At 58.4% G+C, this 102,429-nt stretch carries 86 protein-coding genes, 2 tRNA genes and 1 other RNA gene (1 of these 89 only partly in view); 41 read left to right on the top strand and 48 right to left on the bottom strand.

Annotation, left to right across the window (positions count from 1 at the left end; genetic code table 11):
• Positions 1-93 precede the first annotated feature (93 nt).
• The 9 genes from msrQ to mrcB all read right to left on the bottom strand — a co-directional run bounded on the left by msrQ (position 94) and on the right by mrcB (position 9,910).
• Positions 94-714 (bottom strand): protein-methionine-sulfoxide reductase heme-binding subunit MsrQ, encoded by a 621-nt coding sequence (gene msrQ, locus M2394_RS27125; RefSeq protein WP_178919574.1) that lies wholly within the window; start codon positions 712-714, stop codon positions 94-96.
• Entirely contained in the window at positions 714-1,727 is a 1,014-nt protein-coding gene (gene msrP / locus M2394_RS27120; RefSeq protein WP_259175199.1) for a protein-methionine-sulfoxide reductase catalytic subunit MsrP, read from the bottom strand. Before msrP ends, msrQ begins: the two co-directional genes overlap by 1 nt.
• Before the next feature lie 63 nt (positions 1,728-1,790).
• Complete coding sequence (gene pssA / locus M2394_RS27115; protein WP_178919572.1) at positions 1,791-2,648, bottom strand: CDP-diacylglycerol--serine O-phosphatidyltransferase; 858 nt, start codon at positions 2,646-2,648, stop codon at positions 1,791-1,793.
• A 143-nt stretch (positions 2,649-2,791) separates the two neighbouring features.
• Entirely contained in the window at positions 2,792-3,808 is a 1,017-nt protein-coding gene (gene ilvC / locus M2394_RS27110) for a ketol-acid reductoisomerase (protein ID WP_003194132.1), read from the bottom strand.
• Between the two features lie 47 nt (positions 3,809-3,855).
• On the bottom strand, positions 3,856-4,347 hold the full coding sequence (ilvN, locus tag M2394_RS27105) for an acetolactate synthase small subunit (RefSeq protein ID WP_003176102.1): 492 nt from the start codon (positions 4,345-4,347) through the stop codon (positions 3,856-3,858).
• A 2-nt stretch (positions 4,348-4,349) separates the two neighbouring features.
• Complete coding sequence (locus M2394_RS27100; protein ID WP_259175196.1) at positions 4,350-6,074, bottom strand: acetolactate synthase 3 large subunit; 1,725 nt, start codon at positions 6,072-6,074, stop codon at positions 4,350-4,352.
• A 431-nt stretch (positions 6,075-6,505) separates the two neighbouring features.
• The gene (locus M2394_RS27095; protein ID WP_178919570.1) at positions 6,506-6,835 is read right to left on the bottom strand and encodes a YqcC family protein; all 330 of its coding nucleotides are present in this window, start codon (positions 6,833-6,835) and stop codon (positions 6,506-6,508) included.
• Positions 6,835-7,569 carry a tetratricopeptide repeat protein gene (locus M2394_RS27090; protein WP_259175195.1) on the bottom strand — a complete coding sequence of 245 codons (735 nt, stop codon included), beginning with the start codon at positions 7,567-7,569 and terminating at the stop codon, positions 6,835-6,837. Before M2394_RS27090 ends, M2394_RS27095 begins: the two co-directional genes overlap by 1 nt.
• 16 nt (positions 7,570-7,585) lie before the next feature.
• The gene (gene mrcB / locus M2394_RS27085; protein WP_178919568.1) at positions 7,586-9,910 is read right to left on the bottom strand and encodes a penicillin-binding protein 1B; all 2,325 of its coding nucleotides are present in this window, start codon (positions 9,908-9,910) and stop codon (positions 7,586-7,588) included.
• Positions 9,911-10,028: 118 nt separating this feature from the next.
• Here mrcB and M2394_RS27080 point away from each other — a divergent pair, with 118 nt between their 5' ends.
• The 3 genes from M2394_RS27080 to M2394_RS27070 all read left to right on the top strand — a co-directional run bounded on the left by M2394_RS27080 (position 10,029) and on the right by M2394_RS27070 (position 12,499).
• Positions 10,029-11,585 carry a bifunctional aminoglycoside phosphotransferase/ATP-binding protein gene (locus M2394_RS27080; RefSeq protein WP_259175193.1) on the top strand — a complete coding sequence of 519 codons (1,557 nt, stop codon included), beginning with the start codon at positions 10,029-10,031 and terminating at the stop codon, positions 11,583-11,585.
• A gap of 93 nt (positions 11,586-11,678) precedes the next feature.
• Positions 11,679-12,023 (top strand): pentapeptide repeat-containing protein, encoded by a 345-nt coding sequence (locus tag M2394_RS27075; RefSeq protein ID WP_178919566.1) that lies wholly within the window; start codon positions 11,679-11,681, stop codon positions 12,021-12,023.
• Positions 12,024-12,226: 203 nt separating this feature from the next.
• A complete protein-coding gene (locus M2394_RS27070; protein ID WP_176998402.1) occupies positions 12,227-12,499 on the top strand; it encodes a TfoX/Sxy family protein in 273 nt (90 codons plus the stop codon).
• 243 nt (positions 12,500-12,742) lie between these two features.
• Here M2394_RS27070 and M2394_RS27065 read toward each other — a convergent pair whose 3' ends face one another.
• Genes M2394_RS27065 through M2394_RS27055 form a run of 3 tightly spaced genes read right to left on the bottom strand, consistent with a single transcriptional unit; the run spans position 12,743 to position 15,422 of the window.
• Positions 12,743-13,510 (bottom strand): heme ABC transporter ATP-binding protein, encoded by a 768-nt coding sequence (locus M2394_RS27065; protein ID WP_178919565.1) that lies wholly within the window; start codon positions 13,508-13,510, stop codon positions 12,743-12,745.
• The gene (locus tag M2394_RS27060; protein ID WP_259175204.1) at positions 13,510-14,493 is read right to left on the bottom strand and encodes an iron ABC transporter permease; all 984 of its coding nucleotides are present in this window, start codon (positions 14,491-14,493) and stop codon (positions 13,510-13,512) included. Before M2394_RS27060 ends, M2394_RS27065 begins: the two co-directional genes overlap by 1 nt.
• Positions 14,494-14,543: 50 nt before the next feature.
• A complete protein-coding gene (locus M2394_RS27055) occupies positions 14,544-15,422 on the bottom strand; it encodes a hemin ABC transporter substrate-binding protein (RefSeq protein WP_178919564.1) in 879 nt (292 codons plus the stop codon).
• 156 nt (positions 15,423-15,578) lie between these two features.
• Between M2394_RS27055 and M2394_RS27050 the strand changes: the two genes are divergently transcribed.
• Positions 15,579-15,896 (top strand): Rieske 2Fe-2S domain-containing protein, encoded by a 318-nt coding sequence (locus tag M2394_RS27050; RefSeq protein WP_259175192.1) that lies wholly within the window; start codon positions 15,579-15,581, stop codon positions 15,894-15,896.
• On the opposite strand, the gene sfsA is transcribed toward M2394_RS27050, so the two are convergent.
• Both sfsA and M2394_RS27040 read right to left on the bottom strand, forming a co-directional pair.
• Positions 15,893-16,606, bottom strand: a complete 714-nt coding sequence (sfsA, locus tag M2394_RS27045; protein WP_259175190.1) for a DNA/RNA nuclease SfsA — start codon at positions 16,604-16,606, stop codon at positions 15,893-15,895. The genes M2394_RS27050 and sfsA overlap by 4 nt on opposite strands.
• On the bottom strand, positions 16,606-17,778 hold the full coding sequence (locus M2394_RS27040) for a pyridoxal phosphate-dependent aminotransferase (RefSeq protein ID WP_259175187.1): 1,173 nt from the start codon (positions 17,776-17,778) through the stop codon (positions 16,606-16,608). Before M2394_RS27040 ends, sfsA begins: the two co-directional genes overlap by 1 nt.
• 321 nt (positions 17,779-18,099) lie before the next feature.
• Here M2394_RS27040 and dksA point away from each other — a divergent pair, with 321 nt between their 5' ends.
• The 14 genes from dksA to M2394_RS26970 all read left to right on the top strand — a co-directional run bounded on the left by dksA (position 18,100) and on the right by M2394_RS26970 (position 37,677).
• Entirely contained in the window at positions 18,100-18,543 is a 444-nt protein-coding gene (gene dksA / locus M2394_RS27035) for an RNA polymerase-binding protein DksA (protein ID WP_065910298.1), read from the top strand.
• Between the two features lie 84 nt (positions 18,544-18,627).
• The gene (gene gluQRS / locus M2394_RS27030) at positions 18,628-19,515 is read left to right on the top strand and encodes a tRNA glutamyl-Q(34) synthetase GluQRS (protein ID WP_259175184.1); all 888 of its coding nucleotides are present in this window, start codon (positions 18,628-18,630) and stop codon (positions 19,513-19,515) included.
• Between the two features lie 62 nt (positions 19,516-19,577).
• Positions 19,578-19,754 (top strand): hypothetical protein, encoded by a 177-nt coding sequence (locus M2394_RS27025; RefSeq protein ID WP_003176118.1) that lies wholly within the window; start codon positions 19,578-19,580, stop codon positions 19,752-19,754.
• Positions 19,738-22,692, top strand: coding sequence for a sensor histidine kinase (locus M2394_RS27020; protein ID WP_176998409.1), 2,955 nt, complete (start codon positions 19,738-19,740; stop codon positions 22,690-22,692). The genes M2394_RS27025 and M2394_RS27020 overlap by 17 nt, the downstream gene beginning before the upstream one ends.
• Positions 22,693-22,714: 22 nt before the next feature.
• Positions 22,715-24,145, top strand: coding sequence for a sigma-54 dependent transcriptional regulator (locus M2394_RS27015; RefSeq protein ID WP_178919559.1), 1,431 nt, complete (start codon positions 22,715-22,717; stop codon positions 24,143-24,145).
• A gap of 697 nt (positions 24,146-24,842) precedes the next feature.
• The gene (locus M2394_RS27010) at positions 24,843-26,246 is read left to right on the top strand and encodes a polynucleotide adenylyltransferase PcnB (protein WP_259175182.1); all 1,404 of its coding nucleotides are present in this window, start codon (positions 24,843-24,845) and stop codon (positions 26,244-26,246) included.
• Positions 26,247-26,248: 2 nt separating this feature from the next.
• Positions 26,249-26,734 (top strand): 2-amino-4-hydroxy-6-hydroxymethyldihydropteridine diphosphokinase, encoded by a 486-nt coding sequence (folK, locus tag M2394_RS27005; RefSeq protein ID WP_259175180.1) that lies wholly within the window; start codon positions 26,249-26,251, stop codon positions 26,732-26,734.
• A gap of 365 nt (positions 26,735-27,099) precedes the next feature.
• On the top strand, positions 27,100-27,900 hold the full coding sequence (panB, locus tag M2394_RS27000; protein WP_176998413.1) for a 3-methyl-2-oxobutanoate hydroxymethyltransferase: 801 nt from the start codon (positions 27,100-27,102) through the stop codon (positions 27,898-27,900).
• Entirely contained in the window at positions 27,897-28,748 is an 852-nt protein-coding gene (gene panC, locus M2394_RS26995; protein ID WP_259175179.1) for a pantoate--beta-alanine ligase, read from the top strand. The genes panB and panC overlap by 4 nt, the downstream gene beginning before the upstream one ends.
• Positions 28,749-28,989: 241 nt before the next feature.
• Entirely contained in the window at positions 28,990-30,654 is a 1,665-nt protein-coding gene (gene pgi, locus M2394_RS26990; protein ID WP_176998415.1) for a glucose-6-phosphate isomerase, read from the top strand.
• Between the two features lie 123 nt (positions 30,655-30,777).
• Positions 30,778-32,715 carry an acetate--CoA ligase gene (gene acs / locus M2394_RS26985; RefSeq protein WP_259175178.1) on the top strand — a complete coding sequence of 646 codons (1,938 nt, stop codon included), beginning with the start codon at positions 30,778-30,780 and terminating at the stop codon, positions 32,713-32,715.
• Positions 32,716-32,731: 16 nt separating this feature from the next.
• On the top strand, positions 32,732-33,601 hold the full coding sequence (locus tag M2394_RS26980; protein ID WP_178919554.1) for an oxygenase MpaB family protein: 870 nt from the start codon (positions 32,732-32,734) through the stop codon (positions 33,599-33,601).
• 56 nt (positions 33,602-33,657) lie between these two features.
• The gene (locus tag M2394_RS26975; RefSeq protein ID WP_259175177.1) at positions 33,658-34,674 is read left to right on the top strand and encodes a class I SAM-dependent rRNA methyltransferase; all 1,017 of its coding nucleotides are present in this window, start codon (positions 33,658-33,660) and stop codon (positions 34,672-34,674) included.
• A gap of 87 nt (positions 34,675-34,761) precedes the next feature.
• Positions 34,762-37,677, top strand: a complete 2,916-nt coding sequence (locus M2394_RS26970) for a DUF748 domain-containing protein (protein WP_259175176.1) — start codon at positions 34,762-34,764, stop codon at positions 37,675-37,677.
• A gap of 295 nt (positions 37,678-37,972) precedes the next feature.
• Here M2394_RS26970 and M2394_RS26965 read toward each other — a convergent pair whose 3' ends face one another.
• The 16 genes from M2394_RS26965 to rlmE form a co-directional block, all read right to left on the bottom strand.
• Positions 37,973-38,593: a BON domain-containing protein gene (locus tag M2394_RS26965; RefSeq protein WP_178919551.1), complete on the bottom strand. Its 621-nt coding sequence runs from the start codon at positions 38,591-38,593 to the stop codon at positions 37,973-37,975.
• 295 nt (positions 38,594-38,888) lie between these two features.
• Entirely contained in the window at positions 38,889-40,994 is a 2,106-nt protein-coding gene (gene pnp / locus M2394_RS26960) for a polyribonucleotide nucleotidyltransferase (RefSeq protein ID WP_178919550.1), read from the bottom strand.
• A 196-nt stretch (positions 40,995-41,190) separates the two neighbouring features.
• Positions 41,191-41,460, bottom strand: a complete 270-nt coding sequence (rpsO, locus tag M2394_RS26955) for a 30S ribosomal protein S15 (protein WP_003177875.1) — start codon at positions 41,458-41,460, stop codon at positions 41,191-41,193.
• Positions 41,461-41,575: 115 nt separating this feature from the next.
• On the bottom strand, positions 41,576-42,493 hold the full coding sequence (truB, locus tag M2394_RS26950; RefSeq protein ID WP_176998421.1) for a tRNA pseudouridine(55) synthase TruB: 918 nt from the start codon (positions 42,491-42,493) through the stop codon (positions 41,576-41,578).
• Positions 42,494-42,496: 3 nt separating this feature from the next.
• Positions 42,497-42,892: a 30S ribosome-binding factor RbfA gene (gene rbfA / locus M2394_RS26945; RefSeq protein ID WP_016973761.1), complete on the bottom strand. Its 396-nt coding sequence runs from the start codon at positions 42,890-42,892 to the stop codon at positions 42,497-42,499.
• A 159-nt stretch (positions 42,893-43,051) separates the two neighbouring features.
• Positions 43,052-45,577, bottom strand: a complete 2,526-nt coding sequence (gene infB, locus M2394_RS26940; protein ID WP_178919549.1) for a translation initiation factor IF-2 — start codon at positions 45,575-45,577, stop codon at positions 43,052-43,054.
• A gap of 27 nt (positions 45,578-45,604) precedes the next feature.
• Entirely contained in the window at positions 45,605-47,086 is a 1,482-nt protein-coding gene (gene nusA, locus M2394_RS26935; protein WP_178919548.1) for a transcription termination factor NusA, read from the bottom strand.
• Positions 47,087-47,133: 47 nt separating this feature from the next.
• The gene (gene rimP / locus M2394_RS26930) at positions 47,134-47,592 is read right to left on the bottom strand and encodes a ribosome maturation factor RimP (protein WP_176998424.1); all 459 of its coding nucleotides are present in this window, start codon (positions 47,590-47,592) and stop codon (positions 47,134-47,136) included.
• Between the two features lie 140 nt (positions 47,593-47,732).
• Positions 47,733-47,809 (bottom strand) — tRNA-Met (locus M2394_RS26925).
• Positions 47,810-47,905: 96 nt separating this feature from the next.
• Positions 47,906-47,991 (bottom strand) — tRNA-Leu (locus M2394_RS26920).
• A gap of 22 nt (positions 47,992-48,013) precedes the next feature.
• Positions 48,014-48,397, bottom strand: coding sequence for a preprotein translocase subunit SecG (gene secG, locus M2394_RS26915; protein WP_010206600.1), 384 nt, complete (start codon positions 48,395-48,397; stop codon positions 48,014-48,016).
• A 4-nt stretch (positions 48,398-48,401) separates the two neighbouring features.
• On the bottom strand, positions 48,402-49,157 hold the full coding sequence (gene tpiA, locus M2394_RS26910) for a triose-phosphate isomerase (RefSeq protein WP_259175172.1): 756 nt from the start codon (positions 49,155-49,157) through the stop codon (positions 48,402-48,404).
• A 66-nt stretch (positions 49,158-49,223) separates the two neighbouring features.
• Positions 49,224-50,561, bottom strand: coding sequence for a phosphoglucosamine mutase (gene glmM, locus M2394_RS26905; RefSeq protein ID WP_178919547.1), 1,338 nt, complete (start codon positions 50,559-50,561; stop codon positions 49,224-49,226).
• Positions 50,562-50,577: 16 nt separating this feature from the next.
• Positions 50,578-51,429: a dihydropteroate synthase gene (gene folP / locus M2394_RS26900; RefSeq protein WP_178919546.1), complete on the bottom strand. Its 852-nt coding sequence runs from the start codon at positions 51,427-51,429 to the stop codon at positions 50,578-50,580.
• An 8-nt stretch (positions 51,430-51,437) separates the two neighbouring features.
• On the bottom strand, positions 51,438-53,348 hold the full coding sequence (gene ftsH / locus M2394_RS26895) for an ATP-dependent zinc metalloprotease FtsH (protein WP_178919545.1): 1,911 nt from the start codon (positions 53,346-53,348) through the stop codon (positions 51,438-51,440).
• A gap of 200 nt (positions 53,349-53,548) precedes the next feature.
• Positions 53,549-54,199: a 23S rRNA (uridine(2552)-2'-O)-methyltransferase RlmE gene (gene rlmE, locus M2394_RS26890; RefSeq protein WP_010206606.1), complete on the bottom strand. Its 651-nt coding sequence runs from the start codon at positions 54,197-54,199 to the stop codon at positions 53,549-53,551.
• Between the two features lie 105 nt (positions 54,200-54,304).
• Between rlmE and M2394_RS26885 the strand changes: the two genes are divergently transcribed.
• Complete coding sequence (locus M2394_RS26885) at positions 54,305-54,613, top strand: YhbY family RNA-binding protein (protein ID WP_178919544.1); 309 nt, start codon at positions 54,305-54,307, stop codon at positions 54,611-54,613.
• A gap of 9 nt (positions 54,614-54,622) precedes the next feature.
• On the opposite strand, the gene M2394_RS26880 is transcribed toward M2394_RS26885, so the two are convergent.
• From M2394_RS26880 to grpE, 8 genes are all read right to left on the bottom strand, one after another.
• Positions 54,623-55,027: an MFS transporter gene (locus M2394_RS26880; protein WP_178919543.1), complete on the bottom strand. Its 405-nt coding sequence runs from the start codon at positions 55,025-55,027 to the stop codon at positions 54,623-54,625.
• Between the two features lie 28 nt (positions 55,028-55,055).
• The gene (gene greA / locus M2394_RS26875) at positions 55,056-55,532 is read right to left on the bottom strand and encodes a transcription elongation factor GreA (RefSeq protein WP_017139258.1); all 477 of its coding nucleotides are present in this window, start codon (positions 55,530-55,532) and stop codon (positions 55,056-55,058) included.
• Positions 55,529-58,750 (bottom strand): carbamoyl-phosphate synthase large subunit, encoded by a 3,222-nt coding sequence (carB, locus tag M2394_RS26870; RefSeq protein WP_176998429.1) that lies wholly within the window; start codon positions 58,748-58,750, stop codon positions 55,529-55,531. Before carB ends, greA begins: the two co-directional genes overlap by 4 nt.
• A gap of 105 nt (positions 58,751-58,855) precedes the next feature.
• A complete protein-coding gene (gene carA, locus M2394_RS26865; RefSeq protein WP_038843802.1) occupies positions 58,856-59,992 on the bottom strand; it encodes a glutamine-hydrolyzing carbamoyl-phosphate synthase small subunit in 1,137 nt (378 codons plus the stop codon).
• Positions 59,993-60,251: 259 nt separating this feature from the next.
• On the bottom strand, positions 60,252-61,058 hold the full coding sequence (gene dapB, locus M2394_RS26860; RefSeq protein WP_259175170.1) for a 4-hydroxy-tetrahydrodipicolinate reductase: 807 nt from the start codon (positions 61,056-61,058) through the stop codon (positions 60,252-60,254).
• 10 nt (positions 61,059-61,068) lie between these two features.
• Positions 61,069-62,193, bottom strand: coding sequence for a molecular chaperone DnaJ (dnaJ, locus tag M2394_RS26855; RefSeq protein WP_178919542.1), 1,125 nt, complete (start codon positions 62,191-62,193; stop codon positions 61,069-61,071).
• 318 nt (positions 62,194-62,511) lie between these two features.
• Entirely contained in the window at positions 62,512-64,428 is a 1,917-nt protein-coding gene (gene dnaK, locus M2394_RS26850) for a molecular chaperone DnaK (RefSeq protein WP_178919541.1), read from the bottom strand.
• A 102-nt stretch (positions 64,429-64,530) separates the two neighbouring features.
• Positions 64,531-65,091, bottom strand: coding sequence for a nucleotide exchange factor GrpE (gene grpE, locus M2394_RS26845; RefSeq protein WP_016976812.1), 561 nt, complete (start codon positions 65,089-65,091; stop codon positions 64,531-64,533).
• A 254-nt stretch (positions 65,092-65,345) separates the two neighbouring features.
• Here grpE and recN point away from each other — a divergent pair, with 254 nt between their 5' ends.
• On the top strand, positions 65,346-67,019 hold the full coding sequence (gene recN / locus M2394_RS26840) for a DNA repair protein RecN (protein WP_178919540.1): 1,674 nt from the start codon (positions 65,346-65,348) through the stop codon (positions 67,017-67,019).
• An 84-nt stretch (positions 67,020-67,103) separates the two neighbouring features.
• Here recN and fur read toward each other — a convergent pair whose 3' ends face one another.
• Positions 67,104-67,508 (bottom strand): ferric iron uptake transcriptional regulator, encoded by a 405-nt coding sequence (fur, locus tag M2394_RS26835; RefSeq protein WP_083360362.1) that lies wholly within the window; start codon positions 67,506-67,508, stop codon positions 67,104-67,106.
• Positions 67,509-67,606: 98 nt separating this feature from the next.
• Between fur and M2394_RS26830 the strand changes: the two genes are divergently transcribed.
• A complete protein-coding gene (locus M2394_RS26830; protein ID WP_178919539.1) occupies positions 67,607-68,134 on the top strand; it encodes an outer membrane protein assembly factor BamE in 528 nt (175 codons plus the stop codon).
• A 63-nt stretch (positions 68,135-68,197) separates the two neighbouring features.
• On the opposite strand, the gene M2394_RS26825 is transcribed toward M2394_RS26830, so the two are convergent.
• The gene (locus M2394_RS26825; protein WP_178919538.1) at positions 68,198-68,500 is read right to left on the bottom strand and encodes an RnfH family protein; all 303 of its coding nucleotides are present in this window, start codon (positions 68,498-68,500) and stop codon (positions 68,198-68,200) included.
• Positions 68,493-68,927 (bottom strand): type II toxin-antitoxin system RatA family toxin, encoded by a 435-nt coding sequence (locus M2394_RS26820; RefSeq protein ID WP_016973780.1) that lies wholly within the window; start codon positions 68,925-68,927, stop codon positions 68,493-68,495. The genes M2394_RS26825 and M2394_RS26820 overlap by 8 nt, the downstream gene beginning before the upstream one ends.
• A 166-nt stretch (positions 68,928-69,093) precedes the next feature.
• Here M2394_RS26820 and smpB point away from each other — a divergent pair, with 166 nt between their 5' ends.
• Positions 69,094-69,576, top strand: coding sequence for an SsrA-binding protein SmpB (smpB, locus tag M2394_RS26815; RefSeq protein ID WP_176998554.1), 483 nt, complete (start codon positions 69,094-69,096; stop codon positions 69,574-69,576).
• 36 nt (positions 69,577-69,612) lie between these two features.
• Here smpB and M2394_RS26810 read toward each other — a convergent pair whose 3' ends face one another.
• On the bottom strand, positions 69,613-70,380 hold the full coding sequence (locus M2394_RS26810; RefSeq protein WP_176998436.1) for a GntR family transcriptional regulator: 768 nt from the start codon (positions 70,378-70,380) through the stop codon (positions 69,613-69,615).
• Positions 70,381-70,630: 250 nt separating this feature from the next.
• Between M2394_RS26810 and M2394_RS26805 the strand changes: the two genes are divergently transcribed.
• From M2394_RS26805 to M2394_RS26770, 8 genes are all read left to right on the top strand, one after another.
• Positions 70,631-72,325: a lactate permease LctP family transporter gene (locus M2394_RS26805; protein ID WP_259175168.1), complete on the top strand. Its 1,695-nt coding sequence runs from the start codon at positions 70,631-70,633 to the stop codon at positions 72,323-72,325.
• Between the two features lie 70 nt (positions 72,326-72,395).
• Positions 72,396-75,206: an FAD-binding and (Fe-S)-binding domain-containing protein gene (locus tag M2394_RS26800; protein WP_259175167.1), complete on the top strand. Its 2,811-nt coding sequence runs from the start codon at positions 72,396-72,398 to the stop codon at positions 75,204-75,206.
• A gap of 136 nt (positions 75,207-75,342) precedes the next feature.
• Positions 75,343-75,624 (top strand): hypothetical protein, encoded by a 282-nt coding sequence (locus M2394_RS26795; RefSeq protein ID WP_259175166.1) that lies wholly within the window; start codon positions 75,343-75,345, stop codon positions 75,622-75,624.
• 101 nt (positions 75,625-75,725) lie between these two features.
• Positions 75,726-76,122, top strand: a transfer-messenger RNA (tmRNA) gene (ssrA, locus tag M2394_RS26790).
• 165 nt (positions 76,123-76,287) lie between these two features.
• Positions 76,288-77,526, top strand: coding sequence for a phage integrase central domain-containing protein (locus M2394_RS26785; RefSeq protein WP_259175165.1), 1,239 nt, complete (start codon positions 76,288-76,290; stop codon positions 77,524-77,526).
• Between the two features lie 10 nt (positions 77,527-77,536).
• Positions 77,537-78,193 (top strand): hypothetical protein, encoded by a 657-nt coding sequence (locus tag M2394_RS26780; protein ID WP_259175164.1) that lies wholly within the window; start codon positions 77,537-77,539, stop codon positions 78,191-78,193.
• Positions 78,194-78,254: 61 nt separating this feature from the next.
• A complete protein-coding gene (locus tag M2394_RS26775) occupies positions 78,255-78,470 on the top strand; it encodes an AlpA family transcriptional regulator (protein ID WP_259175163.1) in 216 nt (71 codons plus the stop codon).
• A 455-nt stretch (positions 78,471-78,925) separates the two neighbouring features.
• Positions 78,926-79,372, top strand: coding sequence for a hypothetical protein (locus M2394_RS26770; protein ID WP_259175162.1), 447 nt, complete (start codon positions 78,926-78,928; stop codon positions 79,370-79,372).
• Between the two features lie 102 nt (positions 79,373-79,474).
• Here M2394_RS26770 and M2394_RS26765 read toward each other — a convergent pair whose 3' ends face one another.
• A complete protein-coding gene (locus M2394_RS26765; RefSeq protein ID WP_259175160.1) occupies positions 79,475-80,521 on the bottom strand; it encodes a trypsin-like peptidase domain-containing protein in 1,047 nt (348 codons plus the stop codon).
• Positions 80,522-80,748: 227 nt separating this feature from the next.
• Entirely contained in the window at positions 80,749-86,046 is a 5,298-nt protein-coding gene (locus M2394_RS26760; RefSeq protein ID WP_259175159.1) for an NACHT domain-containing NTPase, read from the bottom strand.
• Positions 86,047-86,809: 763 nt separating this feature from the next.
• Between M2394_RS26760 and M2394_RS26755 the strand changes: the two genes are divergently transcribed.
• From M2394_RS26755 to M2394_RS26740, 4 genes are all read left to right on the top strand, one after another.
• The gene (locus M2394_RS26755) at positions 86,810-87,046 is read left to right on the top strand and encodes a helix-turn-helix domain-containing protein (RefSeq protein ID WP_259175157.1); all 237 of its coding nucleotides are present in this window, start codon (positions 86,810-86,812) and stop codon (positions 87,044-87,046) included.
• A 1,113-nt stretch (positions 87,047-88,159) separates the two neighbouring features.
• Complete coding sequence (locus M2394_RS26750; protein ID WP_259175156.1) at positions 88,160-88,411, top strand: DUF6124 family protein; 252 nt, start codon at positions 88,160-88,162, stop codon at positions 88,409-88,411.
• 113 nt (positions 88,412-88,524) lie between these two features.
• The gene (locus tag M2394_RS26745; RefSeq protein WP_259175155.1) at positions 88,525-89,550 is read left to right on the top strand and encodes a hypothetical protein; all 1,026 of its coding nucleotides are present in this window, start codon (positions 88,525-88,527) and stop codon (positions 89,548-89,550) included.
• 135 nt (positions 89,551-89,685) lie between these two features.
• Positions 89,686-91,119 (top strand): glycosyltransferase family 39 protein, encoded by a 1,434-nt coding sequence (locus M2394_RS26740; RefSeq protein ID WP_259175154.1) that lies wholly within the window; start codon positions 89,686-89,688, stop codon positions 91,117-91,119.
• Between the two features lie 15 nt (positions 91,120-91,134).
• Here the strand turns inward: M2394_RS26740 and M2394_RS26735 are convergent, their stop codons facing one another.
• Positions 91,135-91,623 carry a TIGR00645 family protein gene (locus M2394_RS26735; protein WP_016976786.1) on the bottom strand — a complete coding sequence of 163 codons (489 nt, stop codon included), beginning with the start codon at positions 91,621-91,623 and terminating at the stop codon, positions 91,135-91,137.
• A 163-nt stretch (positions 91,624-91,786) separates the two neighbouring features.
• Between M2394_RS26735 and M2394_RS26730 the strand changes: the two genes are divergently transcribed.
• Positions 91,787-93,610: a hypothetical protein gene (locus tag M2394_RS26730; protein ID WP_259175153.1), complete on the top strand. Its 1,824-nt coding sequence runs from the start codon at positions 91,787-91,789 to the stop codon at positions 93,608-93,610.
• A 3-nt stretch (positions 93,611-93,613) separates the two neighbouring features.
• Here M2394_RS26730 and M2394_RS26725 read toward each other — a convergent pair whose 3' ends face one another.
• Together M2394_RS26725 and M2394_RS26720 are read right to left on the bottom strand one after the other, a co-directional pair.
• Positions 93,614-93,943, bottom strand: a complete 330-nt coding sequence (locus tag M2394_RS26725) for a hypothetical protein (protein ID WP_178919521.1) — start codon at positions 93,941-93,943, stop codon at positions 93,614-93,616.
• Positions 93,944-94,260: 317 nt separating this feature from the next.
• Positions 94,261-96,699: a Lon protease family protein gene (locus tag M2394_RS26720; RefSeq protein WP_178919519.1), complete on the bottom strand. Its 2,439-nt coding sequence runs from the start codon at positions 96,697-96,699 to the stop codon at positions 94,261-94,263.
• 267 nt (positions 96,700-96,966) lie between these two features.
• On the opposite strand from M2394_RS26720, the gene M2394_RS26715 reads away from it, so the two are divergent.
• The 6 genes from M2394_RS26715 (at position 96,967) to M2394_RS26690 (ending at position 102,235) form a co-directional block, all read left to right on the top strand.
• A complete protein-coding gene (locus M2394_RS26715; RefSeq protein WP_176998451.1) occupies positions 96,967-97,455 on the top strand; it encodes a DUF3015 domain-containing protein in 489 nt (162 codons plus the stop codon).
• 91 nt (positions 97,456-97,546) lie between these two features.
• Positions 97,547-99,400 carry a DUF4105 domain-containing protein gene (locus M2394_RS26710; protein ID WP_259175151.1) on the top strand — a complete coding sequence of 618 codons (1,854 nt, stop codon included), beginning with the start codon at positions 97,547-97,549 and terminating at the stop codon, positions 99,398-99,400.
• 112 nt (positions 99,401-99,512) lie between these two features.
• Complete coding sequence (locus tag M2394_RS26705) at positions 99,513-99,812, top strand: chorismate mutase (RefSeq protein ID WP_259175150.1); 300 nt, start codon at positions 99,513-99,515, stop codon at positions 99,810-99,812.
• Between the two features lie 216 nt (positions 99,813-100,028).
• Positions 100,029-101,114 carry a type I restriction endonuclease gene (locus tag M2394_RS26700; RefSeq protein WP_259175149.1) on the top strand — a complete coding sequence of 362 codons (1,086 nt, stop codon included), beginning with the start codon at positions 100,029-100,031 and terminating at the stop codon, positions 101,112-101,114.
• Between the two features lie 205 nt (positions 101,115-101,319).
• Positions 101,320-101,676 carry a hypothetical protein gene (locus M2394_RS26695; protein WP_178919516.1) on the top strand — a complete coding sequence of 119 codons (357 nt, stop codon included), beginning with the start codon at positions 101,320-101,322 and terminating at the stop codon, positions 101,674-101,676.
• 70 nt (positions 101,677-101,746) lie between these two features.
• Positions 101,747-102,235, top strand: coding sequence for a GreA/GreB family elongation factor (locus tag M2394_RS26690; RefSeq protein WP_259175148.1), 489 nt, complete (start codon positions 101,747-101,749; stop codon positions 102,233-102,235).
• On the opposite strand, the gene gdhA is transcribed toward M2394_RS26690, so the two are convergent.
• Positions 102,232-102,429, bottom strand: partial view of an NADP-specific glutamate dehydrogenase gene (gene gdhA / locus M2394_RS26685; protein WP_178919513.1) — the final stretch only. 1,140 nt of this gene lie beyond the right edge of the window; only the last 198 of its 1,338 coding nucleotides appear in the window; its start codon lies off the right edge, out of view; the stop codon is at positions 102,232-102,234. The genes M2394_RS26690 and gdhA overlap by 4 nt on opposite strands.

The raw sequence follows: 102,429 nt of genomic DNA, 5'->3' as shown, positions 1-102,429 counted from the left end.
ACTTAACTCATTGAAACTCAAGGAGTTTTCCGTTTCGACTGCGCCGGAAGTGGGGCGAATTATAGGCTTCCAGAATCTGCCGTCAACCCTTAATTACGCTTTTGTTGCAGAAACTGGTTTTTTCGCAATAAGACGTGGAATTCTGCGCATTACCGGCGGTATCCGCAGCACCAGGAGCAAAGCACCTATAAAGGCATAGACAGCCCATTCCTTTAGATCCGCTCGCACAATCCACAACATATGCAGCAAGCCGAGCCCGAGAATCACATAGACCAGACGGTGCAATTTCTTCCAGCGACTCCCAAGCCGACGCTGGCTATAGCGGTTCGACGTCACCGCCAGCACTAATAAGGACAGAAAACCCAAGGTACCCACAATAATGTAGGGACGTTTACGCAATTCCACCCCAAGCTGCGACCAATCGAGCCCCAGAACAAACACACAATAAGCCGCCAGGTGCAGCACGACATACGTAAAGCACCACAACCCCAATTGCCGGCGCACCGCTATCCACCCTGCCCAACCGCTCAATTTCTGCAGCGGTGTCATTCCCAAGGTAATCAGCAGCAGAATCAGAGTGCCCAACCCCAGGCGATCAACCAGCACTTTGCCCGGATCCGGCCCTAAGGCAAAACTCCATGCTTCGTACAACCAGAAAAGCGGCCACACAGCCACGGCTATAAAGACGCCAATGCGCCAGATGGGATAGCGCATCAGTAGTTCTTCCGCAAATCCAGATTGGTATACAGAGAGGCAACCTCATCCGAGTACCCGTTGAACATCTGCGTCTCGCGCACGTTGGGACTGAATAGACCGCTTGGCAACCGTCGCTCCCGAGCCTGGGTCCAGCGAGGGTGGTCGACTGTCGGGTTCACATTCGCATAAAACCCATATTCGTCCGCTGCGATACTTTGCCATGTAGTTTTCGGCTGCTCGTTCACCAGACTGATTCGCACGATGGACTTCACACTCTTGAAGCCATACTTCCATGGCACCACCAGCCGCAACGGCGCGCCGTTCTGATTCGGCAACTCCCGCCCATACATGCCAACGGCAAGAATCGCCAAAGGGTTCATCGCTTCATCCAAACGCAGCCCCTCTACATAAGGCCAATCGATCAAACCGAAGCTTGATCGCTGACCAGGCATGCTCTTGGGATCTTTAAGGGTTTCAAAGCGGATGTATTTGGCTTTGGACGTAGGCTCCACCTGCTTGAGCAAGGCAGAGATGGGAAAGCCCATCCACGGAATGACCATCGACCACGCCTCGACACAGCGCAAACGATAGATTCGCTCCTCCAGTTGGTAAGGCTTCATGAAGTCTTCCAGGGCATAGCGCCCCGGCTTCGCAACCTCGCCATCAATCACCACACTCCAGGGTTCGGTTTGCAGCGACCCCGCATTGGTTGCAGGGTCGCCTTTGCCGGTGCCAAATTCATAGAAGTTGTTGTAGTGGGTCGCGTCCTTGAACGGGGTAATCGCCTCCCCCGTCACGGTCACAGCCTGCCACTTGGTCTCGGGAAGTTTGTCGGCAAACCAGCTGGGCGCCTTGCCTGCCTCGACATCGGCATAACGCGAAGCATCGTTGGCACTTGCCCAACGCGGCAAGCTGCTGGCCGCAATGCCAGCAAGCGCCCCACCGAGCAAGCTACGGCGTGAGAGATAGAAGGATTCAGGTGTGACGTCCGATTCGTGGCAATCGGACGCTTTGGGCAATTTGATTAGCATGGCAACTCCGCAGTATTGGAGAACTGATGCACCAATAGACTGCGGAGTATGGGGGAAATTACATTAAGGCAATGTTTTGTCCCGACGCAGATGCAGCAAGTACTGAACCGGCCCCGAAGCCGCGTAGATCAGGAACGCCAGCAGCAGAATGCGCGGTGGGTCGCTGAACACGACGGCGAACACAAGCACCACCACCAGGATCGCCACGAAAGGCACGCGCCCCTTGAGGTCGAACTCCTTGAAACTGTTGTACTTGATATTGCTGACCATCAGCATGCCGGCCGCCGCCACCATCAAGGCCACCAGAAACGACATCTTGGAACCCTGGATGCCGTAGTCACTGAACGCCCAGACAATGCCCGCCACCACTCCGGCAGCTGCCGGGCTGGCCAGGCCGATGAAGTAGCGCTTGTCGGCAGTACCCACCTGGGTATTGAAACGCGCCAGGCGCAAGGCTGCGCCCGCGACATAGATGAAGGCAACCATCCACCCCACCTTGCCCATGTCTCCCAGGGCCCAGGCAAACGCCAGCAGAGCAGGAGCAACGCCAAAGGCGACCATGTCCGACAACGAATCGTACTCGGCGCCGAAGGCACTTTGGGTGTTGGTCATGCGCGCGACACGGCCATCAAGGCCGTCGAGCACCATGGCCACAAAAATAGCTATGGCCGCAAAACCGAAGTATTTGCTGGCACTCGCCGCATCACCCGCTGCCAGCGCACTCTGCGCACTCATGGAGTTGATGATGGAATAGAACCCGGCAAACAAGTTCGCCGTGGTGAACAGATTGGGCAGAAGATAGATACCACGATGCCGGACCTTGCGACCTTCCGCATCATGCCCTTCTTCGACATGCTCATCGATCGGTAGCAGGCTATCGGCGTCAGAGGCCTGGCCCGGCTCTTCGGGACGTTCGGTCATGGACTTTACCTTGCAACGGTGTGAAAAAATTCGACAAATACTTGCAGAGCGCGTTCGCCTGCAAACGATGCAGCTTTATACCAGAACCCGCCCCCAAACGAAAAAACGCGGCCTAAGCCGCGTTTTTCCTTGATGCGTACGACTTAGTTCTTGGCTTTGTCGACGATCTTGTTGGCACCGATCCACGGCATCATGGAGCGCAGTTGCTCGCCGATGACTTCGATGCCGTGAGCGGCGTTGTTACGACGCTTGGCGGTCATCGAAGGGTAGCCGGTTGCGCCTTCGCTGATGAACATTTTGGCGTACTCGCCGTCCTGAATACGTTTCAGGGCGTTGCGCATGGCCTGACGGGACTCGGCGTTGATCACTTCCGGGCCAGTCACGTACTCGCCGTATTCGGCGTTGTTGGAGATCGAGTAGTTCATGTTGGCGATACCGCCTTCGTACATGAGGTCAACGATCAGCTTCAGTTCGTGCAGGCATTCGAAGTAGGCCATTTCCGGCGCGTAGCCGGCTTCAACCAGGGTTTCGAAACCGGCTTTGACCAGCTCAACGGTACCGCCGCACAGAACGGCTTGTTCGCCGAACAGGTCGGTTTCGGTCTCGTCCTTGAAGGTGGTTTCGATGATGCCGGTACGACCGCCACCCACGCCAGCAGCGTAGGACAGGGCGACGTTCTTGGCGTTGCCCGAAGCGTCCTGGTAGATCGCGATCAGGTCAGGGATACCGCCGCCTTTGACGAACTCGGAACGCACGGTGTGGCCCGGTGCTTTCGGCGCGATCATGATCACGTCGAGGTCAGCGCGCGGCACAACCTGGTTGTAGTGGATCGCGAAGCCGTGGGAGAAGGCCAGGGTGGCGCCCTTCTTGATGTTCGGCTCGATTTCGTTCTTGTACAGCGAGGACTGGAACTCGTCCGGGGTCAGGATCATGACCAGGTCGGCAGCCGCAACAGCAGAAGCAACGTCAGTCACTTTCAGGCCATGGGCTTCAGCCTTGGCAACAGTGGCCGAGCCTTTGCGCAGGCCGACAGTCACGTCAACGCCGGAATCTTTCAGGTTGCACGCTTGTGCATGACCCTGGGAACCGTAGCCGATGATGGCGACTTTCTTGCCCTGGATGATCGACAGGTCACAATCTTTATCGTAATAAACTTTCATGAGGTTCCTCTATATATCCAGGCCGTAAGGCCATTCGCTAATTTGGGTTAGATGCTGAGTACTTTGTCGCCACGGGCAATCCCGGTGACACCACTGCGTACCGTTTCCAGAATCGAGGCCGTCCCGATCGACTGGATGAAGCTGTCCAGCTTGTCGCTTGTACCGGTCAGTTGAACGGTATAAACGCTGGCGCTCACATCGACGATCTGCCCGCGATAAATGTCGGTAGTCCGTTTGATCTCGGCACGTTGGGCACCCGTGGCCTTGACCTTGACCAGCATCAGCTCGCGCTCGATGTGGGCACTTTCCGACAGGTCGACCAGCTTGACCACTTCGATCAGCTTGTTGAGGTTCTTGGTGATCTGCTCGATCACCTCATCGTGACCCACGGTGGTCAACGTCAGACGCGACAGAGTCGGGTCTTCGGTCGGGGCCACGGTCAGGCTTTCGATGTTGTAGTTGCGTTGCGAAAACAGGCCGACAACACGAGACAGAGCGCCGGGTTCGTTCTCCAGAAGCAGGGAGATAATGTGCCGCATGATTAAGTACGCTCCGTCTTGTTCAGCCACATGTCGCGCATAGAGCCGTCTTTGATCTGCATCGGGTAGACGTGCTCGCTGGTATCCACCTGAATATCGATGAACACCAGGCGGTCCTTCATGGCGAACGCCTCTTCCATCTTCGGCTTCAGATCTTTCAAATCGGTGATGCGAATGCCGACGTGGCCATAGGCTTCAACCAATTTTACGAAATCCGGCAGCGACTCCATGTAGGAATGGGAGTGACGGCTGTTGTAGCTCATGTCCTGCCACTGACGAACCATGCCCAGCACGCCGTTGTTCAGGCAGACGATCTTCACCGGAAGGCCGTACTGCAGGCACGTCGACAGTTCCTGGATGTTCATCTGGATGCTGCCCTCACCGGTGACGCACGCGACATCGGTGTCCGGAAAGCTCAGTTTCACGCCCATGGCCGCAGGGAAACCGAAGCCCATCGTGCCCAGGCCACCGGAGTTGATCCAGCGGTTAGGCTTGTCGAACTTGTAGTACTGCGCGGCGAACATCTGGTGCTGGCCCACGTCGGAGGTCACAAAGGCGTCGCCCTTGGTCACTTCGCACAGGGTCTCGATCACGGTTTGTGGCTTGATGATGCTGCCGTTGCCCTTGTCATAAGGGAACAGGCCGCGGTCACCACGCCATTCGTCGATCTGCTTCCACCAGCTGGCAACGGATTCCTTGTTCGGCGTCTCGCCGATGTCCTTGAGCGCGGCAACCATTTCGGTCAGCACGCTTTCCACAGGACCCACGATCGGCACATCGGCCTTGATGGTCTTGGAGATGGACGCCGGGTCGATGTCGATGTGGATGATCTTGGCGTTCGGGCAGAACTTGCTCGCGCCATTGATCACACGGTCATCGAACCGCGCGCCCACGGCCAGGATCACGTCGGCGTGGTGCATGGTCAGGTTGGCTGTGTAGCTACCGTGCATGCCGAGCATGCCGACGAACTGACGGTCCGTACCCGGGAATGCGCCGAGGCCCATCAAGGTGTTGGTCACTGGCAGGTTGAGCAGCTTGGCCAATTCGGTCAACGGTGCGGAACCGCCGCCCAGAATCACGCCGCCACCCGAGTACAACACAGGGCGCTTGGCCGCCAGGAGCATTTCTGCAGCCTTGCGGATTTGCCCCGAGTGCCCACGAACGGCCGGGCTGTAGGAGCGCAGCTTGGCTTTCTTCGGGAAGACGTATTCGAATTTTTCAGCCGGGTTGGTCATGTCTTTCGGCACATCGACCACCACAGGGCCCGGGCGACCGGACTGTGCGAGGTAGAAAGCCTTTTTCATGACTTCCGGGATTTCCGATGGGTGCTTGATCATGAAGCTGTGTTTCACGATCGGCCGGGAGATACCGATCATGTCGGTTTCCTGGAATGCATCGGTACCCACCATGGTGCTAGGCACCTGGCCGGAGATGATCACCATCGGGATGGAGTCCATGTACGCAGTCGCGATGCCGGTGATGGCATTGGTTGCGCCTGGGCCGGACGTTACCAGTACCACACCGGCTTTACCGGTGGCACGGGCGTAACCGTCAGCCATATGGGTTGCAGCTTGTTCGTGGCGAACCAGGATGTGGTTGACAGCCGGTTCCTTGAACAGTGCGTCGTAAACATGCAGCAGAGCACCACCTGGGTACCCGTAGATATAGTCGACGCCTTCGTCACGCAAAAAGCGGACGAGCATCTCACCACCAGATAAAAGCTCCACGTTGTTCACCTCTAAAACGCCAGAATACCGTCCGTTGAAAACCGACGGGTCTTAATAGGTTTACTTCTCAACAGAGCATGAGCGACGGTGGTCGCCGACTACGTCAGCACTGACTGAGCAAGTATTGGGATCGTCCCAAGTGTTGCGGGCTTTTCCCACCCAGCGCGAGGTAACGCGTTGCGGGTGTTACAGGTCGGCGCGGATGTGCGCCTCATGATCTGCTGAGCGGGCCTGCTTCTGGCAGTCCCGATACAGCGGACTTTGGATTCTTCTGTTTCAGGCCCTTCAAGTCAAGCAATAATTGCGCTTTTTTCCAACTAAGCGCATGAGAACGTAGAAGAAAGGGCTTTGAGGAGGGATAAAACTCGCCTGAATGTCGTCAAGCGGTAGAAATGTGCGCAAGACTGCCGGAAAAACCGGCAGTCAGGCAATTAACGAGCGTCGACGATCAGTTGATCGAACTTTTTCAGCGCGTTACGCAAGCCAAGGCTCTCTTGCGGGCGATCGGCGTAGACCATCTCGGCCATCTCCAGGATCCCCGACGCGTTGGGCAATGGCAGATCCTGCTCGAGGATCTGCTTCATACGCACCAGGAAGATCCATTGCAGCCACTGGTGAAAGTCCAGGGTATCGACCGAAAACGGCTCGACACTGCTGAGCGCCTCGACGCTGGGGGACACTTCGTCCCACCAGCCTTGCACGCGCAACTCGCGCTCGATCAGCAACAACTGTTCGGCAATTGCTGGAAACCGTGCATCCATCAGAGGCTGACCTTGGCTTTTTGTCGAGCCTGGGCGGCACCGGCAGCATCACCCTGGGCGGCACGTGCATCACCGATCAAGGCCCACAGATTGGCTTGCAGATCGGGGCGACCGTTGGCCAGGGACAGGCCGCGACGGGCAAATTGCTCGGCTTGCGGTGCATCCCCCTGGGCCATGCGCACCTGAGCCAGGCGATACAGGACTTGCGGTTCACGCGGCGCCACGCGCTGGGCGCGCTCCAGGCTCGACGAGGCGCCATTCAGGTCACCACCCGCCTGCTGCTGCTGGGCGGTAGTAAGCAATGCCAGCACCGGGCCGTCCAGTTGCTCGTCAGCCGAGAGGCCGCCGGCGTTGGACGAAGACGGAATACCGCTCGGCGTCGACGGCATGGTGTAGGTGCCCTGGTTGATCGGCGCCGTTTGAATCGGCGTGGAATCGATCGGCCCCGATGTGCTTGGCCCAGGCGTCCATGGCTCGGCACTGATCGGCGCCGATGTGGCAGCGCCACCACCCGGCACCATCACCACCACGCCGGAATCCTGCGGCATGGCTTGAGGCCTGGCTTGGGCAGGACGGTTCGTCACGGTCTGGCGGAAACCGCCATTGGCCGAGATGCGATCGTTGTTGGAGACGGTCGTGCTTGAGTCCACCACCGGAATCGAACCGCGCTGCACGCTGGCGCAACCGCTGAGCAAAGCCAGAGCTGTAATAGCTGGAATCCACCACTTGTTCACTTGAAACCCTCTTTGCTTAATTCATCCAGCCCTTGACCCAATCCATCACCGACTCCGCACTGGCAGGGGCACCGCTACCGCAGGCGGGGCCGGCAGGTGGCTCGCTGCCGCGAATATACGGCATCTGCACCGCACCCGGGCAGTTGGCATCAGAGCCCTGCCCTGTGTGCGGATCGATCCACGCCTGCACGATGTTATCCGGCTGCGGCATATTAAGCGGCAGCGGGTCGGCTTTGCGCATGAAACTTGTCCACACCTGCAACGCGCCCGTCGCACCCGTGAACGGCGTCTTGCCGTTGTCGTCACGCCCCATCCAGACCACCGCCAGCACATCCTGGCCGAAACCGGCGAACCAGCTGTCACGCGAGTCGTTACTGGTGCCGGTCTTGCCCGCCAAGGTCAGGTTGGACGGCAGCACTTTATAAACAGAGCTGCCGGTGCCTTCACGCATCACGCGCTGCATCGCGTTCTGGATCAGGTAGATAGAGCCTGCATCAAAGCGCTGCTGAATCTGGAACGGGTAACGCTTGAGCGGCTCGCCCTCAGCGGTCAGCACACTGCGAATGCCGCGCATCGGTGTATTGAACCCACCGTTGGCGATCGTCTGGTACATCGTAGTGACTTCCATCGGCGTCATAGCGCCGGCGCCCAGCAGCATTGATGGGAACGCCGGGAACTCGCGGTTGATGCCTAGGCGTCCGAGGGTTTTCAACACATTCGGCACGCCGACTTCAAGCCCGAGGCGCGACGTGGAAATGTTGTAGGAATGCGCCAATCCCTGATAGAGGAAAATCGTACCGTTGGAGCGACGCTCGAAGTTTTTCGGCGTCCACACCTGGCCATCTGCCAATTTGACCGACAACGGGTCATCCGACAGCCAACTGGTAAGGGTGTATTTGCTCGGTTTTTCCAACGCAGTAAGGTAAACCGCCGGCTTGACCAGCGAGCCGATCGGCCGCACAGCGTCCAGCGCACGGTTGAACCCGGCAAAACTGGCCTGGCGACTGCCGATCATGGCCTGGACTTCACCGGTTTCCGGGTTGGTCACGACCATGGCCGCTTCAACGTCATCGATGCCCTTACGACCGGTCATGCGCTTGAAGGTGTCATTGACCGACGCCTCGGCCTTCATCTGCAGGATCGGGTCGAAACTGGTGAAGATCCGCAGGCCTTCTTCGGTCAAGTCTTCGTCGCGATAGTCTTCACGCAACTGGCGTTTGACCAGGTCGATGAAGCCGGGGAAGGAACTGTCCGCCAGCTTGCCGCGCGTGGTAACGCCCAACGGCATCTTCTTCGCCGCCGCCACCTGCTCAGCCGTGGCCACGCCCTGCTGTTCAAGCACATCGAGCACCAGGTTGCGACGCTCCAGCGCACGTTCAGGATTTCGACGTGGGTTGTAATAGGACGGCCCCTTGACCATGCCGACCAGCAACGCCACCTGATGCAGCTTCAGCTCGGACAGCGGCTGGCCAAAAAAGAACTGACTGGCCAGGCCGAAACCATGCACGGCCCGCTGGCCGTCCTGGCCGACGAATACTTCGTTGAGGTACGCCTCGAGAATTTCCTGCTTGCTGTAGTGCAGCTCAAGCAGCATCGCCATCATCGCTTCGGTCAGTTTGCGGGTCAGGCTGCGTTCGTTGGTGAGGTAGAAGTTCTTGACCAACTGCTGGGTCAGCGTACTGCCGCCCTGGGTCATTTTGCCGCCGGAGGTGTTCACCCAGATGGCCCGGGCAATCGACTTGGGCGAAACGCCCCAATGGCTGTAGAAATCGCGGTCTTCCACCGCAACCAACGTCTCCAGCAGGTACGGCGGAACCTGATCGAGCTTGATGAGGATGCGGTCTTCAAGATTCTTGGGATAAATGCCGCCGATCAGCAGCGGTTCAAGGCGCACCACTGGCAGTTTCGAGCCATTGAGGGACGACAGCTCGGCAACATAATCACCAGAGAAGCGCACACGCACCGGCTGGGCTTTCTCCAGGCCTTCATAGAACTGGAAGCCTCGGGTGTTCAGGTCGACGGTGTTACCGCTGACCGCCGCCGCGCCCGGGCCATTGCTCACGGGTTCGCGGCGGTAGCCCAGTGCATCCAGCTCAGTGAGAAAGTCATCCTTGCTCAGCTTCTGGCCGGTAAACAGCTCCAGCGGGCGTGCATACACCTTGGCCGGGATGGTCCAGCGCTTGCCGGAGAACTTCTCCTGCACCACGGCATCGAGGTACACCGCAAAGCCGGCGAGCACCACAAGGCCGACCAGGCCGAGCTTGAGCGCCCAGCCCAGCCAAGGGCGCAGGCCGCGGGAAGGAGGTTTTTTACGGGAACGGGGAGATCGGGTTCGAGTCATGGCGGCGGATTATACGCACTTTATTGATCATCAACATGAGCCGGACAGCGGTTTGCACGACCGCTCGTAGCGGCCATAATGCCCGCCATGATTTCCCCCCGACTTTGAAGGATCGCCCGTGAGCCAGTCCCTGATCGCTGCCCTGCAAAACCCCGCTTTATACCCACACCCGGTTGAAGCGTTTCAAGTCATCGAAACCCATATCTCCTGGGTGATCCTGACCGGCCCCTACGCCTATAAATTGAAGAAGCCGATGAACTTCGGCTTTCTCAACTTCACGGCCCTGGAAGACCGCGGCCACTTCTGCAACGAAGAACTGCGCCTGAACGGGCGCCTGACCGAAGATTTGTATCTTGAAGTGTTACCGATTACCGGTACCGCCGAAGCCCCGCAATTGGGCGGTGAAGGCCCGGTGATCGAGTACGCGCTGAAAATGCGCCAGTTCCCACAAAGCCAACTGCTCAGCACCTTGCAAACCAATGGCGAACTGACCAGCGCGCACATCGATGAGATGGCCAAACAGATTGCACACTTTCACCTGACAGCCCCGAAAGTGCCGCAGGATCACCCGGCCGGTACACCGGACGAAGTGATGGCACCGGTGCGGCAGAACTTCGAACAGATCCGCCCGTTCCTCAGCGACAAGGCCGACCTGGTTCAACTCGAAGCCCTGCAAGCCTGGGCCGAAAGCAGTTTCGAGCGTCTCAAGCCCTTGCTCGCCCAGCGCAAGCTCGACGGCTTCACTCGCGAATGCCACGGTGACATCCACCTGGGCAACGCCACCTTGATCAATGGTCGTGTAGTGATCTTCGACTGCATCGAATTCAACGAGCCGTTCCGCTTCACCGACGTCTACGCCGACACCGGCTTCCTGGCAATGGACCTGGAAGACCGTGGCCTCAAATCCCTGGCACGCCGCTTCATCAGCCAATATCTGGAATTGACGGGCGACTACAAAGGCCTTGAAGTGCTGAACTTCTACAAAGCCTACCGCGCCCTGGTCCGTGCCAAGATCGCACTGTTCAGCATGCCAAGCGAGGCCAGCCCGGTACAACGCGCCACCACCCTGCGCCAGTACCGCAACTACGCGAACCTCGCAGAAAGCTACAGCACCATTCCATCGCGCTTCCTGGCCATTACCCACGGCGTTTCGGCGGTCGGCAAAAGCCAGGTCTCGATGCGACTGGTGGAAGCCTTGGGCGCCGTGCGCCTGCGTTCAGACGTTGAACGCAAGCGCCTGTTTGGTGAACAACAGGTGGAAAACACGCCACAAGCCGGCATTTATGCAGCCGACGCCAGTGCAGCGACCTACGCCCGCCTGAATGAAATTGCCGATACCGTGCTGCGTGCAGGCTTCCCTGTGGTGCTGGATGCCACGTTCCTGAAGCACGAACAGCGCAGCGCCGCCGCCAAAGTGGCTGAAGCGACTGGCGCTCCTTTCCTGATCCTGGATTGCAACGCACCACAGGCCGTTATCGCCAGCTGGCTGGCACAACGTCAGGCGGGCAAGAACGATCCTTCCGACGCAACACTGGCGGTCATTGAGGAGCAACAAGCCAACCGTGAGCCACTGACCGCCGAGGAACTGCTGCTCAGCCATCGTGTCGAGACCAATGAAAGCGGGACACTCGACGCCTTGGTCGCCCACATTCGCCAGCGCCTGCCAGGCCTGTAAGAAATATTTCTTGGTCGTGTCACCGACTTAGGGCGCACGACCAGGCAATAGTGGCACTATAATGGCGTCATAAATCCAACAGGAGTCGCCGTCATGAGTCAGCCCAAGCTTCTTGATACCCCGCTCTACTCGCTCCTGCATAAAGATGACATCCGAGGTTTCAACCAGGAGCGCCCCAAAGACGGTGCCATCAATATGCGTGGCGGCGACTTCCGCGGGCTCGACCTGCGTGAGCTGAACGCTACCGGTGTGGACTTCACCGACGCGTACTTTCGCTCCGCTGACCTACGCGGTTTGGACTTGCGCGACTGCTCACTGGAAGGCGCCAGCCTGGCCCATGCACAGATCTCAGGGGCTTACTTTCCGCCTGAACTGACCGCCGATGAGATCCTCATGTCGGTCAATTTCGGTACCCGTCTGCGTTACCGCACCAAGTAATGCCATTACCCAAAACCCCGGTCACGCCCAGGCGCGCCGGGGTTTTATGCCTGCCTTTTGTCAAAATCCTCGCGCCATTCTTATAAGCTTTTCAGCCGTTCCTGACCAAAGAACTACGCTTTTCCTACTGAGCGCTACACTCCTTTTCAGGCTTGCCTGGTCACGATACCCACCGCACCATTCGGCCGTCGCAAGGAGGCTTGATGAACGATGAGCTGCAACACCTGAAAAATCTTGGCAAGACGTCGGCGCAGTGGCTGCATGCGGTGGGCATCCACAGCGCGTCCGATCTGCGCCGCTTGGGAGCGGTCGACGCCTACCGAGCCGTGCGGACGCGTGGATTCCGGGCGTCCAAAGTGCTGCTGTATGCCATCGAAGGCGCATTGATGGATGTGCACTGGAACGACATTCCGTCGGAGCGCAAGGAAGCGTTGAACCGTCAGTTGGATGCTATTTCAGCGCGGCAGAAGAATTAGATTCACGATCAGACCCAGCATTTGCGGGCATGACAAACACCTGTTTGAGAAAACTTGAGGAGCAAGGAAAAACAAAGGTTGACTCTCAAATGAGAATCGTTATGATTATCACAACTGGTCGCGAGATCAGCCGATAACTGAAAGACCATTGGTTCGGACTCTCAGATTATCTCCTCATCAGGCTAATCACGGTTATTTGACCCGGCTCTTGCCGGGTCTTTTTTTGCCCGCAATAAATCGACTTCAGCGCGCAATAATCAATGGGTGGCCACGTTCGGGATGGGGCTGCACCAACACCTCCAGGCCAAAGACAGCCTTGAGCGGCTCAGGCAGCAAGACCTTCGAAGGTATATCCAGCGCATGAGGGCGTCCCTGTTCCAGCAACAGGATGCGATCGCAGTAACGCGCCGCCAGGTTAAGGTCATGGAGGATCACCAGCACCGCCGCCCCCCGATCCGCAAAGTGGCGGATAGCCTGCAGGGTGGTGTGCTGGTGCAACGGGTCGAGCATCGATGTGGGCTCATCCAATAGCAGCGTCTGGCCTGCTTCACCCGGCCATAACTGTGCGAGCACCCGCGCAAGATGCACCCGTTGACGCTCCCCACCCGACAGCGCCAGGTAGCTGCGGCCACTCAAGTGCCCCACATCCGCCGCCTGCAGGGCCGCGCTGATGATTTCATCATCACGCACCCGACCCGTCTGATGAGGCAAGCGCCCCATGCCGACCACCTCTTCGACACGGAAGGCAAAGTCCAGCGTCGATACCTGCGGCAGCACTGCCAGCCGCTGCGCACGTTGCGAACCACTCCAGTCAGCCAACACGTGCTGGTCAAGCCAGACATTGCCCTTATCCGGCTGCAACTCTCCACACAACGCGCCAAGCAACGTACTTTTGCCCGCCCCGTTGGGGCCCAGCACACCCAACACTTCCCCCGGCAACAGGTCCAAGGTGACATCAGCCAGCACCGTCTTGTGACCGCGCCGGATCTGCAGCTCTTCCACTCGCAGCATCAGGCACGCCCCCGCAACAACAGGTAGAGAAAAAATGGCGCACCAATAAACGCAGTCACGATACCAATCGGCAACTCAGCCGGCGCCAGCGCCAAGCGAGCCACCAAATCGGCGAACAGCAACAGGCTCGCCCCTGCCAATACCGATGCGGGCAACAACACCCGGTGATCCGGTCCGGCCAGCAGCCGCACCAGATGTGGAACCACCAGCCCGACAAAACCGATCATGCCGGCTGCCGCCACGGCGGCTCCCACCCCCAGCGCGGTACAGAAGACCAGCTCACGCTTAAGCCTCTCGACATCAACACCCAGGTGATTGGCCTCGGACTCTCCCAGCAACAGCGCATTCAACGCCTTGGCCCGCCGCGGCAACCACAGCGCCACACCGCCACTCACCAACAGCAACGGCCACAACCGCGAATAGCTCGCACCATTGAGGCTGCCCAGGTTCCAGAAGGTCAGCGTGCGTAAAGTGGCGTCATCCGCCAGGTAGGTAAACAGCCCAACCGCCGAACTGGCGAGGGCTGTAAGGGCAATACCGGCGAGCAGCATCGTTGCCACGTTGGTCTGGCCATTACGTCGCCCCAGGCGGTAGACCAGGGCCGTCACCCCGAGCCCCCCGAGGAACGCACACAGCGACAATAAATACGGCCCAACCGCATCCGGCAGACCGCCAAAGAACGAACCACCGACTATCGCAATCGCCGCCCCCAGCGCAGCACCGCTGGACACCCCCACCAACCCTGGATCGGCCAGCGGGTTGCGAAACAGTCCCTGCATCGCCACACCCGACAGTGCCAACACACCCCCTACCGCCAGCCCGAGCAACGTTCGCGGCAGGCGAATCTGCCCCAGGATCAACTCGGCCTGCTCCAACCCTTGCGCCTCAATCGGTATGCCCATCAAGCGCAACGCAGCCTTGAGCGTATCCATCAACGGCAGGCTGACGGGCCCCAAGGCCAATGAGAGCCAGGTCGCCAACACACACAGCAACGCCAGCCCGATAAACAGAGTTTTGGGTTTAACCAGCGTCGTCATGGGGCGGGCTTGGCCTGGGACGGGTAAAACCCGGCAGACAGCTTCACCAGGCTTTGCGGCAGACGCGGTCCGAGCCCACCCACCAGCAGCGTCGGATCCACTTCAAACACCCGGCCCTGCTTGGCGGCCGGTGTGGAAGCCAGAATCGGGTTTTCCTTGAATAGCGCTGCACGCGCCGCATCACCGGTAAGGGCACGATCAGCAAACACGAGAACATCCGGACTCAAACCGGCCAGCGACTCCACCGAAAACGGCTTGTAACCACTGTGGGTTGCCAGGTTATGTCCGCCAGCCTGTTGCAGCATCCAATCGGCAGCCGTGTCTTTACCCGCGATCAGCGGCTTGCCACCCGCGTGACCGAGCAACAGCAGCACACCCGGGGATTTCTGCGCGGCCTGGGCCTTTGCAACCCAACTTTTCTGCTGCTCAAGAGCCTGTTCATATCCAGTAAACAATTCGTTGGCTTTCGCCTCGCTGCCCAACAGTTTGCCCAAGTGCTGCAAGTTGCCTTTCAACGTCGGCAGGTCCGGTTGGGCCGAGAACAACTCCACCTGCACACCAGCACCGCGAATCTGGGCCAACACGGGCGGCGGCCCCATTTCCTCGGTGCCTACCAGAATCTGCGGGCGCAAACTCAGAATGCCTTCAGCCGACAACTGCCGCTGGTAGCCAATGCTCGGCAGCGCCTTGAGCGACTCGGGATGCTGACTGGTGGTATCCACCCCCACCAACTTCGACTCCGCGCCAAAGGCCGTCACCCATTCCGACAGCGCACCACCGGCACTCACCCAGCGTTGTGGCAGTTCGGAGGCGACTGCCCCATGGTTGACCAGCAGTGAGGCAACAAGCGCAATAGCGCTGGTACTCAGGCGCATAACAGGGTTTCCTTCCAGGGGCAGGGCCAATCAAGCACTCAGGGATGTGACAGACAGCACCTGCCAGGCATCGTATTGAGCGCCCAGTCAGCCGACGGGCGAAGCCGGCATTTGATAATTGTTTGCATTTGAACGTCAAGGCACTTAAGGATTGAAATGAAGTTTCTCTGCCCCTCCGCCACCCTCGCGCCAAACAGCAGCCGCGGTTTTGAAATCGATGGTTGCAAATTGTTGGCCGTGCGCCGGGACGGCGTCGCCTACTTCTATATCAACCGCTGCCCCCATCGCGGCATCCCGCTGGAATGGCAGCCCGACCACTTCCTCGACACCAGCGCCAGCCTGATCCAGTGCGCCACCCATGGCGCGCTGTTCCTGATCGAAAGCGGTGAGTGCATCGCCGGCCCTTGCGCCGGCCAAAGCCTCACCGCCCTGCCCGGTCGCGAGGACGAACAGGGGTTGTGGGTGGAACTCTAGTCGCCCATCACGACATCCAGGCGCCGGTCGATGTAAATTTCTTCAGGCGTCACCCGCACGCCATAGGCCAACACCTCCACACCGGCAGCCTTGGCCTCACGCAATGCCGCGGCGTAACCGGCATCTATTTCAACGGCCGGGCGCACCGCGTCCACCCCCGACAGGTTGACGCAATACAACTGCACCGCCCGCACGCCTTCACGCGCCAGATGCGCCAGCTCCCGCAAATGCTTGGCACCGCGCTGGGTGACGGCGTCGGGGAAAGCCGCGACCGTCGAGCCATCAAAACCCAGCGTGACGCTCTTGACCTCGACGTAAGCCAAGCCCTGGGGATAATCGAGCCAAAAGTCGATGCGGCTTTTTTCTTGGCCGTAGGGCACTTCACGCTTCAGGGCAGTAAAGCCGTTGAGCTCAGTGATGACACCCGCGTGTAGCGCCTCCTCAACCAACTGATTGGCCCGCGCCGTATTGACGCACGCGAGGCGCCCCTGGGGCGTTTCGGCGATTTCCCAGGTGCCCGGCAACTTGCGCTTGGGGTCCGTTGACCGGCTGAACCAGACCTGCCCGCCCTCCACCATGCAATTGAGCATCGAACCGGTGTTCGGGCAGTGAATGGTCAGCAACTCGCCGGTAACGGTTTCGATATCGGTGAGAAAACGCTTGTAGCGGCGAATCAGCCGCCCTTCTTCGAGGGGAGGATGAAAGCGCATCAGCCTTGCCAGCTCCGCAAGCCACGGGCGATACGTTCCACCGCCTCCTGCAGTCGATCGAGGTTTTGCGTGTAGGCAAAACGCACATGATGCCCCGCCTGATGGCGGCCAAAGTCCAGCCCGGGGGTAAAAGCGACGTGCTCGGTTTCGAGGAAATGCCGGCAGAACGCGAAGGCATCACCGCCAAACGCGCTGATATCAGCGTACAAATAGAACGCCCCCTCTGGCTCCACTGCAATGCCGAAGCCCAGCTCACGCAGCGCTGGCAGCAGGAAGTCGCGACGACGGCCAAACTCGGCGCGGCGCTCTTCCAGAATGCTCAGGGTTTGCGGGGTGAAACAGGCCAAGGCCGCGTATTGGGCCATGCTCGGCGCGCTGATGTAGAGGTTTTGCGCCAGCTTCTCCAGCTCGCCCACCGCCGCCGGTGGCGCCACCAGCCATCCCAGGCGCCAGCCGGTCATTCCGAAATACTTCGAAAAACTATTCAGGACAAAGGCGTCATCGTCGACTTCCAGCACGCTGGCAGCGTCTGTGCCATAGGTGAGGCCGTGGTAGATCTCGTCGACCACCAGGTGACCATTACGTGCCTTGATCGCATTCGACAGGCTGGCCAACTCATCTCGCGCAAGAATGGTCCCGGTCGGGTTGGCGGGTGACGCCACGAGCGCACCCACGCTGTCCTGGTCCCAATGCCTGGCCACCAGGTCGGCGGTCAGCTGATAGCGAACCTCCGGGCCCACCGGCACCAGTTGGGCCGCGCCCTCCACCAGCCGCAGGAAATGCCGATTACACGGGTAACCTGGGTCCGCCAGCAGCCAATGCTTGCCCGGGTCGACCAACAGACTGCTCGCCAGCAACAGCGCGCCCGAACCACCAGGGGTGATCAGGATGCGCTCAGGGTCCACGCTCAAACCGTAGCGTTGCCCGTAAAAACCGCTGATGGCCTCACGCAATTCCGGCAGGCCACGGGCTGCGGTGTAGCGCGTCTTGCCGTTCGCCAGCGCGGCCTGGCCGGCCTGGATGATCGGCTCGGCCGTGGTGAAGTCCGGCTCGCCGATCTCCAGGTGGATCACGTCATGACCCGCAGCCTGCAGCTCATTGGCGCGCGCCAGCAACGCCATGACATGAAAAGGTTCGATGGCGCGACTGCGCGCACTGTAGGGCTGAGCCATTAGCCTTCCTTAGACGGTGAGGACAAAATCTGGATTCTACCGAACCCGCGCCGTAAAACATGTTCTATTGCCTGCCCCGTGGCCTGCGATGAACCGGGCAGGCGCTTGCAAAACGACTAAAATCAACACTCGAGGCTCCTCATAACCAGCCATGCCGGGCTGCTACCGTTTGCAACCCGCGCGCGATGGGCCTCGACAACCGGGAGTGGCGCACCCCGAATCTATCTGGTAAGTTCGCCCGCTTGCAGCCGCAGGGCCGGCAGGTGTCGGTGACGTTGCAATCCTGCGCAATGGATTAGAAGAGTGAGAGGCGGTCTATTCATGTCCACCCAAGCAAAGCAACAACAATCCTCAGGCCTCAGCGGCTTCACACCCTATGTCGAGGCAAAGGGTGAGGAGTACATGAGCGAGCCCATGCGCAAGCACTTCTCCAATATTCTGAAGAAGTGGAAGCAGGACTTGATGCAGGAAGTCGACCGCACGGTTGACCACATGAAGGACGAAGCAGCCAACTTTCCGGACCCGGCAGACCGTGCCAGCCAGGAAGAGGAATTCGCCCTCGAACTGCGCGCCCGTGATCGCGAGCGCAAGCTGATCAAGAAAATCGACAAGACACTGCAACTGATCGAAGACGAGGAATATGGCTGGTGCGAATCCTGCGGCGTCGAGATCGGTATCCGTCGCCTGGAAGCCCGCCCTACCGCGGACCTCTGCGTAGACTGCAAGACCTTGGCTGAAATCAAGGAAAAACAGGTCGGCAAGTAATCCCTGCCGGGCTGAACGAATGGGGCGTGCAAACGCCCCATTTTTGTTTCTGGCGTTTACCGATTTTCCAGTAGTATCCGGCCCATGACTGCCTCTACCTATATCGGGCGCTTCGCCCCCACACCCAGCGGCCACTTGCACTTCGGCTCCCTGGTCGCCGCCCTCGCCTCCTACCTCGACGCCCGCGCCAACCATGGCCGCTGGCTGATGCGCATGGAAGACCTCGATCCCCCCCGCGAAGAGCCGGGCGCCCAGGCCGCGATCCTGCACGCCCTGGAAAGCTATGGCTTCGAGTGGGACGGGGAACTGGTCCGACAAAGCGAGCGGCACGAAGCCTACGCCAAAGTACTGAACGATATGTTCAACCATGGCCTGGCCTACGCCTGCACCTGTTCACGCAAACAACTGGAAGCCTACAACGGGATTTACCCGGGGCTGTGCCGCAATGCCGGGCACGACCAGCAGGACGCCGCCATTCGTTTGCGCGTGCCTGAGCTTGCATATCACTTTACCGACCGTGTGCAGGGCGAATTCCGACAACACCTCGGCCGCGATGTAGGAGACTTCATCATCCGCCGTCGCGACGGCCTCTATGCCTACCAATTGGCCGTCGTGCTCGACGATGCCTGGCAGGGTGTGACCGATATCGTGCGCGGCGCCGACTTGCTTGACTCCACGCCACGCCAACTCTACCTGCAAGAATTGCTGGGCCTGCGCCAACCGCGCTATCTGCACGTGCCGCTGATCATCCAACCGGACGGCAACAAGCTGGGCAAATCCTACCGATCACCGCCATTGACACCTGACCAGGCCACGCCTTTGTTATTGAGAGCACTGCGCGCCCTGGGCCAGCAGCCGGGCAACGAGTTGCTGTACGCCAGCCCACGGGAGCTGCTGGATTGGGGGATTGCGCACTGGGACGCGACAAAGATCCCGCGCACACTCACGCTGGCCGAAGCGCAATTGAACTGAAGGCGCTTGCAGCTTGCCAAGCATCCGTTACCATCGCCCCACGTTTTTACACAGAGGCCAACATGTACATCTATCGATTGGTCCTGCTGCTGGTCGTCGGGATCTACCTGTTTTCTCCCGCCATCATGGATTGGTGGATCGACGCCACGGGCGCCTGGTATCGCCCCTATCTGCTGTGGCTGATCCTGATCGTCGTGACCTTCATCCTGCAGAGCCAAAAAGATGCCGATGAGCTTTAGCCTCACCCAGATGCTGCTGATCAGCGCCGCCTACCTGGCCGCGTTGTTCGGGGTGGCCTGGATCAGTGAGCGCGGAATGATTCCGCGGGCGATCATTCGCCATCCGTTGACCTACACCTTGTCCCTGGGCGTCTACGCCAGTGCCTGGGCGTTTTATGGCACGGTGGGCCTGGCCTACCAGTACGGCTACGGCTTTCTCTCCAGCTACCTTGGCGTGTCCGGTGCATTCCTGCTGGCGCCGGTGCTGCTGTACCCGATCCTGAAAATCACCCGAACCTATCAGCTATCCTCCCTGGCCGACCTGTTCGCCTTCCGCTTCCGCAGCACCTGGGCGGGCGCCTTGACCACCGTGTTCATGCTGATCGGCGTGCTGCCGCTGCTGGCCCTGCAGATCCAGGCCGTGGCGGACTCCATCAGCATCCTGACCCGCGAGCCTGTGCAACATCGCGTGGCGCTGGCCTTCTGTGCGCTGATCACGCTGTTCACGATTTTCTTCGGCTCGCGCCATATCGCCACTCGCGAGAAACACGAAGGCCTGGTCTTTGCGATCGCCTTCGAGTCAGTGATCAAGCTGATCGCCATCGGCGGCGTCGGACTCTATGCGCTCTATGGCGTGTTCGACGGCCCACAACAGCTTGAACTGTGGCTGCTGCAGAACCAGACCGCCCTCGCCGCCTTGCACACGCCGCTGCAAGAAGGCCCGTGGCGCACGCTGTTGCTGGTGTTCTTCGCCTCGGCGATCGTGATGCCGCACATGTACCACATGACGTTTACCGAGAACCTCAACCCGCGCTCGCTGGTCAGCGCCAGCTGGGGCTTGCCGCTGTTCCTGCTGCTGATGAGCCTGGCGGTGCCGCTGATCCTGTGGGCCGGTTTGAAACTGGGCGCAACCACCAACCCCGAATACTTCACCCTCGGCATCGGCATTGCCGCCAACAACCCGGCCCTGGCGCTGCTGGCTTACGTTGGCGGGCTTTCCGCCGCCAGCGGGTTGATCATCGTCACCACCCTGGCGCTGTCGGGCATGGCGCTCAACCACCTGGTGCTGCCGCTGTACCAGCCGCCCGCCGAGGGCAATATCTACCGCTGGCTGAAATGGACACGCCGCGCGCTGATCGTCGCGATCATCATGGCCGGCTACGGTTTCTACCTGCTGCTGGGCGCAGGGCAAGACCTGGCCAACCTGGGCATCGTCGCGTTCGTCGCCACCTTGCAGTTCCTGCCGGGAGTGCTGTCGGTACTGTATTGGCCAACCGCCAACCGTCGCGGTTTTATCGCCGGCTTGCTGGCGGGCATCCTGGTGTGGATCGTCACCATGCTCTTGCCGTTGGTCGGCAATCTGCAGGGCTTCTACATCCCGCTGCTGAACATGATTTACGTACTGGACGACACCAGCTGGCACATGGCGGCCATCGCCTCGCTGGCCGCCAACGTCCTGATGTTCACCCTGATCTCGCTGTTCACCAACGCCAGCCCCGAAGAAACCAGCGCCGCCGAAGCCTGCGCAGTGGATAACGTGCGCCGGCCGCAACGCCGCGAACTGCATGCGGCGTCGCCCCAGGAGTTCGCCACGCAACTGGCCAAGCCCCTCGGCGCCAAGGCCGCACAAAAAGAAGTCGAGCAAGCGCTGCGCGACCTGTACCTGCCGTTCGACGAGCGGCGCCCGTATGCGCTGCGCCGTCTGCGTGACCGCATCGAGGCCAACCTCTCAGGCCTGATGGGCCCGAGCGTGTCCCAGGACATGGTGGAAACCTTCCTGCCCTACAAGGCGGGCGGCGAAAACTACGTCACCGAAGACATCCACTTCATCGAGAGCCGCCTTGAGGACTACCACTCGCGCCTCACCGGCCTGGCCGCCGAACTCGATGCCCTGCGCCGCTACCACCGTCAGACGCTGCAAGAGCTGCCGATGGGCGTGTGCTCCCTGGCCAAGGACCAGGAGATCCTCATGTGGAACAAGGCCATGGAGGAACTCACCGGTATCGCCGCCCAGCGCGTGGTGGGCTCGCGCCTGAACACCCTGGGCGAACCGTGGAAGGAGTTGCTGCAAGGCTTCATCAACCTGCCCGACGAACACTTGCACAAGCAGCACCTGGCCCTCGATGGCCAGACCCGTTGGCTCAACCTGCACAAGGCTGCGATCGACGAGCCGCTGGCACCGGGTAACAGTGGCCTGGTGTTGCTGGTGGAAGACCTGACCGAAACCCAGATGCTCGAAGACAAGCTGGTGCACTCCGAGCGACTGGCCAGTATTGGCCGCCTGGCAGCGGGCGTCGCCCATGAAATCGGCAATCCGATCACCGGTATCGCCTGCCTTGCGCAGAACCTGCGGGAAGAGCGCGAAGAAGACGGCGAAATCACCGAAATCAGCGGGCAGATCCTTGAGCAGACCAAGCGTGTTTCGCGCATCGTGCAGTCGCTGATGAGCTTTGCCCATGCGGGCGCCCATCAGAATCAGGACGAAGCGGTATGCCTGGCCGAAGTGGCGCAGGATGCCATTGGGCTGCTGGCCTTGAACCGGCGCAATTTCGAAGTACAGTTCTTCAACTTGTGTGATCCGGACCATTGGGTCGACGGCGACTCACAACGCCTGGCCCAAGTGCTGATCAACCTGCTGTCCAACGCCCGCGACGCAACACCGGCGGGTGGCGCGGTAAGGGTCAAGACCGAGGCTTTCGAGCACACGGTCGACCTGATCGTCGAGGACGAGGGCAGCGGCATTCCACAGAACATCATGGACCGATTGTTCGAACCCTTCTTCACCACCAAGGACCCAGGTGAAGGTACCGGTCTGGGCCTTGCACTGGTCTATTCCATCGTTGAAGAGCATTATGGACAAATCACCATCGACAGCCCGGCTGACACCGAAAGCCAACGCGGCACCCGTATTCGGGTGACCTTGCCGCGTCATGTCGAAGCGACGTCCGCTGTGAACTGAGACCGTCGAGAGAATTGAATCAATGCCGCACATTTTGATCGTCGAAGACGAAACCATTATCCGCTCTGCCTTGCGTCGCCTGCTTGAACGTAATCAGTACCAGGTCAGCGAAGCCGGCTCGGTGCAGGAAGCCCAAGAGCGGTTCAGCATTCCCACGTTCGACCTGATTGTGAGTGACCTGCGCCTGCCGGGCGCTCCGGGCACCGAGCTGATCAAGCTTGGCCAGGGCACCCCGGTGCTGATCATGACCAGCTACGCCAGCCTGCGCTCGGCGGTAGACTCCATGAAGATGGGCGCGGTGGACTACATCGCCAAGCCTTTCGACCATGACGAAATGCTCCAGGCCGTGGCCCGCATCCTGCGTGACCGTCAGTCGGCCAGCAGCGCACCGGCCGAACAGCGCCCTGCGGGCAAGGCGGCCGACAAGCCGGGGGTGGATAACAGCAACGGCGAAATCGGCATCATCGGCTCATGCCCGCCGATGCAAGACCTGTATGGCAAGATCCGCAAAGTCGCGCCTACCGATTCCAATGTCTTGATCCAGGGCGAGTCGGGCACCGGTAAAGAGCTGGTGGCACGCGCCCTGCACAACCTGTCCAAGCGCGCCAAGGCGCCGATGATCTCGGTGAACTGCGCAGCCATCCCTGAATCGCTGATCGAATCCGAATTGTTCGGCCACGAAAAAGGCGCGTTCACCGGCGCCAGCGCCGGGCGTGCGGGCCTGGTCGAAGCGGCGGACGGCGGTACGCTGTTCCTCGACGAGATCGGCGAGTTGCCTTTGGAAGCCCAGGCCCGCTTGCTGCGCGTGTTGCAGGAAGGCGAGATTCGCCGCGTCGGCTCGGTGCAGTCGCAGAAGGTCGATGTACGCCTGATCGCGGCGACTCACCGGGACCTGAAAAGCCTGGCCAAGATCGGCCAGTTCCGTGAAGACTTGTATTACCGCCTGCACGTGATCGCCCTCAAGCTGCCGGCCCTGCGTGAGCGCGGCGCCGACGTCAACGAGATCGCCAATGCGTTCCTGTTGCGCCAGAGCGCCCGCATCAACCGTACCGACCTCAAGTTTGCCCCGGACGCCGAACAGGCCATCCGGCATTACTCGTGGCCGGGTAACGTGCGGGAACTGGAAAACGCGGTCGAACGCGCGGTGATCCTGTCGGAAAGCCCGGAAATCTCTGCCGAGCTGTTGGGTATCGATATCGAGCTGAGCGACCTGGAAGACGACGATTTCATCGGCCTGGCCCCGCAACAGGGCGGCGGTAGCAATACCAGCCATGAGCCGACGGAAGATTTGTCACTGGAAGACTACTTCCAGCATTTCGTCCTCGAGCACCAGGACCACATGACCGAGACCGAACTGGCTCGCAAGCTGGGCGTAAGCCGCAAGTGCCTGTGGGAACGCCGCCAGCGCCTGGGCATTCCACGGCGCAAGACCGGGGTGGCCAGCGAGAGTTGAGGGTGTTCCCCCACAGGTAACACCCTCAGATGTGAAAAAACTGTTACCGCTGAATTTTTACGTAACAAAAGCCGGGGCTTACGGTAACGAAGCCCCGGCTTTTTTTGGCCTGTCAAAAACCAAATTCCTCTCCAAACCCCCGGTTTCATTGGCCGACGCAAAAGTTGGCACGCACCCTGCTATATGCTTAGTACAAAAACAATAACAAGCTTTGTACAAGACAATAAAAATAAGACGAATCGACTCACGCATAACAAAAACAACACGGCGGAGGCGCAGCTAACTGATTCTTTTGGAGAGGCGTTGCATTTGGGGCTTGCCCCGCAACCAGGCCGAGAACAACAAAAACTGCCCTAAGGCAGAGCCTGAACTGGTTGGATCGTAGATCAGCAACACAGCGACCAAAGCAATCCGTTTGCTCTTGACTCCCGATTGGGAGTGTCATGAAGGTGAAGCTTCATGGCGAGGGCGATCAACAAAAACAAGAAGCCCGAAATCAATAATAAAAATAGAGCACGCAACTACTTCTGGGGGAGCTTCGGCTCCCCTTGTAGTTTCTGCGATTTGACCTTCCAAGGCTTATGGCGCAAGGCCTGCAGCTTGTTCCTACACCATCCCCTGACTAAATGCTAGAATCCCCGCCCATCATGCGGTCATTCTTCGTTATGGCCGAACATTCCTTCAAACAGTGCATCCCATGCTGAAGAAGTTGTTCCAGTCATTCCGTTCTCCCTTGCGTCGTACGCAACACAAACGCAGCACGCCTGAAGTGCTCAACAGCAGCCAGCATTCGCTGCAACGCGCTCAATTCAGCCGTTATGCAGTGAATATCGTCGAACGCCTGCAGAACGCCGGCTACCAGGCTTATCTGGTCGGTGGCTGCGTGCGCGACATGCTGCTCAACATCACGCCCAAGGATTTCGACGTCGCCACCAGTGCCACGCCCGAGCAAGTGCGTGCCGAATTCCGCAATGCGCGAATCATCGGCCGTCGCTTCAAGCTGGTGCACATCCACTTCGGCCGCGAAATCATCGAGGTCGCCACCTTCCGCGCCGGTCATCCGCAAAACGATGAAGAGGAAGACACCAACCAGTCCTCCCGCAACGAGAGCGGCCGCATCCTGCGCGACAACGTCTACGGCACCCTGGAAGAAGACGCACAGCGCCGCGACTTCACCATCAACGCCTTGTATTACGACCCGGTCAGCGAGCGCATTCTCGATTACGCCAACGGCGTACACGACATCCGTAACAACCTGATCCGACTGATCGGTGATCCGGTCCAGCGCTACCAGGAAGACCCGGTGCGCATGCTGCGGGCAGTGCGGTTTGCCGCCAAGCTGAACTTCGGTATCGAGAAACACACCGCCGCGCCGATTCGCGACCTGGCCCCGATGCTGCGCGAGATCCCTTCGGCACGCCTGTTCGAAGAAGTGCTCAAGTTGTTCCTCTCGGGCTACGCCGCCGACACCTTCGAAATGCTGGTGGACCTGCAGTTGTTCGACCCACTGTTCCCGGCCAGCGCCGAAGCACTGGAATACAACCCGACGTACACCCACACCCTGATCAGCGAAGCCCTGATCAACACCGACCTGCGCATCAAGCAGAACAAACCGGTCACCCCGGCGTTCCTGTTTGCCGCCCTGTTGTGGCCGGCCCTGCCAAAACGCGTATTGCGCCTGCAGGACCGCGGCATGCCGCCGATTCCGGCCATGCAGGAAGCCGCGCACGAGCTGATCGCCGAGCAGTGCCAGCGCATCGCTATTCCGAAGCGCTTCACGATGCCGATTCGCGAGATCTGGGACATGCAGGAGCGCCTGCCACGTCGCAGCGGCAAACGCGCCGACCTGCTGCTGGACAACCCACGCTTCCGTGCGGGCTACGACTTCCTGCTGCTGCGTGAAAGCGCCGGCGAGCAGACCGACGGCCTGGGCGACTGGTGGACCGACTACCAGGACGCCAACGACAGCGAGCGCCGTGACATGATCCGTGACCTCGGCAGCAAGGGTGACGGTGAAGGCGCCGGCCCGAAAAAGCGTCGTCGCAGTGGTACCAAGCGCAAACGCAGCGCCGCTGACGCCTCAGGCGCCTCGGGCGATTAAACGTGGAACGCATCTACATCGGCATGGGCAGCAACCTGGCTGCCCCGGACCAGCAATTGCGCAGTGCCATCGAAGCACTGGCGCAGTTGCCCGGCACAACCGTCGCCGGCGTGTCGGCCTTCTACCAAAGTGACTCCCTGCTCCCGGGCCAACCGCGCTACACCAACGCGGTGGCCGCCTTGGACAGCAGCCTCGCGCCGCTGGAGATGCTCGATGCCCTGCAAGCCATCGAGAACGATCAGGGCCGCGAACGCCTTGAACGGTGGGGCCCACGCACCCTGGACCTGGATATCCTGCTGTTTGGTGATCGCCTCATCGAGGAGCCGCGCCTGAAGGTGCCGCATTACCAGATGCACCTGCGGGCCTTTGTGCTATATCCGCTGGCCGAACTGGCCCCCGCCACGCTGCAACTACCCGACGGTCAGCGACTCAGCGACCTGTTGGCCGCGTGCCCATTCGTCGGCCTGGAACGCCTGCCCCAAGACTGACTCGGTCAATGTGGGAGCTGGCTTGCCTGCGATAGCATCACCTCGGCCTCACTGAAAGACCGAGGCGCCTGCATCGCAGGCAAGCCAGCTCCCACATTTTGATCCCATGTAGCCTGAAAACGCCGCTGAAGTTGCTGAATCGCGTCAGTAACAGCGGTAACACCGCCGTCGTAACAATGCGGTAACACATCCAATTGACTTCCCGTGTCCCCATCACGACTATAGGCGTCCCGCTGCCGTCAACACGGCGCTTAAGGGCGCAATCCAGGCCTTATAAGCACTGCTCTCAAGACAGTGCGCCTGTATAAACGAAGACTCACGCGCGTTACTCGCTGTTTCCAAGCGCCTGAACGAGGACCCTTTTCATGCCAGACATTACCCTGACCACCTTGCAGAGCCTCAAGCTCAAAGGTGAAAAAATCACCATGCTGACCTGCTACGACGCCACCTTCGCCCACGCCAGTTGCCAGGCGGGCGTGGAGGTGTTGCTGGTGGGTGACTCCCTGGGCATGGTTCTTCAAGGGAATGACAGCACCCTGCCTGTTACGACCGATGACCTCGCTTACCACACCGCCAGCGTCAAACGCGGCAACGACGGTGCGTTCATCATTGCTGACCTGCCGTTCATGGGTTACGCAACACTCGAACAGACCTTTCAGAACGCCGGCAAGCTGATGCAAGCCGGTGCGCACATGATCAAAGTGGAAGGCGCCGTGTGGCTCGCCGAGTCCATCCGCCTGCTGGCGGAACGTGGCGTGCCGGTGTGTGCGCATATGGGCCTGACGCCGCAGTCGGTAAACATCCTCGGCGGCTACAAAGTTCAAGGTCGCAACGAGGCCCAGGCGCGCCAGATGCGTGCCGACGCGATTGCCCTGGAGCAAGCCGGCGCCGCAATGATCCTGCTCGAATGCGTGCCCAGCGAACTCGCCGCCGAAATCACCCAGGCCGTCAAAGTGCCGGTCATCGGCATTGGCGCAGGTTCGGCCACCGACGGCCAAGTGCTGGTGGTGCATGACATGCTCGGCCTGTCGATCAGCGGCCGCGTACCCAAGTTCGTGAAGAACTTCATGGCCGGCCAGGACAGCATCCATGCCGCCTTGAGCGCCTACGTCGCTGAAGTCAAAGCCGTTACCTTCCCTGGCGTCGAACACGGATTCTCTGCATGAACACCGTAAAAACCGTACGTGAATTGCGGGCTGCCGTGGCCCACGCCCGCAGCGCCGGCAAACGCATTGGCTTTGTGCCCACCATGGGCAACCTGCACAGCGGCCACGCCACCCTGGTGACCAAGGCTGCGCAACAGGCGGACTTCGTGGTGGCGAGCATCTTCGTCAACCCGCTGCAGTTCGGCGCTGGCGAAGACCTGGACAAGTACCCGCGTACCTTGGCGGCCGACCAGGAAAAGCTGCTGCAAGCCGGCTGCAACCTGCTGTTCGCGCCCACCGTCGAAGAGATGTACCCCGGCGGCATGACCGGCCAGACGCGGGTCAGCGTGCCGCAACTCTCCGAAGGCCTGTGCGGCGCCAGCCGCCCTGGGCATTTCGAGGGCGTGGCGACAGTGGTGAGCAAGCTGTTCAACATGGTCCAGCCGGACATGGCCGTGTTTGGCCTGAAGGACTACCAGCAACTGGCGGTGATCCGCGCCATGGTCCATGACCTGAACATGCCGATCCAGATCATCGGCGAGCCCACCGTGCGCGCCGACGACGGCCTTGCGCTGTCGTCGCGCAATGGTTACCTCACCGAAGAGCAGCGCGCCATTGCCCCAGTGCTGTACCGCAGCCTCAGCCAGATTGCCGAGGCGATCAAAGCCGGTGAGCATGATTTCGCCAAGCTGCGCGCCGATCAGGTCCAGCAGATCGAAGCCGCCGGCTTGCGCCTCGACTACCTGGAAGTTCGCCAAGGCGTGCACCTGCGCCCCGCCACGGCCGAGGACCGCGACATCGTGATCCTGGTGGCCGCCTACTTGGGCGCCACGCGGCTGATCGACAACCTGCACCTGAACCTGGCCTGACACTCCCCGCCTTTTCCCACCTCAAAAACAGCACGCCTGTTGCCCTGCCCGCTGTGCCGGTATAAAAAAGTACCGGCTACAGCGCAGACAAAGCCAAGACATATTCACACGCTAGGTTTAATGTAATCGCCCTGCGCTCTTGGTTAGCGCTGTCCGGGGTCGGCCGCTTGAACAAAGCAGGACGTTCCGGACTTTGAAGTGTCCTAAAGGCAGTCCCCGTAATAAAAGGAAACCCGCAGCGATGGCGTACTACCGCACTCCTCATGACGTTACCGCTCTGCCCGCCTGGCAAGCGCTCAATCAACATCGCCAAGCCATGCAGGATTTCAGCATGCGCGAAGCGTTCAATGCCGATCCTCAGCGTTTCTCCCAGTTCACCTTGAGCAGCTGCGGACTTTTCCTCGATTACTCGAAAAACCTGATCACCAGCGAAACCCGCGACTTGCTGGTGGGTTTGGCCAAGGAAGTCGGTCTTAAAGATGCGATTAACTCGCTGTATGCAGGCGAGCCGGTCAACTCTTCCGAGGGCCGCCCTGCCCTGCACACCGCCTTGCGCCGCCCAGTGGGCGACAAGCTGTCGGTCAACGGCGTGAACATCATGCCGGACGTGCACAAGGTGCTGAACCAGATCACTGACTTGGTCGGCCGTATCCACGACGGCCTGTGGCGTGGCTACACCGAGAAGCCGATCACCGACGTGGTGAACATCGGCATCGGTGGTTCGTTCCTCGGCCCGGAGCTGGTGTCCGAAGCGCTGTTGTCCTACGCCCATAAAGGCGTGCGCTGCCACTACCTGGCGAACATCGACGGCAGTGAGTTCCACGAGCTGACCATGAAGCTGCGCGCCGAGACCACGCTGTTCATCGTCTCGTCGAAATCCTTCAACACCCTGGAAACCCTGAAGAACGCCCAGGCCGCCCGTGCCTGGTACCTGGCCCAGGGTGGCTCGGAAGCCGAGCTGTACCGCCACTTCATCGCGGTATCGAGCAACAACGCCGCGGCCGTGGCGTTCGGTATCCGCGAAGAAAACATCTTCCCGATGTGGGACTGGGTTGGCGGCCGTTACTCGCTGTGGTCGGCCATCGGCTTGCCCATCGCGCTGGCCATCGGCATGTCCAACTTCAAGGAGCTGCTGTCCGGTGCCTACACCATGGACCAGCACTTCCAGAACGCGCCGTTCGAACAGAACATGCCCGTACTGCTGGGCCTGCTGGGCGTGTGGTACGGCAACTTCTGGGGCGCGCAGAGCCACGCGATCCTGCCGTACGACCACTACCTGCGTAACATCACCAAGCACCTGCAACAACTGGACATGGAATCCAACGGCAAGAGCGTGCGCCAGGACGGCACGCCCGTGTCCACCGATACCGGCCCGGTGATCTGGGGCGGCGTCGGCTGCAACGGCCAGCACGCGTACCACCAGTTGCTGCACCAAGGGACCCAACTGATCCCGGCCGACTTCATCGTGCCGATCGTCAGCTTCAACCCGGTCTCTGACCACCACCAGTGGCTGTACGCCAACTGCCTGTCCCAGAGCCAGGCGCTGATGCTCGGCAAGACCCGCGCCGAAGCCGAAGCCGAGTTGCGCGACAAGGGCATCCCGGAAGCCGAAGTGCAGAAGCTGGCCCCGCACAAGGTGATCCCGGGCAACCGTCCGAGCAACACTCTGGTGGTTGAGCGCATCAGCCCGCGTCGCTTGGGCGCACTGGTCGCCATGTATGAACACAAAGTGTTTGTGCAGAGCGTGATCTGGGGTATCAACGCCTTCGACCAATGGGGTGTGGAGCTGGGTAAAGAGCTGGGCAAAGGCGTGTACAACCGCCTGACCGGCGCCGAAGAAACCTCGGCTGAGGACGCTTCGACCCAGGGCCTGATCAACTACTTCCGTGGTCGTCACCGCGGCTAAGGGATCGGCACTACACTGATGGTCTGAAATGGCGGGAGCACACCGCCCTGTGTAGGAGCCGGCTTGCCGGCTCCTACACAGGGCGCTCCCCTCTTGTCCCTAAAACAAGAATAAGGACCGCTCATGTTCGATATCAGCTCGTTTCCCACCGCCGATGCCGTCCGCCGAGCTGCGCAGCTCAGCCAAGAGGACTACAAGCGCCTCTATCACCAATCCATCGAACAGCCCGACACCTTCTGGGCCGAACAGGCCAAGGGCTTCCTCGACTGGATCAAACCCTGGCACACCGTTCAACGTTCGGACATCAAGACCGGCGCAGCGCAATGGTTTGCCGGTGGCCAACTGAACGTCAGTTACAACTGCATCGACCGTCACCTGGCACAACGTGCCGATCAACCGGCCTTCATCTGGGAAGGCGATGACCCGACAACATCATCCAAAATCACCTACCGCCAACTGCACCAAAACGTATGCCGCCTCGCCAATGTGCTGAAAAGCCGTGGCGTGAAGAAAGGCGACCGCGTGTGCATCTATATGCCAATGATTCCGGAAGCAGCCTACGCGATGCTGGCCTGTACGCGTATTGGTGCGGTGCATTCCGTGGTGTTTGGCGGGTTCTCGCCCGACGCCTTGCGCGACCGCATTCTCGACGCCGACTGCCGCACCGTGATCACCGCCGATGAAGGCGTGCGCGGCGGCAAGCCGGTGGCGCTGAAACAGAACGTCGACAAGGCACTGACCAGTTGCCCGAATGTGAGCACCGTACTGGTGGTGGAGCGCACCGGGGCGGCCGTCGGCTGGAGCGAAGGCCGCGACCTCAAGTATCAGCCCGCCGTGGAGGCGGCGAGCGACGACTGCCCGCCCGAGCCAATGGACGCCGAAGACCCGCTGTTCATCCTCTACACCTCCGGCAGCACCGGCAAACCCAAGGGCGTGCTGCACACCACCGGTGGCTATCTTCTGCAGGCGGCGATGACCTTCAAGTACGTGCTCGACTACCGCGACGGCGAAGTGTTCTGGTGCACCGCCGACGTGGGCTGGGTCACCGGCCACAGCTATATCGTGTACGGCCCGCTGGCCAATGGCGCCACCTCGCTGATGTTCGAAGGCGTGCCCAGCTACCCGGACAGCTCGCGCTTCTGGCAAGTGATCGACAAACACCAGGTGAACATCTTCTACACCGCGCCCACCGCCTTGCGCGCCTTGATGCGTGAGGGCCACGGCCCGCTGGAAAACACTTCCCGTGCAAGCCTGCGGCTGTTGGGCAGCGTCGGTGAACCGATCAACCCGGAAGCCTGGGACTGGTATTTCAATGCCGTGGGCGAGCAGCGTTGCCCCATTGTCGACACCTGGTGGCAGACCGAGACGGGCGGCATCATGCTCAGCCCCTTGGTCAGCGCACAGCGCATCAAGCCCGGTTGCGCCACCCAACCGATGTTCGGCGTGCAGCCGGTGCTGTTGGATGAGCACGGCAAGGTGCTGCACGGGGCTGGCAGCGGCGTATTGGCGATCAAGGCCAGTTGGCCCGGGCAGATCCGCAGTGTCTACGGCGACCCGCAGCGCATGATCGATACCTACTTCAAGCCCTACCCCGGCTACTACTTCACCGGCGATGGCGCTCGCCGCGATGAGGACGGCGACTACTGGATCACCGGGCGCATCGATGATGTGATCAACGTGTCCGGCCACCGTATCGGCACCGCCGAAGTGGAAAGCGCACTGGTGCTGCACGACCAGGTCGCTGAGGCCGCAGTGGTGGGTTACCCCCATGACGTCAAAGGCCAGGGCATCTATGCCTTCGTCACCCCCATGAATGGCGTAGAACCCAGCGACACACTGAAAAAACACCTGCTGGAACTGGTCAGCAAGGAAATCGGCAGCTTTGCCAAGCCGGAACTGATCCAATGGGCGCCAGCCCTGCCAAAAACCCGCTCCGGCAAGATCATGCGGCGTATCTTGCGCAAGATCGCCTGCAACGAACTCGACAGCCTGGGCGACACCTCGACCCTGGCCGACCCGAGCGTGGTGGACGGCCTGATCGACAAACGCCTGAACCGATAGGAACCCTTGAGTCGCCATGGAATTTATCCGCAGCCGTATCGAAACCCAGTTGATGAGCCTCACCGGCTTGTCACTGGGCCAACTGGACCTGGAAAACCCCAAGGGCGATCCTGGCCTGTTCGGGCCCGACTCGGTGAGCTGGCAAGTGCATGGCGACTTCAGCAGCATGTTGATCGGCGGCATCAGCGCCTTGATGTTGCAAGCCTTGCACCCACTGGCCCTGGCGGGTGTGTGGGACCATTCGAATTTCCGCCAGGACATGCTCGGGCGTTTGCGGCGCACCTCGCAGTTCATCTCCGGCACCACCTTCGGCTCCCGCAAAGACGCCGAATGGCTGATCGAAAAAGTGCGCACCATTCACTTGCAAGTGGTCGGCCACGCACCGGATGGGCGACCTTACGCGGCCAGCGACCCAGAGTTGCTGACCTGGGTGCACGTGGCGGAAGTCAGCAATTTTCTGGCGGCGCACCTGCGCTATCGCAACCCTCATCTCTCGGGGCGGGATCAGGACCGCTACTACAGCGAAATCGCCTTGGTGGCTGAACGCCTGGGCGCGCGGCATGTTCCCCGTTCACGGCAGGACGTTTCGGATTATCTGGAGCGTATCCGCCCTCAACTGTTGTGCGATGAGCGCAGTCGCGAAGTGTTGCGCCTGCTGGTCAATGCGCCCGCCCCTAGCACCCTGGCCAAGCCCTTTGGCAGCTTGATGATGCAGGCCGGGATCGATCTGCTGCCGGAATGGGCGAGCACCCTGCTCGAACAGCACCAAAGCCCGTTGCAGCGCCAGATGATCCGCGCCGGGGTAAAACGCAGTGCGCCACTGCTGCGCTGGGCCATGCGCAATGGTTCAGTGCAGCGCGCCCATCGGCGGATGGGGTTGATGTAGGCAACGCCGCATAACTGTTAAACTTCGCGCCCTCTTTTCCCAGCAAGGCGCGCTCCATGTCTCCTCTGAATCAGGCGCTGCGCGCCGCCCTCGACTATCGCCAAGACCTGATCAACGAGCTGCACGCCCAAGGCACCGACTGCTACCGGTTGTTCCACGGCAGCCAGGAGGGCGCTGGAGGCCTGACCATCGACCGCTATGGCCCGCAACTGCTGGTGCAAAGCTTCCACCAGTCGCTGGAAACCGCCGACCTGCTGGACCTGCATCAACTGATCAATCAGTACATGGGCCTGGAATTGTTGCTGGTCTACAACGACCGCTCCCGTGGCAATTCGCGGATCGACCGTGAAGACACGGTGTACCGCGCCGAACCCGCGGCCTTGGAGGACCTGGTCGGCCAGGAGTGGGGCCTCAACTACCGTGTGCGCGGTCGGCATGCCGGGCAAGACCCGCTGCTGTTCCTCGACTTGCGCAACACGCGCGGCTGGGTCAAGGCCCACAGCGCCGGCAAGAGCGTGCTGAACTTGTTTGCCTACACCTGCGGCGTGGGCTTGAGCGCGGCAGCCGGGGGCGCCCGCGAGGTGTGCAACCTGGACTTTGCCGAGGGCAACCTGGCGGTCGGGCGCGAAAACGGCCTGTTGAACCCGCAATTGCCCACCATGGAATTCGTGCAGTCCGACTACTTCCCGGCGATTCGCCAATTGGCGGGGCTGCCGATCACTCAGCGGCGCGGCCAGAAGTTGCCGAGCTACCCGCGCCTGGAGCAGCGTCAATACGACCTGGTACTGCTCGACCCTCCGGCCTGGGCCAAGAGCGCCTTCGGCACCGTTGACCTGTTGCGCGACTACCAGAGCCTGCTCAAGCCGGCATTGCTGGCCACCGCCGACGACGGCGTGCTGATCTGCTGCAACAACCTGGCGAAGGTCAGCATGGATGACTGGCGTGAACAGGTACTGCGCTGCGCCGAAAAAGCCGGTCGACCGGTCCGCGAGTGGACCGTCATGACACCGGGCGCCGACTTCCCGTCCCGTGACCAGCAGCCGCCGTTGAAAACCCTGATCCTGCAACTGTAGGAGTTATCCCAACGGAGCCTGTTCTTCGGAACCGAAAACCCGTGCCATACTCCAAGGCACTCTCGTTCGACACAGATGGCGTCACCCATGCCCAAAGGATTGATTCGCGCCGTCGGCGCCTTGTTGACTGCTCTGGCTCTGTACAGCTTGCTGGGCTTTTTGATTTTGCCCGGCATTGCGCTTCGCATCGCCAACCAACAGTTGGCCCATTACGCTACCGTGCCCGCGCGCATCGAGCGCATCGAGCTCAACCCGTTCAGCCTGGAGCTGACCGTGTGGGGCCTGCAAATCGGTGAACCCGGCAAGGAACAAGTCGGCTTCGAACGCCTTTACGCCAACCTGCAGATCGACAGCCTCTGGACCCGCGCCCTGCACCTGGCAGACGTCGAGTTGGACAAACCCAAGACCGAGCTGCTGTTCGACAAGTCGGGCCAACTGAACCTGGCGCAACTGTTCAAGCTGCCGCCGAGCGAGCCGACCCCGGCCGATCCCAACGCCAAACCATTCCCGCTGCGCATCGAGCGCATCAAGCTGGCGAGCGGCTATGTGCATTTCCAGGATCTGCGTCCCAGCGAGCCGATCGAATTCCTCTACGACAAACTCGACTTCGAGCTGAAAAACCTCAGCACCCTGCCCGAAGACAACGCCGACATGACGTTGGTGGCCGCAGGCCCTGAAGGCGGGCAAATCGACTGGAAAGGCAATTTCAGCCTGGTGCCGATCATGTCCGAGGGCACCCTGAAAGTCACCGATGGCAAGATGAAAGCCTGGTGGCCGTATGTACGTGATGCCTTGCCGCTGGTGCTTGAAGACGGTGTATTGAATTTCAGCACCGACTATAAGTTCAGCCTGGCCAAAGAGACCGAACTCAACCTGACCAACACCGCAGCGAGCATCGCGCCGTTTGCAATCAAGGCCCCGGACGGGCGGCCGTTGGCGCGTCTGGAGCGCCTGGACGTCAGCGAAACCACGGTTGACCTGGCCAAGCAGCAGGTGGTGGTCGGCAAGATCCGCAGCAACAAGCTCGAAACCTGGGCCGCCCGCGAGGCCGATGGGCAACTGGACTGGCAGAAGCTGTTTGCCAGTCAACCGAGTAAACCGGCCAAGGCGGAACCCGCCACCGCACCGGCCACCGCTGACTCGCCCAAACCTGAACCTGCCGCGCCGAGCAAACCCTGGCAGGTGCTGCTCAAAGACGTACAGCTGCGCAATTATCAGGTGCACCTGGCCGACCGCCAGGTCAAACCTGCCGTCGCGCTGGAACTGGGCCCGCTGAATGTCGATGTACAGAACTTCGACAGCCTCAACCAGAGCCCCTTCACCTTGAAGGTCGACACCGGCCTGGGCAAGCAAGGCAAGATCCTCGCGACCGGCGAAGTGAACCTCAACCCGATCAGCGCCAAGCTGAAAGTGAACACCCAGGACATCGACCTGCGGGTTGCCCAGTCCTATATCAGCCCGTTCATTCGCCTGGAACTGCGCAGCGGCATGTTGGGCAGCAACCTGGATGTGAACCTCAAAAGCGCGGACCCGCTGAAACTGCAGGTCACCGGCCGTGCGCAAGTCGATCAATTGCATACCCTGGACACCCTCAAGACCCGCGACTTCGTCAAATGGCAGCGTCTGGTGCTGGAGGGCGTGAACTACCAGCATGGCGACAGCCTGTCGATCGACAAGGTCAACCTGCTGCAACCGTATGCGCGCTTCATGATCAACGACGACCGCACCACCAACGTCGATGACCTGTTGATCCCGCAACCCGCCGACAAAACATCCAAGCCCGCCAGCAAGGAAAAGCCGTTGGGCATTCGCATCGGGCAAATTGCGATCAATGACGGGTCGGCCAACTTTGCCGACTTCAGCCTGACACCCAACTTCGCCACGGCGATCCAACAGCTCAACGGCCAGATCGGCACCATTGACAGTCGCCAGGCCAAGCCGGCCAGCGTCAACATCAACGGCAAGGTGGACCGCTATGCACCCGTGACCATCAAGGGCAGCGTGAACCCGTTCGACCCGATGGCCGCGCTGGATATCGCCACCAGCTTCAAGCGTGTCGAACTGACCACCCTGACCCCCTACTCCGGCAAGTTCGCTGGCTTCCGTATTCGCAAAGGCCGGCTGAACCTCGACCTGCACTATGTGATCACCAAGGGCCAGCTCAAAGCCGAAAACAAAGTGGTGGTCGAGCAACTGCAACTGGGTGAAAAAGTCGACAGCGCGGACGCCGTGGACCTGCCGATTCGCCTGGCCATTGCCTTGCTCAAGGACAGCGATGGCAAGATCTCCATCGAGCTGCCGGTGACCGGCGACTTGAACAACCCGCAATTCAGCGTGATGCCGATTGTGTGGCAGACCCTGCGCAACCTGGTGGTACGTGCCGCTACGGCCCCCTTCAAATTCATTGGTGGGCTGATTTCCGGCGGCGGTGCTGAGGATTTGGGCAACGTGTCCTTCGCTGCAGGTTCCAGCGATTTGAGCAAGGATGCCGAAGGCGCCTTGAACAGCCTGGCCAAAGCCTTGAAAGAACGCCCAGCCTTGCGCCTGGAAATCGAAGGGACCGCAGCCGCCAGCAGCGACGGTCCTTTCCTGGCGGCACAACGCCTGGAGCGTGAATACCAATACAACTACTACAAGATCCTGCAGCGTCGCGGCGATAAAGTCCCGGCCCAGGCCTCGCTGTTGGTCGTACCGGAGAAAGAGAAAGCGCCGTTGCTGGAAGGCATTTATCGCACCCGCCTGAAGCAACAACCGCCAGCAGAGTGGAAAGACCTGAGCAACGACGACCGCTCTGCGAAGCTGCGTGAGGGCGTGATCAAGTTCTGGAGCACCAGTGACGTCTTGCTGCGTCAACTGGGTCAGGACCGCGCCAGCACGATCAAGGACTACTTGGTGGACAAGGGGCAGCTTGAAGATGAACGGGTGTACTTCATTGATGCGAACCTGGGACAGGCGGAGAAAGATGGCCGGGTGGTGACCCCGATGCATCTGGATGCTGAGTAACCTCCTCAGCACCTCATCCAACTGTGGGAGCGGGCTTGCCCGCGAATGCGGTGAATCAGTCGACCCATCGGTTAGCTGACACGACGCTTTCGCGGGCAAGCCCGCTCCCACATGGGATATCTGTTGTGATGAAGTTTTTTTATCCAACCTCAAATAGAACAGGCCCCGACACGAATGCCGGGGCCTGTAATGACCACATCCGTGTGGTCGGTCGCATGAACTCCAGAGGTGCATTGGGTGGATATCTAACTCACCTTAAGCCGCCGCCGTCTAGTTCAAGACGAATCCTTAAGCATTACTCTGCCTTCAGGCCATCGGCCGATACAGCTTTAACGCCTTTGATTTTCTTGGTGATGTTCACCGCGGTGGTTTTCTGGGCTTCAGTGACTGCTACAGCCGAAGACAGGGAAACTACACCTTTGTTGGTTTCGACTTTGATGTCGGTGCCAGGAATGCCTTTCTCGGTTACCAGATCAGCTTTCACTTTGGTGGTGATCCAGGTATCAGAGGTCGACTCTTTAGCGCTGGCAGCGGCGCCCTTGGTCTTGTCGATGCCGTCAGCCTTGGTAGCACCGCCAGCCATCAGGCCATCAGCGGATACGGCGGTTACACCTTTGATTTTCTTGGTGATCGCTACGGCAGTGGCTTTCTGCGAATCAGAGATAGCGACTGTGGACGACAGGGAAACCACGCCTTTGTTGGTTTCAACCTTGATGTCCGAGCCTGGAATGCCTTTCTCGGTCAGCAGATCGGATTTAACTTTGGTGGTGATCCAAGTATCCGAAACGCTTTCTTTAGCCTTGGTCGCTTCACCAGCCGCCAAAGTCATAGGGGCTTGGGAAGTCTGAGCAAAGGCTACGTTAGCACCCATGGCCAGAGTCAGAGCGGTAGCAGTAGCGAGAGCGAACTTCTTCATACGAGTAACTCCTGTTTTATTAAAAGTCCGCAGCACATGAACCTTGATGCTGCAGCGTTAACAGGGATATTGCAGGCAGTGTGCCAAGTCGCGAAAGACATTTAAATCCATATAAATCAATAACTTATAAAAACACGCAATTTTCGAAATCGTGCAACTTGCATGAAGCCCATCGTGCCTGCATGCAAGTTGCGGCTTTTGACTCCGGGTAAATGGCTGATTTCCCTTCACTTTCCCGCTCCCATAAAAAAAGGACCCCGAGGGGTCCTTTTTTCAGCGTGAAGCCTGGGGTTGATTAAACGCCCGACGCCTTGGCTGCTGCGACGTCCTTGATGGACAGCTTGATACGGCCGCGGTTGTCCACGTCCAATACCAGTACTTCGACTTCCTGGCCTTCTTTCAGGATGTCGGTCACTTTCTCAACGCGAGCGTCGCTCAGCATGGAGATGTGAACCAGACCGTCTTTGCCCGGCAGGATGTTCACGAATGCGCCGAAGTCGACGATGCGCTCAACCTTACCGACGTAGATCTTGCCGATCTCGGCCTCAGCGGTGATGCCCAGTACGCGCTGACGTGCAGCTTCAGCCGCTTCCTTGGTTTCGCCGAAGATCTTGATGGAGCCGTCGTCTTCGATATCGATCGAAGCCTTGGTTTCTTCGCAGATCGCACGGATGGTCGCGCCGCCTTTACCGATGACATCACGGATTTTGTCGGTGTCGATTTTCATCGCGATCATGGTCGGAGCATTTTCCGACAGCTCGGTACGGGACTGACCAATGATCTGGTTCATCTGGCCGAGGATGTTCAGGCGCGCTTCCAGGGCTTGGCCCAGGGCGATTTCCATGATCTCTTCGGTGATACCCTTGATCTTGATGTCCATCTGCAGCGCGGTCACACCTTTGGCGGTACCGGCTACTTTGAAGTCCATGTCGCCCAGGTGGTCTTCGTCACCCAGGATGTCGGTCAGGATGGCGAACTTCTCGCCTTCTTTAACCAGGCCCATGGCGATACCGGCAACCGGCGCCTTCATCGGCACACCGGCGTCCATCAGCGCCAGGGAAGCACCGCAAACGGAAGCCATGGAGCTGGAACCGTTGGATTCGGTGATTTCCGACACAACACGAATGGTGTAAGGGAACACGTCAGCAGCAGGCAGCATGGCCTGTACCGAACGGCGCGCCAGACGGCCGTGGCCGATTTCGCGACGACCAGCGCCACCCATGCGACCACACTCGCCCACCGAGAACGGAGGGAAGTTGTAGTGCAGCATGAACGGGTCTTTTTTCTCGCCTTCCAGGGTGTCCAGCAGCTGCGCGTCACGGGCAGTACCCAGGGTCGCGACCACCAGGGCCTGGGTTTCACCACGGGTGAACAGCGCCGAACCGTGAGTCTTCGGCAGAACACCAACTTCGATGTTCAGCGGACGTACGGTGCGGGTGTCGCGGCCGTCGATGCGTGGCTTGCCGTTTACGATGTTTTCGCGAACGGTGCGGTATTCGATCTCGCCGAAAGCCGCTTTGACGTCGCTGGCGGAAGGCTGGCCTTCTTCACCGGACAGCTTGGCCACAACCTGGTCTTTCAGCTCGCCCAGGCGAGCGTAACGGTCGGCCTTGACGGTGATGGTGTAGGCGTCGGAGATGGCAGCGCCGAACTCGGAGCGGATAGCGCCCAGCAGTTCGGTGGCTTCAGCTTGTGGCGCCCAGGTCCAGGTTGGCTTGGCCGCTTCGGCAGCCAGCTCGGTGACAGCCTTGATGACAGCCTGGAACTCGTCGTGGGCGAACAGCACGGCGCCCAGCATCTGGTCTTCGGTCAGCTCTTTGGCTTCCGATTCAACCATCAATACGGCTTCCGACGTACCGGCAACGACCATGTCCAGGCTCGATGCTTTAAGTTGCTCGTAAGTCGGGTTCAGCAGGTAGCCGGTGCTTTCGTGGAACGCAACGCGGGCAGCGCCGATCGGGCCATCGAAAGGAATGCCGGAGATGGCCAGGGCAGCCGAGGTACCGATCATCGCAGCGATGTCCGGATCGGTCTTCTTGCTGGTGGAAACGACGGTGCAGACAACCTGCACTTCGTTCATGAAGCCTTCTGGGAACAGCGGACGGATCGGACGGTCGATCAGTCGGGAAGTCAGGGTTTCTTTCTCGGAAGGACGGCCTTCGCGCTTGAAGAAACCGCCAGGGATCTTACCGGCAGCGTAAGTCTTTTCCTGGTAGTGAACGGACAGAGGGAAGAAGCCTTTGCTCGGGTCAGCGGTCTTGGCGCCAACCACGGTCACCAGAACGGTAACGTCGTCGTCAACGGTAACCAGCACTGCGCCGGAGGCTTGACGGGCGATACGGCCTGTCTCGAGGGTAACGGTCGACTGACCGAACTGGAATTTTTTGATAACCGGGTTCACGGTGTCCTACCTTCTTTGTGGCTCTTGGGGGAACGTGTCTTCTTGCGAAATTCTTGGGCAATGTCGGGAATCGGCCCGAACCAGGTCCAGGGGTAAAACGTGTATCCAGATAAAACTTGAGGCTGGGAGCCTACCATGAGCCAGCGGGAATCCCACTGACACACGGCAGACAACCAACCTCTAGCGCAATCGCTTATTAGCGACGCAGACCCAGGCGACCGATCAGAGTCTGATAACGACCCAGATCCTTGCCTTTCAGGTAGTCCAGCAGCTTACGGCGCTGGTTTACCATGCGGATCAGACCACGACGGGAGTGGTGATCTTTACCGTTGGCCTTGAAGTGACCTTGCAGCTTGTTGATGTTGTGGGTCAGCAGTGCAACTTGCACTTCTGGCGAACCAGTGTCACCAACAGCTTGCTGATAGTCAGCAACGATTTGTGCTTTTTCTTGAACGTCGAGAGCCATGAGGCAATCCTTTTTTCAGGAAACCACCCAAAGGGCAGTTTCAACAGGCCAGGGACAAATCCCTGTATCTAAAAATGAGTGTTGACCGTGCCTGTTAACAGCCACACTCGTTCGGTCATTCTGACCGAATCAGTCGACGTGGCGCGATGCGCCCGTCTTCGCTCACTTCACCGATCCCGATGAAGCGACCATTATGATCCTGTACCCGCACCATGCCGAACTTCGGGGCATCCGGGGCACGTACCGGCTGGCCGTTGAGCCAGTAGAACGCGCTGTGCTCCGAGAAGTGCAGTAATGGCCAATCCAGCAAACCGCTGTCCGATGGCATCAGGAAGCGATCAACCGCTTCATTGCCGCCTTCGGCGTGTACCGCTTCCAACTCTTCCAGCGTGACCGTCTGGGCCAGGGTGAAAGGGCCGGCCTGTGTGCGTCGCAACTCTGCAACGTACGCACCGCAACCAAGATGTTCACCAATATCTTCCACCAGGGTACGGATATAGGTGCCTTTGCTGCAGTCCACGGCCAGACGCGCGGTGTCGCCTTCACAGGCGAGCAATTCCAAGCGCGCAATAGTAACAGAACGCGCTTCGCGCTCCACTACTTCGCCCGCACGTGCCAGCTTGTAAAGGGGTTGCCCATCACGCTTGAGAGCCGAGTACATCGGCGGTATCTGACTGATTTGCCCACGAAAACCGGGTAACGCAGCCTCGATATCAGAGCGACCAACGGTCACGTCGCGAACCTGCAGGACATCACCCTCGGCATCAGCCGTGGTGGTGGTCTTGCCCAGTTGCATCAGGGTTTCGTAACCCTTGTCGGAATCGAGCAGGTATTGCGAGAACTTGGTGGCCTCGCCAAAGCACAACGGCAATACGCCGGTGGCCAGTGGGTCGAGGCTGCCGGTGTGCCCGGCCTTTTCGGCATTGAGCAGCCAGCGAACCTTCTGCAACGCGGCATTGGAGGTGAAGCCAATGGGCTTGTCGAGCAGAATGATGCCGCTGACGTTGCGACGGATACGTTTGACCTGAGCCACCGCTTACTCCTTGGCGTCTTCAGGTGTGGACGGGTGCTGGCTGTCTTCAGCCACGGCGCGCTCGATCAGTGCCGACAGGTGCGCACCACGCACGACGCTTTCGTCGTAGTGGAAGTGCAACTGGGGAACACTGCGCAGCTTCATTTCGCGGGCCAACTGCATGCGCAGGAAACCTGCGGCAGAGTTGAGCACCTTGATGCTTTGCGCGATTTCTTCGCTGCTGTCCTGGCCCATCACGGTGATGAAGATCTTGGCGTGACCCACGTCACGGCTCACTTCTACGGCGGTGATGGTGACCAGGCCAACACGGGGGTCTTTGACTTCGCGACGGATCAGTTGGGCCAGCTCGCGCTGCATCTGATCGCCGATACGCTGGGTACGGCTGTATTCTTTTGCCATGTCTTGTTACCTGTTACTGCCACACGGTGAAACCCGTGGGGTCTGAAAGCGGCAAACGCCCGGCCTGACAAAAGCCAGACCGGGCGTTGCGTTTAGAGTCCGTACGCTGCGCGGGGCATTTGCATGCCCACACGCCGCGTGGCTCCGGAAGTGCGCGAGTTAGAGGCTGCGAGCAACCTGGACCTTCTCGAAGACTTCGATCTTGTCGCCAACCTTGACGTCGTTGTAGCTCTTGACGCCGATACCGCATTCCATGCCGGCACGTACTTCGGAAGCGTCATCCTTGAAGCGGCGCAGGGATTCCAGCTCGCCTTCGAAGATAACGATGTCTTCACGCAGTACACGGATTGGACGGTTACGGTACACGGTGCCTTCAACCACCATGCAACCGGCGATCGCGCCGAATTTCGGCGAGCGGAACACGTCACGCACTTCGGCGATACCCAGGATGTTCTCCCGGACGTCGCTGCCAAGCATGCCGGTGAGGGCTTTCTTGACGTCTTCGATGATGTCGTAGATGACGTTGTAGTAACGCATGTCCAGGCCTTCCTGCTCGACGATCTTGCGAGCGCCGGCATCGGCACGCACGTTGAAGCCGAACAGTACAGCGTTGGAAGCCAGTGCCAGGTTGGCGTCGGACTCGGTGATACCACCGACACCGCCACCGACAACGCGCACTTGCACTTCGTCGTTACCCAGGCCGTTCAAGGCGCCGTTCAACGCTTCGAGGGAACCACGTACGTCAGATTTGAGGACGATGTTGAGCGTCTTCTTCTCTTCCTGGCCCATGTTCTCGAAGATGTTTTCCAGCTTGCCGGCGTGAGCACGGGCCAGTTTGACTTCGCGGAACTTGCCTTGACGGAACAGAGCCACTTCGCGGGCTTTCTTCTCGTCGGCAACCACGCTCATCTCGTCACCAGCGTCCGGAGTACCGTCCAGGCCGAGGATCTCGACCGGGATAGCAGGACCTGCTTCCTTGATTGGCTTGCCGTTCTCGTCGAGCATGGCGCGTACACGGCCGTAATTCGAACCGACCAGGACCATGTCGCCTTGGCGCAGGGTACCGTCTTGAACCAGGACGGTCGCAACCGGGCCACGGCCCTTGTCGAGGCGGGATTCAACCACAACACCACGACCAGGAGCCGATGGCGTAGCAGTCAGTTCCAGCACTTCGGCTTGCAACAGAACGGCTTCGAGCAGTTCGTCAACGCCGGTACCCATTTTCGCGGAGACCGGTACGAATGGAGTGTCGCCACCCCACTCTTCGGAGGTCACGCCGTGAACCGACAGTTCGCTACGGATGCGATCGAGATCGGCGCCCGGCTTGTCGATTTTGTTCACTGCAACCACCAGAGGAACGCCAGCCGCCTGAGCGTGCTGAACAGCCTCGATGGTTTGTGGCATCACGCCGTCGTCCGCCGCAACCACCAGGATCACGATGTCGGTCGCCTTGGCACCACGGGCACGCATTGCGGTAAACGCGGCGTGACCCGGGGTATCGAGGAACGTCACCATGCCACGGTCGGTTTCAACGTGGTATGCACCGATGTGCTGGGTGATACCACCGGCTTCACCAGCAGCCACCTTGGCACGACGGATGTAGTCGAGCAGGGAGGTCTTACCGTGGTCAACGTGGCCCATTACGGTCACGACTGGTGCACGGGAAACCGCTTCACCTTCAAACTTCAGGGACTCGGCCAGGGAATCTTCCAGGGCGGTGTCGCTGACCAGGGTCACTTTGTGGCCCAGCTCTTCAGCAACCAGTTGGGCAGTTTCCTGATCCAGTACCTGGTTGATGGTGGCCGGAGTGCCCAGCTTGAACATGAACTTGATGATTTCAGCAGCCTTGACCGACATCTGCTGGGCGAGGTCGCCAACAGTGATGGTCTCGCCGATTTTCACTTCACGCACGACAGGGCCGGTTGGGCTCTGGAAACCGTGGGCGTTGCGCTTTTTCAGCTTGGCCTTGCCGCGACCACCACGACGGAAGCCATCGCTTTCTTCGTCGGTAGTACGTGGGGCAACGCGTGGAGCAGGCGCTTTCTCTTTGACCGAAGCACGATGCGGAGCGTTTTTGCGCTCGCCATCGCCACCACCACCGCGACGATTGTTATCGTCAGCACGTGGTTTGTCCGGACGACGCGGTTCGTCACGCTTGCGAGTGTCTGCAGCAGGTGCTGGCGCAGGGGCAACCGGAGCGGCCTCACGTACAGCTTCTACTGGCGCGCTAGGCGCAGCGACCGCTTCAGTAACAGCAGGTTGCGCAGCAGCAGGCTGGCGACGCGCTTCTTCTTCGGCGCGACGCTTGGCTTCTTCTTCAGCCTTCTGACGAGCAGCATTTTCTACTGCGCGACGTTCTTCCAGTTCGCGTTTGCGCTCGGCTTCGATTTCTTCCGGGCTGCGCTGTACGAAGACTTTCTTCTTGCGTACTTCAACGCTGATGCTCTTGCTACCCGCAACACGCAGGGTGCTGGTGGTTTTGCGCTGCAATGTAATCTTGCGCGGTTCTTCCACTTTCGCCTTGTGGCTGCTCTTCAAGTGAGTCAGCAAAGACTGCTTCTCACTGTCGCTCACACCTTCATCGGCGGCGGTGTGCGGCAGACCTGCCTCACGCATCTGCTGCAACAGGCGCTCTACCGGTGTTTTGACCTCATCGGCCAGTTGTTTCACCGTGACTTGCGTCATGCACTTCTCTCCTCAGGCCGCGCCTAGTTACTCGAACCAATGGGCTCGGGCGGCCATGATCAACTTGCCGGCACGATCATCGTCAATGCCGTCGATGTCGAGCAGATCGTCAATAGACTGCTCGGCCAGGTCTTCGCGGGTAATTACGCCGCGCACCGCCAGTTCCATCGCCAAATCCTTGTCCATACCCTCAAGCGAGAGCAGGTCTTCGGCCGGATGGGCGTCTGCCAGCTTTTCCTCAGTAGCGATGGCTTTAGTCAACAAGCGATCCTTGGCCCGAGCGCGAAGCTCGTTGACGATTTCCTCGTCAAAGCCGTCGATGTTGAGCATTTCTTCCAACGGTACGTAGGCAATCTCTTCCAGGCTGGTGAAGCCTTCATCTACCAGCACCTGTGCCAGCTCTTCGTCGACTTCCAGCTCGTCGATGAAGTTGCGCAGGATGTCACCGGTTTCAGCTTGCTGCTTAGCCTGGATGTCCGATTCGGTCATCACGTTCAGGGTCCAGCCGGTCAGTTGGCTGGCCAGACGCACGTTCTGACCACCACGACCAATGGCCTGAGCCAGATTGTCTGCGCCAACGGCGATGTCCATCGCATGGGCATCTTCGTCAACGATAATTGCCGCCACTTCAGCCGGCGACATGGCGTTGATCACGAACTGCGCCGGGTTGTCGTCCCACAGGACGATGTCCACACGCTCACCACCGAGCTCGCCAGACACTGCTTGCACGCGCGAACCGCGCATACCGATGCAGGCGCCTTGCGGGTCAATGCGTTTGTCCTTGGAGCGGACCGCGATCTTGGCGCGCGAACCCGGGTCGCGGGATGCAGCCATGACTTCGATCAGGCCTTCGGCGATTTCCGGTACTTCGATACGGAACAGCTCGATCAGCATTTCCGGCGCGGTACGCGACAGGATCAACTGAGGGCCGCGGTTTTCGGTACGGATTTCCTTGAGCAGCGCACGCAGACGCACGCCAACACGGAAGGTTTCGCGGGAGATGATGTCTTCGCGGGCCAGCAACGCCTCGGCGTTGTTGCCCAAGTCGACGATCACGTTGTCGCGGGTCACTTTTTTCACGGTGCCGGAGATGATTTCACCCAGGCGCTCGCGATAGGCGTCAACGACTTGAGCGCGCTCGGCTTCGCGAACCTTCTGCACGATGACCTGTTTGGCGGTCTGTGCAGCAATACGGCCGAATTCGATCGATTCGATCTTTTCTTCGACGACATCACCGACCTTGGCGCCAGGATGCGTTTGCGCAACCTTGCTCGGCCAGGTTTCGATGGCCGGATCATCAAGATCGGCCTCTTCGACGACCGTCCAGCGACGGAAAGTCTCATAGGCACCGGTGTGGCGGTTGATTTCCACACGCAGATCAACTTCGTCTTCAAAACGCTTTTTGGTAGCAGTGGCCAGAGCCAGCTCCAGCGCTTCAAAAATCACGTTTGCCGGTACGCCCTTTTCATTGGATACCGACTCAACAACCAGCAGTACTTCTTTGCTCATCGTACGCCTCGCCTTTCGCAAGCCATTGGATCCGCGGGATCCGCGTCTCAGTCAAAACTGGGAATAATGTTGGCCTTGTCGATCATATCGATCGGCAACAGGAACTCATGGTCGTCTACCTGCACCACGACATCCTGTTCTTCTACACCGCGCAGAAGGCCCTGAAAGTTGCGTCGCCCTTCAAAGGGAGATCGCAGCCTGATCTTCACTTGTTCACCGGCAAATTTTGCAAACTGATCAATAGTGAACAGTGGGCGTTCCATGCCTGGCGAGGAAACTTCGAGGGTGTATTCAACGGAAATTGGATCTTCAACATCCAGGACACCGCTGATCTGACGGCTGACAATGGCACAATCGTCCACCAGCACGCCGCCCTCTTTATCGATATAAACGCGCAACATTGAGTGGCGACCTTGAGCCGAAAACTCAATACCCCAGCATTCATAGCCTAGGGCCACGACCACCGGGGCCAACAAGGCCTGCAACTCTTCTAGCTTGCTCGACACCTGAACCCCCTCGTGCATGTATGTGCATGCTGTGCAAAATAAAAAAATGGGCGAAACGCCCATCCTTGAAACGCCGTCGAACAGCGGCGTTGAAAGTGTCCAGCTAACAAAAAGCCCCTTAAAAGGGGCTCCGCTAAAACTGGTTGCGGGGGCCGGATTTGAACCGACGACCTTCGGGTTATGAGCCCGACGAGCTACCAGACTGCTCCACCCCGCGACAAAGCTGGGGCGGAAGTATACGACCGATCCCTTACAGGGTCAATGTAACCTTCCACCTACAAGAAAGCCCGCAACAGCGGGCTCTCCTGATAATTGGTACCGAGAAGGGGACTCGAACCCCTACACCCTATGGGCACAACCACCTCAAGGTTGCGTGTCTACCAATTCCACCACCTCGGCAATACAGCGTTTACAACCCTTCTTACTTTTGCTCTTGAGCTGGAGGTACGTCAGTCGCTGGAGTAGCCGACTTTTGCTCTTGAAGCACCGGGACATCATCAGAAGCCGGTTTTGCTTTTGGTACTTCCAACACCGCTGGGTTTGGCAAACCTACTTGAGTCAGCACATGAGCTTTCTCTTTAGCAAAGTAACCTAACCCTAAGCTGGTTATGAAGAAACCTGCGGCAAGTATAGCAGTAAACTTACTAAGAAAGGTAGAGGAACCTTGGCTTCCGAACACAGTATTTGAAGCACCTGCACCGAAAGACGCACCAGCATCCGCACCTTTACCCTGTTGCAACAAAACCAGGGCAACTACGCCCAGGGCAGCCAACAGATGAAAAACGACTACGACTGTTTCCAGCATTTTTTCAGTTTCCCGCGGCGCGACAGATCGCACCGAACTCATCTGCATTCAGGGAAGCTCCACCAATGAGCCCCCCATCGATATCCGGCATGCCGAACAGTTCGACCGCATTGGCCGCCTTCACGCTGCCGCCGTATAGAAGCCGCACACCTTGTGCGACCTCAGAATTCTCTGCCGCCAACTGTGCGCGGATGGCTGCGTGCACATCCTGCGCCTGTTGCGGTGTAGCAGTCAGCCCGGTGCCAATGGCCCAGACCGGCTCGTAAGCAATTACTGCCTTTGCAAACGCACCAACACCCAGCTCCTCGATGATGCTGCCCAGCTGACGCGAGACAACTTCAAGAGTCTTGCCCGATTCGCGCTCTGCAAGGGTCTCCCCTACGCACAACACTGGAATCAAGCCACAAGCCTGTGCCGCTGCGAACTTGCGATTGAGTGTCCCATCACGCTCGCCCATCATCTGACGGCGCTCGGAGTGCCCGACGAGCACATAGGAACAACCCGCATCAACCAGCTGACTCGGCGAAATCTCACCGGTCAACGCACCTTGCATCGGCTCCACCGCAGAGTTCTGCGCGCCGACCTGGATCGACTTGCCTTTCAAGCCATCAACCACTTGGTTGATATGCAAGCAAGGTGGGAAAACCGCGACATTGACACCGCTTGGCAAGGCCAAGTGACGAAGGCCGTTGATCAGCTCAGCGACACTGGCGCGGGTACCGTGCATCTTCCAGTTACCAGCTACCATAGTGCGACGCATGCTGTACCTCGTCGGTCAAAGTGGGCGCAGATGTTACCCAACCACATCACCACTGGCAAGCCGAATTCAGGCGCAAACTTCAGTTACCAGTTTTGCCAGGTCTTCGGCATGGCCGCGAACCTGTGTTTCGTCGTCGCCTTCGACCATGACACGCACCAAAGGCTCTGTGCCGGACTTGCGCAGCAGCACCCGCCCACGCCCCGCCATTGCCAGGGTCACACGCTCGCAGGCCTCTTTGACAGCCGGATGCTCGATCGGGTTTTCACCGCCCGAGAAGCGCACATTGAGCAACACTTGAGGGCACTTGCGCAGCGCCTGGCGGGCCTGGGCAAGGCTTTCTTCACGACGACGCAAGGACAGCAAAACCTGCAGCGCGGCAATAATGGCATCGCCCGTCGTGGTGTGATGGAAGCACACAACGTGCCCGGAGTTTTCACCCCCCACCTGCCAGTTGCGCTCCAACAGTTCTGCGATCACATAACGGTCGCCCACATTCGCACGAACGAAAGGAATACCTAAATCTGCCAGGGCCAGTTCCAGCCCAAGGTTGCTCATCAGCGTACCCACGACGCCGCCTTGCAGCTTGCCCCGCTCATGCAGGTCGCGAGCAATGATGAACAATAACTCATCACCGTCCACCACAGCGCCGGTGTGATCAACCATCAGCACGCGATCGCCATCACCATCGAAGGCGATACCGAGATCCGCATGCTCAGCCAGTACGGCCGCCTGCAGTTGCTCTGTATGGGTGGAGCCACAGTTTTCGTTGATGTTCAAACCATTTGGCTGAGCCGACAGCACCGTCACATCGGCGCCCAGCTCCTTGAACACACTCGGCGCGACCTTGTAGGTAGCGCCGTGAGCACAGTCGACAACAATTTTCAGACCGGCAAAATTGGTGCTGGTCGGCACGCTGCTCTTGCAGAACTCGATATAGCGGCCGGAAGCGTCATTGATGCGCGACACCTTGCCCAGCTTGCTGGAATCCACCACCGTCATCGGCGCATCCAGCAGCTCTTCAATCATCAACTCGATCTCGTCTGGCAGCTTGGTGCCTTGGCCCGAGAAGAACTTGATGCCATTGTCATCATGAGGGTTGTGCGAGGCACTGATCACGATACCGGCTTCAGCGTGAAAGGTACGCGTCAGGTAAGCGATCGCCGGCGTCGGCATAGGGCCCAGCAGCATTACATCAGCACCGGCAGCGGACAAACCGGCCTCCAGCGCAGATTCAAACATGTAACCCGAAATACGGGTGTCCTTGCCCACCAGGATGCGGCATGCGCCCATGCTGCGGAACGCCATACCTGCCGCCCAACCCAGCTTGAGCATGAAATCAGGAGTAATAGGAAACTCGCCGACCCGACCACGGATACCGTCGGTGCCAAAGTATTTTTTAGTCATAAGTGCTCCATCATTCTTATTCGGCTGATTCTACAGCGGCAATCATACGCACCACGTCCACAGTCTCGGCGACATCATGCACACGCAAGATGCGCGCGCCCTTGGTTACCGCCAGCGCCGCCAGCGCAAGGCCGCCATACAGTCGCTCACCCACCGGACGGTTCAAAGCCAGCCCTATCATGCTCTTGCGCGAAACGCCGACCAACAAGGGCCGACCAAGGGCATGCAAGGACTCCATGTGCTTGAACAGGCTTAAATTGTGTTGCAGGGTCTTGGCGAAACCAAATCCCGGATCAAGGATGATCTTTTCCGCAGGAATCCCGACCGCAGCGCACTGCACGACCCGCTCAGCCAGGAAGCCACTGACCTCACCCACAAGATCATCATAGTGCGGGCTGTCTTGCATATTTCCGGGCTCGCCCAGCATGTGCATCAGGCATACCGGCAACCCGGTCGCTGCAGCAGCATCCAAGGCACCCTCACGCTGGAGGGAGCGCACATCGTTGATCAACCCAGCACCCAGGCGCGCAGTTTCACGCATTACGGCTGGCGTTGAGGTATCAACCGAAATGATCACGTCCAACTCGCGAGCAATCCGCTCGACGATAGGCGCCACCCGCTCCAACTCCTCCAAAGGAGAGACCACGCGGGCGCCGGGACGAGTCGACTCACCACCGACATCGATCAAGGTCGCGCCAGCCGTCACCATCGCCTCGGCATGACGCAAAGCTGCATCAAGCTGGCTGAAACGGCCGCCATCGGAAAAGGAATCGGGGGTTACATTGAGAATGCCCATGACGTGCGTATGGGCCAAATCAAGAACCCGATTGCCGCAAGGCAACCGGGTGGAGGACAACACAGAAGTCATTTCAAGCCTTAGTGGTCAGCTGCCGGCCCGCCGATCGGGGCTTCAGGGCGTTCATTCTGAACCACTGGCGGGGTGCCAGAGGTGCCCGAACCGCCCTCCCAATCGCGAGGCTCACGAGGTGCGCGCCCCGCCATGATGTCGTCGATCTGATCGGCATCAATGGTCTCATACTTCATCAGCGCGTCAGCCATGGCATCCAGCTTGTCGCGGTTGTCGGTCAGGATCTGCTTGGCCGTGCCGTAGCACTGGTCAATGATGCTGCGCACTTCGGAGTCGATCAGCTTGGCTGTCTCACCGGAGAAACTGGCATTTTGACCGCCACCACCACGCCCCAGGAACACTTCGCCCTCTTCTTCGGCGTACATCAACGGACCGAGCTTCTCCGACAAGCCCCACTTGGTGACCATATTCCTGGCAATCTGGCTCGCACGCATGATGTCGTTGGAAGCGCCGGTAGTGACACCGTCGAAGCCCAAAGTCATCTCTTCGGCAATACGACCACCGTACAGCGAGCATATCTGGCTGATCAGCGCACGCTTGGAGAGGCTGTAGCGATCCTCTTCCGGCAGGAACATGGTGACACCCAGTGCCCGACCACGAGGAATGATCGACACTTTGTAGACCGGGTCATGCTCAGGCACGACGCGACCGACAATGGCGTGGCCGGCTTCGTGATAAGCCGTGTTCTGTTTTTCTTTCTCGGACATGACCATGGACTTGCGCTCGGCGCCCATCATGATCTTGTCTTTTGCCAACTCGAATTCTTTCATTTCAACGATGCGCTTGCCGGTACGAGCCGCAAACAGCGAGGCCTCGTTGACCAGGTTGGCCAGGTCGGCGCCGGAGAAGCCTGGAGTACCCCGAGCGATCACGGCCGGAGCCACGTCGTCGCCCATTGGCACTTTGCGCATGTGTACTTTCAGGATCTGTTCGCGGCCACGGATATCCGGCAAGCCCACCACAACCTGGCGGTCGAAGCGGCCTGGACGCAGCAACGCAGGGTCCAATACATCCGGACGGTTGGTTGCAGCGATGACGATGATGCCGTCATTCATTTCAAAGCCGTCCATCTCAACCAGCAACTGGTTGAGGGTCTGCTCACGCTCGTCATGACCGCCGCCCATGCCGGCGCCACGATGGCGACCAACGGCGTCGATTTCATCGATGAAGATGATGCACGGTGCGTGCTTCTTCGCCTGCTCGAACATGTCGCGAACACGGCTGGCACCGACACCCACGAACATCTCGACGAAGTCAGAACCGGAAATGGTGAAGAAAGGCACCTTGGCTTCGCCCGCAATAGCCTTGGCCAGCAGGGTTTTACCGGTACCCGGAGGCCCCACCATCAGCACGCCGCGAGGAATGCGGCCGCCCAAACGCTGGAACTTGCCCGGATCCCGGAGGAATTCCACCAGCTCGCCCACTTCTTCCTTGGCTTCATCGCAACCTGCGACGTCAGCCAGGGTGGTCTTCACCTGATCTTCGGACAGCAGGCGCGCCTTGCTCTTACCGAAACTCATCGGTCCGCCCTTGCCCCCCGCACCACCTTGCATCTGGCGCATGAAGAACATGAACACGGCGATGATCACCAGGATCGGGAAGCTGGCGACCAGCAATTGGGTCCAGATGCTTTGCTGCTCAGGCTGCTTGCCTTCGACAACCACGTGGTTATCCACCAGGTCACCGATCAGACCGTTGTCCTGAATGGCCGGACGAATGGTCTTGAAGCTATCGCCATCGTTGCGTTTGCCGGTGATCACGTAGCCATCAACCGCTACGCGCTCGACCTTGCCATCCTTAACTTGCTGGATGAAGTCGGAATAGTTGAGGGTCTGCGGCTCGTTAGGGCTGGAGAAGTTGTTCATCACCGTCACCAGGACAGCCGCGATGATCAACCACAGGATCAGATTCTTTGCCATATCGTTCAATTAACTACCCTCTGAAGCAAGCTCCGCTACTGGCGCGCGCTTCGCATGATATTCACCGGCCTAACTTACTACATTACCTACAACTCTGGCAGGCGCCGTCTGTAACCCTTTGTGAAACTTTGACTACACAATATTCGTAAAGCTTCGTGACGAAAGCGATATAAAAAAACCTATCGACTCCCTTCAAACCTTTAAAGACGCTCATCGCTGGCGGCGCCTTCGATGCCACGGAACCCCCGCGCCAACAGGTATTGCTCGCGAGACCGGTCCCGGGAAGAGTCCGGTTTGCGCATTTGCACCTTGTCGAACAGCTTGCGGATGTTCTTGTGGTACTCGTCGAAGCCTTCACCCTGGAAGACCTTGACCAGAAAATCACCACCCGGACGCAATACCCGCCCCGCCAGATCCAGCGCCAACTCGCACAGGAACATGGCTCGCGGCATATCAACAGCCGGTAATCCACTCATATTGGGGGCCATGTCGGAAATCACAAGGTCTACCTGCGAATTTCCCACGGCCTCCAGAATCTCGGCGAGTACGGCGTCCTGGGTGAAGTCGCCATGAACGAAGGTCACGTCCGGGATGCTGTCCATCTCAAGGATGTCGGATGCGATCAACCGGCCTTGCCCACCAATCAGACGACTGGCCACCTGGGACCAGCCACCCGGGGCGGCACCCAGGTCGATCACGCTCATGCCGGGGCGAAACAATTTGTCCTTGTCCTGGAGCTCCAGCAGCTTGTAGCTGGCCCGGGAACGGTAACCGTCCTTCTGCGCCTTTTTGACGTAAGGATCGTTGAAATGCTCTTGCAGCCACTTAAGGCTAGTTTTGGAACGGGCCACGGGCCACCTCGAAAATAAAACGGGTCGTGATTAACTGGGCGGTCCCGGACTCCCTCGGGTAAACTGGCCGCCGCTTTTTACAAGATCAGACGCAGGGGTCAGATTATGCCGCTCACTCAAGAGCAGAAGAAACAGTACAAATCCATTGGCCACCATCTGAAACCAGTTCTGATTGTGGCAGACAACGGTTTGACTGAAGGTGTGTTAGCCGAATTCGAACGCGCGCTGAACGATCACGAATTGATCAAGATCAAGGTCAACATCCTCGACCGCGAGGCGCGCCTGGCTGCCATTGCAGAACTGTGCAAGGTTGGCAAAGCGGACCTGGTTCAAGTCATCGGCAAGATGGCGCTGCTGCATCGCAAGAACTTCAGCGTCAACAAGCAACTGTCGAACGTTCATCGCTTCAAATGATTCAAAGGGTCACGGGCGTGCTTCGCGCGCCCCGCCACTCCACCCGGGCGCCGGCTGTATAACCAGCACCAGGCCGGAAAACCCTAGCACAAGATAGCTGAATAGCTGCCAGCGCAACGCTTCCGGCAGCCAAACATGCACCGCGCAAAACATTGCGCACGCATACAGCGCCATCAACAGCAGTTGGCCGCGAATATCCCGCCACAAACTCCCCAGACCTTCAGCCTTGATCAGCACCAGCGCCTGGAGAATTACGCACGCCGCCGCAAAACCCACCAGCAGCGCACTCAGTAATCCGTCGATCTCATCGATCAGCAACGGCGCCAGGCCAATCAGGCCCAACGCCGGCAAAACACCAATATGCAACAGCCATAGGCCGCCCACCCAAAGCATCTGGGCGAGCTGCCACAGCATAGCGCCCGCACGAAGCGGGCGCCGTCTTTCAGACGTGACGAACTTCAACAATCTCGTACTCGGTCACGCCGCCAGGCGTCTTGACGGTCACCACATCACCCTCTTCCTTGGCAATCAAGGCGCGGGCCAGTGGCGAGCCAACGGAGATTTTGCCGAGTTTAAAGTCAGCCTCGTCTTCGCCCACGATGTGGTAAACCACGCTTTCGTCAGTTTCAACGTTGGCGATTTCCACGGTCGTACCGAAAATCACCTTGCCGGTCTTCGGAATAGTCGTCACATCGATGACCACCGAGTTCTGCAGGCGGCCTTCGATGTCACGGATACGCGCCTCGACCATACCCTGCTGCTCGCGAGCAGCGTGGTATTCGGCGTTTTCCTTGAGGTCACCCAGCTCGCGGGCCGTACCGATGTCCTGGCTCAGCTTTGGACGTACGACCTTGGTCAGATGGGCGTGCTCCTCTTCCAGGGCCTTGAAGCCCTGGACGGTCATTGGGTATTTGGTCATGCCTTCAATCCTGCGTGTAGATCCTGCAAGCGACGCACGGTTTTTTCCGGACCGAACTTGAGCGCTTCGCAGATGGCTTCGCCAGCAGCAATGGTAGTGGTGCAGTAGATCTTGTGCTGCAAGGCGTTACGACGGATGGAGTAAGAGTCCGCGATCGACTGGCGACCTTCAGTGGTGTTGATGATCAAGGTGACTTCGTCATTCTTGATCATGTCGACCACGTGCGGACGGCCTTCCGTCACCTTGTTCACGCGACGCACTTTCAGGCCGGCCGCTTCGATCAGCTTGGCGGTCCCGGCGGTGGCCACGACTTCGAAGCCCAAGTTGATCAGATCACGGGCCACACCCGCAACCAGAGGCTTATCGTCGTCACGCACGCTGATGAAGGCTGTACCGCCGGTCGGCAGCACTTCGCTGGCGCCCATCTGGGCCTTGGCGAACGCTTCACCGAAGGTGTCACCCACACCCATCACCTCACCGGTGGACTTCATCTCTGGGCCCAGGATCGGGTCCACACCCGGGAACTTGGCGAATGGGAATACCGCCTCTTTCACGCTGTAGAAGTTAGGAATAATTTCCTTGGTGAAGCCGATTTCCTTCAGGGTTTTACCAGCCATCACGCGCGCAGCGATCATGGCCAGGGACACACCGATGCACTTGGAAACAAACGGCACGGTACGGGAAGCACGCGGGTTGACTTCGATGACGTAGATGTCTTCGCCTTGCAGCGCCAACTGTACGTTCATCAGGCCGACCACGCCCAATTCCAAGGCCATTTTCTTGACCTGGTCGCGCATCACGTCCTGGATGTGCGCCGGCAGCGAGTACGGTGGCAGCGAGCAAGCCGAGTCACCGGAGTGAACGCCCGCCTGTTCGATGTGCTGCATGATCGCGCCGATCACCACGTCGGTGCCGTCGCAAACAGCGTCCACGTCCATCTCGATGGCGCAGTTGAGGAAGTGGTCCAGCAGCACCGGGCTGTCGTTGGAGACTTTCACTGCGTCGCGCAGGTAGCGCTTGAGCTCTTCTTCTTCGTAGACGATTTCCATCGCACGGCCGCCCAGTACGTAGGACGGACGCACCACCAGCGGGTAGCCGATCTTGCTGGCTGCACGGATGGCTTCGTCTTCGCTGCGCACGGTGGCGTTTGGCGGCTGACGCAGGTTCAGGCGCTCAACCATCTGCTGGAAGCGCTCACGGTCTTCGGCACGGTCGATGGCGTCAGGGCTGGTGCCAATGATCGGCACGCCGGCCGCTTCCAGGGCGCGAGCCAATTTCAGCGGGGTTTGGCCGCCGTACTGGACGATCACACCCTTTGGCTTCTCGACGCGCACGATTTCCAGTACGTCTTCCAGGGTCACTGGCTCGAAGTACAGGCGATCGGAAGTGTCGTAGTCGGTGGAAACAGTTTCCGGGTTGCAGTTGACCATGATGGTCTCGTACCCGTCTTCGCGCAGGGCGAGGGCGGCGTGTACGCAGCAGTAGTCAAACTCGATACCCTGGCCGATACGGTTAGGACCGCCGCCCAGGATCATGATCTTGTCGCGACCCGACGGCGCTGCTTCGCACTCTTCCTCGTAGGTGGAGTACAGGTAGGCGGTGTCGGTGGAGAACTCGGCGGCGCAGGTGTCAACGCGCTTGTAGACCGGGAAGATCTCCAGCTTGTGGCGATGGGTACGCAGGTTCTTCTCGGTCACACCCAGCAGCTTGGCCAGACGCTGGTCGGAGAAGCCCTTGCGCTTGAGACGGAACATCATGTCGCGGTCGATGCTGGCCAGACCCAGGGTCTTGACCTTCTCTTCTTCCTTGATCAGATCTTCGATCTGCACCAGGAACCACGGGTCAATCATGTTCATGCCAAAGATATCTTCGACGGTCATGCCTGCACGGAAGGCGTCTGCGACGTACCAGATACGCTCGGCGCCCGGCACGGTCAGCTCACGCTTGAGCACACTCATGCTTTCCGGGTTGGCCAGGTCGAGTTTCTCGTCAAGACCACAAACGCCCACTTCCAGGCCACGCAGGGCTTTCTGCAGGGATTCCTGGAAGGTACGGCCGATGGCCATGACTTCACCCACCGACTTCATTTGGGTGGTCAGGCGGGCGTCGGCCTTGGCGAATTTCTCGAAGGCAAAACGTGGCAGCTTGGTGACGACGTAGTCGATGGACGGTTCGAAGGACGCCGGGGTCTTGCCACCGGTGATGTCGTTCGACAGCTCGTCCAGGGTGTAACCCACCGCCAGCTTGGCTGCGACCTTGGCGATCGGGAAGCCGGTGGCTTTCGAAGCCAGGGCCGACGAACGGGAAACCCGTGGGTTCATCTCGATCACGACCATGCGGCCGGTGTTCGGGCAGATGCCGAACTGAACGTTGGAACCGCCGGTTTCCACGCCGATCTCGCGCAGTACCGCCAGGGAGGCGTTACGCAGGATCTGGTATTCCTTGTCAGTCAGGGTCTGCGCTGGAGCCACGGTGATGGAGTCACCGGTGTGCACGCCCATCGGGTCAAAGTTTTCGATGGAGCAGACGATGATGCAGTTGTCCTTCTTATCGCGGACAACCTCCATCTCGTACTCTTTCCAGCCGATCAGGGATTCGTCGATCAGCAGCTCTTTGGTCGGCGACAGGTCCAGGCCACGGGCGCAGATTTCTTCGAACTCTTCACGGTTGTAAGCGATACCGCCACCGGTGCCGCCCATGGTGAAGGACGGACGGATAATGCACGGGAAACCCAGGGTCTCGAGGACCGCATTGGCTTCTTCCATGCTGTGGGCGATACCGGAACGCGGGCACGCCAGGCCGATGGACTTCATGGCCTTGTCGAAACGCGAACGGTCTTCAGCCTTGTCGATGGTGTCGGCGTTGGCACCGATCATCTCTACGCCGAATTTTTCCAGGACGCCTTCGCGCTCCAGGTCCAGGGCGCAGTTCAGTGCAGTCTGGCCACCCATGGTTGGCAGCAGTGCGTCCGGACGCTCTTTTTCGATGATCTTGGCAACGGTCTGCCACTTGATCGGCTCGATGTAGGTGGCGTCGGCCATGGCCGGGTCGGTCATGATGGTGGCCGGGTTGGAGTTCACCAGGATGACGCGGTAGCCCTCTTCGCGCAGGGCTTTACAGGCCTGGGCGCCGGAGTAGTCGAATTCGCAGGCCTGGCCGATCACGATCGGGCCAGCGCCGAGAATCAGGATGCTTTTTATGTCTGTACGTTTTGGCATGGGTTTGTCACTCAAATCCGCAGGTCAGTCGGCAAGCCGTCTTGAACAATCTTTGAAGAGCCTGCGGGGGCCACCGGTGCTCGGGGCCACCCGCAGACCACTCACTCAGCGTCGCTTGGCCATCTCATTGATGAAACGGTCGAACAGCGGCGCTACGTCGTTCGGGCCCGGGCTCGCTTCAGGGTGGCCCTGGAAGCTGAACGCGCTCTTGTCGGTGCGCTCGATACCTTGCAGGGAGCCGTCGAACAGCGACTTGTGAATCGCACGGACGTTGCTCGGCAAGGTGGCTTCATCTACCGCAAAACCGTGGTTCTGGCTGGTGATCATCACAACGCCGGTATCCAGGTCCTGCACAGGGTGGTTGGCACCGTGGTGGCCGTGGCCCATTTTCAGGGTCTTGGCGCCGGAAGCCAGGGCCAGCAGTTGGTGACCGAGGCAGATGCCGAATACCGGAATCTCGGTTTCCAGTACGTCCTTGATAGCCTGGATGGCGTAGTCGCATGGCTCAGGATCGCCTGGGCCGTTGGACAGGAACACGCCGTCCGGCTGCAGGGCGAGCACGTCGCTGGCTGGGGTCTGCGCCGGCACTACGGTCACGCGGCAACCGCGCTCGACCAGCATGCGCAGGATGTTGTATTTGACGCCGTAGTCGTAGGCCACCACGTGGTAAGGCAGGTCAGCGGCTTCGATGGTCGCGTGACTGTCGGTTTTCAAGTCCCAGACAGTGGAGCGCCACTCGTACTTCTCTTTAACGCTGACAACTTTCGCCAGGTCCATGCCTTTCAGGCCAGGGAAACCTTGCGCTGCGGCGATCGCCGCCTCTTCGGAGATATTGTCACCGACCATGATGCAGCCGTTCTGCGAACCTTTTTCACGCAGGATACGCGTGAGGCGGCGCGTATCGATACCGGCGATCGCCACAACATTGTTGGCTTTCAGGTAATCGGACAGCGACATCGTGTTACGCCAGTTGCTCGCGACCAGTGGCAGGTCACGAATCACCAGACCGGCCGACCAGACACGATCAGACTCGACGTCTTCCGGTGTAGTACCGGTGTTGCCGATGTGCGGATAGGTCAGGGTAACGATCTGTTGGGCGTAGGAAGGATCGGTAAGGATTTCCTGATAGCCGGTCATGGCAGTGTTAAACACTACCTCTCCAACGGTTTGACCGTCGGCTCCAATGGCTTCGCCGCGAAAAATGCTGCCATCAGCAAGGGCGAGTATGGCTGGCTTAGTCAAGAAGACCTCCCGTAAATAAAGCCTGAAAGGGCGATCGCAGGTTGTAAAAAAGCGGAGTGACGTATGGACACGTCACCCCGCTTGTTCACTGAATTATTCTGCGCGCTTTTAGTGGACACACTAAAGCTGTAGCTTACAGAAAAAGGCTTTTTTGGTCCACCGCTAATGAGCCTTAAAGGCAGGGGAATGCGACAGGACGTCGCTTAGCGGGTAAAAACGGGGCCTAAGCATAAGCTTGAGGCCCCGTTTTAGCTACTGATTAGTGCAGATCCAGCACGTCGCGCATGTCGTACAGGCCAGGCTCGCGACCCTCCAGCCAAAGCGCAGCGCGGACCGCCCCCTTGGCAAAGGTCATGCGACTGGAAGCCTTGTGCGTAATCTCCAGGCGCTCGCCTTCGGTGGCGAACAACACAGTGTGATCACCCACCACATCGCCACCGCGCACGGTTGCAAAACCAATGGTGTCACGCGCACGCGCGCCGGTATGACCTTCACGGCCATACACAGCCACTTTAGACAGATCACGCCCCAACGCATCGGCAATTGCCTCACCCATGCGCAGCGCAGTGCCCGACGGCGCATCGATCTTGTGACGGTGATGGGTCTCGATGATTTCGATATCCGCCTCATCACCCAGCACGCGAGCTGCCAGATCCAGCAACTTGAGCGACAGGTTCACACCCACACTGAAGTTGGCCGCGAAGACGACAGGAATATCCTTGCCCGCCTCCACCAGCAATTGCTTCTGCTCAGCCGTCAAACCGGTTGTGCCGATCACCATGGCCTTGCCCGCCTTGCGGCAGTACGCCAGGTTTTTCAGCATCACCTCCGGCAAAGTGAAGTCGATCAGCACATCGAACTCATCGGCCACCTGCTCCAGGTTGCCCGACAGCGAAACACCGATGCGACCCAGCGAGGCCAATTCACCCGCGTCCGCGCCGATCAACGTACTGCCAGGGCGAACGATCGCCGCTGTCAGCCCGGAGGCCGGCGAGCGCTGCTGTACCGCTTCGACCAGCGTCTTGCCCATGCGCCCTGCAGCGCCCATCACGGCTATACGTCGCATACTCAATTCCTTACAGGTCGCCGAAGAAGCGCTTCACACCATCGAAAAAGCCCGCGGTTTTCGGCGAGTGGGAGTCATCCCCCTCCATCGAACCACGGAACTCTTCAAGCAGTTCGCGCTGACGACGGTTCAGGTTGACCGGCGTTTCTACCGCCACGCGACACATCAGGTCGCCAGCACCGCCGCCACGCACCGGCGCAACGCCTTTGCCACGAATGCGGAACTGCTTGCCGGTCTGGGTGCCTTCCGGGATCTTGAGCTTGACCCGACCATCCAGGGTCGGAATCTCCAGCTCGCCACCCAGGGCCGCATCGACAAAGCTGATCGGCACTTCGCAGAACAGGTGCTTGCCGTCACGCTGGAAGATCGAGTGCTCGCGCACATTGATCACCACATACAGGTCGCCCGTCGGGCCACCCTGAGTCCCCGCCTCGCCTTCACCCGACAGGCGAATGCGGTCACCGGTGTCCACGCCCGCAGGCACTTTCACCGACAGCGTCTTGTACTCTTCTACGCGGCCTTCGCCGTGGCAGGAATCGCACGGGTCGGAAATGATCTTGCCCTGGCCATGGCAGCGCGGGCAGGTCTGCTGCACCGAGAAGAAGCCCTGCTGCATGCGCACCTGGCCGATACCGCCACACGTAGGGCAGGTGATCGGCGAGGAGCCCTTCTTGGCACCCGAACCATCACACGGTTTGCAGTTGACCAGCGTCGGCACACGGATATTGACGCTGGTGCCGCGCACGGCTTCTTCAAGATTGAGTTCCAAGGTGTAGCGCAAGTCGCTGCCACGCTGGGCACCGCCACGCTGACCACCCCGGCCACCACCGAAAAAGTCGCTGAATACGTCGCCGAAAATATCGGAGAAGTTCTGACCACCAAAACCGGCACCGCCGCCACCCATGCTCGGGTCGACGCCGGCGTGGCCATACTGGTCGTAGGCCGCACGCTTATTGGGATCAGACAGGCATTCGTAGGCCTCATTGGCCTCTTTGAACATTTCTTCGGATTCTTTGCTATCCGGATTACGGTCCGGGTGGTGCTTCATCGCCAGGCGACGGTAAGCCTTCTTCAGGTCCGCCTCGCTGGAGCCGCGCTCCACACCCAACACTTCGTAATAGTCACGCTTTGCCATAAGTCTTTGCACTCTTAAGGACGTTCAGCCAGACCCTCCTGAGCCTTGCCAAACTCGTTGAGCCCCAATACAGGCCCGGACCCAACTCACGTCAATTCAACGATCCTGGTCATTACTACTTTTTAGCCAGGTACCCGGCCAAAAGTGCGGTATTTACTGCTCGGAAAGCAGGAGCATTCCCGATCACACCGCCAGCATCCGCACGTTGTCGCATGCTGTAAAAATTCGCATACCCCAGACACGCCAACGCGGGAGCAAGCTCCCGCGCGGCGACATCCTACCAGTCACCGCTTGATAGCGGTCAACCGGGCGACCAACTTACTTCTGGTCTTTGACTTCTTCGAACTCGGCATCGACAACGTCGTCGTGCTTGGCTTCAGGCTCTGCGTGCTGTGCAGCGCCTTCTGCCGGCTGGCCTTGCTCGGCGTACATTTTCTGAGCGACTGGCGCGGAGACTTTCGACAGCTCCTCAACCTTGGCTTCGATGGCAGCCTTGTCGTCGCCTTTGATAGCGGCTTCCAGGGCAACCACGGCAGCTTCGATCGCGGTCTTCTCTTCGGCAGTCACCTTGTCGCCAGCATCAGCAACCATTTTGCGCGTCGAGTGAACCAGGGCATCACCTTGGTTACGTGCACCGGCCAATTCAGCAAACTTGGCGTCTGCATCGGCGTTGGCTTCAGCATCACGGATCATCTGTTGAATTTCTTCATCAGACAGGCCGGAGTTGGCCTTGATGGTGATCTTCTGCTCTTTGCCAGTGGCCTTGTCCTTGGCACCTACGTGCAGGATGCCGTTGGCGTCGATGTCGAAGGTTACTTCGATTTGTGGCACGCCACGTGGAGCAGGTGGAATCTCGGCCAGGTCGAACTTGCCCAGGGACTTGTTCTGAGCAGCCTGCTTACGCTCACCTTGCAGCACGTGAATGGTCACAGCGCCCTGGTTGTCGTCGGCAGTCGAGAACACTTGCGATTTCTTGGTAGGAATCGTGGTGTTTTTCTCGATCAGCGCAGTCATCACGCCACCCATGGTTTCGATACCCAGGGTCAGTGGGCTCACGTCCAGCAGCAGTACGTCTTTCACGTCACCGGCCAATACCGCGCCCTGGATGGCAGCACCCATGGCAACCGCTTCGTCCGGGTTCACGTCTTTACGTGCTTCTTTGCCGAAGAACTCGGTTACTTTCTGCTGAACCAGTGGCATACGGGTCTGACCGCCCACCAGGATCACGTCGTTGATGGAACCAACGTCGATACCGGCGTCTTTCAGAGCGATGCGGCAAGGTTCGATGGTGCGCTGAACCAGGTCTTCAACCAGTGCTTCCAACTTGGCGCGAGAGATCTTCACGTTCAAGTGCTTAGGACCGGTGGCGTCTGCAGTGATGTACGGCAGGTTCACGTCGGTCGAATTGCTCGAAGACAGTTCGATCTTGGCTTTTTCAGCAGCTTCTTTCAGACGCTGCATCGCCAGCGGATCACCTTTGAGGTTGATGCCGCTTTCCTTCTTGAACTCGTCAACGAGGTAGTCGATCAGACGGATGTCAAAGTCTTCACCACCCAGGAAGGTGTCGCCGTTGGTGGCCAACACTTCGAACTGGTGCTCGCCGTCAACTTCAGCGATCTCGATGACCGACACGTCGAACGTACCGCCACCCAGGTCATAAACGATCACAGTGTGGTCGCCCTTGGCCTTGTCCATACCGTAAGCCAGAGCAGCTGCGGTGGGTTCGTTGATGATACGTTTTACGTCCAGGCCCGCGATGCGGCCGGCGTCTTTGGTCGCCTGACGCTGGCTGTCGTTGAAGTAGGCCGGAACGGTGATCACCGCTTCGGTCACTGTTTCACCGAGGTAGTCTTCAGCAGTCTTCTTCATCTTTTTCAAGACTTCAGCCGAGATCTGCGGAGCAGACATCTTGTTGCCATTGACTTCAACCCAGGCGTCACCGTTGTCAGCCTTGGCGATTTTGTAAGGCACCATCTTGATGTCTTTCTGTACGACTTCTTCGTCGAACTTACGGCCGATCAGACGTTTTACCGCGTACAGGGTGTTGTGCGGGTTGGTCACAGCCTGGCGTTTGGCCGACTGACCAACCAGGATCTCGCCGTCATTTGCGTAAGCAATGATCGACGGCGTGGTACGCGCGCCTTCGGCGTTTTCGATAACTTTGGCTTTGCCGTTTTCCATGACGGAGACGCAGGAGTTGGTGGTCCCCAGGTCGATACCGATAATTTTGCCCATGATTTACTCTCCCGAAACTTGAATTTGGTTGCCGCAGCAGTGGTGGCTAACTGCGGTAGCACTTAAACGCTTGACTTATAGATGGGGGCCTTGCGGCGTATTTCAAGCCTGCTCATCAATAGAAGGCGAAACCGGTGCAGGCGCCTTGCTCACCACAACCATCGCCGGGCGCAGCAAGCGACCATTGAGCAGGTAACCCTTCTGGAATGTTTTGAGCACGCTGTTCGGCTCCAGGTCATGGCTTTCCTGCATGGCCATGGCCTGGTGATGCTCAGCGTTGAACGGCTCGCCGCCTTGTGGATCGATCGCTTCCAGCTGATAACGCTTCAGGGTGTCCTGGAACATTTTCAGGGTCAGCTCGATCCCTTCGCGCATCGGGCGGATGTTTTCGTCGTCCGGGTTGGACAATTCAAGGCCACGCTCCAGGCTGTCGATGATCGGCAGCAAGTCATTGGCGAATTTTTCCAGCGCGAACTTGTGAGCCTTTTCTACATCCTGCTCGGCACGGCGGCGGACGTTCTGCAGATCAGCGGCAACACGCAAAGACTGATCCTGCGCAGCGGCCAATTGCTCTTCAAGCACTTGCACGCGGGTTGCCAGCTCATCGCCGACAGCCGAATTGGCGTCTGGAGTTTGCGTATCCTGCGTCTGTTCGTCAGCCATAGTTTTCTCCTTTCAAAATCATGCGCGAACTCGACTCGCGCTTCTGTTCCGGTATATGGGGCCACAATTTCCAGGTTCAAGGGTGCAGGCGTTACCAAAAGTCTTTCAGGTGCTCAGGATCAATTCCCGCACTGTCATTCCTCGTCGCACTTAAAAAGCAGGCCATTCAAGCAAATCGAGCTAAGCATCAGGATTGTCAGCCCTGAACAAAACACTGTATAAATAACCAGACCTAACACCTGGGAGCGGTCTTCATGCTCGTGCACCTGTCCGTACATAACTACGCCATCGTTGAACATCTGGATCTCGAACTGGATCGCGGGATGAGCGTAATCACAGGCGAGACCGGCGCCGGCAAGTCGATCATGCTCGACGCCCTGGGCCTTACCCTTGGCGACCGCGCCGACAGCGGCGTTGTGCGCCCTGGCGCCGACAAAGCCGATATCCTGGCCACGTTTGACCTGGCGGACATTCCCGAGGCAGAAGCCTGGCTGGCAGAACGCGACCTGAATATTGAAGGCCCCTGCATCCTGCGCCGGGTCATCACCGCCGAAGGGCGCTCTCGCGGCTACATCAATGGCACGCCCTGCCCCCTGGGAGACTTGAAAGCACTGGGCGAACTGCTGATTGATATCCACAGCCAGCATGAACACCAGTCCCTGCTGAAAACCGACACCCACCGCCGCCTGCTCGACGAATACGCAGGCGCAACGGACCTTGCCCGACAAGTACAACTTGCTGCCCAACGCTGGCGCCAGACTCGCCAGGAACTGGAGCGCCTCTCCAATTCCGGCGACGAACAACGCGCCCGCCACCAACTACTGAGCTATCAGCTTGAAGAGCTCGAAAGCCTGGGGCTTGGCGAGACCGAACTGGAGCAGTTGGAGCAGGAACACAAAAACCTGACCAATGCAGAAACCCTGCTGGGTATTTGCCGCCAGGTCGTGGAGCAATGCAGCGAGAGTGATTCCGGCAACGTGCTCAATGCGCTGACCGCGAGCCTCAATCGCCTGTCCAGCGTGAACAGCGGGTCTGGCGCCTTGGGCGAAGCCACCACCTTACTGACCAGCGCGCAGATTCAGGTCGAAGAAGCGGTGGGTGAACTCAACCGTTTCCTGGATCACTTCGATGCCGACCCGGCACGCCTGCAAGAAATAGAAGAGCGCCTGGATACCATCTACACACTGGCGCGCAAACACCGAATCCAGCCTACTGAAGTTGCAACCCTGCAGCAGAAACTGCTGGATGAGATCGAAACCCTGAATGCCAACGACGAATCCATCGAGCGATTGGGCGAGGAACTCGCCTCATTTGCACGTCACTATCAGGAGAAAGCGCGTGAACTGAGCGACCTGCGCCAGCAGGCAGCCACCAGCCTGGCCAGCGCAGTGGAGCAGGAAATTCAGCGACTGGGCATGCCTGGCGGTCGATTCACCATTGAACTGCGCGCCAACGCCAGCAACGAATTGCAACCTCATGGCCTGGAGCAAGTCGAGCTACTGGTCAGCGCCAACCCCGGGCAACCGCTCAAGGCATTGGCAAAAGTCGCCTCTGGTGGCGAGCTGTCGCGAATCAGCTTGGCGATTCAGGTGATCACCGCCCAGACCTCACGCGTACCCACCCTTGTGTTCGACGAAGTGGACGTGGGTATTGGCGGCCCGACGGCGGAGATTGTTGGCCAGTTGTTACGTCGCCTGGGCGATCGCGGGCAGGTGCTCACGGTAACGCACTTGCCGCAAGTGGCCGCCCAAGGGCATCAACATTTGTTTGTGCATAAAGTGCGGGGAAGCGACGCGACGCACACCGCCGTGTCGAAGCTGAACAAGTCGGAACGCGTGGAAGAAGTGGCACGAATGCTTGGGGGTATCGACCTGACCAAGGAGTCCCTGGCCCACGCGAAGAAAATGGTCGTGGCCGCCAAGGCTTAAACTGGCATTTTCCTCTCTATAGAAAGCACGAAGGCGACCTCTGGGTCGCCTTCGATCATTGCGCAGAGCAAATCTGCAGCTTTTTTACTTTTTCTTACGGATGTACAGCACTAGGTTGTGGTCCACCAAATCGAATCCATGCTCCTCAGCAATTTGGTGCTGGAGCTTCTCGATTTCCGGGCTGGTGAACTCGATAACCTCATTGGTATCCAGGTCAACCATGTGGTCGTGATGACCACCGTCAGCCAGTTCGAACACTGCATGACCGCCGTCGAAATTATGACGAACCACCAGTCCTGCGGCTTCAAACTGGGTCAGCACACGGTAGACCGTGGCCAGGCCAACGTCCTCGTTAGACTCCATCAGCGCCTTGTAAACATCCTCGGCACTCATATGACGCTGCTCAGCAGAATCGAGCATTTGTAGAATCTTGACTCGCGGCAGAGTCACTTTGAGACCGGCTTTGCGTAGTTCGCTATTTTCAACCATGGTTAGCTTTCTCGCGGATGCTGCTTCGCAGCTTCTCTTAATACGGGTATGATCGGCGTTTACGTTGTCCCAGCCAAGATAGTGGAAGTCGCCCACCGATGCAAAACACCAAGCTCTTGCTAACCAGTTTCACCTTTGTGGGACTGCTCGCACTCGCCGGTTGTTCATTCCCCGGGGTTTACAAAATCGACATCCAGCAGGGCAATGTCGTCACGCAGGATATGATAGACCAGTTGCGCCCGGGAATGACCCGACGGCAAGTACGGTTTATCATGGGTAACCCCCTGCTGACCGACACTTTCCATGCCGATCGCTGGGATTATCTCTACAGCATTCAACCGGGTGGCGGTGAACGCCAACAAGAGCGTGTCAGCGTCATCTTTAATGGCAATGACCAGCTTGTCAGCCTGTCCGGTGACTTCATGCCCGGCGTAAGCCGTGATGAAGCCCTGCTTGGCAAGGACAACGGTACCAATGTGACGGCCCCTGCGCAGGACGCGGAAAAGCCGAAATCCGAAGTACCGGCCAAGCCAGGCTCCTTGCTCGACCAGATCCAGAAGGACGTCGACGGCGTGAAAACCGTTCCAGTCCCGACGCCAGAACCTCTGGACGCCAGCCCGCAGTAATAACGCGGCGCTCAACAAAAAGCCCGGCATGCCGGGCTTTTTGTTGTCTGTCGTTTGGCTCGCCTAAGTATTCTGCTGCTTGGCCAATGCCGCCTTGACCGCGCGCAGCCGCCGCACTTCTTTAGGATCAGCCAGTAGCGGCCGGTAAATCTCGATGCGATCGCCGGCCTTCACTGCTTGCGTATCCGGGTCGACTACCACCTTACCGAAAATCCCCAGCGGACAATCCGCGAGTTCCAGGCCAGGAAACGCCCGAGCAATATCCGACGCCAACACTGCTGCCCTCAAGCTGGTACCCGACGCAACCGCAACCGCGACCAGCACCTGACGGTCTTCGGCGGCATACACCACCTCAATCTCAACCATGCAGTTGCTTGGCCCGCTGACAGAACGCATCCACCAACGTATTGGCCGCTTGATTGAACAAAGGCCCCAACGTCGCCCGCACGATAGGGCCTGCGTAATCAAAGGACAGGTCCAGGCTGATCTTGCAGGCTTTGTCCGTCAGTGCCTTGAACACCCACACCCCATGCAACTGGGTGAACGGCCCTTCCTGCAGGTTCATTTCGATGGACTTGCCCGGCACCAGCACATTGCGCGTAACAAAATGCTGGCTAAGACCGCCCTTCGCCACCCCGACACTGGCAACCATATGCTCATCGCTGCTTTCCAGCACCTCGGCGGCAGAGCACCACGGCAAGAATTCCGGGTAACGCGCCACGTCGTTGACCAGGTCATAGAGCGCCTGCGCCGGATAAGGCAGCAAGGCCGAGCGTTGAATGTGCGTCGTCATGTGAGCGTTATTTCCACTGCTGAGGCAAACATCGCGAAAAAACAGCCCGATCCGCGAGAGAAAAAAACCAAAGAATTGCCCGCATTGTCCGGGATTCGTCCAACACGCTCAAGCACGCAGGTTGACCGTAGCCGACACGCTCGCAACTCCCTATAATGCCGCCCCTATGGCTAAACAAAAGAAACACCCCACAGGGACCATCGCGCAAAATAAAAAAGCGCGACACGATTACTTCATCGAACATCGTTTCGAGGCTGGTCTGGTCCTGGCCGGCTGGGAAGTAAAGAGTCTGCGTGCCAACAAGCTGCAGCTGGTCGACAGCTATGTGCTGCTCAAGGATGGCGAGGCGTGGCTGCTCGGCAGTCATATCACCCCGCTGACCACCGCGAGCACCCACGTGATTGCCGACCCGGTGCGTACGCGCAAGCTGCTGCTCAATGCCCGCGAACTGGAAAAGCTCGCCGCGTCCGTGCAGCAAAAAGGCTACGCGTGCGTCTGCCTGTCCTGGTACTGGAGCAAGCATCTCGTCAAATGCGAGATCGCTCTGGGCAAGGGCAAGAAGGAGTACGACAAGCGCGACACCGAGCGCGAGCGCGATTCCAACCGTGAATTGCATCGCGCTGTGCGCAACAAGGGCAAGGAAGAGTAATTCCTGCAACGCCGTAGCCTTGGGACACATCCCAGGCTACAGGCCCTTGCGACGCTCCGCTCGCGCTACGCGCTGCACTTCCTGACGCACTTCTTCCAACACTTCCTGCACGTACAGCAGGTGACGTGTTGAGACTTCCCGCGCCTGCTCCGCCCGCCCTTCGATAATCGCCAGGTACAAATCCCGATGCTGATTGATCAGCATGTCGCGGGTTTCCGTACGCTGCTGGTACATGCCACCGATGTTGGTCACCACGTTTCGCTTGAGCAGATCGAACAAGCCGCGAATGGTGTGCAGCAACACCGCGTTGTGGCTGGCCTCGGCAATCGCCAGGTGAAACCTTGCGTCGGCCGCCCCTTCCTCCGCCCGGCTCACCTCATCGGCGCGCGTGTAACAATCCTGCAAGGCTTCGAATGCAGTGGTCAGTCGCTCACGATCAACTTCGGTAGCACGCAACGCCGCGTAATAGGCACAAGACGCCTCAAGCGTCTGGCGAAATTCCAGCAGGTCACGCTGCGCCTCGGGGTTGTTTTCCAGCAGGTGCAGCAGCGGGTCACTGAAGGTTGAGCCCAGGGACTCGGCCACATAGTTACCGCCGCCCTGCCGACTGACCAGCAACCCCTTGGCCGCCAGTTTCTGAATCGCCTCCCGCAACGACGGGCGAGACACGCCAAACTGCTCCGCCAATGCGCGCTCAGCGGGCAAGCGCTCGCCCGACTTCAGCGTGCCCTCAAGGATCATGCCCTCAAGCTGCTCGACAATATCGTCAGACAAACGGCGCGAACGCACCTGATCAAACCCCATCACTCATTCTCCACAACCCCGACCACTCGCCAGGGCCTCTATTCTGGCCTATCGCCGCGCTCGCAGCACCTATCAGAACGCCTTCGATTGACCCGATCAGAACCCCACCCCCACGCACCTACGACCAAAGTTTCGCGGGCGGCAAATTGACACACCCCTGGCAAGGCTTTTACTCTAGCCGACAGCAACTGTAAATTGGTATTACCAATTATCCAAGCTGACCAAACAACAACAATCAGGGCCATCCCCTATGCAAACCTGGCAACAGCTCTACAGCCCACTCGGCAGCCTCGGCCTGTCCGCATTGGCCGCCGTTATTCCGATCGTGTTCTTCTTCCTGGCGCTGGCCGTGTTCCGCCTCAAAGGCCATGTGGCCGGCAGCATCACATTGGCGCTGTCGATCCTGGTGGCAATCTTCGCCTTCCAGATGCCGGTGGACATGGCGCTGGCCGCCGCGGGCTACGGCTTTGCCTACGGCCTTTGGCCGATTGCGTGGATCATCGTCGCAGCAGTCTTCTTGTACAAACTCACCGTCAAGAGCGGCCAATTCGAAATCATCCGCAGCTCAGTCCTGTCGATCACTGACGACCAACGCCTGCAGGTATTGCTGATCGGTTTCTGCTTCGGCGCGTTCCTGGAAGGGGCTGCCGGTTTCGGCGCGCCGGTGGCGATCACTGCCGCGCTGCTGGTCGGCCTGGGTTTCAACCCGTTGTACGCTGCAGGCCTGTGCCTGATCGCCAACACCGCGCCGGTAGCCTTCGGCGCCCTGGGCATCCCGATCATCGTGGCCGGCCAAGTCACTGGCATTGACGCGTTCAAGATCGGCGCCATGACCGGCCGCCAACTGCCCCTGCTGTCGCTGTTCGTGCCGTTCTGGCTGGTGTTCATGATGGACGGCCTGCGCGGCGTTCGCGAAACCTGGCCGGCCGCACTGGTCGCGGGCTTGAGCTTTGCCATCACCCAATACTTCACGTCCAATTTCATCGGCCCGGAACTGCCGGACATCACATCCGCCCTGGCCAGCCTGATTGCCCTGACCCTGTTCCTGAAAGTCTGGCAACCCAAGCGCACGGCCGGCGCACAGATCGCAGGCGCCACCTCCAGCGCCGCGATCACTGCCAGCGTCGGAGGCTTCGGCCAGCCGCGCAGCACAATCGCCTCGCCCTACAGCCTGGGGCAGATTTTCAAAGCCTGGTCGCCGTTCCTGATCCTCACGGTGCTGGTCACTATCTGGACCCTCAAGCCCTTCAAGGCGATGTTTGCCGCTGGCGGCTCGATGTACGGCTGGGTGTTCAACTTCGCAATCCCGCACCTTGATCAGTTGGTGATCAAAGTTGCCCCAATCGTGACCAACCCGACCGCCATTCCTGCGGTGTTCAAGCTGGACCCGATCTCTGCGACTGGCACTGCGATTTTCTTCTCCGCACTGGTCTCGATGCTGGTGCTCAAGATCGACATTAAAACTGGTCTTACCACTTTAAAAGAGACCTTCTACGAACTGCGCTGGCCAATCCTGTCCATTGGCATGGTGCTGGCGTTCGCGTTCGTCACCAATTACTCCGGCATGTCATCAACCATGGCACTGGTCTTGGCGGCGACGGGTGCAGCCTTCCCGTTCTTCTCGCCATTCCTAGGCTGGTTGGGGGTTTTCCTGACAGGTTCCGATACGTCATCCAACGCCCTGTTCAGTTCGTTGCAAGCCACCACCGCACACCAGATCGGTGTCAATGACACCCTGCTGGTCGCGGCAAACACCAGTGGTGGCGTGACCGGCAAGATGATCTCGCCGCAATCGATCGCCGTGGCCTGTGCGGCAACCGGGCTGGTGGGCAAGGAATCCGACCTGTTCCGCTTCACCCTCAAGCACAGCCTGTTTTTCGCCACCATCGTCGGGCTGATCACCCTGGCCCAGGCCTACTGGTTCACCGGTATGCTGGTGCACTGAGACCTGCACGTCACAGGGTAAGAATCGACGCCGGACACTGCGTCCGGCGTCTGCTATTTCTGGAGGACCGATGAGCCTGCCTGCTGCTTTTCTGAGCGACGTCGCACAACAGATCCCGAAAGATCGACGCTTCGACGATCCCCTTTCCACCCTCGCCTTCGGCACCGACGCGAGCTTTTACCGACTGATCCCACAGCTGGTTATCCGCGTGGAGTCGGAAGACGAAGTGGTAGCGCTGTTGCAACTGGCCCAGCGCGATCGCGTGCCGGTAACCTTCCGCGCGGCTGGCACCAGCTTGTCCGGCCAAGCCATCAGCGATTCGGTCCTGCTGGTACTCGGCGACAACTGGAACGGTCGCGAGATTCGCGGGCAAGGCACCCAGATCCGCCTGCAACCCGGTGTGATCGGCGCCCAGGCCAACGCGTGGCTGGCGCCGTTCGGCCGCAAGATCGGGCCCGACCCGGCCTCGATCAACGCCTGCAAGATCGGCGGCATCGTGGCCAACAACGCCAGCGGCATGTGCTGCGGCACCGCACAGAATACCTACCACACCCTGGCGGGCATCCGCCTGGTATTGGCCGATGGCAGCCGCCTGGATACCGAAGATGCGGCCAGCGTTATCGCGTTTAGAAAGCAGCACGGCCCCCTGCTGGAACGCCTCGCCGCACTCGGGCGCGAGACGCGGGCCAACACTGAACTGGCTGCAAGAATCCGCCACAAATATCGCTTGAAAAACACCACCGGCCTGTCACTCAACGCTTTGGTGGATTTCGATGAGCCGCTGGACATCCTGAGCCACCTGCTAGTGGGTTCCGAGGGCACGCTGGGGTTCATCAGCGCGGTGACCTACGACACCGTGATCGACCACCCGAACAAAGCCTCGGCGCTGATTGTGTTCCCGGATGTCGAGACGTGCTGCAACGCAGTGACCGTGCTGAAGACCCAACCGGTCTCGGCTGTCGAACTGCTGGACCGACGCAGCCTGCGCTCGGTGCAGAACAAACCAGGCATGCCCGCCTTCGTACAGCACCTGTCGGAAAATGCCTGCGCGCTGTTGATCGAATCCCGCGCCGCGTCGCCCTCATTGCTGCAGGAACAACTGGCCCTGATCATGGCGTCCCTGGCCGCTTTCCCTGTGGAAAAACAGGTCGACTTCACCGAAGACCCCGTGGAAAACGCCCGCCTGTGGGCCATCCGCAAAGACACCTTTCCCGCCGTCGGCGCCGTGCGCAAAACCGGCACAACGGTGATCATCGAAGACGTGACCTTTCCGGTCGAGCAACTGGCCATTGGCGTGAACCGCTTGATCGAGTTGTTCGACAAACATCACTACGACGAAGCCATCCTTTTCGGACACGCCCTGGAAGGCAATCTGCACTTTGTGTTCACCCAAGGCTTCAACAGCAGCGAAGAAGTCACACGCTACCAAGCGTTCATGGACGACGTTGCACAGTTGGTGGCCGTGGAGTTTGGCGGCTCGCTGAAAGCCGAGCACGGCACCGGCCGCAACATGGCGCCTTTTGTCGAGCTGGAATGGGGCAGCGAAGCCTATCAACTGATGTGGCAACTCAAACGCCTGCTCGACCCCAACGGCATCCTCAATCCCGACGTGGTGCTCAGCGAAGACCCGCAGATCCACCTCAAGCACCTCAAGCCCCTGCCGGCCGCCGACGAGCTGGTGGACAAGTGCATCGAGTGCGGCTTTTGCGAACCGGTGTGTCCCTCCAAAGGCCTGACGTTAAGCCCACGCCAGCGCATCGTGATCTGGCGCGATATTCAGGCTAAAAAACGGGCGGGCATCGACACCACCGAGCTGGAAGCGGCCTACCACTATCAAGGCATCGACACTTGCGCCGCCACCGGCCTGTGCGCCCAGCGCTGCCCTGTGGGCATCAACACCGGCGACCTGGTGAAAAAGCTGCGCGCCCAGGAGGCGGATCGTCCGAAAACCGCCGAATGGCTCGCCAGCCATTTCTCGACCGCTCTGCAAGGCGCGCGCTTTACCCTGCACGTCGCCAATGGCGCCCGCATACTGCTGGGGGCGCCGCGCCTGGCGAAGCTGTCAGCGAAAATCACCCAGTTGTCCAAAGGGCAGATCCCGCAGTGGACCAACGCCATGCCGCAACCGGAAAAAGCCATTCGCTTCAGCCCCGCCGTCGCCGACGAACGACCGCGCGTGGTGTACCTGGCGGCGTGCGTCTCACGGGCGATGGGCCCTTCCGCCGACGACAAGGAACAGATGTCGCTGTACGACAAAACCCGTGGCCTGCTGGAAAAAGCCGGTTACCAAGTGGTGTTGCCGGATAACCAGGACAGCCTCTGCTGCGGCCAGCCCTTCGCGTCCAAAGGCTACGCCGAACAGGCCGAGCACAAACGCCAGGAACTGATCGGCGCCCTGCTCCATGCCAGCCGTGGCGGCCTCGACCCGATCTACTGCGACACCAGCCCCTGCACCCTGCGACTGGTGCAGGACCTCGGCAAAACGCGGCTGGACCTGTACGACCCGGTGCGTTTTATCCGCACCCATTTGATGGATCGCCTGGACTTCACCCCACAGGAAGCCCCCATCGCCGTACACGTCACCTGCAGCACCCAGCACCTGGGCGAAAGCCAGGCCTTGATTGACCTGGCGCGGCACTGCGCCAAAACCGTGGTGGTCCCGGAAGGCATCCATTGCTGTGGCTTTGCCGGCGACAAAGGCTTTACCACACCGGAACTCAACGCCCACTCACTGCGATCGCTCAAGGACGCCGTGCAATATTGCACTGAAGGCATCTCCACCAGCCGCACCTGCGAGATCGGCCTGAGCCAGCACGGCGGCATCGATTACCACGGGCTGGTGTACCTCGTGGACCGGGTCACCCAGGCCCGCGCCCACTGATCCTGCAAAAAAACAGAACCCTTGCGCGCCGGCGCAGTCATCTGCATAGGCCTCGACGAACGAGGCCCATCCGTGATGTCGCTGGCAGCCGTTGAACGCCAGCAGCGTCGAGCCCTTTTGCGCAAGGAGATACCCTATGAAGCGTTCCGCTCTTGCTGGCTTGTTCGTTACCGCTGCGATGCTGGCCTCCCCTGTTTTCGCGGCCGATGAAACCGACCTGTGCAAAATCAACCTGGACAAAATCAATAACGGCCAAGCGCTGCTCGCCACCGATACCAGTGGCAAAAAGGGAGAAATCGACACCGCCGTCTCCCAGGCCAAGGCAGCTCACGCAGCCGGCGATGACAAGAAGTGCATCGAGATCACCTCCAAAGCCCTGCAAGACCTGCAGAACGGCGACAAAGGCGGCAATCAGTAACCACGGATGCTCAAGGTCAACCTTCGGGTTGGCCTTCTGTGACCGTTTGGCGTACACTGCATGAGCTTGTCACTCACTAAGAAACAACGAGTTACAAGCACGGGGCCGTTTAGGATTCGACGCCGGTTGCGAAACTTTAGGTGCATGCCGAGTTGGTAACAGAACTCGTAAATCCACTGTTGCAACTTCTTATAGTTGCCAATGACGAAAACTACGGCCAGGAATTCGCTCTCGCTGCGTAAGCAGCCTTAGCCCTGAGCTTCTGGTACCTTCGGGTCCAGCAATCACCAGGGGATGTCTGTAAACCCAAAGTGATTGTCATATAGAACAGAATCGCCGTGCAGTACGTTGTGGACGAAGCGGCTAAAACTTACACAACTCGCCCAAAGCACCCTGCCCTTCGGGTCGCTGAGGGTTAACTTAATAGAAACGGCTACGCATGTAGTACCGACAGCGGAGTACTGGCGGACGGGGGTTCAAATCCCCCCGGCTCCACCAAATATTAGTTTCCACATGTTCCCACATGATCGGAAACGACCCAAGAAGCCCGCCCTGTGCGGGCTTTCTTGTTTCTGAACACACCCGAATATATCCGTATATCGTTGCCTGCCGTGTATCCCCCTGTGTATCCTCGCCGAAAACATGAACTCAAGGGATACATGAGTGAAGCGCAGCCAGATCAAACGCCGCCCGCTGGCCGATACTGTTCTTGCCAGTCTAGAGCCAGAAACGAAGGAGTATCGAGAGCAGGACGGTGACGGCCTGTATTTTCGCGTGAAACCGGATGGCTCGAAGTCGTGGCAATTGCGCTACAAGAAAGCGGATGGCAAGTGGTCTTGGCTGGGGATCGGTGGTTATGGTACGAGCGCCCACCAACTAAGCGGAGAGCAAGCACGTCGCAAGGTGCGCGAACTACGCGATAGCACGGCAAAGGACTGTAGCATCATGGCTACCAAGCGCGCCAAGAAGGCAGCAGATCTGGAAGCCGCAAACAATACATTTGAGCATCTTGCTAGAGAGTGGCACACAGCCAAACGCAAGACTTGGACCGAAGGAACCTCGGTTCGAACGATAGGGGCGCTTGAAAAGCATGTATTCCCTATATTCGGCAAACGGCCCTATACAGGGATTATGCCGATGGAGTGGATGGAGTTTCTTCGTGGCATGGAACAGACAGGCATCGTTGAGCAGACCAGTCGCGTGCGTGGCATGTGTCGAGAAGTGTATGACCTTGCTAGAGTGACCGGGCGTGCTACCCATAATCCACTTGAAGGATTGCACAAGTTCCTACTAACGAAGCCTGTCGAAAACTTCGCCCATGTATCCCTTGAAGAGCTGCCCGCCCTATTGCGCGCCATACGCTCTTACCCACATGCCACTGATGTGCGTGTCGGACTGCAACTGCTATCCATGCTCGCCTGTCGCCCTTCAGAATTGCGCGAAGCATCCTGGACCGAGTTTGATCTAACCACCGGTTTCTGGCAGATCCCTGCGGAGCGCATGAAACGACGCCGAGAACATTTGGTCCCGCTACCACCTCAAGCCGTGAATCTGCTACGTGAGCTCCACAGCATAACCGGCAGCTATTCTCTGTTGTTCCCTGGCCGTAGTAACACCACCAAATCACGCAGCAACACCGTCTTCTTAATGGCATTACGCCGATTAGGTTACGAAGGGCGCCAAACCGGCCATGGCTTCCGCCATCTTGCCAGCACCATCCTCAACGAAAACGGCTTCGACTCGCAGCATGTCGAGGCCCAGCTATCCCACGTCAAGGAAGGTGTTCGGGGCGTGTACGACAAAAGCACGTACCTGGAGCAACGCAGGACCATGATGCGGTGGTATGCCGATCATTTGGATAAGCTGGCAGCATGCAACGTGGTGGAGCTTAAGCGAGCCTAGGAGATAGACCATGGCGGGAACGGTTTTATACAAAAAAGGGCCACACTGGACAAGGTATTCAGGGATAACAAACGGACCTGATAATGGCTATCGGAAGTTCATACGTGCTGCTCATCACCTGACAAAATACCAAATCAGTGAAAGTAACTTGATGCAGCTTGTGCGAGCCATCGCATGGGCTCGCCATCATCACCTTCTGGCAACGACCCGCACTCTGCCTAAACCCGTGGATAGCGAACGACAGCTAGCCTCTATGTTGAAACTCGACGATGCTCGGTTGGAGAAAGCTCTTGAAGACTGCGACGCAGCCACAAGAGCCGCAATTGCTGAAGCTGAGAATGCTCTCCCTGACATAAAATGGATGACCACCGACTCCGAAATTGACACGCTGACTATCCAGACGCCTGCATTTGAGAACGTGCGAGACGCGATCCACTTAGCACTCTCCAATACTAAAAAACAAAAGAATCAACGCGGCAGGAAAGCGAAGCCCTATCAACTCGACTTATCACGGGCCTGCCTTAAGGTTTGGCAGGAACATTGCGAACCCAAAACCGCCAAGCGTCTAGATTTTTGCCGCGAGGCTTTCGATGCAGCCGGCATGCCCCTCGGTGACAAAAGTCTGGAGGCGCTCCTATCAGAAGCGAAAAGAGGTCGAATTAAGTAGGGTGCGGCTCTTCCATCTGTGGTGCGAAATAGACGGCATACACATGGATATGGAAGCACTCATGAACACATCACCTGTCAAAGCCCTGATCCGCCAGTCCGCGCTCTGTAACTGGCTTGACCTGTCACGCTCCGGCTTAGATAAGCTCCGCAAAAAAGACCCCTCCTTCCCGAAGCCGCTTAAAGATGGTGAGTCGCGCCAAGCCGCTGCTTACTACGTCGTAAATGAAGTTGAGGCGTGGATTCAATCTAGGATTGATGCAAGGGACGCCGTTTAGGCCAAAGACCTTCGTCGATGTCTTGCTGATCAAACGGGCGCTGCCACAGCGCTCGCCCACGGCCCCTGCATTGCCTCAGGCTTCTGGCACATCAAATGACCGTTACAGTCAAAAAGTTACTCGAGCGACGCGCGGTCATTAGCATAGACCTCGGACGCCTCACTATCCGCCCGCCACATGATCGCCCTCTTCCCCCTGGATGGCTTGAGAAATACTCCGCGGCTTTGGTGCGCGAAATCCTTGTTGCACTGAATATTGAGGCGTACCGATACGAGAGCTACTCAACTGGTCACTATGGCCCTACCAAAGCGGGCGGCTTGACGTTACAGCTCCCCTCAGTGCTAGCCGACACTGACACCTATACTATCTTCAACGTTAGATTGGCTCGTGACAAAAGTACGAAGTCTGGATCAAAGGGTAGCCCTCTCCCAAGAGGGCATTTTCGACTAATCGGCATGCGCAGTAATTTCCATCGTTTCTGGCAGTCAACAGCCCTTCCCCTACCTAGACGCTTATCGTCGTTTCACGATTATATGGGACATTTGAAAGGAATCCTGTTTTCTGCGGAGATCGCCGACAACCATTCAAATCGCCTAAACAGCGGATCTCTCCGACCTCTCTCGATCTCTGCTGCGAAGATACTCGAGACCTTTGAGCCGGACATCTACCATACAACTCACGGACAAACCACGGACAACAGCCGGACAATTTTGCCGGACAAGAAAATCACTCCAGCCCTTCAAAATCGGGGAATACAGGAGGAATTTATCACGTGTGCTGCAAAGCACGGTAAAGCGGTAATCAGTAGAAACGGCAATCCCCATCTACATGGCTTTCGGCGCAAAACGCCACAAGAACAAACGAACGAAGAATGGGAAGCTGAATTCAGCCAACCTGCTTAGGTGACTTCGGTAGTCAGGTTATGCGGATAGAGCAGGTAAGTTCGATAGCTCATCCGCAGACCTAAACGGATAGCTCCACCTTCGCCTACGAACTCAAGGCCATTACTGTTCGTACTCCATGCACGCCTCAGTACCAATTTGATTCGAAACTCTTTTGATTACTCCCGGAGGATTAAGCGTTTTGGCCACTACTTCGGCATCCTCTCTCGAAGCGTGCATGCTACTAGGCACGTAAGGATCTTCTGAGAACACACCCCAGCACAGACGCCAACAAGGAAGATTCTTATCCAAAGTAGGCACAAGTAGCTCGAGATCTGGAATCAGTCCGAAATATACGGCAAAGCCCACTCCTGCGTTACCAGCCTCAGGCGGTAGCGAACGGCTGACCATCCCAACTACCTCACCATTACGGTTAAATACTGGCCCTCCGCTCATTCCTGAAGGCCAATCGCTCTCTACGACAAATACCGGGGTTGGGTTTGAGCTGCTAGTTCCCTCGGGATGGACTTCAATGACACGTCCATAAGCACCAAACATGCCTTCAGAGAGCAGCGCCTGTTGCGCTGAGTCGTCCACCTCAGAGAGGTCCAAATGTGGGAATCCGACAGCCAACACAATCTCTCCGGCCTGAGGAGTCCATCCGACAGAGCGGATAGGTAGAGTCTGCGGAGAACGCACACCCGATCCAAACTGCGCAGCTCTCAACGCCGCAACGTCTATGGCTGGCCTCCTCATTGACTCGCCTCTCAACGCAGCCAATGGATCATCCACGTCAGTCATAGGTACAACCGTTCTAACAATTGGCAAGAAGCAATCTGGAGGGACATTTACCGTTCCGAAGATAACCGCATGCATGCTAAGAAACAAAATGGGCCGACTCGCAGCATCCTGCTCAATAAAGTCAATCACGTGGTAAGCCGTCAGAAAATTACCAAACCCATCCATGTGAAACGCTGTTCCAAGGCCGTACATTCTCCCCTCAATGTCCTGTCGGAAGACCGGAACAATCGCATTTCGAAGCCCAAAAGGATCATGAATCTCAAATGGCGAAAAGGGCCTTCCCTGAACAGGTTCGTATCTATGAGCACGGCGCTCATCATCAACAAGCGCTTCGCATGTGCGAACGCTGAATGGCTCGAATAATTCCATCAGTAGCACCCTCTACCAGTTTTCCTGCCAAAGGCCGGTAAGCACAATTTTTCTATTCGTGCAGAGCCCCTATGAGCTTTTCATGCTTAACCACATTAGCTTTCAGCTCTATTTGAAAGAAAAACTAATGTTTCCCTACTAGATCTATTCAACATTCAGTCTTGTTTGTCCTTTCAGATGAATGAAAGCTGGCCCCGGCAATCCCAACAAAGCGATACATTCATGCTCTATCGCCCTTGTACACCCTTGAATGCCTCAGTTTGCTCCAAGGCCGCCGCTCGCCTATCACCTTGATCGATGAGAGCGTCAAGTGTGTTCAACAACGCTTGAGCGTCCTCTTGTTGCAGAGGAAAATTCCAATCAGCCTGTCGCTGTATTACCGCAGCAAGCTGAGCAGGGAGGGTGGTTCCAGACCATCTTTCCGCCCCATTGTTAATGAGCTGAAGAGCAGCATTGGCTTGTTGGCCGAAACTAGAAATCGGAAATGCGGCTTCTGATCGACGGCATAGCTCTAGATACCTGCCCATTACATAGCTTGACCAGCCAACGTGACGGACCAACCGATCTATAATTGGCATCACAATGTTTATCTGAGACCAGTCGCCGTTTGCGAACCGTGTAGCGCCAGAAGCGTGCTTTTCAACATTTACGAACAGAAGTGCGCTAATTAGCTTAGTCATTTCATGACCATGCACCTGCCCGGCTCGCCAATTTTTAGGATTGAAAGTTTCGTCGCCCAGCACTCGGGAGACACAGTCATCGAGTAGCGGGATGATGGTTTCGGGTATCTGATTTGCATCACAAATGTGTCTGCGAACCGCCATATCCGCAAAGCGTGTGATGATTGCCAATGAGTTCTCATCGTCCGCCATGAACGGAATAAGCAATTCGTTACGTGCTTGATCTAGCGCAAAGAATGGTGCACTTCGTGCGAGTATATCTCCGAAGACCCTGTTCCACTCAAACAGGTCTGCGTCTCCATCACTGCCTCGCTTAGCTGCCCGCCACACAGGGTTGATCTTTTCAGACGTCCAATTCACCAGGTCTAATATCAGCGGCACCAGTAATGGTCGATAAACGTCTGAAACCATCCACGCTTCAATCGGCAACTTCGCTAAAATCGTTGAAGCCGTCTTACACTCAAAGAACACGCTCGGAGCCTTCCATGACTCGTCTGATGCTTTTCCCCGCCGCTTAGGGGTTACGAGGACCCAGGCTGACGGCAGCTTTGGCATAGAGGCAAGACGCCTTTTTTTGAATACCTTAAGAGCGGAGGCCAGATGTCCCATTCGGGCCTTCCGATCAGATGAATAGTCCCATTGACTGTTATGGAATTTAGCTTCGTGAGTGAAGCAAAGATTTACTAGTAGGCAACTCACGGTCCAGCGCAGATGGTCATCTCGGTCCATCAAGAGGGCATCTATAGCCAACTCGTTCACACCATCGAGCGGGTGCAAGACAAGCTTCAGCAGGCGCTCTGCGCTATCTCCGCGCGGCGAGTCTAATCGCCGATCGTGATGCAGCGCGATAACTAGGCGAGTCGCTGGATGCCAAGGGATCCTTGAGCCTGAATACATACTTTCTTGGGGCTTCATGGACTCGATGCTGGACATTATTTTCCATGCCCATTTGTAATCATCACCATCACCCTCGCAAAAACGAATTATGCAAGCCGCAACGCTGGCCATAATGGACTCTGGCGAGGAAGCCCCCACATCCATAGTTGTGAAGGCATATTTCGTGTCGAGGATCTTCGCATAGCTAAAGGCCTCACTGAGAGTAATGCTGTTGTCAATCTGGTTGGCTTCGAGTGATTTGGAAGCCCAGGCAACTACACTCATACCTCGCAAAATAACGGTACTTGCCTCCAGTCTTTCCTGTTCGGTCTGGGAGAGAGGTTCGGGTGCCTCATATGCAATTGCGATCTGAGTTTCACCGTACGGCGTTTGTTTATAGTTATTCGCGTCGCCAAAGCCCGCCCGACGTTTAGCAGTCTCCAGGAAATCAATAGTGCATTCTTCATTCGTCATTTGCTCTTCAAATTCGTAAGGCAAATGTTCTTGGAATAGTGCCAACGCCTCCTTAAAGCGTGTGCTGAGTTGAGTGTCGCTGCTTAGGGCGAAACACATCGCAAGCTGCTGGATGTCACGCTTCCAGCACAAACGTTGGTCCAGGAAGTCCTTCGCCTTGGCTTTATCTCCCGTCAATCCCGGGGGAGTGCCAAAGCCGAATAGATCGATATCCTTGACTGAGTGCTGTCGCAATCGCTCGAAATCATGCTCCCAGAGACGTTGGGTTGTTATCAAAGCAAGTGTTGCGTCTGTCACCTCCCAAGTCTCGAGAGCGAGAAGAAGTGCGATCCCAAGTACGGCATAGCAATCGTTCCCCTCAACGATCTGTTTGATCACATCGCTCGTATTACGGCCTTTTTCAAGTTCTTTGAATGCCCAATAATTGAGCGCCAAAAAAGCGCACTCTAATGGCGTAGAAGTCAGATTACCCATTCCCCAGCTATACACGTGCCAGTTGCCCCAGAACTCTTGCGTTCCCCAAGGGAACCCGACTGTCACGGACAGAGGGGTACCCATTTGGCCCCTGTTGATAGAATGAACCTGCCTCCACCCCTTCGTTGCGTGATTCGCAAGATTCCGTAGCAGTCGCAAGGCGACTGTCGGGTGATGCTCGAAAAGGCTTTTGAAGGGTTCGTGGAGGGCTGAGGTTGGGTAATAGAAGCTGTGGTGACGGTCGATCCCTACATTATCAAGGTTGTATCGATCGGACATAATTGGGAAGAAAGCATGTTGGAGCGCCGCCACCTGCCGCGGTGTTCGCTCGTTCTCGGGGATCGCTCGAATCTTTGCCAACTCTTCAATTTGCTTTTTTCTCTCTGCCTGGGTTCTATTCAGCTTGTCCCCAGGCAGCTCTCTAAGCAGTTCAGCTTCTGCTAGATCGGCGACTAGTTGAGCGTCCACTGTGCACATGACGGCAGAGAAAGCCATTAAGTCAGCATAGCTTTTTCGTCGCAGATCGGCGTCGCTTATGTTGCGATTAAATAGCTCCTTAGAAAATCTGGGATAGCTGCGAGCGGACCGCAAGAGAATGGTACGAAGGGATGTACCGAGACGTGAGCCCTCATCGCGACTTAACGTCCAACTCTTGTCATCTCCGATATCGCGCAGTTCACCCTTCTCGAACTTTTTCAGCCATCCATCAACGAGAACTAGAAAAGCTTCAGATCGCGCATTTTGGTGATCCGATAAAAAGTTCTGCCATACATCAAAAATCTCTAGTGCTTTGGGGATCAGCTTTACGGGCATTGCGTCTGCTTCAATGACGAGCCAATCGATGAGTCGTCCCCACGCTTGAAAATCAGAAGGCCAGCCAAGCAAGTCTGCGATTGCGAGCTTATCCAGGCCTGTTACTGAGGTATTGATATTCCCGAGAACAACAGGGCTCGGAATAGTATGTTGAGCCTGAAACCACACCAGCAACTTTTCAAATAATGCAAAGCCGTCTGCTCTGAGAAGTTCGGTGAACTCTTTTTTTACGCCGTAAAACTCAGGCGTAAAAGGTGGAGCAGTTAGCCATTCACGATGCCACTGACTCCTTAGTTTTTTGTTCACAAGCGCTTGATAACCGGCTCGCCAGCGCCCTTCTTCTGTCGCCGCCTCTTGAGCCATAAGTCCTACCACACGCCCTAGAAGCGGAGGCTCTCCAGCGGTTTCTAATGCAGTTGTCCAATCATCTCCAAGGTCTATCAACAACCTGAAAAACGCCCATTCGAAAAAAATGTCATGGGAGAAGGCCAGCAACGAACCTCCACGCTCTTCTCTAATAATTTTGTCTGCTTTGAGGGCTGCGATTTGATCGACGGTGGACTCTTTCAAGCCCCGGGTAGGAATGCTTTTTCCGAGATTACGTACGCCGCTCTCAGCGATATCAATCAAAGCACGTTGTCGCTTGAGGGTGGAATCGGTAACGACGTCATGTCCGGCCCGCGCCCACCAAGTCGCAATCAGATCCACCTCTGTTTTAGGTTCGGACTCACCCATAGTTGAGCGATCGAGCGCGGCTGCAAAAAATGGGCGACGTGCGATATCCTTAACTACAGACGCTCCAAATAATAACCTCCGTAGATGATGCTTCGATTGCGCCAGTTGCTCGCATTCTTCATCTGAAAAAGGACCGACCGTGACATCCCCAATTCCGGCGTCTGAGTACATTGCTGGAGGAAACCAAGCCCGAAATGCCTCCAAGCCCTGGTCTCGTGAACTCACCAGCACACTCCAGTTTGCGAGACTGGAGTTGTTATAAATCGCACTCACAAAGTCCACGATCAAGCCTTGCTGATCAGGGCGTATACGGTCGATACCGTCGATAAAGAGCACAGGCGTTCCAGTTGAACCAATTTCTTGGAGTAACTGCACGATATTTGTATTAGACAATCCTAAGCTGGCCGCAAAGGTACTCCAGCCTGAACCTACAATGCGGTCATTCTTGAGGAAGATCAGGGGGCCCTTCGTTGCGGCTTCTTGAGCATAGCGTTTCAAAACGACCGATTTGCCGCAGCCTGGCAATCCTCCGATAGACACCACCCGGTGCTGGGCGAGCGACTTTGAAACTGCTTGGTGAAGCCCATCGCGTTGAACGTGAAAATCACCTACAGTTTCGAGGACAACGCTCAGCCCCTCCAAAGAGTATGCGTTGATACGAGCGATATCGTCTTTGAGAAAGGGGATGACTCTGAGCTTAACTATGCCGCGTAACTGTTCCAGCAGCGAGGCTCGGGTCCACTTTGTCGCTGTTGCCGAACCTTCACGTGCAATCCTACAAAGCCGGTCAAATAGCAGCACGTCTTGACCATCCAAGTTTGAAGCGATGATCTCCTGCAAGCGATTCACGACTTCAACTCTTAGGGCGCCGCCGTCGTCTAGGCCATTCAAGTGGAGTGCTATGAGCTGTTGATAGAAGCTGAGTTCTTCATCAGCATTTAAACATTCCAGAAGGGGTAGTAGCGCATTCCTTAGGTTTATCTCCTCCTTGCCAGCATTGCCGTCCGCTGAAAAACGAGCCGCGAACTCAGATCCGACTCTACTGGATGCTGCCCATTCTATAAGTCGCACCAGACAACGGAATGTATCGGCTGTTACGTGCTCTACCGCGAACCCACACTTATCAATCCCTTTGCTAAACGTCGCTAAGGCTTGGGTTTTGACTGCGGAGGAAATGATCCCGCGAAACTCCGTGTTGGATACTGCGCCACTGATCGTCACCGACTTTTTAATCTGTAGGCCTAGGATACGCTCGGTTCCCTGATCATCGAATTCGACGATAAGATCGTCCATTGGATGCCCAAAACCTTGCCTCTGTACAGCAACGCTTGTGACAAAGCCCGACTGGCCCGAGGCCCGTTCTCGGCGCAAGAGCTGCGTTAAGTAGTAGGCGACAACCGTGTCCTCATACGTAAAGCCTGCCCCGCCAGTCAGTTCGGTTGATGCGGGTTTTCCTTCGATTGAAGAACTCACGAGCTGCTCCCTGCTGGCTTGAATATTGACGACTATATGCAAGGATATCGCACGAAAGGAGCAGGGACGGAAGTCTTATAAAGGTAATCGCGGGTTAGTCGCGCGTTGCGGTACATCGCAGTGTTGTAGGAGATTGAACGTGAAGTCTGCGGCCTGAAGCTTGACAGTCACAGCAATACATCAGCCCTGAGCCCTGTTTGCTGCATAGCCCGCTACCCCGGTACGCCCTAATCGAGCCGCTTCCGGCGCCGGAAAAAGGGGGGCTGAAGAAACTCAAGACGACTCGCGCTTCGGCGGATTTTCGACTCGCCTAACGACTGCGACGTCCACAACCATCACATTAATGTCCGGATTGCGTTCAATTCATCGTTAGAGAGCGAGTGACCAAGAGTGACAATTCGGTCGATCCATGCCTGACCGGAGAGCCTCTCTCCTCGGTTAACTAAATGGCCAAGTCTTTGGTAAGCAGCCTTCAACGACTCAATCATTGATGGATAACTGCACCCACCGTCAAAGCTGATAGTCAGGCGGCCCATCCTGGTTCGCTGAACACCATACCCATCCCGCTCTGCTTCACACCTTCCAGGGAGCTCAAGCGGCTCTGAGCCGGAGCTCTCTATACTGGTCGTTTCCATGACGCGCCCCAAATCTACTTTCAAGAAGTCTTGGAGACTAACAAAAACCCAAAACAGGTTAAACCTATTTTGGGATAAACCTATTAAGGGTTTATTTGATCTGTCGGTAAAGCATCCGGCAGACTCATATGAAGACGATCCACTCCGCGCCGTATCAACAGCTTCTATCGCTGCTGATAGAGGCGCGCAAATCCTCGAAACTAACGCAGCAAGAGCTCTCAGCAAAGCTAGGCCGTCCTCAATCTTACGTTTCGAAATTTGAACGAGGTGAGCGCAGGCTAGACGTGATCGAATTTCTTGAGATCAGCAAAAACTTGGGCGCGAGCCCATATGACCTTTTGAAGGAAATTGAACCCTTCCTTTGAAATAGCATTCTATTAGTGAATGCGAATCGGAAGGGGCCAGCCACTGAACCGCCTTCAAAAATTTGGCGTCCAAAATGCGCTGAAAGGACATAAAAGCTAATGTTTCCCACGTTTTCTATAACGTCATAACGCATGTGAAACTTAGAGCAGCAACGTACACCCTGTATCCCTACGTGTATCCCCTGAAAACGCGAAAGGCGTTATAGCCAGCATTCACGGGATAAAAATCCACGTGTTCAAACGGCCCCGGCCCAATTCAAAGCATCGACAAAACCCGCCAAGTGCGGGTTTTGTTGTTTCTGGGGTTTGGAAAGCACTGTCGCACTGCCGTCGGAATTTTCCTGCAAGATGCGGCGCTCGTGGGGAACTGGCACAGTTCTGTCAACGACGATAGCCTGCACGAGTTGCCATAACGACCGGTCCCAAAATGGTCAAACATTCTGTCCCTCGACGCTAAAGCAACGACTGGATAAAACTATCGATCAGCTCAGTACAGCGCGCAGGCAATTGTTAGAACCTGCCCAGCAGTCCTGAGCTTTTTTTTGCCTGAGGGAAAGCAAGTGAAGCAAACAGCCGTTCTCATCGATGGTGGTTTTATCTTTCAACGCGTGCTGTTCTTTGGGCGAAAATACTTCAAAAATCCACTGCTACCGAGCGCAGAGCAACTGGCTCAAATCGTCAGAAAGCTGGTGAAGCTGCATTCGTCCAGAGTGGTGGGATGACCGGTCGCATGTACGCCACCAGATGAATGATGTCGCTGAGACCACATCAGCGTGAATCGGGTCAAAACGTCGTAAATCGGGGCTTCAGAATTTTCCTTCAAGCTACCGCGCCGTTGATGAACTGGCGCAGCTCGCACCGCAACGCTAACTTCCTCCAGTCGCGGCTCATCAGCGACCGGCTTTGACAGGCCGAAAAGTGTAACCTTTCACTCCCCCTTGATAAGACGGCATGCTTTACGCGTTCCGCTTCGTTCATGGCGGCTGTGCGTGGGGCATCTTCGGGTGCGCCGGGGTCCTACACTTCCGGTCTGTCAACCCGCGTAGAGCTGCCACCCATTCCTGTTTGACAGCAGGGGGGCGATAGCTCCTTAAACAGTGTGGGAGCTTCATCATGAAAAAGATCACCCCCAATCCACCCCCCGCAAACCTTTTCACCATCTCTCAGGGTATCTCCCCCGAAACGCTACTGATCCCAGCCAGCGAAACCCTCGCCTCACTCAACGCCATGACCACTGACCTGGCCTTCGAACTCGAAGGTGCCAGCCGCCACAAGCTGTTGGCCAGCCAGCAACTGATCGTGCTGGGCGAACTGCTGGTCGAGCGCGTCTTGGTCCTCACCCAAGACACACAAATATTCGAGTAACAAAAAAGGCCGAGGCGCGTTCAGCGACTCGGCCTTTTGCTGTCCATCTGGAATCCCCCCACACTTCCCATTACCCTGACCCCCTCTATCAGACAATCGGAAGTCCGATACCCGTGCTCAAGCCCCTCGCCGTTCTCCTGCTCACCTGCACCCCGCTGATCACCACCGCTGCCGACCTCGCCGGCGTGTGGCAAGGCACCTTGGGCAAATCCGCCATCACCGCGTGCTTCAACGGCGCGCATGGCGCCAATGGCAGTTACTATTATCAACGCATCCTCACGCCGATCCAGCTGACCCAAGCCAACGCGAGTGAACCCTGGGCCGAAGAAGGCAACAGCGGTTTCTGGCAACTGGACGAACCCCAGGGCGACACGCTGACCGGGACCTGGAGCAAGACCCCGGGCGGCAAGGGATTGGCGTTGTCGCTGAAACGCATAGACGTCGACAGCTGTGCCAGCGATGCCTACAACAACGCCATCGAAGCGCTGCCACCGCCGGTGAAGGTGGAGAAAAATACCTTCCATGAACACGCCTATCAGGTGAAAACCCAAGGCGGCCAGGTCATCCTCAAGCTCGAAGGTGACGGCGCGGCCATCGACAAGATCAACCGGGACTTGGCGCGCATGGCTATCAGCCCGGACGGCCAGACCGATTTCTATCGGGAGCGGCGCAATTCACTGGACCAGGGCGGCGGCACGTCGACCAGCGAGATCAGCGTGGAGCCGCACTACTGGTCCTCGCACTGGATCACCGTGCGGTTTTACCGCTGGACGGCCGGCTACGGTCGCGGTGGCATCAGTTGGGGCCTGCACACCTGGAACCTGCAAACCGGCGACAGCGTCGATCCGTGGACCTGGCTGGGTGGCCGTGAAGAATGGGACAACCCCTACTCCGGCCAGATCAAGTTGCCTGCGCCCTTCAGCGCATGGCTCGCCAAACAGACCAGCACTGACGAAGGCTGCCCGGCAGTGACCAGTTACTCCACCTTCGACTTGAGCTTCAATACCGAAGGGATGCAGCTTTCGACGCCCGCCCAGGGCGATGGCTGTGACAATGAACTGAGTTTTACCTGGGAACAGTTGGAGCCGGTGCTGACGGCAGAAGGCAGAGCCGCACTGCCGAGCCTGAAGGCTCCCTGATTGCAGGAGTAGGCACACAAGGGCGCCTTACAGAAAACTGACACTCATTCACGAAATATTCAGAAACGCTCACCGATACTAGCCGATTGCCACGGCCGTTCCCCCGAACGGTCCCTTGCCTCGGTTGCCAGTACTATGACGCGTCCTGCTCCTCTGCTGCTCCTGCTCGCTGGTTTGTTGTTCTTTTTTGCCCTGGGTAACCATGAACTGCAGGGCTCCACCGAAGCCCGCGTCGCCGGGATCGCCATGGCCATGCACCTGGACAACAACTGGGTGGTGCCCCAGTTGTTTCGTGAACCCTTCCTTGAAAAACCGCCCCTGAGCCTGTGGCTGGACGCCGGCGCCATTCGCCTGTTTGGCGCCAGCACCGGCGCGGTGCGCCTGGCCTCGGCATTTGCCGGGCTGTTCAGCGTGATGCTGTTCTACGGGATGCTGCGCACCTTTGGCCGCCCGAAAACATTGGCCTTCTGCGCAGCCCTGATCCTCGCGACCATGGCCAGTTACTGGGGCAACGTACGTGGTGTTGGCGAGGACTCCTTGCTCAGCCTGGGCGTGACCACTGCATTGCTGGGGTTCTATCAGGCGGTACGACCCGACCGCCAAGGCTCCAGTGTTTGGGCATGGGCGTTGTTTACTGCCGGGATGGTCATCGCCACCCTGAGCAAGGGCGTGCTGGGCCTGGCAATGCCGGGCATTGTGATCTTCGTGTACCTGATCGTGACCACGGTGATGGACAAGCGCCTGCGTATCGGTGACTGGCTCAAACCGGGGCTGTTCACCTTGCTGGCGCTGGTGCCGCTGATGATCTGGCTGGGTTTCCTGTTCCAGCGCGGTGGGATGCAGGCCGTGGGCGAAGTGTTGTGGACCAACAGCGTTGGCCGCTTCAGCGGTTCATTCGTCGAGGCTGGGCATTACGAGCCGTTCTACTACTACATCGCCAAGCTGCCCGAAGCGTTCCTGCCGTGGAACATCCTGGTGTACCTGGGGCTTTGGCACTTCCGAAAAAGCCTGGTGCGCAACCGCTACTACCTGTTTTTCAGCATCTGGCTGGTGGCGCAATTCACCCTGCTGTCCCTGGCCTCCAGCAAGCGCACGGTGTACCTCATGGCGCTGACGCCGGCCGCGGCCGTGCTGGCCGCCGAATACGCTCGGGTCCTGTTGGAGTGGGCCAAGCAGCACAAGCCGTCGCTGTACACACACCATAAGGCGGTGATCGGCAGCGTGTTCACCCTGGCGGTCGCTTGCTACCTGATTGCAGCCTTCTGGTTTGCGCCCAAAGCGGACGTGCGCCAGTCCTTCGTCCCGGTGATCAGCCAGGTGCAGGCGCTGCAAGCGCAAGGAAAGGAAGTGGTGCTGTTCCAGCCCAACGAGCGAATTGCCGGGGCCAGCGTGTTCTATCTGCAGGCTTACTTGCCGATCCTGCAAACCGAGGCGCAGTTGCGCACATTCCTCACGGCCAAGCCGGGCAACGTGGCGCTGATGGACCGTACCGAACAACTGACCGAGAAGGTCACGGTCATCAAGCAGATGTCGATCAATCGCCAGCCTTACTACTTCGTCGAGCAGTAAGGCCGCCGCAAGGCATCAGTGCTTGGTGACCTTGTCCAGGTAACCCATGGCGAACGCCGAGATCACGAAGGTCATGTGGATGATGACGTACCACATCAGATGCTGCGGATCGACGTTCTTGGCGTCCATGAAGATGCGCAGCAGGTGGATGGAGGAAATCGCCACGATGGACGCCGCCACCTTCATCTTCAGCGACGAAGAGTCCATGGTGCCCAGCCAGTTGAGCTTTTCCTTGCTCTCATCGATATCCAGCTGCGAGACGAAGTTCTCGTAGCCGGAGATCATCACCATCACCAGCAAGCCGCCGACCAGGGCCATGTCGATCAACGACAGCAGCACCAGGATCAGCTCGGACTCGGCCATCGAGAACACGCTCGGCAGCAGGTGAATCACTTCCTGGAAGAATTTCAGCGCCAGCGCCAGCAACCCCAGGGACAAGCCGAAATAGATTGGCGCCAGCAGCCAGCGCGAGGCGTACATAGCATTTTCGATAAAGCGTTCCATTGGATCTCACACAGCTTGGCTAAAAATGGCCGCGAGTATACCAGCCGCTACAGAACACCTGTCACCGCGAGAAAACTGACCTGGGCGGCATCTGTAAGAGAATTTTTCTGCTAGTGTCGAGCCCATCAAATCGGCTCACTGACGTCGAACAGGAAAAACTCAGATGATGGATGTGCGATCCCATTTGGCCACTATCGGCCTGGGTGCGATGCTGTTGATGAGCGGCGGCTGCTCCCCCAAAGAAGAGCAGAAGCAAGCCACCCTCGAAGAGAGAACCGCCAAGTTCGAGCAGTCCCTGGACAGCATCCAGGACCCCAAGCTGCGCGACGCCATCGCCGACCTCGGCGGTTCGCTGCTCCTGCTGGAGCGGGCGCGCGTGAAGCTCGCCGAAAAGCCCGTCGAAGCCGAATACGGCGAAGACACCCTGGCCCTGATCAAACACTACCCCACACCACAAGCCTTGGTGGACACCTACATCAACGGCCTGTTCGTGCTGCGCAAAGCCTCGCACTCCGACTACCTGACCGATCTGCAGCCGGTCTTCCCGTTCAACTTCAACAGCCCCGACCAGTTCCCTTTCCCCCATGGCCTGGAATGGCAGTCGGTGACCTTGAGCAACAACAAGGTCATACCCTTCCAGCCTGAATGGTCGGAAACCGACCCGGGCATCCAACTGAGCCCCAGCAGTTCCAACCTGACCAACCCCGACGACCTGACGGTGACCTACCCGTTCATCGATGGCGTAGAGACCGAGAACAAGAGCCAGCCGCAACCGGTCAGCCTCAAGGGCGCGGTCGAAGTGATTGCACCCGGCAAAGTGCTGACCTTCGACCTGTCGAAAAAAGACGTGGGCCGCAAACGCACCGAGGGCACTATCACCCTCAACTTGCTGCGGCTTGAAAAGAACTACGCCGAGATCGAACTGACCAACAGCGAACCCCTGGCGCCGGAAGTGGGCGACGAATCGCCGACCCCCCTGCTGGTGCAGGCTCGGGACACCACCGGGCAATTCCTCACCCGCGCGGGCTCGATCAACGAGAGCAGCGCCCAGGTGGCGTTCTACGAGAAACAGCTGGCCGAGATGCAAAAGCAGAAGGCCTGGTCCGACGCATTTGAAAAGCAGCTGGACGACGAACAAAAGGCGTTCGAGCACAAACAGAGCAGCCACTACGCCAAGGTGTACTTCAACGGCGTGATCGATAGCCTGCAGGTCAACGTTCTGGACTTCTCCAAGGCCACGGTCACGCACAAGGACCTTGACCTGCCGGTGTTGCGCTTCGACAAGAACAGCCTGCAAAAAAACGTGCAAGCCTTGCCGATGCCCGTCACGGTGTATGACGACAGCGCCGCCAACTGGCTCAAGGACGCGACCCTGACCGAAGACCAACTGAAAAAAAGCGTCACCATCACCCAGTCGACCGAAGACGCCAGCGCCGCGCACATCGTGTTCGACCACCCGTTCACCTTCAACGACGACCTGATCGGCAGCGAACGCAACAGCAGCGAAGCGCCCATCACCTTTTTCACGGCCGACGACAAGGGCGAGCGCGGCGAACCCATCGAGTTGCCAGCCGAAGCGTTTGAGCTGGACGCAGCCCGTGGCACGCTGACCTACGACCTCAACCTGTTCCCGGAAAACCCGGCGTTCGTGGTGGGTTCGATCCCGCTGTTCCTGGCCAACATCGAAAAAGCCACGATTGACGTCGCCAAGTTGCCCAAGGGCCTGACACTCAAGGACAACGCGCTGATCGTCGACCAGAAGGCATTCCCGTCCGACAGCTGGCGCTTTTACGCCAAGGACGCCAGCGGCAACTACCTCAAGGAAATCCTCGGCGTCAGCCACCGCGCCGAGGAGTACGGCACGGCGATGTTTGACGTGCACTATTTCTACGGCCAGCCGACCGTGCTGGAAAGCTACCAGCGCACCGACCTGAATACCGTGCAGTACGGCTTCGAGGTCAAGCTGGACAAGCCGCCGGCGCAATAACCTTCAGTGATGGGTATCACTGACGGTCTGTGAACGCCCGCCGTTGAGCTGTCGCAGGTGGGCCTGCATGTGCAGGCTCCAGATCTGCGGGTCGCCCGCTTTCTCGTAGCCGTGCAGCGTGAGGCTGTCGACAATCGATTCCAGGATGGTTTCTGCCACGAAGGGCCCATGAAACGGGCCCTGGGACTTGATGGTGGACGGCTGTTCGCCGGTCATTCCGGCCGCAAACAGCAAGGTCCACATCCCGTTATCCCCGGCGAGCGGGCGAATGGAGCATTCGATACGGGTGACCAGGCCCAGGCATTGACGGGTAAGGCAAAGGTTGCGCGGCATGGCGGCGACCCTCGGTAGATCGGTGTTCAACCTCAGCGCATGGCGAGGCTGTCTCTATCCAGCGACTCCTGTGGATATCCCTTGAGCAGAGAATAGAAGAAAACCGCGACAAACCAAGGTTGTAGGGACCAACGGGCGTTGGCCCCTGATGAACGAGTCAAAAATATGGCGAACTGCCCGCTATTTCCAAATACACCACTGAACCATGTGGGAGCGGGCTTGCTCGCGAATGCGGTGGATCAGCCACTTATAAGTCGACTGACACACCGCCTTCGCGAGCAAGCCCGCTCCCACATTGACTGCACTCCGACTAAAAATCAGGTGGGTTTGGCTTCGGCCAGTGCTTGCTGTGCCAGCTCCTTTTCCGCCTCTTTCAGGTCTTCCTCGCTGATCATCTCGGCAATCGCACGCAAGCGCTCGACCACACGGGCATTGACGGTGCCCTCCGGGAATTGCCCCTCGGCATCCGGCTCACCGGCATCCTCGCCCACCAACAGGCTCAACGCCTCGTCCGCCTGGCGCACCGCATAAATATGGAACTGCCCGGCCCGCACCGCCTGCAGCACCTTCTCATCGAGCATCAGCGTGGCCACGTTGGCCTGGGGAATGATCGCCCCTTGCTCACCGGTCAAGCCGCGCGCTTCGCACAGGCGGAAGAAGCCTTCGATTTTCTCGTTGACCCCGCCCACCGCCTGCACTTCGCCGAACTGGTTGATCGAGCCGGTAATGGCAAAGCACTGCTTGAGCGGCGTCTTCGACAGGGCCGAAATCAAGGTGCAGGCCTCGCCCAGGGACGCACTGTCGCCGTCCACATAACCGTAGGACTGCTCCAGCGCGATGCTCGCCGAGATGGCCAACGGGAATTCCTGGGCATAACGGCTGCCCAGGTAACCGGTGAGGATCATCACGCCCTTGGAGTGAATCGGCTGGCCGAGGTTGACCTCACGCTCGATGTCGACAATGCCGCTGCCGCCCGGGTACACCGTGGCGGAAATCCGCGCCGGCACGCCGAAGGCCGAGTCGCCGACTTCCAACACCGTCAGCCCGTTGCACTTGCCCACAGCGGCACCTGCGGTGTCGATCAGAATGACCCCGGCGAGCATGTCGTCGAGAATCCGCGCCGACACGCGCCCGGTGCGCGTGGCCTTGGCCTTGAGCGCCCGCTCGATATGCCCCGCGTCGGTCATCTCGTCGCCCGCCAGGTGACGGATGAAATCCGCCTCGCTGACCAGCTGGAACAAGTCGCCAATACGCGCCGACAAACGGCCCTGGTGCTCGGCCAAGCGTGCGCTGTAGGTGGCCAGGCGCGCCACCGCGTCCGACGTCAGCGGCGCCATGCCTTCTTCCGAGGTGCGGGTTTTGAGCAACTGGGCGAACTGCTCCAGGCTCTCGTCCACCATCGGGATGTCTTCGTCGAAGTCCACCAGCACCCGGAACATCTCCTGGAAGTCCGGATCGGCGTCTTGCAGCGCGTAGTACAACTGGCGCGAACCGATGATGATCACCTTGACCTGCAACGGGATCATCTGCGGGTTGAGCGTGACGGTGGCCAGGCGGCCCAGTTCGCCCAACGGCGACTCCATCTTCAGCTTGCGCGACTGCAGGGAACGCTTGAGCGCATCCCACACAAATGGCTCGCCGAGCATTTTCTCGGCTTCGAGGATCAAGAAGCCGCCATTGGCGCGGTGCAAAGCGCCAGGGCGCAATTGCCGGTAGGTGGTGTAGAGCGCGCCCTGGTCGGTGCTGTACTCGATACGACCAAACAGGTTGTCGTAGGTCGGGTGCGGTTCAAACACCACCGGCGCGCCGCCGTTGATCGGGTGGCCCACCACCAGGCTCGGGCAGTATTGCTCCTCAAGCAGCTTGCGCGCCTGGGCGTCGGTCTTGGCATCATCCACCAATTGCTCGACCACGGTTTTCAGCAGGTACACCTGCATGGCTTGCAGGTAGCCGCAGACTGCCGCGTTTTCTGCGTACTTTTCCGACAGCGGTGAGAGCAACGGCTGCAGGGCCAGGGTGATGGTTTCTTCGTTGAACTGACGCAGTTGGTTGTTCGACTCGCGCTTCCACTGCGGCAGGCTGGCCAACTCTTCGTTGAGGCGCTCTTCCAACTCGGAAATATCCGTGTGGAAGCGCTCGCGGTCGGCCTCCGGCAGCTGCGAAAACTCGGCTTCGTCCAGCGCCTTGCCGTCGAGCATCGGGGTGAAGGCGATGTTCGAACTGTCGCGGTACAGCGCCACGTCCTTTTCCAATGCCAGGCGTTCGATCACGTCCAGGGCCTTGTCGTAGCGCTGGTTGAAGGCGCGGTCGATGGCACTTTTGCGCTGTTGGTAGGTGGGGTGTTCGAACACGGCCGGGAAGGTGGCCACCAGGTTGTCGATCAACCCGCTGATGTCACTGATGAACGCCGCCGCGCCGCCCGCTGGCAATTCCAGCGCACGGGGTTCGCGGGGCTCATCGAAATTATTCACATAGACCCAGTCCGACGGGGTCTGCAGGCGTTTACCTTCTGCCTTCAGGTAGCGTTTGACGAACGAAAAGCGGCCAGTACCGGGCTCGCCCATGACAAACACGTTGTAACCGGGGCGTGGCATGGCCACACCGAACTGCAAGGCTTCAACCGCACGTTCCTGGCCAAGCACACCGCGAAAGGGCTCCAAATCATTGGTGGTCGAGAAGCTGAACTGTTCAGCGGAAAAAGGACGAGTCAGCGCTTCGGGCGCTAGACGCAAGCTGGCAGCAACAGGATCAGGCATCGGGCTTCCTTACATCAGGCGGGGCAGATAACGGCATTCTGGCTCTCGCTTGCGCGCTCTGGCAAGGCGAGCCTTTGGGAAAGCATAGACACGGGAGGCGTCCTACAAATAATTCGCGACATCGCTGATTGTTTTATAAAAAATCACGGAACCCCGGGAACGTGCCTAAACTCCAAACTGCGCGGGTTGGACTAATAACCGATCCCTAGGGCGCTGCAACGCGCCTGAACCCTTGTCCATTGGTTTGCACACAAAGAGAACAAAGCTATGAAACGGATCCTTCTTGGTACTCTCTTCACCGTCGTCTCCCTCAATGCAATGGCAGAAGCACCAGGCGGCCCGAACTGCGGTTGGGGCAACATGTTGTTTGAAGGCCAACGCGGTACTCCCGCTCACTTCCTGGCGTCCACCACCAACGGCACCTCCGGTAACGCCACTTTCGGCATGACCTCGGGCACCAACGGTTGCAGCACCAACAGCGCCCTGACTTATGGCGGCAAGTCCTGGATTGCCATGAATGGCATGATGAACGAGCTGTCCGAAGACATGGCCAAAGGCAATGGCGAAGCACTGACCACCTACGCGGTGGTACTGGGCGTTGCTCCAGAAGATCGCGAGCACTTCGCTGCCGTGACCCACGAGCACTTCCAACAGATCTTCAGCAAAGCCGACGTGACCGCTGACGACGTGCACACCAACACCCTCGCCGTCCTCAAGGGCGACGCCCGCCTGGCGAAATACGCCACCCAGGCTTAAGCTCGACCTGCCCGCGCCTTTCGAGGTGCGGGCTTTATTTTTGGACCCGCCTCCCCTTTGGGTCTCACTTTTTACGACTTAAGTTGCCCCTATGCTCAAACGCTTTGCCCTGTTGGCACTCTTCGCCTGCGCCCCGCTGTACGCGGCCCCGCATATTGATGATCAACGTTTGCAGCAACTGGCCAATGATCCGTTCTGGCTGTCCCTGGGCCATTACGAAGCCGGCAAGCTCAAGGGCTGGCGCAGTTACGTCAGCGACAAGAAATTCTTCCTCGCCCCCGACGGCGCCCACCATCCGGACGCCGAACTCAAGGCCACCGTTGACGCGTTGTACGCGCCGGCCAGCCTGGGCGAAAAACACGCTCAATGCGTTTACCCCGCACGCACCCGCTGGCTCAAGGATCAGTTACAACTGACCGACCTGCCTGCTGTGGACTGCAAAGAATTCAAGCAATGGTTCAAGGACGTCGCCCCCCATAGCGCGGTGATGATCTTCCCGGCGGCCTACCTCAACAGCCCGTCCTCCATGTTCGGTCACACCCTGCTGCGCATCGACCAGGCCGACGTGCAACGGGACAAGACCGCCCTGCTCAGCTACGCGATCAACTTCGGCGCCTACATCGAAGGTTCGGACAACAGCATCCTCTACGCCTGGAAAGGCCTGATGGGCGGCTACCCCGGTCTGTTCGCCCTGGTGCCCTACCAGGAAAAACTCTCCGAGTACCGTAGCCTGGAAAACCGCGACCTGTGGGAATACCGCTTGAACCTGACCCAGGTCGAGACCGAGCGCATGGTCGAGCACGTGTGGGAGCTCAAGCAGATCCAGTTCGATTACTTCTTCTTCGATGAAAACTGCTCCTACCGCCTGCTGGAGCTGCTGCAAGTGGCCCGCCCCGGGCTGCGCCTGACCGAGCAATTCCCGCTGACCGCCATCCCCACCGATACGGTCAAGGCGGTAAAGGATGCAGGGCTGGTGGAAAAGATCGACTACCGCCCTTCCCGCGAGCGCGAGCTGCTGGAGCGCGCCAAACCGCTGAGCAGTGAAGAGCAACAATGGGTACTCAAGGTCAGCGATGACCAGAAGCAACTGCAGGAGCCGGCCTTCAAGGCCCTGCCCCGCGAGCGCCAGGCCCTGATCATCGACGCCGCCTACCGCCTGGGCCGCTACCGCGCCAACGGTTTGGAGCGTGACACCGAACGCTCCCAACGCAGTTTCGAACTGCTGCGTGCGATCAACCAGAACCCGGCGCCCGACCTGAACGTCGAACGTCCCGGCCTGCCGGAAGACGGCCATGAGTCCCGCACTTGGCAAGCAGGTATCGGCACTCGTGGCGATAAAGCCTTCGGTGAATACGGCCTGCGCATGGCCTACCACGACCTCAACGACAACGCCGAAGGCTTCCCCCTCGGCGCGCAGATCGAAATCCTGCAGATGAAACTGCGCCAGTACGAAGGCAATCACTGGCAACTTCAGCAACTGGACCTCGCCACCATCCGCTCCCTGACCCCGCGCAATGCCTTGTTGCAGCCGTGGTCCTGGCAAGTCACCGGCGGCCTGGAGCGGGTACCCGGCAAGCACGACGACGAAACCCTGGTGGCCCACGTCAACGGTGGCGCCGGCGGTACGTGGCAACTGAGTGACGACATGCTCGGCTTCGCCCTCGGCACCGTGCGCGTGGAACACAACAACGACTTCAGCGAAGCCATCTCCCCCGCGGCCGGCTTCAACACCGGCGTTTTGTGGAAAAACCCGCTGGGTAACCTGAGCCTGGAAGCCAAGGGCGACTTCTTCACCAACGGCGAAGTGCGCCGCAGCCTCAGCCTGAACCAGCAATGGGAACTGTCCCGCAACCTGGGCCTGCGCCTGAGTGCCCAACGCGAGTACAGCCACCTGTCCACCCCGGTGAACGAAGTGCTGCTGGAAGTGAAGTGGTATCACTACTGACCCCAAAAACTGTAGGAGCCGGCTTGCCGGCGATCGCATCACCTCGCGGCAACTGATACACCGAGGGGCCCGCATCGCCGGCAAGCCGGCTCCTACAAGGAGATCTACCAACATGGCCGTTACCTGCTCCACCCTCGAAGAAGTCCGCAGCAACATCGACCGCCTCGACCAGCAAATCGTCACCCTGCTGGCAGAGCGCGGCCACTACGTCTCCCAAGCCGCGCGCTTTAAAAAAGACACCGACAGCGTCAAGGCGCCGCAGCGCGTCGAACAGGTGATCGCCAAAGTGCGAGCGTTATCCCAAACGGTAGGTGCCAACCCGGAGGTCACCGAGCAGGTGTACCGCGCAATGATTGCCGCGTTTATCAGGCAGGAATTGGAAGAGCATGCCGCGCTGATAGAAAGCCGCTAAAAATTACCAAATTTATCCGTCCCTTCAGAAACTTCTTCAGCCTTCTTCAAGTTACTGATAACTAAGCAGGAAATCTTGAAGGTTTTTTAGCTTTTTTGAGGAATCAAAGACTTGCTTGGGCTTAGCCTCGCTTTATGAAAATTTATGTCTAGTCTCGGATAGCAATCACATTGCCACCACGTCTATACACGGATCTGAATAGGTAAGAGGCTTACTATGGAATTTTTTGAAAAGCTCATGAGTCTGGCTGCAAAGGTTCGGTTGCAAGGCCCCGCCATTCAAACAGAAGAAGCGACAAAAAATGCTTTTGTAATGCCGTTCATCAATACGGTGTTGGGCTATGACGTATTTGACCCGCAGGAAGTAATGCCTGAATTTGTTTGCGATGTAGGCACGAAGAAAGGCGAAAAAATCGATTACGCGATCATGAAGGATGGCGAGGTTCAGATACTCATCGAATGCAAAAAAATCGGCGAGTCATTGAGCATCAATCACGCGTCTCAGCTTTTTCGATACTTTCATGTCACCAGCGCAAGAATCTCAATTCTCACTAATGGCCAGGTCTACAGGTTTTTTACCGACTTGGACGCGCCCAATAAAATGGACGAAAAGCCATTCTTGGAATTGGATCTCCTGGATATTGATGAATATTCGGTGCCGGAACTGATCAAGCTTACCAAGTCGGCGTTCGATGTAGAGTCCATCATCAACGCCGCTGGGGAGTTGAAGTACGTCAGCCAGCTCAAAAAGCTCATCGGCACTCAAGTCAGCAAGCCAGAAGATGACTTTGTAAAATTCTTCGCATCTCGTGTCTACGAAGGGGTCATCACGCAAAAGGTGCGCGAGCAGTTTTTCGAACTGACTCGAAAAGCCTTGGCTCAGTTCTTGAATGATCAGATCAATGATCGCCTGAAGTCGGCAATGAGCGGGGCTATTCAACCAACAATGGCTTCAATACCTGTAGCAAACAGCACAAATGCAGATGCACAGGATAGAGACGAATCAGAAGACAAGATTCTTACTACGTTAGAGGAGCTGGAGGGTTATCACATCGTCCGGGCCGTCGTCCGCTCAGTGGTCGATGCTAAACGGATCGTTCAGCGAGATACACAGAGCTATTTTGGGATATTGCTGGACGACAACAACCGTAAGCCGATTTGCCGCCTTCATTTCAATCGCAGCCAGAAATATCTAGGCATATTCGACCAGGAAAAAAATGAGACACGACATGCGATCTCGTCCATTGATGAAATTTACGAGTACGCGGATCACCTTAAAAAGACTGTGGGCTACTACGAGTAAAACCTGACGACTATCGACAGGATGATGAATATGTAGTGAGCGGGCTTGCCCCGCGCGGGGCAAGCCCGCTCACTACAAAAGCATCACCAGGCCCTAGCAAGCCAGCGCCGACGGACCACACCGTTCTCACCTTCCTTTCACATCTCTCCGACGAATCCCCTTCTAGACTTCCCCTATCAGCCGTGACACGGCGAGGGAGCAGGCGATGTGGCGGTATGCGGTAATGCTGTGTGCGATGGTGTGGTTGGCCGGTTGCCAGTCCACCCATCAGGATTTGCTGGCCAAGGGTTATCCACCGGCCTTTGCCGATGGCTTTGACGACGGTTGCAGCAGCGGCCGCCAGGCGGCTGGAGTGATCAGCGGGGAGTTTCGCAAGAATGTGCCGCGTTACCTCAAGGACCGCGAGTACGCCGAAGGCTGGGAGGATGGCTTCCGCCAGTGCAAGGCCATGCGTGAAAACGAAGAGTTGCGCGACTACAAGGACCATCACTGGGACGACCGTGAGCGCGCCTGGCAGCAGGAGAAGGACCGCGACGCCGCCAGGGCCTATCGCTCGCAATAGGTCGCTTTCAGACATTCATCGAAACTAAAGCGCGGCGACTATGGCCCAAACGCCATAGAGGGAGAACGTCATGAGCCGAGCTTTTGTGAATGAAGACAGTGCCGCCGCTCAGGCTGACCAGCCGGTGGAGCGCCAGGTCAGTGAGCAGCCCAACCGGGTGACGGCCCAAGGGTTGGCGCAGTTGCAGGCCAAGGTGGCGCAGTTGCAGCAGGCGTACAGCGTCGAATCTGCCAAAGATGACAAACAGCGCCTGGCCGACCTTGAGCGCGATCTGCGCTACTTCAATCAACGGGTGCAAAGCGCCCAGGTCGTCGCACCGGCGACTTCCACCGACAAAGTACAGATCGGCAGTTGGGTCACCTTCGCCAATGAACAGGATGAGCAGCAGCGCATCCAGCTGGTCGGCGAAGACCAGGCCGATGCCACTGCACACTTGATCAACTGGGGCTCACCGTTGGGCCGTGCATTACTGGGCGCCCGGCTCGGCGACGAGGTGCTGTGGAAACGCCCCGTCGGCGATCAGTTGATCGAAGTGCTGCTGATCGAGCCCGAGGCTTAGACGATGCCTTGGGCCAGCATCGCGTCGGCGACTTTTACGAAGCCGGCGATGTTCGCGCCTTTCACGTAGTTGACCCGGCCGTTTTCTTCGCCGTAGTGCACGCACGCATGGTGGATCGACTGCATGATGTTGTGCAGCTTGCTGTCCACTTCACCGGCGGTCCACAGCAGGCGCATGGCGTTCTGCGACATTTC

Source organism: Pseudomonas sp. BIGb0164, assembly GCF_024810135.1.
Classification (GTDB): Bacteria; Pseudomonadota; Gammaproteobacteria; order Pseudomonadales; family Pseudomonadaceae; genus Aquipseudomonas.
The sequence above is the reverse complement of the archived record's forward strand: the minus strand, read 5'-3'. Positions and strand labels throughout refer to the sequence as shown.

Excerpts from the sequence above, each read along its gene's own strand:
- M2394_RS26755 (WP_259175157.1), top strand. The coding sequence starts at position 86,810 with ATGAAGACGATCCACTCCGCGCCGTATCAACAGCTTCTATCGCTGCTG.
- M2394_RS26780 (WP_259175164.1), top strand. The coding sequence starts at position 77,537 with ATGGCGGGAACGGTTTTATACAAAAAAGGGCCACACTGGACAAGGTAT.
- carB (WP_176998429.1), bottom strand. The coding sequence starts at position 58,750 with ATGCCAAAACGTACAGACATAAAAAGCATCCTGATTCTCGGCGCTGGC.
- M2394_RS26720 (WP_178919519.1), bottom strand. The coding sequence starts at position 96,699 with ATGCCTGATCCTGTTGCTGCCAGCTTGCGTCTAGCGCCCGAAGCGCTG.
- M2394_RS27070 (WP_176998402.1), top strand. The coding sequence starts at position 12,227 with ATGAACGATGAGCTGCAACACCTGAAAAATCTTGGCAAGACGTCGGCG.
- acs (WP_259175178.1), top strand. The coding sequence starts at position 30,778 with ATGTTCGATATCAGCTCGTTTCCCACCGCCGATGCCGTCCGCCGAGCT.
- M2394_RS26820 (WP_016973780.1), bottom strand. The coding sequence starts at position 68,927 with ATGACGACGCACATTCAACGCTCGGCCTTGCTGCCTTATCCGGCGCAG.
- rbfA (WP_016973761.1), bottom strand. The coding sequence starts at position 42,892 with ATGGCAAAAGAATACAGCCGTACCCAGCGTATCGGCGATCAGATGCAG.
- panB (WP_176998413.1), top strand. The coding sequence starts at position 27,100 with ATGCCAGACATTACCCTGACCACCTTGCAGAGCCTCAAGCTCAAAGGT.
- dnaK (WP_178919541.1), bottom strand. The coding sequence starts at position 64,428 with ATGGGCAAAATTATCGGTATCGACCTGGGGACCACCAACTCCTGCGTC.
- dksA (WP_065910298.1), top strand. The coding sequence starts at position 18,100 with ATGTCCACCCAAGCAAAGCAACAACAATCCTCAGGCCTCAGCGGCTTC.
- panC (WP_259175179.1), top strand. The coding sequence starts at position 27,897 with ATGAACACCGTAAAAACCGTACGTGAATTGCGGGCTGCCGTGGCCCAC.
- glmM (WP_178919547.1), bottom strand. The coding sequence starts at position 50,561 with ATGACTAAAAAATACTTTGGCACCGACGGTATCCGTGGTCGGGTCGGC.
- M2394_RS26885 (WP_178919544.1), top strand. The coding sequence starts at position 54,305 with ATGCCGCTCACTCAAGAGCAGAAGAAACAGTACAAATCCATTGGCCAC.
- M2394_RS26770 (WP_259175162.1), top strand. The coding sequence starts at position 78,926 with ATGCGCAGTAATTTCCATCGTTTCTGGCAGTCAACAGCCCTTCCCCTA.
- dapB (WP_259175170.1), bottom strand. The coding sequence starts at position 61,058 with ATGCGACGTATAGCCGTGATGGGCGCTGCAGGGCGCATGGGCAAGACG.
- M2394_RS26750 (WP_259175156.1), top strand. The coding sequence starts at position 88,160 with ATGAAAAAGATCACCCCCAATCCACCCCCCGCAAACCTTTTCACCATC.
- M2394_RS26765 (WP_259175160.1), bottom strand. The coding sequence starts at position 80,521 with ATGGAATTATTCGAGCCATTCAGCGTTCGCACATGCGAAGCGCTTGTT.
- ftsH (WP_178919545.1), bottom strand. The coding sequence starts at position 53,348 with ATGGCAAAGAATCTGATCCTGTGGTTGATCATCGCGGCTGTCCTGGTG.
- M2394_RS26775 (WP_259175163.1), top strand. The coding sequence starts at position 78,255 with ATGAACACATCACCTGTCAAAGCCCTGATCCGCCAGTCCGCGCTCTGT.
- M2394_RS26735 (WP_016976786.1), bottom strand. The coding sequence starts at position 91,623 with ATGGAACGCTTTATCGAAAATGCTATGTACGCCTCGCGCTGGCTGCTG.
- tpiA (WP_259175172.1), bottom strand. The coding sequence starts at position 49,157 with ATGCGTCGCACTATGGTAGCTGGTAACTGGAAGATGCACGGTACCCGC.
- M2394_RS26880 (WP_178919543.1), bottom strand. The coding sequence starts at position 55,027 with ATGCTGTGGCAGCTCGCCCAGATGCTTTGGGTGGGCGGCCTATGGCTG.
- M2394_RS26695 (WP_178919516.1), top strand. The coding sequence starts at position 101,320 with ATGTGGCGGTATGCGGTAATGCTGTGTGCGATGGTGTGGTTGGCCGGT.
- dnaJ (WP_178919542.1), bottom strand. The coding sequence starts at position 62,193 with ATGGCAAAGCGTGACTATTACGAAGTGTTGGGTGTGGAGCGCGGCTCC.
- M2394_RS27065 (WP_178919565.1), bottom strand. The coding sequence starts at position 13,510 with ATGCTGCGAGTGGAAGAGCTGCAGATCCGGCGCGGTCACAAGACGGTG.
- gluQRS (WP_259175184.1), top strand. The coding sequence starts at position 18,628 with ATGACTGCCTCTACCTATATCGGGCGCTTCGCCCCCACACCCAGCGGC.
- M2394_RS27015 (WP_178919559.1), top strand. The coding sequence starts at position 22,715 with ATGCCGCACATTTTGATCGTCGAAGACGAAACCATTATCCGCTCTGCC.
- M2394_RS26740 (WP_259175154.1), top strand. The coding sequence starts at position 89,686 with ATGACGCGTCCTGCTCCTCTGCTGCTCCTGCTCGCTGGTTTGTTGTTC.
- M2394_RS27055 (WP_178919564.1), bottom strand. The coding sequence starts at position 15,422 with ATGCGCCTGAGTACCAGCGCTATTGCGCTTGTTGCCTCACTGCTGGTC.
- rpsO (WP_003177875.1), bottom strand. The coding sequence starts at position 41,460 with ATGGCTCTCGACGTTCAAGAAAAAGCACAAATCGTTGCTGACTATCAG.
- pgi (WP_176998415.1), top strand. The coding sequence starts at position 28,990 with ATGGCGTACTACCGCACTCCTCATGACGTTACCGCTCTGCCCGCCTGG.
- M2394_RS27050 (WP_259175192.1), top strand. The coding sequence starts at position 15,579 with ATGAAGTTTCTCTGCCCCTCCGCCACCCTCGCGCCAAACAGCAGCCGC.
- msrQ (WP_178919574.1), bottom strand. The coding sequence starts at position 714 with ATGCGCTATCCCATCTGGCGCATTGGCGTCTTTATAGCCGTGGCTGTG.
- M2394_RS26975 (WP_259175177.1), top strand. The coding sequence starts at position 33,658 with ATGTCTCCTCTGAATCAGGCGCTGCGCGCCGCCCTCGACTATCGCCAA.
- M2394_RS26800 (WP_259175167.1), top strand. The coding sequence starts at position 72,396 with ATGAGCCTGCCTGCTGCTTTTCTGAGCGACGTCGCACAACAGATCCCG.
- M2394_RS27025 (WP_003176118.1), top strand. The coding sequence starts at position 19,578 with ATGTACATCTATCGATTGGTCCTGCTGCTGGTCGTCGGGATCTACCTG.
- recN (WP_178919540.1), top strand. The coding sequence starts at position 65,346 with ATGCTCGTGCACCTGTCCGTACATAACTACGCCATCGTTGAACATCTG.
- M2394_RS26715 (WP_176998451.1), top strand. The coding sequence starts at position 96,967 with ATGAAACGGATCCTTCTTGGTACTCTCTTCACCGTCGTCTCCCTCAAT.
- M2394_RS26825 (WP_178919538.1), bottom strand. The coding sequence starts at position 68,500 with ATGGTTGAGATTGAGGTGGTGTATGCCGCCGAAGACCGTCAGGTGCTG.
- ilvC (WP_003194132.1), bottom strand. The coding sequence starts at position 3,808 with ATGAAAGTTTATTACGATAAAGATTGTGACCTGTCGATCATCCAGGGC.
- M2394_RS27040 (WP_259175187.1), bottom strand. The coding sequence starts at position 17,778 with ATGGCTCAGCCCTACAGTGCGCGCAGTCGCGCCATCGAACCTTTTCAT.
- M2394_RS26805 (WP_259175168.1), top strand. The coding sequence starts at position 70,631 with ATGCAAACCTGGCAACAGCTCTACAGCCCACTCGGCAGCCTCGGCCTG.
- M2394_RS27075 (WP_178919566.1), top strand. The coding sequence starts at position 11,679 with ATGAGTCAGCCCAAGCTTCTTGATACCCCGCTCTACTCGCTCCTGCAT.
- M2394_RS27020 (WP_176998409.1), top strand. The coding sequence starts at position 19,738 with ATGCCGATGAGCTTTAGCCTCACCCAGATGCTGCTGATCAGCGCCGCC.
- grpE (WP_016976812.1), bottom strand. The coding sequence starts at position 65,091 with ATGGCTGACGAACAGACGCAGGATACGCAAACTCCAGACGCCAATTCG.
- M2394_RS27010 (WP_259175182.1), top strand. The coding sequence starts at position 24,843 with ATGCTGAAGAAGTTGTTCCAGTCATTCCGTTCTCCCTTGCGTCGTACG.
- M2394_RS26690 (WP_259175148.1), top strand. The coding sequence starts at position 101,747 with ATGAGCCGAGCTTTTGTGAATGAAGACAGTGCCGCCGCTCAGGCTGAC.
- M2394_RS26830 (WP_178919539.1), top strand. The coding sequence starts at position 67,607 with ATGCAAAACACCAAGCTCTTGCTAACCAGTTTCACCTTTGTGGGACTG.
- nusA (WP_178919548.1), bottom strand. The coding sequence starts at position 47,086 with ATGAGCAAAGAAGTACTGCTGGTTGTTGAGTCGGTATCCAATGAAAAG.
- M2394_RS26725 (WP_178919521.1), bottom strand. The coding sequence starts at position 93,943 with ATGCCGCGCAACCTTTGCCTTACCCGTCAATGCCTGGGCCTGGTCACC.
- M2394_RS26710 (WP_259175151.1), top strand. The coding sequence starts at position 97,547 with ATGCTCAAACGCTTTGCCCTGTTGGCACTCTTCGCCTGCGCCCCGCTG.
- pssA (WP_178919572.1), bottom strand. The coding sequence starts at position 2,648 with ATGACCGAACGTCCCGAAGAGCCGGGCCAGGCCTCTGACGCCGATAGC.
- M2394_RS26810 (WP_176998436.1), bottom strand. The coding sequence starts at position 70,380 with ATGGGGTTTGATCAGGTGCGTTCGCGCCGTTTGTCTGACGATATTGTC.
- msrP (WP_259175199.1), bottom strand. The coding sequence starts at position 1,727 with ATGCTAATCAAATTGCCCAAAGCGTCCGATTGCCACGAATCGGACGTC.
- fur (WP_083360362.1), bottom strand. The coding sequence starts at position 67,508 with ATGGTTGAAAATAGCGAACTACGCAAAGCCGGTCTCAAAGTGACTCTG.
- M2394_RS26795 (WP_259175166.1), top strand. The coding sequence starts at position 75,343 with ATGAAGCGTTCCGCTCTTGCTGGCTTGTTCGTTACCGCTGCGATGCTG.
- M2394_RS26705 (WP_259175150.1), top strand. The coding sequence starts at position 99,513 with ATGGCCGTTACCTGCTCCACCCTCGAAGAAGTCCGCAGCAACATCGAC.
- M2394_RS26730 (WP_259175153.1), top strand. The coding sequence starts at position 91,787 with ATGATGGATGTGCGATCCCATTTGGCCACTATCGGCCTGGGTGCGATG.
- mrcB (WP_178919568.1), bottom strand. The coding sequence starts at position 9,910 with ATGACTCGAACCCGATCTCCCCGTTCCCGTAAAAAACCTCCTTCCCGC.
- sfsA (WP_259175190.1), bottom strand. The coding sequence starts at position 16,606 with ATGCGCTTTCATCCTCCCCTCGAAGAAGGGCGGCTGATTCGCCGCTAC.
- smpB (WP_176998554.1), top strand. The coding sequence starts at position 69,094 with ATGGCTAAACAAAAGAAACACCCCACAGGGACCATCGCGCAAAATAAA.
- M2394_RS26700 (WP_259175149.1), top strand. The coding sequence starts at position 100,029 with ATGGAATTTTTTGAAAAGCTCATGAGTCTGGCTGCAAAGGTTCGGTTG.
- secG (WP_010206600.1), bottom strand. The coding sequence starts at position 48,397 with ATGCTGGAAACAGTCGTAGTCGTTTTTCATCTGTTGGCTGCCCTGGGC.
- M2394_RS26970 (WP_259175176.1), top strand. The coding sequence starts at position 34,762 with ATGCCCAAAGGATTGATTCGCGCCGTCGGCGCCTTGTTGACTGCTCTG.
- folP (WP_178919546.1), bottom strand. The coding sequence starts at position 51,429 with ATGACTTCTGTGTTGTCCTCCACCCGGTTGCCTTGCGGCAATCGGGTT.
- greA (WP_017139258.1), bottom strand. The coding sequence starts at position 55,532 with ATGACCAAATACCCAATGACCGTCCAGGGCTTCAAGGCCCTGGAAGAG.
- infB (WP_178919549.1), bottom strand. The coding sequence starts at position 45,577 with ATGACGCAAGTCACGGTGAAACAACTGGCCGATGAGGTCAAAACACCG.
- ilvN (WP_003176102.1), bottom strand. The coding sequence starts at position 4,347 with ATGCGGCACATTATCTCCCTGCTTCTGGAGAACGAACCCGGCGCTCTG.
- M2394_RS26965 (WP_178919551.1), bottom strand. The coding sequence starts at position 38,593 with ATGAAGAAGTTCGCTCTCGCTACTGCTACCGCTCTGACTCTGGCCATG.
- M2394_RS26980 (WP_178919554.1), top strand. The coding sequence starts at position 32,732 with ATGGAATTTATCCGCAGCCGTATCGAAACCCAGTTGATGAGCCTCACC.
- M2394_RS27095 (WP_178919570.1), bottom strand. The coding sequence starts at position 6,835 with ATGGATGCACGGTTTCCAGCAATTGCCGAACAGTTGTTGCTGATCGAG.